Origin of the sequence: Brevibacillus brevis NBRC 100599 (assembly GCF_000010165.1) — a bacterium.
GTDB classification, from domain to species: Bacteria; Bacillota; Bacilli; order Brevibacillales; family Brevibacillaceae; genus Brevibacillus; species Brevibacillus brevis_D.
Map to the genome: position 1 here is coordinate 775,686 of NC_012491.1, position 99,315 is coordinate 875,000.

Annotated in this window: 90 protein-coding genes and 2 pseudogenes (2 of these 92 running past the window's edge); 60 read left to right on the forward strand and 32 right to left on the reverse strand. The window is 45.7% G+C overall.

Annotated features, from left to right (window positions below; translation table 11 throughout):
* From BBR47_RS04030 to BBR47_RS04035, 3 genes are all read right to left on the reverse strand, one after another.
* Positions 1 to 19, reverse strand: the 5' end (the start) of a protein-coding gene (locus BBR47_RS04030) for a thiol-activated cytolysin family protein (protein ID WP_012684470.1). Its footprint begins 1,517 nt before the window's first position; the window shows 19 of its 1,536 coding nt (coding positions 1-19); it begins with the start codon at positions 17 to 19; its stop codon lies off the left edge, out of view.
* Between the two features lie 652 nt (positions 20 to 671).
* Positions 672 to 974, reverse strand: a complete 303-nt coding sequence (locus BBR47_RS31875) for a hypothetical protein (protein WP_012684471.1) — start codon at positions 972 to 974, stop codon at positions 672 to 674.
* Between the two features lie 172 nt (positions 975 to 1,146).
* Positions 1,147 to 1,590, reverse strand: coding sequence for a cell wall hydrolase (locus BBR47_RS04035; RefSeq protein ID WP_012684472.1), 444 nt, complete (start codon positions 1,588 to 1,590; stop codon positions 1,147 to 1,149).
* A gap of 53 nt (positions 1,591 to 1,643) precedes the next feature.
* On the opposite strand from BBR47_RS04035, the gene BBR47_RS31930 reads away from it, so the two are divergent.
* The gene (locus BBR47_RS31930) at positions 1,644 to 1,835 is read left to right on the forward strand and encodes an Imm53 family immunity protein (RefSeq protein ID WP_081437217.1); all 192 of its coding nucleotides are present in this window, start codon (positions 1,644 to 1,646) and stop codon (positions 1,833 to 1,835) included.
* Positions 1,836 to 1,942: 107 nt separating this feature from the next.
* On the opposite strand, the gene BBR47_RS04040 is transcribed toward BBR47_RS31930, so the two are convergent.
* Positions 1,943 to 3,028 (reverse strand): hypothetical protein, encoded by a 1,086-nt coding sequence (locus tag BBR47_RS04040; RefSeq protein WP_012684473.1) that lies wholly within the window; start codon positions 3,026 to 3,028, stop codon positions 1,943 to 1,945.
* A gap of 326 nt (positions 3,029 to 3,354) precedes the next feature.
* Here BBR47_RS04040 and BBR47_RS04045 point away from each other — a divergent pair, with 326 nt between their 5' ends.
* From BBR47_RS04045 to BBR47_RS04060, 4 genes are all read left to right on the forward strand, one after another.
* On the forward strand, positions 3,355 to 4,149 hold the full coding sequence (locus BBR47_RS04045; RefSeq protein ID WP_012684474.1) for a glycosyltransferase family 8 protein: 795 nt from the start codon (positions 3,355 to 3,357) through the stop codon (positions 4,147 to 4,149).
* Between the two features lie 284 nt (positions 4,150 to 4,433).
* Positions 4,434 to 5,651 carry a macrolide family glycosyltransferase gene (locus BBR47_RS04050; protein WP_012684475.1) on the forward strand — a complete coding sequence of 406 codons (1,218 nt, stop codon included), beginning with the start codon at positions 4,434 to 4,436 and terminating at the stop codon, positions 5,649 to 5,651.
* A gap of 166 nt (positions 5,652 to 5,817) precedes the next feature.
* Complete coding sequence (locus BBR47_RS04055) at positions 5,818 to 6,252, forward strand: HEAT repeat domain-containing protein (protein WP_012684476.1); 435 nt, start codon at positions 5,818 to 5,820, stop codon at positions 6,250 to 6,252.
* Positions 6,253 to 6,381: 129 nt separating this feature from the next.
* Positions 6,382 to 6,882, forward strand: a complete 501-nt coding sequence (locus BBR47_RS04060; RefSeq protein WP_012684478.1) for an SMI1/KNR4 family protein — start codon at positions 6,382 to 6,384, stop codon at positions 6,880 to 6,882.
* A gap of 63 nt (positions 6,883 to 6,945) precedes the next feature.
* Here BBR47_RS04060 and BBR47_RS04065 read toward each other — a convergent pair whose 3' ends face one another.
* Complete coding sequence (locus BBR47_RS04065; protein WP_231850553.1) at positions 6,946 to 8,271, reverse strand: esterase-like activity of phytase family protein; 1,326 nt, start codon at positions 8,269 to 8,271, stop codon at positions 6,946 to 6,948.
* A 319-nt stretch (positions 8,272 to 8,590) separates the two neighbouring features.
* Between BBR47_RS04065 and BBR47_RS04075 the strand changes: the two are divergent.
* From BBR47_RS04075 to BBR47_RS04090, 4 genes and pseudogenes are all read left to right on the forward strand, one after another.
* Positions 8,591 to 8,902 (forward strand): annotated as a pseudogene (locus tag BBR47_RS04075) (nucleoside transporter C-terminal domain-containing protein); the annotation flags it as partial.
* Positions 8,903 to 9,046: 144 nt separating this feature from the next.
* Complete coding sequence (locus BBR47_RS04080; protein ID WP_012684482.1) at positions 9,047 to 9,709, forward strand: CPBP family intramembrane glutamic endopeptidase; 663 nt, start codon at positions 9,047 to 9,049, stop codon at positions 9,707 to 9,709.
* A gap of 119 nt (positions 9,710 to 9,828) precedes the next feature.
* Positions 9,829 to 10,404 carry a GNAT family N-acetyltransferase gene (locus BBR47_RS04085; protein ID WP_012684483.1) on the forward strand — a complete coding sequence of 192 codons (576 nt, stop codon included), beginning with the start codon at positions 9,829 to 9,831 and terminating at the stop codon, positions 10,402 to 10,404.
* A gap of 103 nt (positions 10,405 to 10,507) precedes the next feature.
* Positions 10,508 to 11,383 (forward strand): radical SAM/SPASM domain-containing protein, encoded by an 876-nt coding sequence (locus BBR47_RS04090; protein ID WP_012684484.1) that lies wholly within the window; start codon positions 10,508 to 10,510, stop codon positions 11,381 to 11,383.
* On the opposite strand, the gene BBR47_RS30775 is transcribed toward BBR47_RS04090, so the two are convergent.
* The 5 genes from BBR47_RS30775 to BBR47_RS04115 all read right to left on the reverse strand — a co-directional run bounded on the left by BBR47_RS30775 (position 11,342) and on the right by BBR47_RS04115 (position 15,747).
* Positions 11,342 to 11,581: a hypothetical protein gene (locus tag BBR47_RS30775; protein ID WP_155801070.1), complete on the reverse strand. Its 240-nt coding sequence runs from the start codon at positions 11,579 to 11,581 to the stop codon at positions 11,342 to 11,344. The genes BBR47_RS04090 and BBR47_RS30775 overlap by 42 nt on opposite strands.
* Before the next feature lie 339 nt (positions 11,582 to 11,920).
* A complete protein-coding gene (locus BBR47_RS04100; RefSeq protein WP_012684487.1) occupies positions 11,921 to 12,781 on the reverse strand; it encodes a copper amine oxidase N-terminal domain-containing protein in 861 nt (286 codons plus the stop codon).
* A 101-nt stretch (positions 12,782 to 12,882) separates the two neighbouring features.
* Positions 12,883 to 14,181 (reverse strand): MFS transporter, encoded by a 1,299-nt coding sequence (locus BBR47_RS04105; RefSeq protein WP_012684488.1) that lies wholly within the window; start codon positions 14,179 to 14,181, stop codon positions 12,883 to 12,885.
* 22 nt (positions 14,182 to 14,203) lie between these two features.
* Entirely contained in the window at positions 14,204 to 14,815 is a 612-nt protein-coding gene (locus BBR47_RS04110) for a TetR/AcrR family transcriptional regulator (RefSeq protein WP_012684489.1), read from the reverse strand.
* A gap of 146 nt (positions 14,816 to 14,961) precedes the next feature.
* The gene (locus BBR47_RS04115; protein ID WP_012684490.1) at positions 14,962 to 15,747 is read right to left on the reverse strand and encodes a class I SAM-dependent methyltransferase; all 786 of its coding nucleotides are present in this window, start codon (positions 15,745 to 15,747) and stop codon (positions 14,962 to 14,964) included.
* 264 nt (positions 15,748 to 16,011) lie between these two features.
* Between BBR47_RS04115 and BBR47_RS04120 the strand changes: the two genes are divergently transcribed.
* From BBR47_RS04120 to BBR47_RS04160, 9 genes are all read left to right on the forward strand, one after another.
* Positions 16,012 to 16,713: a response regulator transcription factor gene (locus tag BBR47_RS04120; RefSeq protein WP_012684491.1), complete on the forward strand. Its 702-nt coding sequence runs from the start codon at positions 16,012 to 16,014 to the stop codon at positions 16,711 to 16,713.
* A 16-nt stretch (positions 16,714 to 16,729) separates the two neighbouring features.
* On the forward strand, positions 16,730 to 17,845 hold the full coding sequence (locus tag BBR47_RS04125) for a sensor histidine kinase (protein WP_012684492.1): 1,116 nt from the start codon (positions 16,730 to 16,732) through the stop codon (positions 17,843 to 17,845).
* A gap of 117 nt (positions 17,846 to 17,962) precedes the next feature.
* Positions 17,963 to 18,901 (forward strand): ABC transporter ATP-binding protein, encoded by a 939-nt coding sequence (locus BBR47_RS04130; protein ID WP_012684493.1) that lies wholly within the window; start codon positions 17,963 to 17,965, stop codon positions 18,899 to 18,901.
* Positions 18,902 to 18,916: 15 nt separating this feature from the next.
* The gene (locus BBR47_RS04135; protein WP_012684494.1) at positions 18,917 to 20,047 is read left to right on the forward strand and encodes an ABC transporter permease; all 1,131 of its coding nucleotides are present in this window, start codon (positions 18,917 to 18,919) and stop codon (positions 20,045 to 20,047) included.
* Positions 20,044 to 21,192: an ABC transporter permease gene (locus BBR47_RS04140; protein WP_012684495.1), complete on the forward strand. Its 1,149-nt coding sequence runs from the start codon at positions 20,044 to 20,046 to the stop codon at positions 21,190 to 21,192. Before BBR47_RS04135 ends, BBR47_RS04140 begins: the two co-directional genes overlap by 4 nt.
* Before the next feature lie 48 nt (positions 21,193 to 21,240).
* Positions 21,241 to 24,444 carry a hybrid sensor histidine kinase/response regulator gene (locus BBR47_RS04145; RefSeq protein WP_012684496.1) on the forward strand — a complete coding sequence of 1,068 codons (3,204 nt, stop codon included), beginning with the start codon at positions 21,241 to 21,243 and terminating at the stop codon, positions 24,442 to 24,444.
* Complete coding sequence (locus BBR47_RS04150; RefSeq protein ID WP_050763816.1) at positions 24,441 to 24,965, forward strand: DUF6933 domain-containing protein; 525 nt, start codon at positions 24,441 to 24,443, stop codon at positions 24,963 to 24,965. Before BBR47_RS04145 ends, BBR47_RS04150 begins: the two co-directional genes overlap by 4 nt.
* Positions 24,966 to 25,122: 157 nt before the next feature.
* Complete coding sequence (locus tag BBR47_RS04155; RefSeq protein ID WP_012684497.1) at positions 25,123 to 25,740, forward strand: TetR/AcrR family transcriptional regulator; 618 nt, start codon at positions 25,123 to 25,125, stop codon at positions 25,738 to 25,740.
* A gap of 12 nt (positions 25,741 to 25,752) precedes the next feature.
* Positions 25,753 to 26,286 carry a GNAT family N-acetyltransferase gene (locus tag BBR47_RS04160; protein WP_012684498.1) on the forward strand — a complete coding sequence of 178 codons (534 nt, stop codon included), beginning with the start codon at positions 25,753 to 25,755 and terminating at the stop codon, positions 26,284 to 26,286.
* A gap of 56 nt (positions 26,287 to 26,342) precedes the next feature.
* On the opposite strand, the gene BBR47_RS04165 is transcribed toward BBR47_RS04160, so the two are convergent.
* The 3 genes from BBR47_RS04165 to BBR47_RS04175 all read right to left on the reverse strand — a co-directional run bounded on the left by BBR47_RS04165 (position 26,343) and on the right by BBR47_RS04175 (position 29,880).
* Positions 26,343 to 28,088, reverse strand: a complete 1,746-nt coding sequence (locus BBR47_RS04165; protein ID WP_012684499.1) for a DUF4179 domain-containing protein — start codon at positions 28,086 to 28,088, stop codon at positions 26,343 to 26,345.
* Complete coding sequence (locus BBR47_RS04170) at positions 28,085 to 28,642, reverse strand: RNA polymerase sigma factor (RefSeq protein ID WP_012684500.1); 558 nt, start codon at positions 28,640 to 28,642, stop codon at positions 28,085 to 28,087. Before BBR47_RS04170 ends, BBR47_RS04165 begins: the two co-directional genes overlap by 4 nt.
* 167 nt (positions 28,643 to 28,809) lie before the next feature.
* The gene (locus tag BBR47_RS04175) at positions 28,810 to 29,880 is read right to left on the reverse strand and encodes an SMI1/KNR4 family protein (protein ID WP_012684501.1); all 1,071 of its coding nucleotides are present in this window, start codon (positions 29,878 to 29,880) and stop codon (positions 28,810 to 28,812) included.
* Positions 29,881 to 29,911: 31 nt separating this feature from the next.
* Here BBR47_RS04175 and BBR47_RS04180 point away from each other — a divergent pair, with 31 nt between their 5' ends.
* The 3 genes from BBR47_RS04180 to BBR47_RS04190 are packed head-to-tail and all read left to right on the forward strand — an operon-like array spanning position 29,912 to position 31,614.
* Positions 29,912 to 30,667, forward strand: a complete 756-nt coding sequence (locus BBR47_RS04180) for a metallophosphoesterase family protein (protein WP_012684502.1) — start codon at positions 29,912 to 29,914, stop codon at positions 30,665 to 30,667.
* A gap of 1 nt (position 30,668) precedes the next feature.
* A complete protein-coding gene (locus BBR47_RS04185; protein ID WP_041749237.1) occupies positions 30,669 to 31,001 on the forward strand; it encodes a hypothetical protein in 333 nt (110 codons plus the stop codon).
* Positions 31,002 to 31,014: 13 nt separating this feature from the next.
* Positions 31,015 to 31,614 carry a pentapeptide repeat-containing protein gene (locus tag BBR47_RS04190; protein WP_012684503.1) on the forward strand — a complete coding sequence of 200 codons (600 nt, stop codon included), beginning with the start codon at positions 31,015 to 31,017 and terminating at the stop codon, positions 31,612 to 31,614.
* 38 nt (positions 31,615 to 31,652) lie between these two features.
* Here BBR47_RS04190 and BBR47_RS04195 read toward each other — a convergent pair whose 3' ends face one another.
* Together BBR47_RS04195 and BBR47_RS04200 are read right to left on the reverse strand one after the other, a co-directional pair.
* A complete protein-coding gene (locus tag BBR47_RS04195; RefSeq protein ID WP_012684504.1) occupies positions 31,653 to 33,269 on the reverse strand; it encodes a DHA2 family efflux MFS transporter permease subunit in 1,617 nt (538 codons plus the stop codon).
* The gene (locus BBR47_RS04200; protein WP_231850554.1) at positions 33,257 to 33,706 is read right to left on the reverse strand and encodes a MarR family winged helix-turn-helix transcriptional regulator; all 450 of its coding nucleotides are present in this window, start codon (positions 33,704 to 33,706) and stop codon (positions 33,257 to 33,259) included. Before BBR47_RS04200 ends, BBR47_RS04195 begins: the two co-directional genes overlap by 13 nt.
* 278 nt (positions 33,707 to 33,984) lie before the next feature.
* On the opposite strand from BBR47_RS04200, the gene BBR47_RS04205 reads away from it, so the two are divergent.
* The 7 genes from BBR47_RS04205 to BBR47_RS04235 all read left to right on the forward strand — a co-directional run bounded on the left by BBR47_RS04205 (position 33,985) and on the right by BBR47_RS04235 (position 41,951).
* The gene (locus BBR47_RS04205) at positions 33,985 to 35,352 is read left to right on the forward strand and encodes a helix-turn-helix domain-containing protein (protein ID WP_041749238.1); all 1,368 of its coding nucleotides are present in this window, start codon (positions 33,985 to 33,987) and stop codon (positions 35,350 to 35,352) included.
* Between the two features lie 720 nt (positions 35,353 to 36,072).
* Positions 36,073 to 37,335 (forward strand): group II intron reverse transcriptase/maturase, encoded by a 1,263-nt coding sequence (gene ltrA / locus BBR47_RS04210; RefSeq protein WP_012684507.1) that lies wholly within the window; start codon positions 36,073 to 36,075, stop codon positions 37,333 to 37,335.
* Positions 37,336 to 37,497: 162 nt separating this feature from the next.
* Complete coding sequence (locus BBR47_RS04215; RefSeq protein WP_012684508.1) at positions 37,498 to 37,809, forward strand: aspartyl-phosphate phosphatase Spo0E family protein; 312 nt, start codon at positions 37,498 to 37,500, stop codon at positions 37,807 to 37,809.
* Between the two features lie 128 nt (positions 37,810 to 37,937).
* Positions 37,938 to 38,345 (forward strand): hypothetical protein, encoded by a 408-nt coding sequence (locus BBR47_RS04220; RefSeq protein ID WP_012684509.1) that lies wholly within the window; start codon positions 37,938 to 37,940, stop codon positions 38,343 to 38,345.
* Positions 38,346 to 38,366: 21 nt separating this feature from the next.
* Positions 38,367 to 38,846 carry a hypothetical protein gene (locus BBR47_RS04225; RefSeq protein ID WP_012684510.1) on the forward strand — a complete coding sequence of 160 codons (480 nt, stop codon included), beginning with the start codon at positions 38,367 to 38,369 and terminating at the stop codon, positions 38,844 to 38,846.
* 642 nt (positions 38,847 to 39,488) lie between these two features.
* Entirely contained in the window at positions 39,489 to 41,216 is a 1,728-nt protein-coding gene (locus BBR47_RS04230) for an amidohydrolase (protein ID WP_012684512.1), read from the forward strand.
* A gap of 279 nt (positions 41,217 to 41,495) precedes the next feature.
* A complete protein-coding gene (locus BBR47_RS04235) occupies positions 41,496 to 41,951 on the forward strand; it encodes an SMI1/KNR4 family protein (protein WP_041749239.1) in 456 nt (151 codons plus the stop codon).
* Between the two features lie 412 nt (positions 41,952 to 42,363).
* Here BBR47_RS04235 and BBR47_RS04240 read toward each other — a convergent pair whose 3' ends face one another.
* Positions 42,364 to 42,672, reverse strand: coding sequence for a DUF3139 domain-containing protein (locus BBR47_RS04240; RefSeq protein WP_041749240.1), 309 nt, complete (start codon positions 42,670 to 42,672; stop codon positions 42,364 to 42,366).
* A 349-nt stretch (positions 42,673 to 43,021) separates the two neighbouring features.
* Between BBR47_RS04240 and BBR47_RS04245 the strand changes: the two genes are divergently transcribed.
* On the forward strand, positions 43,022 to 43,732 hold the full coding sequence (locus BBR47_RS04245; RefSeq protein WP_231850555.1) for an MBL fold metallo-hydrolase: 711 nt from the start codon (positions 43,022 to 43,024) through the stop codon (positions 43,730 to 43,732).
* Positions 43,713 to 44,189, forward strand: a complete 477-nt coding sequence (locus tag BBR47_RS04250) for a GNAT family N-acetyltransferase (RefSeq protein WP_012684516.1) — start codon at positions 43,713 to 43,715, stop codon at positions 44,187 to 44,189. Before BBR47_RS04245 ends, BBR47_RS04250 begins: the two co-directional genes overlap by 20 nt.
* Before the next feature lie 70 nt (positions 44,190 to 44,259).
* Here BBR47_RS04250 and BBR47_RS04255 read toward each other — a convergent pair whose 3' ends face one another.
* Both BBR47_RS04255 and BBR47_RS04260 read right to left on the reverse strand, forming a co-directional pair.
* Positions 44,260 to 44,967 (reverse strand): response regulator transcription factor, encoded by a 708-nt coding sequence (locus BBR47_RS04255; RefSeq protein ID WP_012684517.1) that lies wholly within the window; start codon positions 44,965 to 44,967, stop codon positions 44,260 to 44,262.
* A gap of 35 nt (positions 44,968 to 45,002) precedes the next feature.
* The gene (locus tag BBR47_RS04260) at positions 45,003 to 46,166 is read right to left on the reverse strand and encodes a sensor histidine kinase (RefSeq protein WP_012684518.1); all 1,164 of its coding nucleotides are present in this window, start codon (positions 46,164 to 46,166) and stop codon (positions 45,003 to 45,005) included.
* A 228-nt stretch (positions 46,167 to 46,394) separates the two neighbouring features.
* Here BBR47_RS04260 and BBR47_RS04265 point away from each other — a divergent pair, with 228 nt between their 5' ends.
* The 8 genes from BBR47_RS04265 to BBR47_RS04300 all read left to right on the forward strand — a co-directional run bounded on the left by BBR47_RS04265 (position 46,395) and on the right by BBR47_RS04300 (position 57,593).
* Entirely contained in the window at positions 46,395 to 46,778 is a 384-nt protein-coding gene (locus tag BBR47_RS04265; RefSeq protein WP_012684519.1) for a MarR family winged helix-turn-helix transcriptional regulator, read from the forward strand.
* Between the two features lie 38 nt (positions 46,779 to 46,816).
* Positions 46,817 to 49,948, forward strand: a complete 3,132-nt coding sequence (locus BBR47_RS04270) for an efflux RND transporter permease subunit (protein ID WP_012684520.1) — start codon at positions 46,817 to 46,819, stop codon at positions 49,946 to 49,948.
* A 20-nt stretch (positions 49,949 to 49,968) separates the two neighbouring features.
* Positions 49,969 to 51,198 (forward strand): efflux RND transporter periplasmic adaptor subunit, encoded by a 1,230-nt coding sequence (locus BBR47_RS04275; RefSeq protein ID WP_012684521.1) that lies wholly within the window; start codon positions 49,969 to 49,971, stop codon positions 51,196 to 51,198.
* 144 nt (positions 51,199 to 51,342) lie between these two features.
* Complete coding sequence (locus BBR47_RS04280) at positions 51,343 to 52,794, forward strand: polysaccharide deacetylase family protein (protein ID WP_012684522.1); 1,452 nt, start codon at positions 51,343 to 51,345, stop codon at positions 52,792 to 52,794.
* A gap of 159 nt (positions 52,795 to 52,953) precedes the next feature.
* Positions 52,954 to 53,961, forward strand: coding sequence for an ABC transporter substrate-binding protein (locus BBR47_RS04285; RefSeq protein WP_012684523.1), 1,008 nt, complete (start codon positions 52,954 to 52,956; stop codon positions 53,959 to 53,961).
* A 177-nt stretch (positions 53,962 to 54,138) separates the two neighbouring features.
* A complete protein-coding gene (locus BBR47_RS04290; protein WP_012684524.1) occupies positions 54,139 to 54,906 on the forward strand; it encodes an ABC transporter ATP-binding protein in 768 nt (255 codons plus the stop codon).
* A 13-nt stretch (positions 54,907 to 54,919) separates the two neighbouring features.
* Positions 54,920 to 56,797, forward strand: coding sequence for an FtsX-like permease family protein (locus tag BBR47_RS04295; protein WP_012684525.1), 1,878 nt, complete (start codon positions 54,920 to 54,922; stop codon positions 56,795 to 56,797).
* Positions 56,798 to 56,969: 172 nt separating this feature from the next.
* The gene (locus tag BBR47_RS04300; RefSeq protein ID WP_012684526.1) at positions 56,970 to 57,593 is read left to right on the forward strand and encodes a hypothetical protein; all 624 of its coding nucleotides are present in this window, start codon (positions 56,970 to 56,972) and stop codon (positions 57,591 to 57,593) included.
* Positions 57,594 to 57,735: 142 nt separating this feature from the next.
* On the opposite strand, the gene BBR47_RS04305 is transcribed toward BBR47_RS04300, so the two are convergent.
* Positions 57,736 to 58,551 carry a DUF4097 family beta strand repeat-containing protein gene (locus tag BBR47_RS04305; RefSeq protein WP_041749241.1) on the reverse strand — a complete coding sequence of 272 codons (816 nt, stop codon included), beginning with the start codon at positions 58,549 to 58,551 and terminating at the stop codon, positions 57,736 to 57,738.
* 386 nt (positions 58,552 to 58,937) lie between these two features.
* On the opposite strand from BBR47_RS04305, the gene BBR47_RS04310 reads away from it, so the two are divergent.
* From BBR47_RS04310 to BBR47_RS04355, 10 genes are all read left to right on the forward strand, one after another.
* Positions 58,938 to 59,957, forward strand: a complete 1,020-nt coding sequence (locus tag BBR47_RS04310) for an ABC transporter substrate-binding protein (RefSeq protein ID WP_012684528.1) — start codon at positions 58,938 to 58,940, stop codon at positions 59,955 to 59,957.
* A gap of 20 nt (positions 59,958 to 59,977) precedes the next feature.
* Complete coding sequence (gene fhuB, locus BBR47_RS04315) at positions 59,978 to 62,038, forward strand: Fe(3+)-hydroxamate ABC transporter permease FhuB (RefSeq protein WP_081437218.1); 2,061 nt, start codon at positions 59,978 to 59,980, stop codon at positions 62,036 to 62,038.
* A gap of 120 nt (positions 62,039 to 62,158) precedes the next feature.
* Positions 62,159 to 63,748 carry a helix-turn-helix domain-containing protein gene (locus tag BBR47_RS04320; RefSeq protein WP_231850556.1) on the forward strand — a complete coding sequence of 530 codons (1,590 nt, stop codon included), beginning with the start codon at positions 62,159 to 62,161 and terminating at the stop codon, positions 63,746 to 63,748.
* 117 nt (positions 63,749 to 63,865) lie between these two features.
* Entirely contained in the window at positions 63,866 to 64,891 is a 1,026-nt protein-coding gene (locus BBR47_RS04325; RefSeq protein WP_012684531.1) for an ABC transporter substrate-binding protein, read from the forward strand.
* 257 nt (positions 64,892 to 65,148) lie between these two features.
* On the forward strand, positions 65,149 to 66,207 hold the full coding sequence (locus BBR47_RS04330; protein ID WP_012684532.1) for a fatty acid desaturase: 1,059 nt from the start codon (positions 65,149 to 65,151) through the stop codon (positions 66,205 to 66,207).
* Between the two features lie 63 nt (positions 66,208 to 66,270).
* Positions 66,271 to 67,413: a sensor histidine kinase gene (locus tag BBR47_RS04335; RefSeq protein ID WP_041749242.1), complete on the forward strand. Its 1,143-nt coding sequence runs from the start codon at positions 66,271 to 66,273 to the stop codon at positions 67,411 to 67,413.
* Positions 67,410 to 68,009 carry a response regulator transcription factor gene (locus BBR47_RS04340; RefSeq protein ID WP_012684534.1) on the forward strand — a complete coding sequence of 200 codons (600 nt, stop codon included), beginning with the start codon at positions 67,410 to 67,412 and terminating at the stop codon, positions 68,007 to 68,009. Before BBR47_RS04335 ends, BBR47_RS04340 begins: the two co-directional genes overlap by 4 nt.
* Positions 68,010 to 68,094: 85 nt before the next feature.
* Positions 68,095 to 68,562, forward strand: coding sequence for a hypothetical protein (locus tag BBR47_RS04345; protein WP_041749243.1), 468 nt, complete (start codon positions 68,095 to 68,097; stop codon positions 68,560 to 68,562).
* Between the two features lie 206 nt (positions 68,563 to 68,768).
* Positions 68,769 to 69,338 (forward strand): helix-turn-helix domain-containing protein, encoded by a 570-nt coding sequence (locus tag BBR47_RS04350; RefSeq protein WP_012684536.1) that lies wholly within the window; start codon positions 68,769 to 68,771, stop codon positions 69,336 to 69,338.
* Positions 69,339 to 69,511: 173 nt separating this feature from the next.
* Positions 69,512 to 70,765, forward strand: a complete 1,254-nt coding sequence (locus BBR47_RS04355) for a CynX/NimT family MFS transporter (protein WP_012684537.1) — start codon at positions 69,512 to 69,514, stop codon at positions 70,763 to 70,765.
* A 149-nt stretch (positions 70,766 to 70,914) separates the two neighbouring features.
* Here BBR47_RS04355 and BBR47_RS04360 read toward each other — a convergent pair whose 3' ends face one another.
* The 7 genes from BBR47_RS04360 to BBR47_RS04390 form a co-directional block, all read right to left on the reverse strand.
* Positions 70,915 to 71,481, reverse strand: a complete 567-nt coding sequence (locus BBR47_RS04360) for a hypothetical protein (RefSeq protein ID WP_041749778.1) — start codon at positions 71,479 to 71,481, stop codon at positions 70,915 to 70,917.
* Positions 71,482 to 71,676: 195 nt separating this feature from the next.
* Positions 71,677 to 71,970 (reverse strand): spore coat protein, encoded by a 294-nt coding sequence (locus tag BBR47_RS04365; protein WP_012684539.1) that lies wholly within the window; start codon positions 71,968 to 71,970, stop codon positions 71,677 to 71,679.
* A 12-nt stretch (positions 71,971 to 71,982) separates the two neighbouring features.
* Positions 71,983 to 72,177 carry a hypothetical protein gene (locus BBR47_RS04370; RefSeq protein ID WP_012684540.1) on the reverse strand — a complete coding sequence of 65 codons (195 nt, stop codon included), beginning with the start codon at positions 72,175 to 72,177 and terminating at the stop codon, positions 71,983 to 71,985.
* A 30-nt stretch (positions 72,178 to 72,207) separates the two neighbouring features.
* A complete protein-coding gene (locus tag BBR47_RS04375) occupies positions 72,208 to 73,344 on the reverse strand; it encodes a zinc-dependent alcohol dehydrogenase (RefSeq protein WP_012684541.1) in 1,137 nt (378 codons plus the stop codon).
* A gap of 15 nt (positions 73,345 to 73,359) precedes the next feature.
* Positions 73,360 to 73,731: a spore coat protein gene (locus BBR47_RS04380; RefSeq protein ID WP_012684542.1), complete on the reverse strand. Its 372-nt coding sequence runs from the start codon at positions 73,729 to 73,731 to the stop codon at positions 73,360 to 73,362.
* A gap of 13 nt (positions 73,732 to 73,744) precedes the next feature.
* On the reverse strand, positions 73,745 to 73,990 hold the full coding sequence (locus BBR47_RS04385; protein WP_012684543.1) for a hypothetical protein: 246 nt from the start codon (positions 73,988 to 73,990) through the stop codon (positions 73,745 to 73,747).
* Positions 73,991 to 74,211: 221 nt separating this feature from the next.
* Positions 74,212 to 74,565, reverse strand: coding sequence for a DUF805 domain-containing protein (locus BBR47_RS04390; RefSeq protein WP_012684544.1), 354 nt, complete (start codon positions 74,563 to 74,565; stop codon positions 74,212 to 74,214).
* 205 nt (positions 74,566 to 74,770) lie between these two features.
* On the opposite strand from BBR47_RS04390, the gene speD reads away from it, so the two are divergent.
* Positions 74,771 to 75,580 (forward strand): adenosylmethionine decarboxylase, encoded by an 810-nt coding sequence (gene speD / locus BBR47_RS04395; protein WP_012684545.1) that lies wholly within the window; start codon positions 74,771 to 74,773, stop codon positions 75,578 to 75,580.
* Positions 75,581 to 76,066: 486 nt separating this feature from the next.
* Here the strand turns inward: speD and BBR47_RS04400 are convergent, their stop codons facing one another.
* The 5 genes from BBR47_RS04400 to BBR47_RS04420 all read right to left on the reverse strand — a co-directional run bounded on the left by BBR47_RS04400 (position 76,067) and on the right by BBR47_RS04420 (position 83,842).
* On the reverse strand, positions 76,067 to 77,785 hold the full coding sequence (locus BBR47_RS04400; RefSeq protein ID WP_012684546.1) for a hypothetical protein: 1,719 nt from the start codon (positions 77,783 to 77,785) through the stop codon (positions 76,067 to 76,069).
* A 355-nt stretch (positions 77,786 to 78,140) separates the two neighbouring features.
* Positions 78,141 to 79,610 carry an S-layer homology domain-containing protein gene (locus BBR47_RS04405; protein WP_012684548.1) on the reverse strand — a complete coding sequence of 490 codons (1,470 nt, stop codon included), beginning with the start codon at positions 79,608 to 79,610 and terminating at the stop codon, positions 78,141 to 78,143.
* Between the two features lie 596 nt (positions 79,611 to 80,206).
* Positions 80,207 to 81,466: a helix-turn-helix domain-containing protein gene (locus BBR47_RS04410; protein WP_012684549.1), complete on the reverse strand. Its 1,260-nt coding sequence runs from the start codon at positions 81,464 to 81,466 to the stop codon at positions 80,207 to 80,209.
* A gap of 201 nt (positions 81,467 to 81,667) precedes the next feature.
* Positions 81,668 to 82,363 (reverse strand): response regulator transcription factor, encoded by a 696-nt coding sequence (locus BBR47_RS04415; RefSeq protein WP_012684550.1) that lies wholly within the window; start codon positions 82,361 to 82,363, stop codon positions 81,668 to 81,670.
* A gap of 15 nt (positions 82,364 to 82,378) precedes the next feature.
* Positions 82,379 to 83,842, reverse strand: coding sequence for a sensor histidine kinase (locus BBR47_RS04420; protein WP_041749244.1), 1,464 nt, complete (start codon positions 83,840 to 83,842; stop codon positions 82,379 to 82,381).
* Between the two features lie 169 nt (positions 83,843 to 84,011).
* Between BBR47_RS04420 and BBR47_RS04425 the strand changes: the two genes are divergently transcribed.
* From BBR47_RS04425 to BBR47_RS04440, 4 genes are all read left to right on the forward strand, one after another.
* Positions 84,012 to 84,809, forward strand: coding sequence for a carbon-nitrogen hydrolase family protein (locus BBR47_RS04425; RefSeq protein ID WP_012684552.1), 798 nt, complete (start codon positions 84,012 to 84,014; stop codon positions 84,807 to 84,809).
* Between the two features lie 108 nt (positions 84,810 to 84,917).
* The gene (locus BBR47_RS04430) at positions 84,918 to 85,166 is read left to right on the forward strand and encodes a hypothetical protein (RefSeq protein ID WP_012684553.1); all 249 of its coding nucleotides are present in this window, start codon (positions 84,918 to 84,920) and stop codon (positions 85,164 to 85,166) included.
* A 597-nt stretch (positions 85,167 to 85,763) separates the two neighbouring features.
* Complete coding sequence (ltrA, locus tag BBR47_RS04435; RefSeq protein WP_012684507.1) at positions 85,764 to 87,026, forward strand: group II intron reverse transcriptase/maturase; 1,263 nt, start codon at positions 85,764 to 85,766, stop codon at positions 87,024 to 87,026.
* 730 nt (positions 87,027 to 87,756) lie between these two features.
* On the forward strand, positions 87,757 to 89,142 hold the full coding sequence (locus BBR47_RS04440) for an L-cystine transporter (protein ID WP_012684554.1): 1,386 nt from the start codon (positions 87,757 to 87,759) through the stop codon (positions 89,140 to 89,142).
* Positions 89,143 to 89,481: 339 nt separating this feature from the next.
* Here BBR47_RS04440 and BBR47_RS04445 read toward each other — a convergent pair whose 3' ends face one another.
* Entirely contained in the window at positions 89,482 to 91,113 is a 1,632-nt protein-coding gene (locus BBR47_RS04445) for a peptide ABC transporter substrate-binding protein (protein ID WP_012684556.1), read from the reverse strand.
* Positions 91,114 to 91,336: 223 nt separating this feature from the next.
* Between BBR47_RS04445 and BBR47_RS04450 the strand changes: the two genes are divergently transcribed.
* The 7 genes and pseudogenes from BBR47_RS04450 to BBR47_RS04480 all read left to right on the forward strand — a co-directional run.
* Positions 91,337 to 91,900 (forward strand): hypothetical protein, encoded by a 564-nt coding sequence (locus BBR47_RS04450; RefSeq protein WP_041749245.1) that lies wholly within the window; start codon positions 91,337 to 91,339, stop codon positions 91,898 to 91,900.
* 260 nt (positions 91,901 to 92,160) lie between these two features.
* Positions 92,161 to 93,269 (forward strand): annotated as a pseudogene (gene tnpB / locus BBR47_RS30780) (IS200/IS605 family element RNA-guided endonuclease TnpB).
* A gap of 177 nt (positions 93,270 to 93,446) precedes the next feature.
* The gene (locus tag BBR47_RS04460; RefSeq protein WP_012684562.1) at positions 93,447 to 94,262 is read left to right on the forward strand and encodes an SDR family oxidoreductase; all 816 of its coding nucleotides are present in this window, start codon (positions 93,447 to 93,449) and stop codon (positions 94,260 to 94,262) included.
* Between the two features lie 95 nt (positions 94,263 to 94,357).
* Positions 94,358 to 95,662, forward strand: a complete 1,305-nt coding sequence (locus tag BBR47_RS04465; protein WP_012684563.1) for a hypothetical protein — start codon at positions 94,358 to 94,360, stop codon at positions 95,660 to 95,662.
* A 756-nt stretch (positions 95,663 to 96,418) separates the two neighbouring features.
* Positions 96,419 to 97,678 (forward strand): amidohydrolase, encoded by a 1,260-nt coding sequence (locus BBR47_RS04470; RefSeq protein ID WP_012684564.1) that lies wholly within the window; start codon positions 96,419 to 96,421, stop codon positions 97,676 to 97,678.
* A 60-nt stretch (positions 97,679 to 97,738) separates the two neighbouring features.
* A complete protein-coding gene (locus tag BBR47_RS04475; protein WP_041749246.1) occupies positions 97,739 to 99,142 on the forward strand; it encodes a M20 family metallopeptidase in 1,404 nt (467 codons plus the stop codon).
* A 108-nt stretch (positions 99,143 to 99,250) separates the two neighbouring features.
* Positions 99,251 to 99,315: the beginning of a ferrochelatase gene (locus tag BBR47_RS04480; RefSeq protein WP_012684566.1), read on the forward strand. It continues 859 nt past the right edge of the window; the window shows 65 of its 924 coding nt (coding positions 1-65); its start codon is at positions 99,251 to 99,253; its stop codon lies beyond the right edge, outside the window.

Consider the following 99,315-nt stretch of genomic DNA (forward strand, 5'->3'; position numbering starts at 1 on the left):
TATGATTTCGAATCCTCATAATGTATCCTCCTTTAAGATGTAAGCATAACTTCAATTAGATATGCTCACAGTAAATATTTTCCGGAATACTAACTATATCGGTAGTTTCTGAAAAAACCATTAGATTTAACCAAAAAAAGTATATGGTGGGGCAAATCTTACAGCTTGTTCATACTGTAAAAATATCTCTACCAAAGTTGCTGACTCCAGCAATTTCAAGTAGCTCTATGTAACGAAAGACAGATTCGCTCATATACCTTTACCATCCCTACATCCCCAAATTATACCAAATGGAATTCGCGACTTCTTACGTTTTCTAATCCCGTTCAAGGAAGCAATTTAACAAATAGCGTACAAAAAAATACCGTTCGATTAGAACGGCAATATGGGTGAGTAGTTACGGTCATCTCTACATGTACGATTGGGAGCTTGATTTGAATTAGTTATGGAGATAAAGGGTTGATGAATCGTATGAAACGAGAGTGAAGGCCAGAGAGATTACAAAAGTTTCAATTATTGTACGCAGCATAAATAGGCTGCACATTAACGACAAAGATCGTGCAGCCCATGAAATCGCGCGCAGGCTGAATCTATTTGGGGCTTGTGCTCCTAAATTCAAAGGCTGCGTATCTTGTGCATCGAATCGGTGCAAAGGAGAAGAGAGTTGCGCCTTAGCATGTAAATGCAATAATTAACCGTAAATCAAATCCAGTTCGTCTCCAAGTCCTCCCCGTCCATCTAAAGCCTGCAATTGATCTAGAACCTACAAAAACGGGGAAAAACCAGAACTGCTCTCCATTTGCAAGCCAAAGATACGTAAAACGGAACAAACAACCTTCAATTGCCCCTGGATCAATTCTAAAGGGAGCGGGTTGTGGAGGGATGAACGACGGAGGAGGAGTTAGCGGCTGTGGTACTTGCTGTGTTCCTGGCGGCTGGCCCGGAGGTGGCCCTAGAGGCGGTCTAAATGCCATTAAAAATCACTCCTTTTACAATGAATTCTCAACATTGTATGTTCAACCGAAAAACAATGATTGGGCAGACCACATAGCCAATATTTATAATGGTCCGCACGAGCATATAAAAAAAACTGCCCCTTTCTTCGCATGGGGCAGTGTAATGTCTGGGCTATTTTCGTCCATAACACTAAAAAGTATTATATACATTTTGACATTCTTTCGCGGTCGGCTCATAAAAACAATGAAGCCTGTATCTTCCCACGTTCGGCTGATTATACCAGGTTGGCGGACAAGGCAGGGGATTTTGCGCTGTTCCCGGACGAAAATACCAGAGGGAGAATTTGCCAGGCCAATGGCGCTCCCCATTCACAGCCCGTCGCGCCAGACGGCGTTCTTTATCTCTAGACCTTTGGTAGAACATACCATGTTGCAGAGCTTCAAACGCATGCGGCTGGTTGATCATTTGAGGAATTGTCCGTAGTCCTTTAAAATCGGAGCAATTCGCTCTTATTCGATTGATTCCAACATTCCCCACAAGGAGCATACCCATTTCGCCTTCACCTACAGCTTCGGCTCGAAGCAACCTTGCCAACATGTCAATATCACTGCTCCTGGCTTTTACGACTGCCATCGGTTCACCTCTTTAGATTGTTCTAGGCACATCATATTGTAGATGAAGCGAATATGTTACGCTTCAAATCGGTCTATAGAGAAATACTAATCGGTGGACATATTTCCCGGTTATTTTATGTTGTAGAAAGAACCGAGAATGATTGGGTACATTGCAGATTGAAAGACGGATGTTTTGAGGCATTTGGTGGTCCGAAAAACCTGAATGAAATACTTTCGTTTTTTAAGCAATGGGCAGAGAGCTAGCGAATGAAGTGTACGTAAGTGATTACAGAATAACGCGCAAGTAAGAGGACTGTCTTAAGTAGAAATTGCTCTTCTACCTAAGACAGTCCTCCTTGTTTGCTTCAAAGTCATCTGCCCTTATGTCCAAAGGAGCTATACGGCGTCAAGCGCAGGAGGTCTTCCTGTCTTTTTGCCAATTTCGATAGCGGGATCCGGTATGCCATTTCGATAATTTTGCTTGCGACCTCAGCGCCGTTGGTAGGGATAAGGCTAAATCTTTTTTGAATGACCTCTTTATTTGCTAACACATACTCAATCTTTGGTACAATCTCTTCCGGTTCCTGGATCGATACCTTATCACTGTTGACTATTTCTCTTAGCATATCTATTTTTTGCTCGCGTTCTGCATCATCCGGCGGAAGGAAAAGCAATGGGGTTCCTGTAGAGATGCAATCTCCTAAAATGCCCATGCCCGGTTTGCTAATGACCAGACTGGCCGCCTGTACAAGATTTTTGCCATTCGGAATGAGCGGGGCTTTGATGATCCTTTCATCGAACTGGTAATCTTCATCTGCCAATTGCCCAGCGACAACAAATCGATAGCGGCCAGCAAGTGAGTTTATTTGATCATACCACTTCACGATCTGTTCATAACGGTTAGCGAGTCCGCCGCCCATGTGAACCAGAATAAACGGCTCGTTCTGCTGAAGGCCTAACATGCGTCGCACTTCTTGAGGGGATTGGCTGATTTCCCTGGTGATTAAAGGAATAGGGATATAAATGCAGTTCATTTGCGGATGGGTCTGCTTAGGCGGTATAAGGTTCATGTGCAAAAAGATATCGGATTGATTGGCGATTTCTACAATGCGATTTTTGTATTCCCGCATCGGAGCTGAATCATTAGTACCGATAATAAAGTCACTGTGGTAGAGGGTCACGAGCTTTGTGTTTCCACCGACTTTCCCCTCACTGCGAAATCGAGGCACATCGGAGCGCCAATCATTTATTAATAGTGTGGTTTGCTTACCATCCTCGAATTTTTTGGATTTAAAGGCTTTCAATTGGATGTCATTGTGCAGGTTTTTCGATAAATAGCCATGTGTTTCACGAAAAGCAAACACGTGAATAGGAAGATGGTGCTGCTGCAATTTTTCCGATATGCTAATGCATCTACCGAGATGGCCCATCCCTCTGCCAACCACAAAGGAGATCATATTTCATCACCCTTTTAAATAGGTACTTTCTTTGTGCCTAGTCTGAAGCTTGGACAAATTACCCTCATACCGCCACTTATGGGATAAGGTCATTGCCGAATTCGAGTCGCTCTTACAGCTTATATATTTTATGGGGATGGATGGAACATGCTCTAGTCGTATAACGGTTTTCTGATCGAACACAGAAAAAAGCGGCATCAGCGGAGGGGTGCAGCTGTGAATTGTGCTCCCATCTAGAAATAATTAGGTATTTTCATCACACAAACCAACGATGTCCATGAATAGTGTGTATATATAGCTCAATTAGGATATGGGGTGGGAGAATAGTGGGCACGATTCATATTGTAACAGCCGTTAATGATGGTTTTGCTATACATCTCGCAGTCATGTTATATTCCCTTTTTGAAAATAAGGTTTCGAAAAACCCAGTCATCGTTCACGTTATTGACAGTCAGGTCTCTGGGGAAAATAAATCCATCTTAACGAAAACTGTGAAACGATTCCATGCTCAAATTAAATATGTCACTATTGATCCGACCCTATATGATGGATTCCTCGTCCGTGATCATCTAACGCAGGAAACCTATCATCGAATTTCTATTCCAGACCTGCTGGACAAAGAAGTTGAAAAAGTGATTTATTTGGACAGTGATATCGTTATTAAAAAAGACATCACTCCATTATGGAACACAAAGGTTGATCAATATTACCTTGCAGCGGTGATGGATTCTTGGCAAGGATTAAACAAGCTGAGACATGCCGATCTGGCTATTCCGGATGACTGTGATTACTTTAATGCAGGAGTATTAGTCATGAATTTGAAAAAATGGAGAGAGCATAACATCACAAAAAAGATTATGGATTACATGAAAAAGAACCAAGGGATTATTCGTTATCCCAGTCAAGATCCGATGAATGCGATTCTTCATGATAATTGGCTTCAACTTGACACAAAGTGGAATTATCAGTCCAAGCATCTTTATAAAAGCAACCTGCGAATAGATCCGGCCATTATTCACTACACAGGGGAAGATAGCAAACCGTGGTTGAGTAAAAAGCACCCGCTTCGAGAGGAGTATTTTAAATATCTTAAAAAAGTAAAGAAGTTAAACTCCTTGTAGGACCGGGCTTTCGGGGCTTTGTTAATTAAATAATATGGATGGAAATCCCTTCACATGGAGAAATGATGGCTGGAGGGATTTTTGCGTTTAAAAAACTCTTGGGTGTACAAGCCGGTTCCTGAAATCATTTGGCATATAAGGGTTTATGTACAATACTAAACATCTTCATATAAAATATTGAACAAATTATGAAATATTTGGATTTTAACCATTTTTACCAACCATCTGACCTATAATAAAATGGAAACATTTACTAATTAGATATTCTTTTGGAGGTGGAGTGAGTGGCACGCGTATTGTATGTTACGATTCCAGCAGATGGTCACGTGAATCCTACATTGGGTTTAGTGAAGCAGCTAGTCGACAACGGAGAAGAAGTCGTCTATATGTGTTCAGAAGAATATCGGGATAGGCTTGCCCAGACTGGGGCGCAATTCCGCGCTTATCAAAAGGATGAACAAGTATCTCGTGATTTAGGTTTTAACCCAACAGAATTCAGACACCCTTTTCATTTCAACGATTTTATGCTGCGAGGTATTATTGAACCCCACATTCCCGAGATTCTCAGGCAGATCGAAAACGAATCATTTGATTACCTGATTTTTGACTCCTTGTTTGGGTGGGGAGGGGCGATTTTAGGGGAGAAGCTAGGAATCCCGACGATCTGCTCCGTGACCAATTTCGCCTTTGCTGAACCGCTCAGCCAAATTGTCGAAGTGCTTGAGGCAAGTGATGATGTCGATGTGGATGCACTTTATGAACGAGTGACGCAGACTGCACAGAGCATCGCCCGTGTATGCAACGTAGCCGTCCCTGCCATTGAGGATATTACCCGTCAGTATGGAGACATGAAGATTGTCTTTACCAGTCGTGAATTCCAGCCAGATGCTGACAAGCTGGACGATAGCTACATTTTTACAGGACCGTCGATTACTTCGCGGCCTGATTCTCCTCCGTTTCCGTTTGAAAAGCTACGTGCTTCATACGATAAGGTCGTGTACATTTCCATGGGCAGTATTTTGACCAAAGATGTGGAATTGTACAAACTGTGCTTTGCAGCCTTTCAAGATATTCCGGCTCAATTCGTACTATCTTGCGGAAGAGAAACGGAGCTGGAGTCTCTTGGAGAAAATATTCCACCCAACTTCATCATTGAGCCGTACGTTCCGCAACTGGAAGTGCTCCAGCAGGCCGATGCTTTTATTACACATGCTGGTATGAACAGTACGAGTGAGGCTCTCTATTTTTATGTGCCCCTCGTCATGATTCCATTAAGCTCCGATCAGCCGATTGTGGCAAAGCGGGTGGAGGAGCTGGGAGCGGGTATTATGTTAGATAGGGGAAAGCTCACACCGACAGCATTGAAGGATGCTTTGCTGCAAGTGTTGAACGAATCGACCTATAAACAGCACGCAATACAAGTAGGGGACTCTTTCCGTAACGCTGGCGGATACCAAGAAGCTGCAAGATGTATCATGTCTTTGTATTCCGTGCCGAATTAAAAATGAAAAGCTTCTTGCCTCATCATCATGAGCGGCAAGAAGCTTTTTTACTATAAATTTTTCGCTCTCCACACTTTTTCCGAGGAATTTATATGTGAGTAGGGGGTGTTATTCATATGATGTAGTGCCATAATAGAAGGATGATAGTCAGAAGGAGATAGATTTGATGAATAATATTGTAATCAAAAATGAGTTTCCTCCGAATTTTGAGGAATTAAAAAAAGCAGCCAATCGAACATCTAATTGGAGAGAGCGTTTAGAGGCTGTTGAAGAATTGGGTCAGTGGAAGCATGATGAAACAATGAGATTACTGACGAGAATCATGGAAAACGATACGGTATACAAAGTGCAAGAGGCTGCTTTTCAAAAACTGAAAGCATTTGGGGAAGGTGTTCGATTACCTGCTCAGAAAAAAGGTGACTTGATCAAAGGCGCAACGAAAGCCTTGGTAAGAATTAAAAAGAGCTTGCCAAAAGATCATACATTCGAAGAATTCAAAGAGAAACTGCAAAAAATGAGAAGCGATATCTATGATACGTACGAGGGAGAAAAAGGTGCTGATTTTGATCAGTGGCTGGAAAACACCTGGGCGTCGTTATAGAAAGAGCAGTAGAGATGGAATGAGTGGAGAAGGGAGGGGGATCAAGCCCCTTCCTTTTTTATCTCAACAAAATGTAAAAATTACCGATATTAGTAAAAAAGAGCGAAATTATTAACAGGGAGCAATGACATGACAATTCCAAAGCATGTAACATTTGAAAGCTGCACAGAGAAAATAGACATCAGAGATATCGAAGAAGTAGAAGCTGCCTTAGGCGTACGATTTCCCAAAGATTTTGTAGAGTGCATGCTTGAAAATCATGAGGGATGTCCGGTTCCATGTGGTTTTGATTATGGAGATGTAGAAGGTAAAGTATTTAATACATTCTATAGCCTTAGCAGTAAGGTTGGTAGTTACTATATTTTAACAGCATTCGAGGATGTTAAGGATTATGTACCTGATGGATTGATTCCTATTGGATACGATGCTGGTGGTGGTAACATTTGCTTTGATTATAGTAAAGGAAAACATGCTGAACCAATCATTGTTTTCGTAGACCACGAATTCATGTTTACAGAGAAAGACCTGACTAAAGAGCAACTAGAAGAAAAATCACTAGAAGAATGGCAACGAGAGGGAATTACTCCAATGGCCTCTACATTTACTGAATTTTTATCAAAGCTGTATTAATGAGAATACGAAAGACAATGAAAAGCCTCGTGGATACGAATCCATCCACGAGGCTTTTCCTTCTTATTTCAAATCCTTACCCACTTTAATCACATACATCTGCGTTGGATTGCTGTTGATTTTAATCTTGCCCTTCTCATCATAGCCTTCAACGCCGAAATCGTTGTCATTCACAATGGCAATCGTATTTTTATCCACAATCGCTAGTCCTTCCAGCTTTTCATGCGGATAATTCAGCTTGGTTACATCCACCAGCAATTCCTTGGAAACAGGCACAATTCCTTTTTCTTTCACTTGGGCGACGGTGAGTTTTTCGAAGTCATGCTCACTTGTTGGTGTACCGAGTAAATTGGTTGCTTTCGAAAAATCTGCTTTGTAAATTCGCTTAATTTGTGCGTTTGTACCGGCATTTTTGTCTCGCTCGTCAATCAGTAAAACATCCTGACTGAGTGCTGCCAAGTCGCTGATGACGACGTCTTTCTGTTTCACTTTTACGAAGTCTTTCGCGTTCTCTGCGATGTACATGTACTCGCCTACGATTTTTTTGGTAGCGAGATCCATCTTTAAAATACGCAGATTACGGGATGCTTCGCCTGTCTTTTTATCAGGGAGTGCCATCGGGCTTTGGATGGAAGTATACAAGAACTTGCCGTCTGGCGAGATGGTGACACCTTCGAAGCCACGGTTTGCAATGCGTTTGGAATAGACGGCTGGCAAAGTATCAAAAATCTCCATCTTTGCACCTGCGGCAACCAAGGCTTCTTTGGAGCCTTTTGGTACATAGCGGCCCAGGATCGTGCCGTCACGCTTTACTTGAATGATGGATGGGCGGTATTCGTCGGATAACCAAAACGTATCGTCCACCGGGTTGTAAGCGATGCCTTCCAAATCCAAACCGTCTGGATCGTAACTAATCTTTTTTGTTCCTGTCGCATCGTAGGGAACTTCATCAGGGCCAGCGAGGTTCGGCAATCCACTGATATAGGCAGTCTTCGTAAAAACATCGATTTTGCCCTGTGGCAAATGCAGCTTGATGGTTTCCAAAACATGAATGTTTCCGTTCTCTACTTTGATTTTGTACAAGCGTGGTGTGTAGTTTTGGTCAGGGAACGTACGCAGCTCGTCCTTGCCGTATTGCCCATTTGGTCCACGGTCAGCCAATGTATAAAAGATAGAAGGAGGATCATTAGGGAGATGCACGAGACCGGAGAAACCGCCTTCTTTAATACCTTCAGCGAGAACAGGAGGATTCTTCCACTCATGAATTTCGGCTACAACGGGTGCTTCCGTTACATTTTGAGTTGCACCTGCCCCTTGTGTTCCGATTAAGGATAGAGCCGTGATTGTTGCGATCAGCAAGCTTTTCTTTTGAAAATGAATCTTCATCATATCCCTCCGAATGAAAAAACGACGTAGTAAACCGCTTTTGTTAGACTACCCGAACTATATTGGGAAAATATGAAGATAAAATATTTGTTTTGTAAAAAGTACCAATATAAGATGCTGCTATCAGGTTCGGAATAGTCGAAAATATGGAGTTTCCACCGACAGTTTCCACGATGTTTGGCATGGAATGCGTGATCTATATTTGCGCGGAGGATAGGAAAAGACAGGCCCTGAATGTATTTCGGATGGAGCTTCAGGCACCTACCTTGACCAAAGGGGTTTCAGCCGTCATACATGGAGGCCGTCCGGAAGGGATAGCCCCATGATCGGGGTTCCATGGGAGGAAGGGCTAAAGGCTGGTTCTTTCATCGGGCCAAAGATTGTCCTCAACGAATTTGTCGCGTACACGGCTTTTGCACCTGAGATTGCGAATTTGTCGCAAAAAAGTGTGGTGATCATAAGCTTCGCCCTTTGCGGCTTTGCCAATCTGGCTGCGCTGGCTATGGTCATTGGCGGCTTGGGTGGATTTGCTCCGTCAAGAAGATCAAACCTTGCGAAGATGGGCTTGCGTGCTGTAGTTGCAGCAACCTTGGCGAATCTGTTGAGCGCGGCGATTGCAGGGATGCTCATTTAGGTGAGTGGGTAAAAATAAGGACGAGGGCTGGAGTGATCCATGCCCTCGTTTTTTGGGTACTACGCGAAGTTGGTACTACTCGCTTTTAGTCTTCCTCGCTACAATCTTGATAGTTAAAACAAGCCATGATTTGGTGGGGATACGATGAAGCATTTTCTGTTATTTCTAGGGCCAACGATCATGATCTTTTTGGGATTACAAGTCATGAGTAGCGTCCCAGTCACGTTTTTGCTGTTTTACGGGTGGCTGTTTGCGGTTCCGTTTGTAGACATGATCATTTTGAAAGGAAACACATGGCGGGACACATTCAGGCAAATGGGATTGGGAATCAACCGCCTCAATATGTATCACGGCATTTGGACTGGACTTCTTTTCTTTTTCACCATGATTGTTGCAGGATATTTCTTTCACAGCTTTTTGTTTGATAAGGATGATCTGCAAAATTTATTGGTACAATGGGATTTCTCAGGCAATCTTGTCGTTTGGCTCATCCTTGTTTTGCTCGTGATCAATCCGTTTCTTGAGGAAATCTACTGGAGAGGATATTTATTCAAAAAGCTGGAAGGAAGACGAACAAAGCGAACCATGATTTTGCTGACGTCATTGTTTTACAGCCTGTATCATTTCCTCTCCATCATTCCTTTGTTTAGCTGGCCGTATAATATCGCGATGATTTTGCCAGTCTTTTTGGCGGGAATGATTTGGGGATATATGCGAGACAAGAGCAACTCACTGATGGGTTCAATCGTCAGTCATGTCCTTGCAGATTCAGGGATTATGGCTGTTTATCTACTATTCTTGAAATGAATGACGCGGGTATGGAGGCGAGCTTCCATACCTTTTTTCTATTAGGTGGATAAGAAGGAAAAAGAGCCCTGTTGGAAAAATTAAGAAGGTAGAGAATATCAAAAGATGGAGCTGAAATCATGAACGTTGACGTACTGTTTAACCAGTTTCCCATTCTAGAATCAGATCGGTTCACCTTGAAGAAAATCGAAGAGCAGCATTTGGACGAAGTATTTGAAATCTACAGCAATGACCATGTATTTACATACTGCGGGATTATCCCCAAGCATAATAAAGCGACAGTGAAAAGCATGATCGGGCATTTTGAGAGAGACTATTTGAAAAAATCCAAGATCAAATGGGGGATATTCGCCAATGATAACCCCGATCACTTGCTTGGTATTATGGAAGCTTTCGACTTTCATCAAAAGGTAAACATGGTGACGATCGGCTACTTCTTGTCCGAAGCACATTGGGGAAAAGGGGTTGCGACAGAAGCAGTAAGCCTATTGCTCCACTTTTTGTTCATGGATGTCAACGTCAACAGAATACAGGCGGAAGTAATGCCTCAGAATGAGACCTCTAAAAAAGTATTGTTGAAGAATGGCTTCATGAAGGAAGGAACGCTTAGACAAGCAACGCTGTGGTCGGGCAAAGGGATTGTGGATCTGGAGATTTACGGAATGCTGAAAGAGGACTATGAAAAAGGAACGTGAGATTTCGTCCAAACCACCAGAATACACCGTTACCTGTAAAAGCCCTCCTATGTTACTATGATGGGTATGATCAATCATAGGCATCTGGAATGGGGAAAACATCTTGAAAAACTTTAAAAAAGTCTATATAGAAATCACCAGCGTTTGCAATCTCGCCTGTACCTTTTGTCCGCCAACGGAACGCGGTAAAAGTTTTATTAAAGTAGAAGACTTTGCGAAAAGGCTGGATGAGATCAAACCGCATACTGATTACATTTACCTGCACGTCAAAGGGGAACCGCTTCTGCATCCCAAAATTGATGAGCTGCTCGATATCAGTCATGAGAAAGGCTTCAAGGTCAATATCACCACGAATGGTACGCTCATTGCGAAAAATCGGCATAAATTGCTGGGCAAGCCTGCGCTTCGACAAATGAACTTCTCACTTCACAGCTTTGACGGACATATCGGCTCAACCGACCGTGAAGGTTATTTGCGCGAAATTCTTTCATTTGTTCGGGAAGCGCAGGAGCATCAGGTGATTTTTTCTTTCCGTCTGTGGAATTTGACACAGGATAACGCTACGAACATTCAAAAGAGTAGAAACCGCCAGACGCTCGAAGTAATTGAGAAAGAGTTTGGGCTGGACTTTCGAATTGAAGAGAAAGTAGTGGCAGGCAGTGGGGTAAAAATCGATGACCGCGTTTATTTGAACCAAGATTACGAATTCCAGTGGCCGAGTCTAACAGCGCCTGAAGATGACGGAAAAGGCTTTTGCCATGGACTGCGCACACAAGCGGCGATTCTCGAAAATGGAACCGTTGTGCCGTGTTGTCTCGATGGGGAAGGGGTTATTAATCTAGGGAACATCAATCAGACCTCGTTTACTGACATTGTGGATGGCGAGCGGGCCAATAATCTGATTGAGGGATTCTCTCGCAGGGAAGCTGTCGAGGAATTATGTAGAAGATGCGGGTACCGCCAGAGGTTTGGAGCGTAGAAAAAGCAAAACGTCCGGGTCAAATGATTCGGACGTTTCGTTCATCTTTAAAACTTCACTACTAACAACGGCGGCGACGCCTGCGACGGAAGAAGAAACAAAAACGACAGCGGCGACGCCTGCGACGGAAGAAGGAACAAAACCGGCAGCGACGACGACGGCGGCGGCGACAACCACAACGATCATGGTCGCGTTCAAAATCTTCGTCCACGTCTCTATCGAAATCCCTGTCTAAGTCTGTATCACAATCGCTTTCAATCCCGTGTTTTTTTTCTCGATCCTTACAACCACAAGACATACATCCACCTCCTTCGTGTTCATACCATATTTTATGAATGCCGCTTGGACATGACTGGACGAACTATAGGGGAAAAATGCTTGTTTTCAGGCGTTGAAAAATGACGAATGCCGCTATCCCCCACAAACTGATGGGCAAAAGTAAAGGTAAACATAAAAAAGATAGCGGATCTCATAGCCAAGAGGAGCTAATGAGAACCACTATCTTTTTTCTATGCCAAATGAAGACTTCTTGTTGGATTACTTTGTAGATGTATCGTTGGCGTCTGTATCCTGCTCGGATTCTTTAGGGGCTTGAAGGTCGTCAATGATGACGATTTTGCCTTCTTCTTGCCATTTTACTTCCGCGTTCAGCTGTTCACTGATGAAGCGCAGAGGCAGGAAGACACGTCCATTTTTCAGGACAGGTGCAGTGTCCAGAGAGATGGTTTTCCCGTCTACAGTTGCTTCTTTTTTATCGAGGTACAGCGTGATAGATTTTTCGCCACGCGTAATTTCTACGCTACGAGTCTCTGGCTTCCAGTTCACTTCCGCTTTCAATGCGGAGCTGATCGCACGCACAGGCACCAAAGCTCTTCCACCCTTTACAAACGGTGCTACATCCGCTTTTACCTGTTTTCCATCTACGAATGCTTTCACTTCTGTCGAGCCTGTATCCTCAAGGAGTTCTCCAAGCTTTTGGAAGGGTGTGTGGTCTCCTTTTTGGTACGTGCGCTGAAGAAGCTCAAGCTGTACGTCCAAAGCTCCATGCTTGTCAGTGGTTTTTTCCAGATCAGCTACCAGGTGCTCGTATTTCGCTTTTTGATCTTCCGTGATTTCAGCCGTATGCTTGAGCTCTTGGCGAAGCTCGATTAGCTGTTTTTTCAACTTTACGTCTTTGATGTTGGTTTCTGTGCTAGCTTCGGTTGAGTTCTCATCGTCGCTATCTGTATCGGTATCAGATTCTTTGACAGAAGTTTCTTTCGATTTATCTTTTGCTTCTGCCTTTACTTCGGGCTTGCCTTTCCCATTTCCTTTGCTCTCCAGGTTAGCCGCCAGAGCAGCAGGTACACTGGTTGCGAGCAGAATAGCAACCAACGAAGTAGATATTGCTTTTTTCATTTGAATCTTCCTCCTTCTAGGTGTAAGTCTCATGAACTCGACATTCAAGACGGAGGAAAATATGAATAGGTTGCATAGTTTTTGAGGAAATATTTTTATTTTTACAAATGTTTACCTTTCAGTGTTATTCCTTCCAAATTCCGTATTTTCCTCACACGCCCGATTACGATTCCCAGTAGCGCCACAAGTACGCCAGAGAGGACAAACAGAAAGCCAATTCCTCGGCCCGCCCCCGTTCCGATGACCTGACCGACCGTTTGACCCAGCAATCGATCTGGATCAAATAACGGATTGAATACATGGTCCGCCAAAAATCCTGCCAACCCAAATGCCAGCACGAACCCGATTTGTGAAATAGCCGTGATCATCGACCACACTCTGCCTTGTCGTTCATTTTCTACATTCGTTCGGATGAGAACCTCGAGGCTGGTGTTCACAAAGGGAAGCGTGATGAAAAAGAGGAAGCCAAAAACCATAATTATCCAAACGGAAGTAAACACACCCATCAAGGCGTAAAACAAGCCAGCAAGTACGAGAGAGAAGGACAGCATGAATACCTTTCTCTTTCCCATACCGAAGAGTCCGATCAACAGGCTGCTGACGAGCATACCCGATGCAGATACAGAGAGGGCGATACCGAGCGTCTTGGAATCGGTTAATGTCAGCATCATAGGCCCAAAAAGCGATTGCAGCAGCCCGATGTAAAAGCACACGACAGACATTAACAGAACGAACAAGAAAACGCCTTTCTTTGAAAGGAGATAGCGGAAGGCTTCAGACATTTCGCGAAAAAAGCTTTGTCTTTCATGTTTCTGGGGAGTGGTATCGTGTTTCATAATCATCAGCACGGCGCCGACAGCTAAAAGGAAGGTCATCATATCGATAAGTAAGACGAGCTGGATATCAAAAGTACTGAGAAGAAGCCCTGCAATCAGTGGAGAAATAAGATATTGAGCGGAGCTTGCCAGTTGGATGAGCCCGCTTGCCTGTGAGTACATCTCTTCCGAAACCAGATCGGAGACGGCTGCTTTATAGGCTGGGTTTAGGATAGCGGCAGAGATCGAGCTGATGCCGACCCCCAAATAGATGTGCCATAATTCCATACGCCCGGAGAGCATGACAAGAAAGATGAACAAGATACCAGCTATGGAGCCAATATCGCCAATGATCATCATTTTCTTGCGGTCAAATCTGTCTGCCAGCACCCCGCTAAAGGGGAGTAAAAGGAAGGAGGGAAGAAAAGAGAAGAGAATGATGAATGAATAGCTCATGGTAGATTGGGTCTGCTGAAAAACAAAGACACCCAAGGCAAAAGCGGTAAGTCCACTACCGATAGCAGAAAGCAACTGCCCTGACCAAATGATCAGAAATCTGCGAAAGGCTTTATCATGAGCGTTCAATGTCTTTCCTCCTTTTCATCCATTATAGAAACGAGAAGGACCCCGGGGCAGCTCCTAGTGAACGTTCAATAATCATCTGCATGGCCTGTAGACGTTTTGTCTGCTCCTCTTTCTCCCAATGAAAAATGCCTGATTCCAACAAAAATTGCGAGCCAGCGAGGAGAAACTGAACGGTCTCCAAAGTATTCTCGACATGAAAGACAGCTTCTTTATTTCCTTGTTCAATGACTTGCGCAAGAACAGGAGCAATTTTTAAGATAATGGCGATGTTCAGGCGCTCGTGAAGCTCTCTGTTTTCAGGGCGATGCAAGCTTTCCATCCATTCGGCTTGCTTATCGAGGTGGTAGCTTTGGCTGCGCAGCATCTGGCGCACCTTTTCCATGACGGGTAAGGTAGAGTCAGCTGCGATTTTTTTATATTCTTCGCAAAGCGTATCGACCATGGAGTGGACAAATGCTTCAAGGATTTCTTCCTTCGATTTGAAGTAGTAATAAAAGGTTCCTTTCGCTACGCCAACCTTTTGAATGATCGCATCCACGGTTGTATGGACATAACCCTGATTTCGAAATAGCTCTCCGGCGGCTTCCAATATTTCTGCTCGCCGTGTTGTGGGGTCTTTCACGATTCTTTTCATCGGCGCCTCCTTCGGTTGTCAGTAAGTGGTTGGATAAAGATTACCATATGACTGACCGTCAGTCTATAAGTGTACAAAAGAAAAAGAGAAGGGAAAGCCTCCTCTGTTCGGTAGTAGGAATGTAATAAGATGATGGCAAATGTTCGTTATAATTTCTCGGCGATAATCGTAAAGGTTTTCGGGATTCCCTTATCAAAAACCTCCGAGGAGAGATTCGGTAGCTCTTCCAGCATTTTTAGGCACAGCCCTTTGCTCGCAATGGCCGTAACAATTTCTCCTAATGTCCAATTGCGCAACAATACTTTGGATTCAGCGACATTTGTGCCGTTCGAGAGGAATTTGGAGAAAGCAATGTCCTTTTCCTCAAGCGAGGTATCGAAATAATCGCCTGTTACTTTATGTTTGCGGATATTCGCAGTCGTTCCGCGTGAGGAGATGAGTTTTGTAGATACCGGATGGAAATCTTGGAGGACGAGCACGCCGCCTTTTCGCAGGAGCGAGTTGACCACCTGGAATAATTCGGTTAAGTCCAAAAAGTAATGAAGAATACCGAATTCCATAAAAACGAGATCATACTCACCAGACAATACATCTGGGGGGAGCTGCAATACATCCGAAACGATGTAAGTCAGGTCAACATCGGCGGATGCAGCCAGTTCTTTGGCGTACTGCTCATTCTCAGAAGAAAAATCGGCGATAGTCACGTCGGCACCTAGCAAGGCGAGCGCAACGGCTTTGTTTCCATTTGAACCAAGTAAATTAATAATCTTTTTGCCGCGAATGTCGCCCATGTGCTCATATACTTTGCCGATTCGCTTTTGGGGGTCTTCTTGAATTTTGACCGCTGCCTCAGCAGGGGTTCCAAAGCGTTTCAGCCACGCTTGGTAAGCCCCAGTGTTCCAAGCCGTTTTATTTAGTTGTGCTGTTTCCACAAATTCCCCTCCATAGAGTATTCCATTCAAAAAATTAGCCCGATAGGTTGGTAAGAGGGCTTAGGTAATATATCATACTGACACATATGATTGGTGTCTATATATTTTCGGAGTGTTAATTTTTCCATGTGTGACCGGAAAGTAAGAACCATTGGGGCGAGATTCTACAATTGTGGAGCAAAGCAGGACAGTGGTAATATTGGGAAAAAATATACGTCCGCTCTTTATGCGGTCGAGGGTCTGTTCGACGGGAGGCAAGCTGCTTTGAAAATCAAAGTGTTGATCGCAGACGACAATTCGTTTATACGGGAAGGCATGAAAATCATCCTGACGAGCTTTGCGGAGTTTGAAGTAGTCGGGAGTGTGGAGGATGGGGTCGAGGCGGTGACGTTTTGCAAACAGAACGAGGTAGACGTCGCGCTTTTGGACGTTCGGATGCCGAACATGAATGGAGTGGAAGCGACTCGTGTGCTGACTACGGAAACTACAGTCAAACCACTCATTTTGACCACGTTTGACGATGACGAATTTGTCCTCGAAGCCATTCAAGCGGGGGCACGCGGTTATTTATTGAAAAACAATGATCCCAACCGCATCCGAGATGCCATCAAGAGTGTCTATAACAACCATCATGTGCTGCAGGATGTCGTTCTGGATAAGATCAAAATGAACCTGAATACAGGGAGGAACGCGGCGGATACCGTGTCCACTTCCCCATCTCCCAAAGCGACAGCAGGCATCCCTACCGAAAGCAAAATCGACAAAAGCTTATTTACGGAACGGGAGCTCGACGTCATGAAGCAGATCGCCAAAGGGCTATCGAACAAAGAAATCGCCAAGAAGCTGTTTATTTCCGAGGGAACCGTTGCGAATTACATTACTTCCATCTTGAATAAAACGGCGCTTGAACACCGTACGCAGATCGCCATCTATTATTTGACGGGCGAAACGAACATGTCTGACTGAAAGGAGGTTACTACCGATGGAGTTATGGACAATGGCGAATAAGGCAGCGGTGCTCGGGTTTATCATCGTGACTTCTTTTCTGGTTCACCCCACTTCTGAAATGGACCCGTGGCAAATTCTTGTGTACCTGTTGTATTTGGCTGGTAATCTCACTATTCTCATTGTGAAAAAGAGGAATCATAAGCAATTATTTATGGGACTATCCATCGTGTTCGTGGTAGCAAGTACACTTGTGTTGGACCCGTTATTTGTGTTGCTCTTGCCCGTCCACATTTTGGAGATCGTATTCTTGGTGAGTAAGCAGAGGGTGGTCGTTTTTGGAGGTATGCTGTTGCCTTTGTTCATCGTTTTGCCTGAATGGATGCCCTTGTATTTACTAATGGCCTTTCTTAGCTTTTTGCTGTATAGGTGTGGCAGCATGCTAACTGATAAGCTTCGTAGATTGGAGGCAGAACGGGAGAAGCTGAGGGAGGATTTACAAAGCTTGACCCGCTCCTTGAACGAGAGCAGCGAATACTTCCGCCAGTCAACCTATACGATTCAATTGGAGGAGCGCAATCGCCTTTCTCAACAAATTCACGATGATGTGGGGCATGCAGTGGCAGGTGCGCTCATTCAGATGGAAGCGTCACGACTGCTGATGGCGACTGATCAGGACAAGGCATCCGAGTTACTTCGCAATGCGATCGCAATATCGAAGGAAGGGCTGGAGCGAATCAGAGTGACACTCAAGGATGTGAAGCCACGGCCGGAGGAGCTGGGAATCAATCGACTCCGGTTGTTTGTCGATGAGTTGTCTGCCAGAGAGACAGTGACAGCCACGCTTACTTTTAACGGGGACATCGATGTCATTACACCGATTCAGTGGAAAATCATCCAGCAAAATGCGACGGAAGCGGTCACGAATGCACTCAAATATGCGAAGGCGACAGTGATTTCCCTAGAGGTACGGGTGCTGAATACATTCATTAAAGCAGTGGTTACAGACAATGGGACCGGCGCAGAAAAGGTTGTAAAAGGGCTTGGCATTCTCGGGATGGAGGAGAGAGCCGCTTCCGCTGGTGGAACAGTGATTGTAGACGGTACGCGAGGCTTTAGCGTTACCACTCTGCTACCTTATCGCAACGAATGAAAAAATCATGGGAAACAACATGAGAAATCTCATATGCCGAGGGATGAACTTATGCACTGACATAGGGGCATCCTTTTTTATTACAATGCAGATATAGCCACGAAGGGAGTGAGTTACGTGAGTCATGTATTGGAAATTCGTCAGTTAACGAAAAAATTCGGTGATTTCGTCGCCGTCGACAATATGTCTCTGAATGTGCGTGAAGGAGAAATCTTTGGTTTTTTGGGGGCCAACGGAGCGGGAAAGAGCACGACTATCAATATGATCGCCTCCCTGTTGCGCGTAACAAAGGGCGAGATTACCCTGCTGGGGAAAAATATTGATAAGCACAGCAAATTCGCCAAAATGAACATCGGCATCGTGCCACAAGATATCGCCATCTACGAGGATATGACTGCTTATGAAAATGTGAGGTTTTTTGCTGGTTTGTATGGACTGCGTGGATCACTGCTTCGCGAACGGACGGAAGAGGCGCTTGAATTCGTAGGCCTCGGTGACAAAGCTACTAGCTTTCCCAAAAATTTTTCTGGCGGGATGAAGCGTCGGTTAAACATCGCTTGTGCCATTGCCCATCGGCCGAAGCTGATCATCATGGACGAACCTACTGTCGGGATTGACCCTCATTCGCGCAATTATATCTTGAATTCGGTACGCAAGCTAAACGACATGGGCTGCACGATCATTTATACGAGCCATTACATGGAGGAAGTCGAAGAAATCTGCACGCGCATTGCCATTGTCGATCATGGAAAAGTCATCGCAGAAGGATCGAAAGAGGAGCTAAAAGCGATTATTACTGACGCAAAGGAAATTTGGATTGGGGTCAGAGCAGATGAACCATTAAACCTCGAAGGCATTAAGGCGATTCCTGGTGTGAATGCGGTGCTTCAAGAAGAGAATACGATCAAAATCGTATCGAAAACGGAGATCAACAACCTGAACCGGATCATTCAACAATTCATCAAGGATCAGGTAGAAATCCGCTCCGTTGAAGAGCAAGCGCCGAATCTGGAGACTGTGTTCTTGACCTTAACCGGTCGAAACTTGCGAGACTAGAGGAGGGGCTTTGCCATGAACATATGGAATATCGCTGTAAAAGAAATCAAGTCCAGCCTTCGCGAAAAAAGAACGTTTATGTTTATGCTAGCGCTTCCCGTCATCCTGATGCTGATATTAGGCTCCGCCCTTTCCAATGCATTCGACGATACGAGGACTGTAGGAGACATGCGCTTGCTGTATAAAAGCAACGGGACGAATGCGCAAATGTCTACGGCGTGGAACTCGTTTATCAAAGCATTGGATGATAAAGGAGTGAAGGTCGCGCAAGCAAGTTCAGGCATGGATGGGCAGGAGGAAGTTCGCGCGGATCGCTATACGGGGTACGCAGTCGTCAGCGATGCGGGGATTGAGTTTTATGGAAGCAGCAAGAATGCGATAGGAAGCAATATCCTCGCGGGGATGCTAACCGTTTTTGCAGATCGGTACTCGCTCGCATCTGCAGCTTATCAGGTAGATCCCGAATCTGGTTCGGCAATAGTCAAGGGTATCGAACACCGTGATGATTTTATTCATGAAACGGCCTTGAATCCGAATAAAAAACCGGGGGCAATCGACTATTACGCGATTGCGATGACGACCATGGTTGCGCTCTACTCGATGTTCTCTGCGAGTTATTTGTTCACCGGAGAGCGAACGAACAAAACATCCACACGATTAATGGCAGCACCTGTCAGCAAAGGTGTCATTTTTACTGGCAAAATTATCGGCAGTACGTTCGTTAATCTGTTCTTCGTGCTTGTCGTGTTCGTAGTCAGCAAGTTCGTGTTCCAAGCAGATTGGGGCAACCACTACGGAATGGTGATCCTCGTGCTTTTGACAGAGGTGCTGCTTGCGGTCAGCCTGGGTCTGGGGATCAGCTTTCTTTTCAAAGGCGAAGGGGTAAGGTCAATCAACAATATTTTTACGCAGGTCGCTTCCTTTGTAGGCGGTGCCTATTTTCCCGTCGATCAATCAACTGGTTTCTTCGGCCTCCTGTCCAAATTCTCTCCCCTTCACTGGGCGAATACAGGTCTGATGCAAATCATATACACAGACAATACGAGAGGCGCATGGTTTGCGATTGCGATGAATGTGAGCATCGCTACGGCGTTCATCATCGTTTCTGTTATCACGATGCGCAGACGGGAGGGTGCTTTCGTATGAATGAAATGCTATGGCTAATTCGGAAAACGCTGATGGAGACGTTTCGGAGTAAAAAAAGCTGGTTCACTTACTTGGGTTTGCCGATCGCTGGGGTTCTACTGTCTCTTACCCTGTACAGCAATGCAGGTAGCGGCACGATCCATGTAGGAATAATCAATCATGACGGGGACCAGGTGATCACGCAGGACACGATCCGGTTTATCGAGAGATTGGAATCTATCAAAGTCACAGTCATCGACGAACAAACGATGCGTGAACAAATCGTTTCTGGTGAGCTGGATAGCGGAATTGTTTTCGAGTCAGGTTATGCTGCTAGTGTTCGAAAAGGAGCGCCGGCACACTTGAATATGGTATCCGTAAAGGGTGAACAGGTAACTGCCTACGTGAAGGCCATGCTGCATAGTTATATCGGCAATCTTGCCGCGATTGGAAAAGCAGCGCAGGCGGATGAGGCAAAGTTCACGAAGCTGTATACGGCCTACCACGAGCAAAGCTACAAGCTCCATACGGTAACGCTTCAAGACACATCAAATGTGACGCGCATGACGAATCAATCGATTGGATTCCTCATTATGTTCATGATGTTTTCTGCGGTGAACATGTCAGAGATCATTTTAAAAGAAAAAGAGAATCGCACCTTTTTGCGCCTCCTTTCTTCGCCGATGTCGGCCAGATCCTATGTATTCTCGAATATTATCGTCAACCTGTTTATTTTACTGCTGCAAATCATCGTGACCTTGCTCGTCATGAAAAACGTCTTCGGCATAGATGCAGGCGTCTCGTATGGTCAAATGATTCTGCCGTTGTTCGTGTTTGCGCTGGGCGCTATCGCCCTTTCTCTGATGACCGTTGCCTTTGCGAAGAGTAGAGCAGGTGCTGGAGCGATTTCCAACCTGATCATTGTACCGTCATGCCTCCTGGCCGGCTGTTTCTTTCCAATGGAAATCATGCCAGACACCGTGCGCAAAATTTCAACATTCTTGCCTCAGCATTGGTTGCTCGATGCGGTGAATAAGCTTCAACAAGGGTATAGCCTGGGGAGCTTGTATTTGAACATCGCTATTTTGCTCGCATTCGCTACGGTTTTTGCCTTGATCGCCATCTATCGGTTTGGGCGGAATAACGATAGTAGGCAGTTTGTGTGAGAAAAATAGGACTGTGGAACTGCAATTTGACAAGGGATAATTTGAATCATGTCGAAAGATGATCTTACTATGATAAAGCAAAGCAACTATAATCGGAGTCATTTAAAAGCACTCATAAGTAAGCATCTTGTGATTCTTCTCTTGTTTTTAGCATTTCTCCTAGGTCTTCGAACGTTTTGGTTTTCGTTTCATGCATCACCAGATCATCCGCAAGCGATTCAAGGGGTTCTTGATATGCGCGGGTGGGACTTTGAAAATTCCCCGTCCATTTCACTGGATGGGGAATGGGAGTTTTACCCTGATTCTTTCATCACGCATGAAGATTTCAAGCAATCATCGAATGACGAACGACAGTACCTTCAAGTACCTGGCAATTGGAGCAGCGCTTTTTCCAGGGCCTCTCCTTCACCGTATGGCTATGGTACATACCGTTTGCGGATTTTGGTCGATCAACCACTAAATCAGCCATACACCTTATGGGTTCCGCAAGTGGAAGCATCTTCTACCGTAGAGGTTAACGGAGAGATAGTAGCCAGAGTCGGAGTGCCTGCGACAACAGCGGAGGAGTACACGCCGCAGAAGGCATCCTTCACGGCTACGTACATTGCGGGTGATGCAAAGGTCATTGAAGTGCTTGTCCGAACGGCCAACTTTCATAATCAAATCGAAGGAGGCATCGTCAGATCGATTTACTTCGGGTCGCAGGCCGCTATTGACACCGAACGTTGGTATTCTATCGGCTTCCAGATGACAACCTTCCTCATCTTGTTGCTTCATGGCTTGTATGCCGGCATCCTGTACGTATTGAATGCCCGCCACAAAGAGTTTCTGGTGTTTTTTCTGTTACTTTCCTGCGTAGGGATAAAGACTGTTTCTGATTATGACAATCTGCTGTTACTTTGGCTCCCGATCGATTATACATGGTCGATCAAGGTAGAAGTGCTCGCTTACATATGGCAGCCTTTGCTGATGATATTATTGGTCAGGAGTCTATCTGATCAGGAAGAGAAAGAATACTCCAAGCCGTTTCGGGCATATCTTTCCGTGCTCAGTCTTTATTCAGCAGTCATCATACTGGGAACAGCACAATGGGTGTATATATTAGCTGGAACGCCATTTTTAGTCATTATTTATTTTGGTCCGTTATTCTTGTTTATTTTCAAAATCAGCCGCATGCTTATGTATGACAAGAATGACGCTGTGTTTTTGCTCATTGCTGCAACGAGTATTTTGTCCAATGTCATATGGTCCGCCATTATCGAATATAAAATGATCGATATCAAGTACGTGTATTATCCGCTCGACCTGATTGCTGCACTTGTCAGTTTTTCTGCTTACTGGTTCAAGCGATTCTTTCGCAATTCAGAGGAAAAAGCAAAGCTAACGGAGCAATTGAAAGAAGCTGACAAGCTCAAGGACCAGTTTCTCGCCCATACCTCGCACGAACTGAGGACGCCGTTGCATGGCATCTTGAATATCGCGCAAACTGTCGTCAACAATGAAAAGCATGTCATGGGTGACCGGAGCACGCAGGATATGGAGCTCTTAATCACGATCAGCCGCAGAATGTCGCATTTACTGGATGATTTGCTAGATGTCGTACGATTGCAGGACAAGCATATCGTGTTGCAGAAGAAGCCGTTGCATATTCAATCGGTTGTTTCCGGCATCATCAGCATGCTCACTTACATGGTAGAAGGCAAGTCTGTTCAACTGAAAATGGACATACCAGAGTCCATCCCGCCAATCTTGGCAGATGAGAAGCGGCTAGTCCAGATTCTGTTCAATCTTGTTCACAATGCACTGAAATTCACGGAAGAAGGAGCTGTCGTCGTTTCGGCTAAGAGCATGGACGGACAGGTGGCGATCTATGTATCCGATACAGGAATCGGGATGGATGAGCATACCAAGGCACGTATATTTTTGCCGTATGAGCAGGGAGCTCAAGCAACGAACGACGGCGGAGGAATTGGCCTCGGTCTTGCTATTTGTGCCCAGCTGGTAGAGCTGCATGATAGTGAGCTGAGAGTCGACTCTGAACCGGGCAAAGGTTCGGTATTTCGCTTCGAGCTGCCCGCGGTTAGTACAGATGAGATGAAAGCAGCAGAGAGCCAATATGTGGAGCAGATAGATAAGAGCAATCAAGTGACGGCTATCAATCAGATGGGGCAGAGTGAAGCTCCAGATATCTTGGCTGTTCAGCAAACGGCTGCGCATGCGTTTGTAGAAAGAAAGGCGAACATATTGGCGATCGATGACGACCCGGTTAACTTAAGGGTGCTGGACCGAATGCTCTCCTCCTCGCATTATCAAATCACTACGTGCGCATCGCCAAGAGACGCGCTCGATCTGCTTTTTACAGAGCAGTGGGATTTGCTTATTATCGATGTCATGATGCCCCATATGTCGGGCTATGAGCTGACGCAAAGGGTTAGGGAGCATTTCTCTGTTTCAGAGCTTCCGATCTTGCTCTTAACGGCGCGCAGCCAGTCTGAGGATGTATACACCGGGTATTTGTCTGGTGCGAATGACTATGTTTGCAAACCAGTCGATGGCATGGAGCTGAAATACCGCGTCTGGTCGTTGACGACACTCAAGCAAACCGTCGATGAACGACTGCGTATGGAGGCTGCCTACTTGCAGGCGCAGATTCACCCGCACTTCTTGTTCAACACACTTAGCTCGATTATGGCGTTGAGTGACATTGATACGGAGAAGATGCGTAAACTCGGGGATGCATTTACCGCCTTCTTGCATATCAGCTTTGACTTTTTGAATACAGGAAAACAAGTAGCACTCTCCCATGAGCTGGAGCTCGTCCAAGCGTATCTTTACATTGAAAAGGAACGATTTGGCGGGCGGTTACAGATCGTGTGGGAGGTTGAGCCTGGTATCGATCTTCTCATCCCGCCACTGACCATTCAGCCGTTAGTGGAGAATGCAATCAACCATGGTCTTCTTACCCAAATAGAGGGGGGAACTCTCCATATCCGCATCGTCCGGCAAAAGAACGCCACGCTTTTTGAGGTGAAGGATGACGGTATCGGGATGGAGGAAGCGACTGTGCGGCAAATTCTTGACCTGTCGAAGAAGGAAAGAGGCGGAATTGGCGTGTCCAACACGAATCGGAGACTGACGCAAATGTATGGGAAGGGCTTGGCCATCACGAGTAAGCCGGGGGAGGGAACGACGGTGTCGTTTGTGATACCGGATCAGGCGTTAACTGAAAAACATCGAGGTGAACAGGCATGATTGCCATCCAATGCACCAAAAAGCTTGCAGAGGAACTACCTGTAACATTATCCGATAAAGAGAAAATGGTTTCAGAGCCATTATACAGGTGGCATGCTCACATTATTTTACTGAATCGCAGGAAATGTGTAGCGGTGATGAATAATGTGACCAGGTACAATTTTATCATCTATGGGTTAAAGAAAGCGGACTTTATAAGATTCGATCAAATCTTTTTGGAAAAAATCGCTGAGAATCTAATTGCGGATGGCATAGAGCAATCGTTAATTCAGAAGTATTTGCACCATGCTAGTGAGGCTACTTTCACACAGACAAGTGACAGAAGCATTATTAGTCAACTAAACGACATGATTTTGCTGGCAAGATACGATATGGATAATAACATAAGGCAAATCGGTGAAGAGGAATTGAATCAAATCAATCGACTGTCGAATCAATATCCCATGTCTAAATTACCGCAAATATTTCCACGCGATGCGATGCAACACGCGTTAGAAAATTTATCGATGGTTAACACATAACGGAAGAACGGCGAGCATCCACATACTCTCATGAGTAGATAGGGTGCTTTTTCTTTTTTATTTATTGAAAAACGACAACGATGTCGTTTATAATTTTGTTACGAATAAAAACGACACTCATGTATATTTTGCTCAAAGGAGGCAGACCCAAAATCCCATGGCCCCAAAAGTAAGCGACGAATACAAAAACAAAAAGAAAATCGAACTGCTACAAGCGGCAAAACGTGTGTTTATCACAAAAGGCTATACACGGGCCACCATGCAAGACGTCATGGACGAGGCAGGCGTATCACGAGGAGCCTTGTATGCCTACTTTGATAATCTGGAGCACTTATATTTAGAGCTGCTGCAATTCAAGGATCAACAGGATACACAATTTTTCGCGCCTGTTGCTGGCGAAAAGTCTTGGCAGCAAATCATCAAATGGGTGAACAAGCAACAGGGCGAGATCGAGAAAATCGATCAAACACTGTCCAAAGCCAACTCAGAGTTTTTCCTGTCACTGAAGGATCAGCAAAAGCAACAGAGCTATCCATACATCACGACTCGCTATGAAAAATTGGTCGACGTGTTGACAGCTTTCTTCGCGCATGGGACAGAGACAGGTGAGTTCAAGCCACAGCTACCACCTGAGGTGATCGCTCGCTATCTCATCTCGGTTATCGATGGACTGATGCTGGATACCGCGCATTTGGGCCCAGAGAAAACGAAGGTGTCTGTGCAGATGGAAGCACTGTTGTTTTCTTTGAGAGCGATGCTGGGACCGACTCAATAAGGAGGGGTACGAATGTTATTTCAAACAGAGAGAATTTATTTGAGAAAAATGACGGGGGAGGACGTGGACGTCTACCACAGGTGGAGAAATGACGAAGAAATCATGCGGACAACGAATCCGTCCATGGACGTCTATACGTGGGAAGATACGAACGGGTTTGTGAATCAGGTCATTCTGCATGCGAGCGCCTCGAAGAGCTACATGATCGTAGACAGCCAAACCAATCGACCGATCGGGATTACCTCTCTCATCCAAATCGACCTGAAAAACCGCAATGCGGAGTGCATCATCGATATTGGGGAGAAGGAGTATTGGGGAAAGGGGTATGGACGAGAAGCGCTGAAGCTGCTGCTGGATTATGCATTCTTGGAAATGAATCTGCATCGGGTATCGTTGCGTGTCTTTTCCTTTAACGAAAAAGCCATAAAGCTGTATGATAGGCTCGGATTCAAGCAAGAGGGGATTTCGCGGCAGTTTTTGTTTCGAGAAGGAAAATGGCATGATCTCGTGCACATGGGGATTTTGCAGGAGGAATATATCTCGTGAAAAAAAGAGGCTGGCGATACGAAGGGTACCACCAGCCTTTTGCGTATGAAGAGCTCTTATTTTCCGGCGTAAATCGGTACTTCCCACTCTACATTTTTGTGTTCAACCATTCGTTTCTCGGTAGTAATGATCAATTGCTTTGGAAGGGTTGTGAGGTTTTTTAAGAAGATCGTTCCTTCAAAAATCGCCCGATCATTTTTATACTCAGTCTTATTGATTAAGTAGTCGATGTCTTCGTACTTTTTCCCTGTCTCGTCTGTAATGGTCCAGTATTGGTAGGGACCCATAGCGGCAGTATCTGGAGAGAGAGTTGCCTCGAATGCCAGATCGTAGCCTTCCAATTTTGTGGTAGTCCCATCGTCGTTCACGCGGTGATGGCCGTCATAGCCTTCAAAATCAACGACTGCGTTTGGATCCTTTTGATATTTTTTGAAAGTAAACTGATCTCCCTGGTCTTTCGCTGTAATGACTTCTTTCTTTTCGAGGCGATTGGTGTCCAATTTCGCGGTTAAAGCAGCCGCTTCCTCTGTATAAACAGATCCGAGCTTGAAGGTGAGATTTTGGCTTTCGTCAATGGGATAGAAGTAATGGAAGTCTCTTGCTCCACTTTCGGTGGAGTGGGTATGCTCCCATTTCACATCCCTGATCACATTACTTCTTTTGTTGGCTTCATAAATAACCGCAGTCGAATCCCAAGCAGCGACCGCTGTGCCCTTGTCGTTCACCAGCTCATAGCTGTATGCGTTATTCTCGTTAGCAGCAAGGGCTCGATCAATGACCATCTCCACTCCGCTTGGCGCAAACGTAATTTGTTTGACGTTCAGCTTGAGTCCTTGTGGGGTCGTGTAGGCTTTGTTAATTTCATGTGTCTTCATTGCTGCTTTGGCTTTTTTCATATCGACAGGTACGGACAGCTTCCAGTTCCCCTTGATGTCATCTAGTTGCTTAATGTTAAACTCTACGATCAGCTCGTCTGGCACCTTGTTTACATCATCAAAATAGCTTCGCAGCTCGCGATCCAAGATCATAACACCATTATCGACAAACATGGAATGATCCCATTGTTTATTGGGGTATTGAGCATTTTTTTCCTTAGAGGGTATAAGGATGTTTCCTTGTTTGTCTTTGATGATGATAAGTGGCTCTTTGTTAGATCTACTCACCATTTCCGACATAAAGCTGTCTAATGCCTTGCCGTTCTTGTCTTTTAAAGAAGCTGCTATGCTAATACGCAGCGGGTCAGCCACCACTTCATGCACGGTAAAAGTGAGGCCTTGATCGGTCGCACTTACATCAACGGACTGCGCGAATCCATTCTTGGCTGCTTGAGCAATTCCTTTGTCCGCTAATTTTTGCAGGAAGCTATTGCTCACAGGTGCTACAGGATCAGCCTTGCCAATCGGGCTGTTCGTAAAAGCAGCATGGACATAACTGGAAAAGGTCGGGGAGACGAGCATTCCTCCCGAGACGACGATGGTTAATGCAGCGGCGGCAAGCGTCATTCTTTTCATGATCGTGATACTCCTTTGTTTCCACGCGGGTGGTTGATGTGAAGGGGTTGCAGGGTTCAATACTCTCACGGGATGAGGGGAGAGCATCTGAATAATCTTTTGATCCATATTTGGTGAGAGGGAGTTTTTCCACATCGTTTCTTCTGTTTGGTGCAGCTCATCGATCCATTGCTCCAGCTGGTGCTGGCAGTGTGTGCAATGATCGAGATGACTTTCGACATTTCGTTTGTTCACTGGCGTTAAACGATCTTCCATGTAGGCGATCAGCTGTCTTTGCGTAAGGCAATTCAAAGCGAGGTGCCCCCTTTTTTCTCCGGCTTGCTTAGCTGGTCTCGCAGCTTTTTCCTGGCATAGGAAAGGCGCATTCTCACGGTATCTACGGACAAAGATAGTTTGTTCCCGATCTCTCGGTAGCTTAAATGCTGAAGATAATGCAAATCGAGAATCGCCCTATGGTTCTTGTCCAGTGTCATCATCTGCTGTCGCAAAGCATGACGCTGTTCTTTTTCCAGATAATCTTCCTCTGGGATCGGACATTCGTCTTTGACCTCGACATCCATCTCCGTTACGGAAGGCATCCGCTTTCTTTTTCGCAGCTCGTCAATCCCGCGATTGATCGCGATTCGATACAGCCAGGCAGAAAAGGAGCAATTGGGTTTATAATCTGGCAGACTGTAGTACGCCTTGATAAAAACCTCCTGCACCATGTCTTCGGCATCATGAGAATGATGGAGCGTGCGCTGGAGAATCGAAGCGATTTTTCCCTTGTATTTATTGACGATCAGAGCATAAGCCTCTTTATTTCCTTGAAGAACCTCCGCAATGACCTCTCGATCGTCCTGCATGTTTGTTACCTCCTTGCAAAAAGGTGCTGCGCAGCTTTCCGTTTTGCTGTTCACTACTATAGACGACAAGAAGGGAAAACCCCTCTCAAACTTTTTTATAAAAAAAGAAAATGGCATAGGAAGAGGATGCCGTTCTTCACTCGCTAGAAGGGCATCCTCTTTCCATTTTACCGTGTAATCCGATAAACCTCGCCACTCAACCGTCCTCGAATTTTATAAACATCGCCGACGGAAACAGCTATATCCTTTGCACCTTTAATCAAAATCTCTTGCTCCAATCCTTCTACATACAGTGGGAAGTGATTTCCGCCAATATCGTGCGTAAATAATCTGTTTACACGCCCGATGACCTCGTGCAAGGAGCGATCTCCAATATGGCTAAGGGATGGTTCCATACTATTATCCAGTTGGGTCAGCTCTAAAGCACTAAATGATACATGTTCCATGTAGAGGGAGACAACAAGGTGATCGTTGACCTTGGTATACTCTGAATATCCCCCCTCAAGCATGAAATCACCCGGGCAAAAATATTCAAACTGAAACAAAAAGTCATTATTTAGCTTGCGTACGTGCAAATCCCTAACATTTCCGCCAAGCTTCACATCGGTAATGACGCATTCAAACTTGTCGTTTTGTTCCAAGTAGGCCAATCTACGGGTCATCTGCTGATTGAGCCATTTGAGATAATACGCTGCAAATGAATCACTGACGAAACGTGTCCCCTGTCCATTACAGGTATCGATGTAGTACAGCTTTCCGGCAAGCTCACCTGATACAATCATGACAATAAAATACCCGCAACCATCGTTATGTAAGGTGATGGTACCGTGAAGTGCCTCCGTAATCATCTGATCATATTCATCGTCCGTAATCGTATCGTCTTCTGTTTCGTCTAAATCATCGTCAAAGCAACGGTTGCATTTATCCAAGGAAAAGGGGAGACTCATATATTCTAAGCCAACAGTTTTTTGTAAGCTTTCTTCCAAACACCCCATTGCATGTGACAAGGACAAGGGGAACTGTTTGGCATGTTTCCCGCCATTTCCGATGTAGAGCAGGAAATCTTTGTAGTCTTGCGGTAATACTATGTGAGCCGAGGATTCGAACTGTTCGATTTGCTCTAATGTCAATCGTTCATTCAAAACATACGGACAATTTCCGTCATAGAGGCTGTGGTATTGATCCAGCATTTCTTCAACCTTTGTAATAAACGCGCTTTTGGGGGCGGTATCTTTCATCCTGTCTAGCACCTCAATCGTAAAGGAGTATATGACCTTGAGCCAAAACAACCATTCCATCGCGGTGATCTCTGACGTACATAGCAACGCCTATGCATTAGAAGCTGTTCTGCACGACATAGATTCCCGCGGAATTGAAACCATTGTGAATTTGGGCGATACCTTATTCGGGCCGCTTGATCCGATCAAAACAGCAGAGCTCTTGATGGAGCGAGCTGAAATCATCCACATCATGGGTAATTGTGACAGATATTTACTGGGAGAGCAAATGGAGTCAATTACCTTCCAATACGTGAAACCACTGCTGACACAAGAAATGCTCAGCTGGATCGGGTCATTCCAAAAACAATGGACACAGGATGATCTGTTATTTTGCCACGGAACACCTTTTGCCGATGATGTCTATTTATTGGAGAACGTCGCTCCCTACGGAATAGAAGACAAAAGTGCGAATGCGCTAATGATTGAGCTGACAGGTATCCAACAAAAAGTCATTTTTTGCGGACACTCTCATGTGCCGAAATCCGTGTGGCTCCCAGATGGGAAGCTCGTAGTAAATCCGGGGAGTGTCGGATTGCCAGCGTATTTTGAAGAGACGCCGTACCCGCATTCGATGGAATCGAAAACCCCGCATGCCAAGTACGTCACGGTAAAAAAGCAGGGCGGCTCGTGGTTAGTTGAGCACGTATTAGTTCCGTATGATTTCGAGCAGGCAGCCAGAAAAGCAGAGGAAAACGGGCGCAGAGATTATGCCTATGCAATCCGAACGGGAAGAGCAGAGCTGTAGCATGTCGATCTGTGCATTCATACTCGAAGCACAAAATGAATGGGAGAGCAGCTTTTTCGTGCCGATTGCAACAGAGTCATTTTTCAAACGCTGTTGGCTGCCAGCGATTGAAGCATTACGTTTACGCTGGACAGCTATTTTTCCAACAGGTATCGATGTGGAGGAGCAGGATTTGCCAGCGGTCATGGAAGAATTGAACCTGATAAAAGCCTGGGCAGCTCATCATTTGGCTGATGAAGAGGATAGGATGAGGCTAGTAGAACGAATAGATTGGATTTGTGAAAAATTGCCGCAAGCTTTCCAACGAAAAGAAGCCATTTTGTTTATCGGATAAGGCAGGGGTTTTCATGAAGGACGATATCATCAAGAAATTAGCTTTGCACAAGCAATGGATTGATTCGATTGGGAAAACGGGTGAGAGATTAGTCGTCGATGAGGTAGATTTTCGCTCCATAGACGTAGCAGAGTACCCTTTGGACCAATCTCGTTTGATCGCCAGTAGTTTTGACGGGATGAATCTAAAGGATAAAGATCTTTATGCAGCGCATCTATACTCCTCTACGTTTCGATCAGCGAATTTAGAAAACGCTATCTTCATCAAAAGCGAAGCGTCTTATGCAGACTTTTCAAATGCTAATTTACAAAAGACAAACTTTGTTAAAAGCTCTTGCTTCGAAACGGTGTTTGTGCGAGTCGATTTGCGGAAGGCAAAATTAGTAAATGCTCTCTTTTATCAGGCAGATTTTAGAGATGCCGATTTACAGGATGCAGATATCCGTGATTCTTCATTTGAAGAAGTGTTATTTAGAGGAGCGCAATTAAAAGGAGTAACCGGTTTAGAAGAAGCTACTATTAGAAGTATTAATATCGGTACCGTCGAGCAGCCAGAAATTCTTGCAGGAAAAGAAGCGAGAAATTGGCTCATACAGCAAATCCATACCCCATGAAAAAAGGAAGAGGACAAGCGCCCTCTTCCTTTTCCCTATTAAGCCTTTCCTGCTTCGCCCTCAGGCTTCTGTCCCATCTTCCCACTACGCAGTGGAATTTCCTTCAGGAACAGCGCGATGATGACAGCCATACCTGCTACAATCGCCCCAGTCAAAAACGTAGTCGTAATTCCATAGCTCATCGCTTCCCGGATCATATCCAGCATGTGAGTAAACAGCGGCTGTAAATCCGGTGGCAAACTAGCCAGCGCGGCTTCAATTTTCGGCTGATCCAACAAATTTTGCGGATTCGTGAAGAGCGACAGCTTCTCTGCCAGAGCAGGGTCGGCTGCTGCGGGATTGTTCACCTGACCCATGGCTCCCGACAGTTGCGTCATTTTCGCAGTCATGCTGGCACTCATGACGGTTCCCATGACAGCAATTCCAATGGTCCCACCGAGGTTGCGGAAAAGCTGCGACGTTGCTGTAGCGACACCCAATTGCTGCGGTGCGACTGCATTTTGCACCGTCAAAGAGAAGACTGGCATCGCAATCCCGATCCCCAAACCGAGAATAATCATGTAGATCACGAGCAAGTAAATCGGTGTGGTTGGCGACATGAAATACATCAACACCATGCCAAAGGTCATGACGAGAAGTCCACCCAGCGCCATCTTTTTATATTTTCCCGTCTTGGTCATTATTTGTCCGGCGATTGCAGAGGTTCCGAGCATGGCAATCGACATCGGCATCGCCACATAACCAGCCATCGTCGGAGAGATGCCTTTGACCCCTTGGACAAAGAATGGCACATAAATGATAGCGCCCATCATCCCCGCGTTGAGGAAGAATCCGACCAGATTAGAGACAGTAAAAATACTGTTTTTGAACAAGCCCAGCGGAAGCACGGGAGTCTTTACTTTCCTCTCAATCATAATAAACACGATCAACGCAATGATTGTGGAGGCAAACAAACCAATAATTTGCCACGAGCCCCAAGCGTGTTTGCCTGGGCCATTACCTGCCCATGAGAAGGCGAGTAGCATCGGTACGATGGTGAGTGTCAGGAACAGCGAGCCGAAGTAGTCGACAGACTCTCCTTCTTGCTTTGGTACTTTTGGGAAATGAATCATGATCAACAGAAAGGCAATCACGCCAATCGGCAAGAAGATCCAGAACACCCAATGCCAGTCGAGATGGTCGACGATATAGCCGCCCATCAGAGGACCAAGCACACTGGATACACCAAAGACGGCACTCATGATTCCGCCCCATTTGGCGCGCTCGCGAGGCTCGTACAGATCACCCATGGCGGTAAAAGCAGTGGACATGATGATCCCGGCACCCGCCCCTTGAATGCCACGATACGTAATCAGTTGAAAAATATCGGTAGAAAACCCAGACAACAAAGCTCCGATACTAAACAACGCGATACCCGTCAAAATAAACGGTTTTCTTCCATATATATCGGAGAGCTTTCCAACCAGTACAGAAGCGACGGTTGAGGTCAGCAAATAAATCGTAATCGCCCACGAATAGTAATCCATGCCACCCAGCTTCGAAATAATACGCGGCATGGCAACCCCGATAATGGTCTGGTTGATCGCGGCGAAAAACATGGCCGTAATAATCGCGATCATAATCGTCACTTTCTTTTTCTCTGTCAGCTGTTGCAATTTTGATGCTCCTCTCTTTGTTGATCTATATTCTTCAGAACCTGGTGATAGATGCGGACTAAGTGTTGTTTGTCTTCATCAGATACACCTGCGAAAAACTGTTCAATCGTGCTCCTCACCACGGCTTTGTATTGCCGCAGGATATCTTTTCCTTGATCGGTTATGTCCAGTTGCACGACGCGGCGGTCTGTACTGTCACGATTTCTCGTGGCATAGCCGCAAGCAATCAATTTATCAGCGAGACTCGTAACGGCTCCGGGGGTAATGTTCATACGTAATGCAATAGAAGATGCTTTCTGTGGACCGCTCATATCTAGGATTCGCAAAAGCATCGCTTGTGATCCTGATACGAGTGGATCCAAACGCTTGTGTGACTCAGCCGAAACCTTCCGTTGGAGTTGTATATAAAGTTCTTCAAAATTGTTTTGGCTTTGCATCGTACCCTCTCCTGTTTTCATTGCTTAATTGTATATGGCGTTAAATGTTTACCCCCTAAAACATTTATGAGTATACATCGATTCATGAAGGAGAGTCAAATTAACCTTTTACCAATTTGACCAATTCAGGTGGCATTGCTGATACAGGGTGTACTCTAAATGAACAAATCATACAGGAAGAAAGTTCCGACTTCCATTTATTTACATTTAGACGCTCTTTTTGTAAAATATAGGGAGTTTGATGTTTCTTTTTTTTGCTAAGGAGGAGTAGGTTTAATATGGGGCAAGGCAAGACAGTTCACCGATCGTTACGTTCAGAAGTTGAGCATCACCTAAAAGAGCGTGGTTACACACTGACTAAACTTGGCGAGATAACAGGTATTAATCAGGGAGTACTGAGCGATATTTTTAATCGAACTCCTTCTCGGGCTATGACGATTGGTCATCTGGATGCACTTGCTATAGCTTTTAATCAAGCCCCTGGATGGCTGTATGAGCTGTATGTAACGGAATGTATCGTCGAGGGAAGAGTGTCTCGTTCACGAGTTGTTCCCTATCTGATTCGATGTGCAGAAATAGGCAGGCAGGATTGTATCGAGTTAATTGTCCCTATACTTTTGGATAATCAGAAAAACCTGTCCATTCTGTTTTCCGTGGCTGAGAAGCTTTTTACAAATGGGAAGCGACAGGAGTCAATCCCGTTTTATCAACTTGTTATTGAATCGGAAAAAGACAGCCATGGTGATCGTTTTGTAATGTCTCAGTATAGGCTTTTCCGTGCAGTGCAAGGGGGAGCAGATTCAGAGAAAAAGTGGAAGGCTGTCGTCCGTTTTCACCCTTATCGAAACAGGTTGCCTGAAAATTATCAATTAGATGCGTTACTACAATTAGCAAATGTGTGCTTTACGCTCCATAACTGGAAGGAGGTAGAGCGATATGCAGATGAACTTAGAGAGTTAGCAACCGTGATCTATAATGAAGAAGTACAAAGATGGGAAATTGATGGAGTGAGGGGAATACTTGAAACAGAGCGCCATCTTGTCGTGTATTATGGACAGGGCTTCTTACTAAAGGGACTCGCATTACAATTACAAGAGCGGTATGAAGAAGCCATTTCTTATGTACAAGCGTATGCTGAGCTGGGCTGGTTTGAATTCCGTGATGATCTGGCTGAAATGGAAATTGAAAAGTTCCGTGGATGGGCGAAAGCGAATAATTACACGCTGAATTTATTAATGGGGCGTACAGAGTTACTTTCTGAGTATGTTAATCATCTTGCTAATAACCCACCTGAAATTTTAGCGGGTATGTTTACCATTATGGAGACAGCCAATCGATTCGGACTATCTGTAGATGACATTGTGGAGCGTTTTTCTAAGGAAATTGCTTGCTTTCAAGATTATAAAGACCCTTTTAGTCTTACCCGCCATCTTCATTTTCGGTATCATTTGGCGATATATCAGCTCGATAAGGGGCGAGTTGCAGAAGGTATTACAGAAACCCTACGCTGCCTTGCGTTAGCGAGTAAGATGATGGAGCAAGAAAAGTTCCAAAGCTGTGTCGCTATGTTCTGGAAATATAGACATAGTGCTTCTGACCAGCAGATAGATGAATTCCAAAACATTTTGGAAGGGAGAAATAAATAATGCGGAGTATGATACTTCTACTTACTGTTTTGTTCGGACTTTCTCACGGAATCGTTGTACCAGAACATCAGGAGGTGCTTAGGAGTCATCACATTGTAACTACATATACCCACGGTGCAGGAGGTTAAGTAGTAGTAAAACACCCTTTCGGGTGTTTTTTTTATCAGTGCGCCCAGCATGGGCGATAACTCTAGGGTGTAAGTCCCGAACGGGGGTTGGCTGTACCAACCGTTAGCTCAAGGCAAGGGTGTCTACCGTGAGGTGGAATCTGGAGGAAGCCGGCGGCAAAGTCCCGACCTGAGGTACACGAATCCAATTTGAGGCTGTTGTATTCGGGCGAGTCTGCTGAACAAGACGAAGCCCTATACAGCCAAGGAATACAGCAGTAAACTTGGGCAGGTACATGGGATGAAAGTTATCGCTCTTACCTGGGGAGGTCTGCATGAAGTGCCTTCAAATGTTGGTAACCGTCTCCGTAAGGAGTCGCTGAACATGCAGAAGTCAGCAGAAGCCATAGTACCCAAATAAAGGACGCTTGAACGGGGAAGGGCTGAACATTAAGTCAACACATCCGCTAATCACTTTCGTGATCATACTGTGAAGCAGAATTCCGTAAGGAACTACTCTTGGAGAATAAGGGTGAAGCCCTGAGGGTACAAGAGAGGGCTGAGTATTGACCGACAAGACTAGAAGGATGCGTGCGAAGGAAAGGGTATCGTCATGGAGTTGTTGGAGAAAGTCCTATCACGGGAAAATCTATTAGTGGCGCTCGAAAGAGTGGAGAGAAACAAAGGATCGGCGGGAATCGACAGTGTTTCAACCGAACAACTGCGCGATTATATCCGTGAACACTGGTTAACCATTAAAGAACAGATTATGAAAGGAACCTATAAACCTTCCCCTGTCCGCAGAGTCGAAATCCCGAAAACTGACGGAGGGGTAAGGTTATTAGGTATTCCTACCGTGATAGATCGCTTAATCCAACAAGCCATTCTCCAAGTTCTTACTCCCATATTCGATCCCCACTTTTCAGAATCGAGTTTCGGATTCCGACCGAATCGCAGTGCGCATGACGCTATGAGACAGGCACAATCTTATATTTCCGAAGGATATCGCTTTGTCGTAGATATGGACTTAGAGAAATTCTTCGACCGGGTAAATCACGATATTTTAATGAGTCGGGTTGCCCGAAAAGTAAAAGACAAAGCTTTGTTGAAACTTATTCGCGCATACTTACAAGCAGGCATCATGATCAATGGAGTCTGCCTCTCGGCAGTAGAAGGCACACCACAAGGTGGCCCGCTTAGTCCGTTATTGGCGAACATCCTGCTTGACGACTTGGATAAAGAGCTGGAAAAGAGAGGACATCGCTTTTGTAGATATGCAGACGATAGCAACATCTACGTGAAAACAAAGCGGGCGGGAGAACGGGTAAAAGAGAGTATCCAAAACTACTTGGAGAAGGTACTTAAGCTAAAAGTAAATGAGCAGAAAAGTGCAGTGGATCGACCTTGGAAACGTAAGTTCCTCGGTTTCAGTTTCACTAACGCAAAGCAAGCAAGGATTCGGCTTCATCCAAAATCACTTCTGAAGTTGAAAGAGAAAATCCGCTTCATCACAAATCCGGTATGGAGCATCTCTATGGATGAAAGGATTGGGAAGCTAAACCAGTATCTCATGGGATGGGTTGGATATTTCGCCCTTGCAGATGCAAAGAAAATTCTACAATCCATCGAAGAATGGATACGGCGCAGACTCCGACTTTGCTTGTGGTCTCAGTGGAAGCGAATAAAAACCCGATATCGAGAACTTCGTTCTCTGGGTTTATCACACGTCCAAGCAATAGAAATTGCAAACACCCGAAAGGGTGCGTGGCGTTCCACAAAGACTCCTCAAATACACAAAGCCCTCGGAGTTGCATACTGGCAACAACAAGGGCTGAAAAGTTTAGTACAACGATATTCTGTTCTTCGTCAAGCTTGATGAACCGCCGTATACCGGACGGTACGTACGGTGGTGTGAGAGGACGGGAGTTAGTCACTCCCTCCTACTCGATTTCAAAATTTTTCAGAGGCCGTTTTGCTGAATGTTAGTTTATAGTAATAAATGTACATAAATTAATGTGCAAAAATGTAAAAAAAGGAGGTGAATACCATAGGAGCTATTGCACACGAAAAGGGCGTTCCATCCCATTGCCAGGTAAACGGAACGCCCACAGGAGGAGCAGCTAAAGCTCCTATAAATAAATGTATCACGCAATCCTTAGATCGGGAAGGAGGAACTTATCACGATATAGAGCATTTGAAAAACATTGTGGAACAATTGCGAGAACAACTGGTGCAATTGTTTTTAGAAAAGAATGATTTGTTGCATGATGACGTCGTGGAATTAAGCCAGAAATTAGATCAGTACATTCTGTTAATTCAATCAAAAATGATGCTAAAAAATAGAAACTAAGGTGTTACAGAAGAAACTAGAAATCTATCTACGATCAACATATAAAAATAGGTATATTTTACCTATTTTGCATTTTTACTTATTTTGGTAAAATCACAATAATCTAGACATATAATCTGGAGGTTAGTATGAACAAACGAATTGCTACTCTTTCGACTGTATTAGGTGTCCTCGCTTTGTCTACGTCATTAGCAATAGCTGCGGAGAGCAATGTCGCTCCGTTAGGCACTGGTGATGACTTCGAAATATCCACGTATGCATCCAATATTCACGATGTAACCTCAAAGTCTGCTTATTTATGGTCTTATACTCAAGGCGAAGGAAAAGACCTAGAAAAAGTACGCGTCTACTCATATTTCTACGTGAACGGAAAACTCAAGCATGAAGCTGGCGATAATGATGCAGAGTATGCGTCAGTAGATTACGAAGCTAATGTAGCAGCATTACACAAAGCCCGAATCACATCGTCCCATTATGCCTACAACCGAGTAGGCGAAAAGGTGACAGAAACGACTGAGAAAGTATGGCCTGAATAAAAACACGTAGGAGGTAGTAGTATGAAAAAACGAAATGTAATTCTATCTGGTCTTGCATTAGCTGGCGCTATTTTCGCAGGTAGCTTCGCAGGTAGTAATCTATACGCAAGTGAAGATGTAGAGCAGTTCGAACAAGGAAATCAAATGAGAACACTTAGCTCATTGGGAATCGAAGCAAAGTCCAATGATTTGGAACCTATGAAAACTTTGACTGATGAAAATGGAAAAAAATGGATTTATACCGACTTCACCAAAAGAACACCGCTAATGGATAAAATAGAAAATGAGCGTTCTGTAGGCGCGAAGTCTGCATTCATTGAAGTACAGGACGCGATCATGCAGAAGTACGCAGAAATAGGGGATTCCATTCCGGTAATTCTTCTGGATGAAGAGTTAAAAGAAGGTTCCTTCTCGTTTAACCGGGAAGACGGCGAGGCGCTGATCTTCAAACTCAAATATAATGAAAAGAAGGCAGCATGGGATTACGAGCAGGAAAAATAAATATCGTTGATTTACACAGGGGAATAGCAAATGCTATCCCCTATTTTATTGGACTCTATAGACAATAGCTACTAATAAAAAAACTGTCTCCTCAATGATGTGCACCCCTTAGAATAGACATTGGATTAAGCCCCTAGTTTATCCGATGAAATCTAAGGGGTGCATTTTTTATGGTGAAAAAGTTAGAAATTATCCGTACGAATTAAAAATAGAAGCCATACGACTACATATTGAGGAAGGTTGGACATACCGCCGAATCATGGAACATCTGGGGATTCCAGATCGACACAGGCTTAAAATATGGATGAAAAAATACAAGCAAACCGCAAGTATCGAAGCCATTCTGTTTCATCCACAGGGGGACGAGTTGCCGAGAATGTCCTTCAACGCGAATTTCATGCAGAGCACCTAATAAGAAATGGGTAACTGATGTCACACAGTATCGTGTTGTGGATACTTGGCACTACCTTTCTGCCATTAAGGATTTGTTTAATAATGAAATTGTGGCCTATCACATAGGAGCTCGCGATGGGGAAAAATACTATTTTTCGACCGGACTTCATGGAATTTTCAGAGTTGCGATGCTACAATCAGTTTTGGCATTCTTTTCATCTTAGATAAATAGATAGGTGGGATTTTAACGTGTTTGGGAAAAAATTAACCAGCGCATTGCTCGCTACAGCGCTGATGTGCCCGATGTCGGCTTTTGCCGCCCAAGGGACAAAACAGCCAGCAGATGTCGTATTAACGAACGGTGCGGTCTACACAGTGGACAATAAGGACAGCTGGGCAGAGGCAGTGGCCATTCGCGGTGATGAAATCGTTTTTGTCGGTGCAGATGAATATGCGAAAGCACACATAGGCAAGAATACGAAAGTAATCGATCTGAAAGGCCAAATGGTATTGCCGGGCTTTATTGACAGTCATACGCATGCAAGCAAAACGACGGGACTCATTTACTCCATTGATTTGTTTGACGGAGGCTCTGTCGAGGAATACGTTGCGACCATCGGGAAATTCGTAAAAGACCATCCAAACGAACCAGCATTGCAAGGACGCGGCTGGAGCAATCCGGTAGTGCCTGGTATTGGTCCGCGCAAGGAAGTATTGGATACAATCGTGCCAACGACTCCAATTGCGCTGACCTCCGATGATGGACATTCTTTGTGGGTGAACTCGGCAGCATTGAAGCTGGCTGGAATCACGAAGGGCACGACAAACCCTGAGGGCGGCATTATCGAGCGTGATCCGAAAACAGGAGAACCATCTGGAACGTTGCGGGAAAGCGCAATGAATCTGGTGCTTTCAAAAATCGGGGGATACACCGTCCAGCAATACAAGTCTGGAATTGAAGCCTACCAGGAAAAAGCCGTTGAACGCGGTGTAACGACAGTGCGCGACCCGGATATGCTGCGCTATCCAAACGTATTGGAAGCGTACGAGGAGCTCGCGAAAGAGGACAAGCTGACCATCCGCTTCCGTAATGCGTTGACAGCGAATCCAGAAAAAGGACCTGAGCAGATCGCAGAATTTGTAAAAATCCGTGAGCGTAATCAAAATCAAAATCCGCTATTCCAGGTGAACGCTGTCAAAATCTTTTTGGATGGAGTAGTAGAAGGCGCCACAGCTTACTTGGAAAAGCCGTATGTCCATAAGGAAACAAACGGAGAATTAATCTGGAAGCCAGAGGTTTACAATCAAACAGCTGCCGCAGTAGACAAGGCAGGCTTCCAATTGCACGTCCATTCCATCGGGGATGCTTCTACCCGCATTGCACTAGACGGTATGGAGCTCGCTGAGAAACAAAATGGCAAGCATGATGCTCGCCACTCGCTCGTTCACTTGCAACTGGTCAATGAAACAGACATCGAGCGCTTCAAAAAGCTGGGTGCAGTCGGAATCGTGCAGCCATTCTGGTTTATGCAGGAAGAGGGGTACTACGATGAGATCGAAGTGCCGTACTTGGGCCACGAACGCGCAGAAAAAGAATACCCGATGAAGAGCTTCTTGAAAAAAGGGGTCCATGTAGCTTCTTCGTCTGACTACATCGTAACGCCGGAATTCAATCCACTGCACGGCATTCAACAAGGTATTACCCGGATCGAGGAGGGTGTAACCGATCCGAGAAAAATTGCCAACCCAGACGAGCGTGCAACGCTTGCAGAAATGATCGCCAGCTTTACGATTGATGGTGCTTACGCCAACCACGTGGATGACATCACAGGCTCGATCGAAGTCGGCAAGAAGGCAGATCTCATCGTGCTCGATAAAAACTTGTTTAAAATTCCAGCCACTCAAATTAAGGATGCGAAAGTCGTGCTGACCTTGGTTGAAGGGAAGGAAGTCTATCGTCAGAAGGAAGCAAAGTAAGAGGGGAAAAATGGCTGTCCTTGTTTAGGCTGCTGTAAAAGTGGTGTTTTTTAAAACAGTAAAACATTTAGGAGATACGAGTATATCTCTTTAAACGCGAAGCGAGCCTTAGAAGCGATTCTAGTGGCTCGTTTTTCTTACAACTTGATACCCCCACCAATAGATTTTCATCGAAAAACGGTGTCACCATAGTTTATGGGATATTGTGCAGGAGACAATCCGTGTACTGATGAAATCATTGATTAATTTAAGTGTAGTCAAGGAGGAGGGACATTTCAGATGTTGAAGGAGCTCATGACAACAATTAGCCATATAACAGGTGTGGAGTTTGTACAAGCCTCAAAAGAAGAGATTGCAAAATTAGAGTCACTCAATTTGCCTGAAGATTTCACGAACTATTTTTCTCAATATAATGCAACCAGAGTATTCGACTTAGGGGATTTAAGGATATGGTCAATTGCCGACGTACTGATAGAAAATTATGAATTGGTTCCTGGAAGAGATGTATCCAAACACAAGTATATTGTTTTTGCTTCTAACTCATTGGGAGATGCCTACTGCTTTGACCTAAGCAAAGAAGGGATAGATTACACGTTAGATAACACCCCCATTGTCAAGTTAGATCATGAAGAAGACTATGAAATAATGAATAAACAACAAGTCAGTGAGTACGCTGAAAAGATTGCTGATAACTTGGTGATGTTCTTACAGAATGAGTTGAAGGAGAGCGATTAGGGATTACGAACTTCTCTCCCTGAACGGAAACGAGCCTTTGGAGCAATTCAACAGGCTCGTTTTTCTTACAACTTGATCCTTTCATCGAAAAACGGTGTCACCATGGTTTACGGGATACGGTGCAGGAGACAATCCGTGTACTGATGAAATAATTAATTAATTAATTTAAGTGTAGTCAAAGAGCGCATCCAAAATGCTCCCCCTTGAACGACCGCTTTTCGCTAAATGAGCAGTACGATATCAATGACCGTTTGTATGTCGAAAACAAGAGCAATCGGAAAAGGGATAATCCCTGAAAACAGCCAAAAACGCCCGAAATTGAGGATTCAGACGTATGCTTTCATAATGCCTATTATCGGGACCCAATAAAGCTGAGGTAACAGGGGATGGGGTAGTACCAGCGTCCGGGGACTCAATTATGTTTGTATTCGTATCCTTTGGGTTTAAGCGTTGAATGTAAAGTTATTATTTTTCCGTTTTTTTCAGTATAAAAGTATTTTACATCGGGTTCATCAGCAAAAATAACTTCTACACTATAGAGCGGAAGCTTCCCAACAACGCCATCTACACTAACTATTGTTTTCTCATCAATATTTTTCTCGGTAATGAGATGTTGGCGTACCTGATTCTCTAAGCTTAACAGGGTTCCTTGAACATATATAACTGGAACAGAGATAAGGATTAAGCCTAGGAAAACTATAATCATTATTTTTTTGTTCATTTTGGTTATCCCCCAAAAGTGATTGTATATGGCCTTTGATAAACCACAATGTAGGACCGGACTACGATATAATTCACGTTCATCCAAAAGGACCCGGGATCGTTCCAAGTGGGGGTTCAGCTGAGATATACACGTCGTATCTCGATTATACCCCAAATAAAGGGAAAATTATAAAGAAGAAGCCTTCTTCCCATATGTCTTCCGCAAATTTTAAATGGCATGTAGAAGAGATGTTAGACGCCCTTCCATCTAAAAGGCCATTTTTTATGGATCAACAAACAGGAAGGAGAGGATTATCCCCTGCTTTTAGGGAATCATTCATACCATTCAGATTCAAGCAAATGTGGAGGTGTCCGATTTGACTCAAACAGAAGGAATCAAAACGATCAAACTGGAGATGGACGCGGGAGGCAATCCATTCGTCGTCCACACCGCAGTGCTATGGGATGAGAATGAAGCCATTCTTGTGGATACAGGCATCCCCGGACAATTGGAGCTGATTCAGAACGTACTGGCGAAAGAAGCGATTCCTTTTGAAAAATTGACGAAAATCATCATTACCCATCAAGACCGGGATCATATCGGCAGCTTGCCTGAAATAGTAGCAGCAAAGGAAGGAAGCGTACAGGTGGTTGCTCACGAGGTAGCGATTCCGTATCTGGCAGGAGAAACACCCTTGATCAAAAGTGGGGTACTGGCCCCTCCGGTAAAAGTGGATCATGCCGTACAGGATGGCGATGTTCTCCCTTACTGTGGAGGTATCCAGGTGATTTATACGCCCGGTCATTCCCCCGATCACATCTCTTTGTATCATATTCCGAGCAAGACGTTGATTTCAGGAGACGCCCTCACAGCACAAGATGGTGTACTGATGCCCTTCAATCCCGAATTCACGCCTGATCAACCGACGGCACTGCAATCGATCCGCAAACTGCTCGAGTTCGATATAGAGACAGTGATTGCCTATCACGGCGGCGTTTGTACAGGGGGTATCAAACAACGGCTAGCGGAAATCGTAGCAAAGGAGGGCATGGATTCAGATGAACATCCGCAGAGGTAAAGAACAAGAAGCAAGCGAACTGAGTGAGCTTGCCTATCGCTCCAAAGCTTATTGGGGATACAGTGATGAATTCATGGAGGCTTGTCGCGATGACCTGACGCTATCATCTGCCTATATCGAGACGCAGGAAGTATATGTGTTAGAGGACGAGGGTAGCATCAAAGGCTTCATGAGTTTGGAAAAGGATGCAGAGCAAGAGCAGTGGCTATTAGGCTATTTGTTCATGGAACCGGAGGCGGTTGGAAAAGGTTACGGAAAGGCTCTGTGGCAGCATATGGTGGAGGTGGCACAAAAGCTGGATATCCCAGTCATCACCATCCACAGCGACCCGTACGCAGAACCGTTTTACTTGTCGAGAGGGGCAAAGCGCGTAGGAGAAATCGCATCTACCGTTTTCCCGGGCAGAATATTGCCGTTGTTGGAAGTAGAAATCGAAAAGGAACGGAGTGTGGAATAGCTGCAGTCTATTCCAAGCAGCTTCAACGCTCAAGCATGTTAAATGCTTGGGCTTTTTACGCTTCTCTTCCTTATTTTACGATTTTATACCGGATCGCCTTGGCAACTGCCTGTGTACGATCCTCCACGCCCATTTTCTGCAAAATCCGATGGATATGTGTCTTGACGGTTCCCCCTGAGATAAGCAGGTGCTGCGCAATTTGATCATTCCGTTTACCGTAGGATAGCTGCTCAAGTACGTCCCGCTCTCGATCAGTCAACTGATCAAACATGACAAGGGGTGGAAGCGTAGAGTCACAGTCAGCATCAGAATCAGGCTCGTAATTCTTTTGTTGAAACTGTAGAACCTCCGCGAGAGCCTTTGCAGCTGTAGCCGTGTAGAACAGTGCCTCGCCCTGATGGGCCCTGCGAATGAGGTCTAACATATCCTGTGAATCGGAATCCTTTAGCATATAGCCGACAGCACCAGCGCGAATACCGTCTACGATGTAATCGTACGTGTCAAAAGTAGTGAGGATTAATACTTTTACCGAAGGATGGAGTCGAGTGATTTCGCGTGTTGCATCGATTCCTGACATATTCGGCATTTGTACATCCATTAAGACTACATCAGGAATGATTTCCCCTACAATCTTCACGGCTTCTTCTCCATTAGAAGCCTCCCCGCTTACCTCCATATCCTTCTGCATTTTGATGACATATCCCAATCCTTGGCGGATCATCGTTTGGTCATCGACCAGGACCACACGAATGGTCTCTTTTTTGTTTTGATTTTCCATGCTGGCATTCCTCCGTATTTATCGCTATTTGTTTATCAAAGCGGAAAGCTGATGTCAATTTGAAAGCCGTGGGGCTCTCGAATGGAATAGGAAAGGTCTCCGTTTAATTCCTTGGTTTGTTCTACGATACCTGTTAAACCAGAGCCGAGCTTGATTTGATGATGATTCGTAATATTCCCATTGTCCCAAATGGCCAAGAATAGGTAGTTTTGCTTTTTTTCAATCGTGATGAAAATTTCTGTTGCATCAGAATGTCGTATGGAATTGGTAATCGCTTCTTGGAGAATCCGGTAAAGCGTAATAGTCATGTGCTGAGAAAGAGGAATGTCTGGATTGGGACTGATCAGCTGCATTTTGATGTCGGTATGCTGTTGGGCTCGTGATAAGAGTATACGTAGCGGTGTGATTCCCAGAGAGGATTTGTCTGCAGCCAATGTATGGACAGACGAGCGTATATCATCGAGGCTTTGCTTGGATACCGTAAGCATGTCTCGGACAGCCTCCTGTGCGTCACTCGGTCCCCCTTGCAGCATGTATTTCAAAGCATTCAATTGAACGATTAACGATGTGAGACTGTGTCCCAAGGCGTCGTGAACATCGCGGGCGATTCGGGTCCTCTCCTCAAGTACAGCGGCACGAAGTGTATTCACAGAGGCCTCTTGAAGTTCAGAATGAGCTTCCTGGAGTCCAACATGCGCCTCTTGCAATTGTTTCAGATGCTGCTGACTCGATTCCTTTGCTTGATTTTGAACAGATAGTCCTCGTGCCCCGAGATACCATCCCATATAGGTCACGACATAGCCGACAACCTCCTCAAACATATAGTCTTTATGAAAAAACATGTAAGAAAAGGAGCATGCACCAAAAAAAATCGCATAGTACAATGCTCGGCGTTCAAGGATATGGAATCCAATAAATGCCACCAGTGGCAAGGATAGACCGACTTCTTGCCCTACATAGAGAACCTTTATAAATGACACGGTACCAATAACGATAATGGCGATGTCTTTTTGAAACGGTTTCCAATTCTTTTTGGGTCTGAGAAACATCAGCAGGAAGCAGAAGATGATGATCAGCGAGATGATAAATGGAATGGTGGGTTCATGAATGTAAGCACTTGGAATGAGAAAAAATGAGATCAATACAAAAAAACAAATGAGCAGGAAACGGGAACGGAAAGATGCAGCTGAAGCGTTCAAGAAGACAACCTCCTTTCTTGGTATACGTACCCATTATATTTTCATTTTAGCATGCGCTGTCGTCTATCTCCGGGTGTACGGTCTTCTATCTCTGGATAGATAAAATCAAATTCCACAATTTGACTACCCGATAGACTTCGGGGACGAATCGTATAAGTACAATTTGATCTATGGAGGGGAACACCCCAAACGATAGTCCGAAAAATAGAGAATGGGTAGGAGGCTTTTATGAACGAACTGTTTCAGGTAGCGAAGATTCTAAGAGATACGAGCACCGTATTTTCCACACTTTCCATGCAAGCATTGGATTCAAGTGATATCACCTGGCAACAGGTTCTCATTCTGGAGCAAATTGCGATCAGCCCGAAAACAATGGGAGAAATCAGCAAGGCGATTGATCTTTCCTATAGTACGACCTCAGGTTTAATCAGTCGGCTGGAACAGATGAACTTGGTGCGCAGATTTCGTGATAAATCGGATCGGAGAATTGTGTGGGCAGCATTGACGGAGCGTGTACCAGCGAATTGGACGGAACAAGAAGGAAATGCTTGTACACCTACATCGCTTCATTCCTTGCGCGCGCTTATTTTGGAGAAAGAAATACTGAGCTGATACGCTGAGCTCCCTACAAACGAAGAGGTGAGAAAATTTTGAATATATCAGAGCTATCCATTAAACGTCCGGTCACGATGATTATGATATCCATAGCCATCTTCATTTTTGGTTTGGTTACCTTTCCTCGCTTGGCTATTGAATTGATGCCATCGCTGAATGCTCCTGTCGCCGTAGTTGTTACCTCTGTGGAGGGGGCGGCTCCAGCCGAGGTAGAAAAGCTGGTTACCAAGCCGATCGAAAATGCACTAGGCACGGTTCCGAATTTAGACAAGGTCACATCAACCTCTGTTAATGGCTCCTCCTCGGTCATCCTCCATTTCAAGTGGGGAACAGACATGGATCAAGCGACGTTGAATATGCGAGATAAAGTAGATTTGGTCCGAGGGAGCTTGCCTGAGTCAGCTGGTTCACCAAGGGTGTTGAAATTTGATCCGACAAGTCAGCCGATACTTGATCTGGCTGTAACTGGCGATCAAGATGTCAACAAACTGAAAAAAATCGCCGACGATGTAATCAAGGCCCGTTTGGAACGAATTAACGGTGTTGCTTCTGTCACGGTCACTGGTGGGCAAGAGCGAATTGTCGATATCATCGTAGACCCAGCCAAACTAGCCGCCTATGGATTGACATTGGATCAAATAAAGGCAGCACTAGAAAACAGCAATATATCAGGATCAGCGGGTGCGATACGGGAAGGTGACGCAAAGACCAGTATTCGCGTGCAAGGAGAATTCACCAATGTGGACACCATTGCACTCACGCCGATCTCTGTTGGTGGGAGCTTCATCCGATTGAGTGATATTGCCAACGTAACAGACACCATCAAAGAAGTGACCAATCTGAGCTACATTGATGGAAAGCCAAGCCTGGGAATTTCCGTGATGAAAGGCACAGGCGGCAATACGATCAAAATCGCAAAAGACGTAAAGGCTGAGCTGGAGAAGATTAATAGCACGCTTCCAGCAAATGTAGAAACAAGTATCGTTCTCGATACCTCTACCTATATCCAGAGCTCCGTTGACAACACGGTAGTACATGCTCTTGCAGGTGGTGCCATTGGCGTACTCATGCTGTTCTTCTTCTTGGGCAGTCTGTCGTCTATGCTTATTGCGGTCATTGTCCTGCCTGTATCGATCATATCAACCTTCCTCTTGATGTATATGACAGGTCAAACAATCAACCTGATTTCCCTGGCAGGTCTCACGCTCGGATTGGGATCATTAGTGGACTTCGCGGTTGTTATGCTGGAAAACATTTTCCGTCAGCGGGAACAAGGCAAAGGCATGATGGAAGCGGCATTGGTTGGTTCCAAAGAGGTAGGAACCGCGGTGATGGCATCCGCATTGGCACAAATTTGCGTATTCTTACCGATTGCACTGACAGAGGGGATTGTTGCTGAGCTTTTCGCACCGTTAGCGTTGACGGTCGTTTTCTCACACATCGCTGCACTCGTTTTCACCTTCTTGCTGGTGCCAATGATGAGTGCTCGCCTGTTAAAAACTGTCCCGGAGCATACAAAACATGAAAACTATCGAGGCTTCAATCCACTAACCTGGTTTAACATTGGATTCCATAAGGTAGAAAAGGGCTATCAAAGGGTACTCAAATGGGCATTGGGTCATCGAAAAACCGTGATTGGATCTGCTTTTGCCATGTTGATTGGCTCATTGATGCTAGTTCCCACTCTCGGAGCAGGGTTTTTCCCGGATATGGACCAAGGAGTAATCCAAGTAGAGATCAAGCTGCCGAAGGGTACTGTCTTGACGGAAACAGAAAAAGTAATGAAGCAAGTAGAAGAAGTGGTCAATCAAGTGCCAGAAAAGAAATTGGTCAAGTCCTCGGTCGGGGGTGGCGACGGTATTTCAGAGAGCGGTGCATCTACTTCTCATAACGCAACGATCGAACTGCACGTAGGAGAGATTACTACGAGACAGCGATCGACAGAGGCAATTGCTGTGGGCCTGCAAGAGCAAGTCAAGCATATTGCAGGAGCAGATATCAAGGTGAAATCCCTTTCCGGTGGTATGGGGGGCGGAGCAGCCATCTCGATTGAAATTCGCGGAGATGATCTGGACGTCTTAACGGAACTGAGCGAGATTGTAAAAGGGGAAATAGCCAAGGTACCGGGAACGATGAACGTATCTACCAGTGTTAAGGAAATGAGTCAGGAGTTCGATGTGAAGGTCGATACAGAGAAGACGAGCTTGTACGGGTTGACAACAAATGAAATCCTTTCTGCTGTGCGAACTTCTTTCCAAGGTCAAACGGTTACCCAGTATCGTACGGGCGAAGATGAAATTGATATCAATCTCAAGCTGCCAGAAGACTATAAGGAAGATATCAACTACTTGAAGAACCTGCGTATTTCCACGCCTACGGGCGCTCAAATCAGTCTCACTTCCGTAGCGACCATTAGCAAAGTCGAAGTACCACCATCGATTGAGCGCAAAAACATGACGCGTGAAGTGACGGTCACAAGCGATTTGATCGGGGATAACCTGCAAGCGGCCGCGACGGAGGTTACGAATATCATCAATAAGCTGAATGTTCCGGATGGCTACACCATCGAAATGGGCGGACAGAGCGAGGATATGGGAAATTCTTTTGTGAATCTGGGTCTCGCGATCATCTTGTCCGTCGTGCTGGTGTACATGGTCATGGCTGCTCAGTTTGAATCACTTTTCAGTCCATTTATCATCATGTTCTCGGTTCCTCCGAGCCTTACTGGGGTCATATTGGGGCTTCTGTTTACAGGAACACCTATTACTGTATCTGTTTTGATCGGGTACATTTTGCTGATCGGTCTGGTCGTGAACAATGCGATTGTGTTAATCGATTTGATCAATCAGTTGCGTGCAAAAGGTTGGGAGCTACATGAAGCGATTTTACATGCAGGACCTGCTCGTCTGCGTCCGATTTTGATGACAACCCTCACGACGATTATGGCCATTGCTCCGCTCTCCGTTGCTGCTGGGTCTGGTTTAGAACTGCAAGCGCCCATGGCTACTACCGTCATGTATGGCTTGATTTTCTCCACCATGATCACACTCATACTCGTACCTGTGGTTACCGTGTGGTTTGATGAGATGGGACAAAAGAGACGCAACAAACGAAAGCAAAAGCAGGAAAAGAAAATCCGTACCACGTTAGAATCGACAAATGCATGAGAAAAGAGGAGGAACCATTCATGATCATAAATAAAAGAATCGCGATTGTGGCGCTACTTTCCCTTACCTTGATCACAGGCTGCGCAAGCCAGGAGGATGCAGCGACGACTGCTGCCCCTCCAGCAGAAACGGTTACCCCTGTACAGGTTGCAACGGTGGCACACGGCGTGGTCACATCGGAGGCTGGACTGACTGCAAAATTGGCACCAAGTGAGGAAGTCCAAATGTCACCAAAAACTAGCGGGAAAATTGCATCTCTCCCAGTAAAGCTGGGTCAGGCCGTAACAAAAGGACAATTATTGTTTACACTCGATACGAATGAGTTGTCTAACAGTGTAAGAGAGCAAGAAGCAGCTCTCCGTGTGGCAAAAGCGAACTTAACCCAAGCAGGCAGTACCTCTAACCAAAGCTTGGTGGAAGCACAAAATGATTTGACGGAAGCAGAACGAGCGCTTGCTGACGCCAAACTGAATCAACAACGTAATCAGACGCTGCTCGCAGAGGGAGCGATTGCTACTGAGAAAATGGAAGAGGTAAATACAACGCTCACAAAAGCCCAGATTTCCTATGACAATGCAAAGCAGAAGCTGCAAGGCGCGAAACAAAAAACGGGTGTGCAAGTATCGGCAGCGAGTGTCACTGAGTCCGAGGTCAGACTGCAAAATGCTCGTGAGCAATTGGCAAATGCAAAGGTTGTCTCCCCCATCGACGGATTTGTCGCAAGCGTGAACGGAGCAGTAGGGCAGATGGCAGGCCAGCAACCTATTGTGACCGTCGTCAAAACGAATCCACTTGTGGTCAAAGCGAATTTGTCTGAAGCAGATGTGACGAAAGTAAAAGTAGGAACAGTCGTCAAAGTAAACGTGCAGTCTACAGGCAAAACGATTGATGCAAATGTAACGGCGATTAGTCCGGTCATGGATTCGCAGCTCAAAGCCTATCCAGTAGAAATCACGATTCCAAATGCTTCTCATGAATTGAAGTCCGATATGGTCGTAAATGTTACCTTCCCGCAAGGTTCAGATGGAGCGAAGTCACTCGTTATTCCTCGCAAGGCCGTATTTGAACGTGAAGGCAGACAATACGTGTTCAAGCTGGAAGGGGAAACAGCCAAGCAAGTGGAAGTGTCAACGGGCAACTCGACAAGCGAGTTGATTGAAGTAGTATCCGGCCTAGCGAATGGAGATAAAGTCGTGGTAAAAGGACAGACGCTGCTTGCAGATGGCGGCAAGGTGAGTATTCAGGAGTAAGTAGATAGGGAAGAAAAAGAGGCGGAGCAGATCCGTCTCTTTTTGTTATGAAATGGTAAAAACATTTACTCTACCAAATATGCCAAACAGAGTATAATTTTAGCTAAGATCAATTGGGAGCAATGAGGGGATAAGGAGTCATACATGATTATATCTGCAAAACTGTACAAAGGAATTGCACTGCTCATGACAGTCGTGCTCGTCTCTGGATGCTCGATGTTTGCGAGCAAAGATGAATCCACTGAGCGCCAGAAGACAGAGAAGAAACAGACTATCACTCGTTACACAGGTGAAAAAAGCAAGGTGCTGCCTTATGTATACACGGGGCGCAAGGAACTGGCTCTGACGTTTAACGGCATGGGCGACGATAAGATGATGAAAAGTCTTTTGGAGCAGCTAGATGCCCATAAGATCAAAGCCACTTTTTTTCTGCCGGGTATGCGTGTCGCCGAGGAGCCAAGCATCGCCAAGGACATTTTGGCCCGCGGTCATGAAATCCAGAACAACACATTGAATCAACTGGATATGAGCAAGCTCAGCTACGAGCAAATTTATCGGGAGATTCAGTTGAGTAATGAAGTCATCAAACGCGAGACGGGTATTTCCCCTCGCTATGTGAGAACCAAATCTGGCGATGTCACGGATGACGTCCGTTTGGCAGCCGCCCATCTCGGGATGGAAGCGGTCATCAGCTACAATATCAACCCAAAGGACCGTGATTTGCAAAAAGACGCCAAAACCATTGGAGATTACATAACTCGCTACATGTCCAGAGGCAGCATTATCTCACTCAATACAGACATCAATCCTGAGGTGATTCCGTCCATTCCGTTGATCGCCAAGGCAGCAGCGGATATCGGCTACCAGTTTGTCCCGCTCAGTGAGATGGTGAAAAACGGCAGTGAACGCAAGCCGCTGGAACAAATACCAGGCTTTGACGCAGTAAAACTGAATCCGCAATTCGAAAATGCCGAGTACGAAATCATCTCTCAGGTCGACACAAATAAAAAACAGATCGCGCTAACCTTTGACGACTGGGGAAGCGACAAAACCGTAACGAAACTATTAGACATTTTGGCGCAGCATGATGTGAAAGCGACGTTCTTCTTGCGGGCAAAAGGGGTGGAGAACAATCCAAATTTGGCGAGAGCGATGGTGGAGAGTGGTCATGATGTGGCCAACCATTCGTATAGCCATCCGGTCATAACGACGCTGACAGCGGAAGAATTGCAGAAGGACGTGGTCAAAGCACACCAGGTCATTACCGAAGCGATCCAACAGCAGCCTGTCATGCTGTTCCGTCCGCCGACTGGCGTAGTAGACGATCACACAGCTAAAGTGATTGCAGCTACGGGATACAAGGTCATTGCGTTGTATGATGTCACCACGTTGGATTGGGACAATAAAAACAGCGCCCAAGATATCGTAAATGGCGTCATGAGCAAGACGAAAAATGGCAGTGTCATTTTGCTGCATATGCTCGATGACATCCACACGATTGAAGCACTCCCAATTGTACTGGAAAGCCTGAAAAGCAAAGGCTACACCTTTGTAAAGATGGACGACATGATCAAACAAAGACGCTCCGGCAACTAATCCCTTTCTCAGAAAGGGATTTTTTTTGCTTTTTTTCGCAAAGCTCGGGCGATTGACAGTAAAAATACTGTTTGTTATAGTTTTGTCGATAATGATAATCAATATCGTCCATGACATTACTTACATCTATCTTACAAACGTACATAAGGGAGGCTCATCATGCTTACGAACCAAACAGTAAAGGCTGTCCTTGCTGTCATTTTGGTGTTCTCGCTTTTTTTGACGGCATGCGGTGGAGCAAATACGGCAACACAAGCACCCGCAACGGATTCTGCTTCCAAGCCAGCTGACAAGTCAACAGCAGCCCCTACTGAGAACAAAATGCGCAGCATCGAAACACCCAAAGGGACCATTCAAATTCCTGACAAGCCACAACGTATTGTGACGGATTACTACGCAGGCGAGTTGATTGCAGTAGGCGGAAATGTAATCGGCGCAGAGACGGAAGCTTTCAAAAGCCCGTTTACCGTTGAACCATTAAAAAATGCGGAGGACGTGGGTAGCCCGCGGATCAATGTGGAGAAAACGTTAGAGCTGGCTCCTGACCTCATCGTCGTCATGTATGATGACAATTATGAAGCCTTGTCCAAAATCGCTCCAACCGTTTATCTCCCGTACGGTACGGCGACCAACATTTACGATACGGTCAAATTGTTCGGAGAAGTGGTTGGCGACAAAGAAAAGGCAGACAAGTTCATTGCGGAGTTTGACAAAAAGGCTGCCGAGGGGCGCGAAAAGATAAAAGGCATCGTGGATGAGAATGCAACGGTTGGTCTCTACGAGCTGACGAACAAAGGAGATTTGTGGATCTTCGGCGATCACGCAGGGCGCGGTGGTCAAACCGTGTACAATGCATTGAAGCTGAAAATGCCGCACGCAGACAAATCCAAAGAGCAAACCTTACAGCTGTCCATGGAAACCTTGCCAGAATACGCTGCGGATTACATGTTCGTGACTTTCTACAATCCGGAAAAAAATAGCGAAGCCTTGAAAACCTTACAGGAGTCCGCTGTATGGAATGCTACCCCTGCCGCGAAAAACAATCAGATTTTCTACAACGACTACGATACATTCTATCGCTATGATCCAATCGCGATCACAGCACAGATTGATATGTTCGTAGATATGCTGATCAAAAGACACGAAGAGAACAAGAGCAAAAAATAGATCACAAGAAAAGTCATCCCTCGACGGATGACTTTTTTTCGTCTCACGTAATAAACCTTACAAAATGTAAAGAAAACTGTAAGGAACATCAATAGCTCCTATTCTGGAATTTGGTTACAGTTAATAGCGACCGAAACAACGAGCGCTAGCCAATAGATAGAATGGAGGAACGTAAGAATGAGTACTGCTGTACTAGAAGTGAAAGACGTTCAAAAAATATATGGGACAAAAGGTGAAAGCCAGTCGCATGCCTTAAAGGGCGTATCGATGACCATAGACAAAGGTGAGTTCGTGGGAATCATGGGGCCATCCGGTTCGGGTAAGACGACTTTGCTCAACGTGATTTCCACACTGGATCGTCCAACAGAAGGCTTTATTGAGATTGCGGGAACGAACATTACACAGATGAAGCGTAATCAGCTCGCAGATTTTCGTTCGCAAAAGCTAGGCTTCATTTTTCAAGATTTCAACCTGCTAGAGAATTTGTCCGTGTATGAAAACATTGCATTGCCGCTGTCTCTGCAAGGTGTCCCTTCCAAAGAGATCAACACCAAAGTAAGTAAAGTAGCACAAACACTCGGGATCGAAGAGATTTTGCAAAAATATCCGGTTCAAATTTCCGGGGGACAAAAACAACGCGCCGCGGCAGCACGCGCACTTGTGCATGATCCTGCGATTTTGCTGGCGGACGAACCGACGGGCGCCCTCGACTCGAAGAATGCGAAAAGCTTGCTGGAAACGATGACGGATTTGAACGAGAACCACCAAGTATCAATCATGATGGTTACGCATGACGCCTTTTCTGCGAGTTATTGCAAACGGATCTTGTTCATTCAGGACGGCAAGCTGTACACCGAGATTCAACGTACGGGAGATCGTCAGCAATTTTTCAAACAAATTCTGGATGTACTTGCCGAGCTAGGTGCATCACATGATGTACGCTAGGAGGTAACGTTTCATGCTTTTCAAGCTATCCTTGTCCAGTATGCGGAAGATGATGAAGGACTATCTGGTTCTGCTCGTGGGTCTGGTCATCTCCATTTCGATTTTTTACATGTTCCAGACGCTTGCCCTCAATTCTGATTACACGAAAAACAACGCGATGATTTCTTCGATTCAGATCGTTTTCAATGTAGGGGCATTCCTGCTGGCGTTTATCACGATTTTCTATATTTTCTATGCCAACTCATTCCTACTCTCGCTGCGGCGCAAAGAGCTTGGAATGTACATGGTCTTAGGGGCGAAGAAGGGGAAAATCAGCCAAATTTTGTTCCTGGAAACATTGACGATGGGGATCATTTCCTTGGTGATCGGTAGTCTGGTTGGTATTGCACTTGCAAGCGGCATCGGCGTCCTGCTCATGAATCTGCTGGAGATTTCGACAGATGGGTACTATCCTTTTTATCTGCCAGCGGTTTGGGTGACATGGGGATTCTTCCTCATTCTGTTTATCATCACATCTACGATCAATGCTGCTCGTTTGGCTCGTGCATCTGAGCTCACACTCATCCGTGCCGAGCAACAAAATGACCAAATCAAGTCAAAAGGAATCGGAGCCATTTTGGTCGCTATCCTTGGCGTGATCCTGTTGGCTCTGGGCTATACATGCTTGCACTTGCTTATGTACCTGCAAGCACTCGGCTTTATTGTAGGGGCGATTTCATGCACCATCGGGACGTATTTGATTTTCATCTCGCTGTTGCCAGTTCTTGTACAGGCTTTGAAGAAAAATAAAAAGCTGAATGACAGCAAGTTGAACGCATTCACCTTTGCTCAGCTGCGTTTTCGGGTAAACAACCTGACCAAAATCCTCGGTACAGTAGCCATGCTGATCGGGCTTGGTGTCGGGGCGATGGCAGGGGGCTTGGCCTTCCAGCAAAACGTCAATTTGTTTACCACGGTGTTCCATGTGTATGACGTGAATCTGCATGATCCGGTTGAAGCGGATTATCAGGCACTGAAAAAAATGAACGTCCTGGAGCAACATACGTATCGATACAAAGTCGACGACAAGGCGTATTACTACTTGAAGGAAGACTTGCTGGCAAATCCGTTGCTGCTTTCCACGAACAGCATTCAAAATTACTCTGCTGACAACAAGCCAAAACTTGTGACTGATCCGCTTCCGAAAGAGACGTATATCGTTAGTTCGTCAAAAGATGACAAAGGTAAATACGATGCTATTCCTGAGGATTGGGACAAAGCGATATTCACCAACTTTATCAACTACCAGATGATTCAGGGTAAATCTGTTCTGGTTGTGGATCAGACGAAATATGAGCAAACTGCTGGAAGTGAACACAAGGTTCTCCTTGCCCAGGTTGACGACTATTTGAAATACACACAGGAATTAAAAGCCATGGATGAACGTCAAAAGCAACTGATTGGGTCTATCACAAATGTGGAAGCGAAAGACGTATACACTTCTTCCAAATACAGCACGTATGCGGGGATGTATATTTTCACAAGCGGAACGATGTTCATGGGCTTCTTCCTCGGAATTGCTTTCCTGGCGATGATGGCGAGCTGCCTGATGTTCAAAATCTTGTCCGGTGCTTCCCGTGACAAAGATCGTTACAGCATGCTGAGAAAAATCGGCGTACGTCAATCGTTGCTCGTAGGTTCGATCTATAAAGAGCTGTTCATGGTATTCATTTTCCCGGCGATCATCGGTCTGATGCACGTATTGATCGGTATGGAGATGTTCTCGTTCATCCTTTTGGATCCGTACCTGAACATCTGGATTCCAACGCTGATTTTCGTTGTGATCTATGCGATTTACTATTACATTACAGTTCAGCTTTATCGTGGAATTGTGTTGCCAAAAGAAGCGTAATTTTAAGAGAATCAATCCTCCTCATTAGAGGGGGATTTTTTCTTTTTTATGGAGCGCTTCTTCTGTTATAAAGAACTTTAATAAAAATTTTAAGTTTATCCCACTATATATTTTAGAAGTTTTTTCTAACTTATACCTAGGAAAGAAATCATAAACGCGAAGGAGAATTGGTATGAAAATAAACCTTAAAAAAACATCCGTACGTTTGGCAGCTTTAGGATTGGCTACTGCGATTTCCCTATCTGGAGCTTTAGTAGTAAGTGCAAATGAAAACCCAACTCAAAAGACTGTAGCTCAAAATCAAGAATTGTATGCAGGAACTTACAAAAAGCTCTCAGCTTCCGAAGCTCTTGCCGACAAGGCTGTGAAAGCAGCAATCGATAACGTCTATGCACAGTTTTCAGAAACGAAATCTTATGAGATCAGTGCTTATCAAGATGTGGTTTCAAAAGGTGAGTATGATAAGTATGTTATTAGACTTGAAAAAGATTCAAAAAACTTTTTTCACTTTGCAATAGATTCGAAAACGGGGAACCTCAGCTATACCATACAATCATTGGATGCTGCTACAGTTCTATCATACCCAAATGTAAAACCCGGGGTAGATAAATTCTATGCCTCACATCCAGAAGCAAAATCCTATGTGATTTCAAGTGCCAATATTGTAGACAACTTTGTAGGCAAATTTAGCAGATATAACCTTACGTTTACTGGAAAAGATCCCAAACAATCTATCACGATTGGAATAGATGCGAAAACGGGAGAGATTATTCCTACGAAGAAGCAAGAGAATTAAGAATAGTGTTGTAGACTGAACCTGTTGAGGCTATCTAGAAAGTCGGCGTAGACTGACTTTCTAGATAGCCCCTTTACGTTTTATCACGACCATAAGGCCAGGCCTGATCATGATTATGGCAAGCCTGGTACGATGATGACACTTATTTTTTGAATAGAATTTCGCCCACTTGTGTGGAAATGTTGAGCGTTGCATTCTCGGATTGAGCCTCACCCACATATCCATGGAGTTCTTTGGAAACAACCGATGTGGTATTTGTTGCTTTTTCAAGATTAACCTGATTATCAATATTACCCATTTCAGTTGATAAACTTACATATAGAGGCGCTAATTGATCCGGTAGAGCGAATTCGACGTTTCCAAGGTTAGTAGATATGTTACTGCTTTCCTTGCCAATGACATCCGTTACGGTGATGTTGCCAGCATTGCTGCTCACTTTTAAATGTTGGACCGACAATTCTGACTCAATGAATATGTTGCCAACTTCATTATCTATCTCAAGGGATTTGAAGTCTTTATAAGGAAGATGGATCGTTAAGGATGGCAATGGATCCGTATTTATCAACTTCTTTTGTTCCTGTTTAAGCATAATCTGTAATGTTCCATCTTGGATCGATGTAGTCACGTTGGTATCTATTCCTTTTGAACTGCCCTTGGATAATTCCCATTCAGCATGATTGATTTGTTTGTCTCCTATGACTTTAACTATAGCAGCGTTACTTTGAATTTTTAGGGAATGAATGTTAGTTACATCTATTTGAGAAATATCCCCATTTACTGCATTCGAGACATTCTTAATGTCCGATGTTTCTGAATTTACAATTGCGTTCGTCGGTATAGAAGCGTTTTGCTGGGACGAACTTTGTGTACTAGTGACGGAGGATTCCTTCGTACATCCAGCGATTCCGATACTGGCAGCGGCCAGGAGAATCATTGCTAACTTTATGTTGTTGTTCAAACGTTTATCTTCCTTTCTTCTGCATGCTAAACAGATCATCATTTTAAATTATGTGACCGTTTGTACATTAATCGTACAGTGGTTAGAAAGATTTGGTAACGGACTTTGGCTTGAATAAGAACTGGACTTAAGTCTAGAAAGAGCCTCCGCCTTTAAACCTAGAGGCACCGTTCAACTAACGGGATCGATAGCGTAATAAAACAGCGGCGAGTCTAAGACTTTTTTTCAGGTCTTAGGTCGCTGCTGTTTTATTAAGATTTTCAACACATCCCACTGTTGACAAAGATAATGATAATCATTATCATAATCTATGGTTGATTGGAAATTATGTCCATCATCCTTTCTCATTCGATGTAACACCTAGAAAAGTAAGGGGGAATTTTTTCATGCGTCTTATAAAACTACCAGTGATGCTTGTATTTATGTCTGCGATGCTGTTACTCGCTGCTTGCGGCAATGCGGGGTCAACTGCACAATCTGGTTCCAACCAAGCTGCTACAGCTCAGCCTGACGCAGCGAAACCGGCAGAAGAGCAAGTGCGCACAGTGAAGCACATGATGGGAGAGTCGACTATCAAAGGTACTCCTAAGCGTATCGTTGCATTGGAATGGAGCTCAGCAGAGCATTTGTTGGCTCTTGGTATTCAGCCTTTAGGGATTGCAGATATTCCAAATATGAAAAAATGGGTCAAACTCCCGGTGGAGATTGCCCCGGAAGTAGTGGATGTAGGAAGTCGTACTTCCCCGAACCTGGAATCGATCATGATGTTGAAGCCAGATTTGATTATCGGCATTAAACGAAATGTAGAAGCCAATTACGACGAAATGAGCAAAATTGCTCCAACGATTGCTTTTGATACGAATCCTACTGAAGGTCAAGGATCACAGTATGATCGAATGATCGAGATTTTCAAGCAAATTGCGGATATTACGGGTAAAAATGCAGAAGCCGAAGCTGCTTTGAAAGACCTCGACAAGACTTATGCGGAAGCAAAAGAAAAGCTAACCAAAGCTGGTGCAGATAAAGTTCCATTTGTCCTCGCGATGGGCTACAGCAGCCAAAATGCAGTAGAATTCCGTTTGTCTACGGATAACTCTACAGCAGCAAGCATCTTGATAAATATTGGTCTGACAAATAAGTATAAGCCTAAGAAATTTGAGCAAACAGGAATGACACTGGCAGATGTAGAGGCACTTCCAGCGTTGCAGGATGCGAATTTCCTCCATATCATTCAAAATGATGACAACGTGATTGAGAATCAATTGAAAAACAACCCAGTTTGGAACGGCCTTACTTTTGTGAAAGAAAATCGCGTCTATGCGCTGGGCGGAGATTTGTGGCCGTATGGTGGTACCATGTCTGCAAAGATTCTTGCGAATAAAGCTGTTGATCTGTTGGCAAAATAATGAGTTTAGCCCAAAATAAAATGTTCACACGAACTGACATCACTCCAGCCACTTCCTCACAAAGAGGGGGCTGGAGATTGTTCTTGATGTTAGGGAGTGGACTTGTCGCTCTGTTAGTGCTTACATTTGTCAGTTTGACACAGGGGATGGCAGACATTTCTCTGCGTTCTGTTATACAGGCCATTATTGCTCCGCAGGACATTTCCGATCACCATATGATACAAGGTGTCAGGCTTCCGAGAACGGTCATGGGGCTTTTGTCTGGTGCAGCATTGGCGATTGCCGGAGCTTTGATGCAGACAGTGACACGAAACCCGCTCGCTTCGGAAACGACATTGGGAGTAAATGCGGGTGCCTATTTCTTCGTGGTGTTCGGGATGGTTTTTTGGCCATCATTCTTGCATGACCACCCGCTTCCATTTGCGATGGCGGGCGGAATACTCGCAGCCGTTACCGTATACTTCATGTCTGGCGGGCGAAAAGGCACGCCTGTGCGTGTGGCATTATCCGGGATGATCGTCACCTTGGTGTACTCCTCCTTGACGAGTGCCATCATCTTGTTTAACGAAGAAACGACAAATGGCATTTTCCTCTGGGGCTCGGGCTCCCTGAAGCAAAATGACTGGTCGGGTGTAGAATTCAGTTGGCCTTGGATTGTAGCTGGGATTTTAATCAGCTTTTTTATGGCCAGGCAGCTTGATGTACTTAGCCTTAATGAAGAAACGGCGAAGTCATTGGGGCAAAAGGTGGCAAAAACACGGCTTTTCACCATGTTTATTGCGATTTTGGTTACGTGCGTTAGTGTCAGTGTGGTAGGTCCAATCGGTTTCATCGGACTCGTGGCTCCGCATCTGGTGCGATTGTCAGGCATCACCCAGCATAGATGGCTGCTGCCGTTATGTGCCATCTGGGGGGCAGCGCTGCTTGTGGCTTCTGATACGATTGCACGTATGTTCATCAATCATTATGGTGAACTTCCGGCAGGAGCCATCACGGCTGCTATTGGTGGCCCATGGTTGATTTGGCTGGCTTTGCGTGTCTCGCGCAGTATGACTGCTGGGACTGGAGGCTCGATGAGTGTCGGTGGAGCACAACGCAAAGTTTCGTATCCATTGATTGTGTCTATGCTTACGGTGCTGCTCGTGGTTGTTTGGATGCTCAGCTTGTCTAGCGGAAACTTGTACCTGCCCTGGACGGAGATCATCGCCATTTTCATGGGACAAGGAAACGAGATGTACAGTCAATTGGTGTTGGAGCTTCGGATGCCGCGACTGTTGACAGCGATGTTGGCAGGTGTAGCACTCGCGATCAGCGGAAGTCTCATGCAGAGTGCAGTACGTAATCCACTGGCTGATCCGCAGATTGTCGGTGTCACGAGTGGTGCGGGTGTAGGGGCGATTATCGTGCTCCTCGTGCTTCCTCAATTCTCGGCTTGGATGCCCCTTGGGGCTGTTGCAGGGGGAATCATCTCTGCTGCGATTGTGTATGCAGTCTCTTGGAGAAGGGGACTCAATCCAATCATCTTGACGCTAGTAGGAATTGCGGTTTCTGCCGCAGGTGCCGCTCTTATTAATATTTTAATCGTACATTCGATGATCTTGGCAGCGCCTGCACTCACTTGGCTGGCAGGAAGTACATACGGGCGGGGATGGATGGAAGTAGGCCGCCTGTTGCCAACGATCCTCGTTTTAGCACCGATCGCGTGGTGGTTAGGACGTCGGGTGGACCTCTTGTCATTTAACGACGAGAGCTCGACTGGATTAGGGTTAAAGGTGCGGGTGACGAGGTTGTCTGTGGCAGTCATTGCCGTGCTGCTCGCTTCAGCGGCAGTTGCCAGTGTCGGAGCCGTAGGATTTATCGGTCTTCTCGCTCCACATGCAGCACGTATGCTGGTTGGCCCCCATCATCGCCGTGCAGTTGTCGTCTCAGCCATGTTTGGAGCTGTATTGTTGGCTGCTTCTGATTTGCTAGGAAGGATCGTCATGATTCCGAAAGATATTCCGGCGGGGGTCGTGGTGGCATTGCTAGGCGCGCCCTATCTGTTTTTGCTGATGTTCCGTTCGAATCGTCCCTCACAATAGACGTAGGCAAGCACAAGCACTTGCCAAATACAAAGATCTCCAACATGATGAAAGTAGAACAGGCTGATTCCGGCAATCAGCTTGTCTACTTTTTCTTGCTATTTCCGGTGATAGAAGGATGTGAATCCGTTGACGATTAATCAAGATTATCCTGGCTTTTTGATGACCGCCTTTCGCAAACAGCGATTGAAAAATTTTCACCTGCGTCAGGTGGAGATAAACACCCATGTCCTTTGCTATGTGGCAGAAGGAAGAGCAGAGATGACGGTTGATGGTCAAAAGCAGGTGCTCGACGCCGGAAAGCTCTTGTTGTTGCACCCGACGACGAAGATAGAAGAATTGCGGTGCCAATCAGGACCGTTGCACATATACAGACTGCATTACGCAGAAGCGAGACGCGATCAGCACGAGAGCGCTCCCGAGAGGAAAGAAGTCGAGGCTTTGGCTGTCTCTACACCCGCCTCATTTCTGACGGTATTGGAAGAGCTCTCGCAATTAACACGAAAACGGGATTACTCTTCTTTTTTGCGGAGCCAAGCGTTGCTCTACGAGCTGCTTGGTGTTGTTTATGATGAACAGAAAAAGAAAGAGGAAAAGGGCATTGGAACGATTGAGGAGACCATTGCCTACATGCAAAAACACTACCGAGAGTCACTGGAATTGGGAAGCTTGCCGAGTCTGGCGGGGTTGACCCCCAGCTCTTATTGCCGTGCTTTCAAACGTGTGACGGGAATGACACCCGGGGAGTATTTGACTGGGCTGCGGATGGAGCATGCCAAGGAGCTGCTTGCCCATTCTGGAGGAAGCGTGAAGGATGTAGCTCGTAACGTAGGTTATACCGATGAGCTGTATTTTAGTAGACTCTTCAAAAAACGCGAAGGATTGTCGCCGCAAATTTATATGAAGCAAAGTGACCAGCGGGTAGTCGTGGTCAGCAAGCTGTTTTTGCAGGATCATTTTCTTGCGATGGGAATTCAGCCGATTGCTGCCCCCTCCTTCCCGAGCTACTTTGAAACGAGGACGGGCTTTCCTTCTTATTTACAGCAAAAGCTGCGCGGGACAAAAGCATTGAATGCAGAGCAGCTGATCGATCCGAAAGAAATTTTAACGTTATCGCCTGATGTGATTGTCAGGATGAACTTTTTCCACAATCGGGAGGCAGGAGACTGGGAGAAAATAAGAGGAACGGTCTTTTTTGACGGTTATCCGAATTGGATTGACTACCAGACCAGATTGGCGACGCTCTTCAAGAAAGAGAGTCAGGCAGAGAAAATCATCAAGCACATCGATAACGTGGAAAAACAAGCAAGAGATGCACTGTTGCCGGTTACACGCACGGGTGAATGGACGATGATTCGCGTCCTTGCGGATGAGGTGCGCCTATATGGTGTAGAGGGGCACGCCCTCGCTGATTTGTTTTATCACAAGCTTGGATTTGCGCCTGATCCGAATGTGACCCACGCGGCCTATATACCAAATGCGCTCAACGATCTGATCGAATTAAACCCGGAGCGAATCATCGTGTTCTGGAGTGAACGGGAGCATGTGGCAGCACTGTGGAACAACCCGTTGTGGAGAGACATGCGTGCGGTGAGGGAAAACAAAGTGTACCATCCCGCCAATCACGAATGGGACCCATGGGGACCGTTTGGCAGAGAGCATACGATTCAAAGGAGCAAAGCGTATTTTCTCCAGGTTGCACAGGGGTAATCTGGTCCATGGGAATTAGACAATCACGTCCATAGAAAAGTAAGAGGAGTCTCTATATACTATCAATTGATAATTATTATCACTAAGTTGATAAGTAGAAGTGGGGGCTCTCTCGATATGAAAAGTAAGACCAGTTTACGTACCATGCGCCACATCATGACCAGCTTCTTCGCGCTGTGCTTGCTGGTTGTCCTTGCCGGTTGTGGAGGCAATGCCAATCAAGCTCAACAAGCGCCAGCTGCATCAGGAACGACGACTGAGGCTACTCCAACATCAGCACCAGCCGATTCCAATGAAGTACGTGAAGTGAAACACGCAATGGGTACCACTCCGATCAAGGGAACACCAGAACGCGTGGTAATTTTAACAAATGAAGGTACCGAAGCCTTGCTTGCACTTGGCGTTAAGCCAATCGCTGCTGTACAGTCATGGGATGAAGATCCTTGGTATCCTCACATCAAGGATGAGATGACAGGTGTAGAAGTGTTGGGCTTCGAAGACCAGCCGAATCTCGAAGCGATTGTAAGCCTGAGCCCTGATTTGATCATCGGGAACAAAGTACGTCATGAAAAGATTTACGATCAACTGTCCAAAATCGCTCCAACCGTATTCTCAGAAGAGCTGTCCGGCAGATGGAAAAGCAACTTCATGCTTTATGCAGAAGCACTAAACAAGAAGTCGGAAGGCGAACAAGTCCTGAAAGAATTCGATGATCGTGTAGCTGCTGCGAAAGCAAAGCTGGGTCCGAAAGCTTCTACCAAAGTATCCGTAGCAAAATTCTCCAAAAAAGGTGTACAAATCTATCAAAAAGATACCTTTAGCGGTGTGTTGCTCGATCAACTGGGACTCGCACGTCCAGCTTCCCAGGACGTAAACAACTTTGCAGAAATGATTAGTGAAGAAGGTATGTCCGCTATGGATGGGGACATCCTGTTCTACTGGGTAACGGAGCCAACGAAAGAATCTAAAGATGTTTCGAACAACGCGAAAAAATGGATGGAAAGCCCGGTTTTCAAATCTCTGAATGTGGCGAAGACCAATCAAGTTTACCAAGTAGACGAAACGGTTTGGAACAAAGCAGGCGGCATCAAGGCAGCGAATTTGCTGCTCGAAGATATCGTGAAGCGCCTCGATGTGAAGTAAGAACAATACGGCGTCAAAGCGAGAGACCTCATCCGAAGTATGGATGGGGTCTTTTCTTGGCATAATATGGTATGGGATGGTTGCTTAGTTTATGTACCTTAAATTTTCAAGTCGCTTGTTCAACCATGACATTTGTCATGTCTCCGACTTGACGTTTATGACTACAGCGGCCAGACGCTATTTTCTACAATATAGATAGAATATAGTGTCCGGCGCACTCCACGTCTCATGCGCTTCGGTCGAGGAGGAAACGATTGATGCATCAAGCCAACATTGCCGAGTTGAAAAAGAATGTTGCCCCCTTTGAAAAATCAGACATGAAAAAGAGTATCCGACAGCTAATCAATACGTTAGTTCCGCTGATTCTGCTTTGGTACGGAGCTTATCTCAGTCTATCTGTGTCCTATTGGCTGACGCTGCCTATCGTCATTGTTGCAGCTGGCTTCGTCATCCGTACCTTCATCATTTGCCACGATTGCTGCCACCAATCCTTTTTCAAAAATCGTCGGGCGAATGACATTGTGGGGACGATTACTGGTGTGATTACCCTCGTTCCGTATGAACAGTGGAAAAATAGTCACAATATTCACCATGCAACGAGCAGCAACCTCGACAAACGAGGCGTAGGCGATCTGTGGATGTTGACTGTTAATGAATATCTCGAATCTCCTATCTGGCGTAAAATTGCTTATCGGCTGTATCGTAATCCGATTGTTATGTTTGGCTTGGGACCTATTTTTGTCTTTTTGCTCCAATATCGTTTTAATGTAAAACGTGCTCGCCGCAAAGAGCGGTTGAATACGTATCTGACGAATTTGCTGCTGGTCGGTCTTTATGCGGTCTTAATCTGGGCGGTTGGCTGGCAAGCATTTCTGTTGATTCAAGGTCCGATCTTTTTTGTCTCAGGATTGTTTGGGATTTGGCTGTTTTATGTACAGCATACGTATGAGGATTCGTATTTTGAGAACGAAGAAGAGTGGAGCTATGTGAAAGCAGCAGTAGAAGGAAGCTCCTACTACAAGCTGCCAAAGGTTTTGCAATGGCTCACAGGCAATATTGGCTTTCACCACGTCCATCATTTAAGCCCACGGGTACCGAATTACAACCTGGAAAAAGCACATAACGAGACACCACCGCTTCAGAAGGCGACAACGATTACACTGGCGGCCAGCGTGCAGTGCCTGCGTTTTCATTTATGGGATGAGAGCAACAAGCGCTTTGTGAGCTTTAAAGGCATCAAGCGATTGACTGCTGCTCGATCAGAAGCGATCATGGATGCACTTCAAGGCTCCAAACCGAGTTTGGAAGGAAAATAAGCCTGCCATAAACCTTTGAATTCCGATACACTTGAGAGAGTGGCGAAGAAAAGGTGGGCAATCATGCAGAAGCAGAAGTGGTATCACATTCTTCAAAAAAATACGGGCTTGAGCCCTTATGTGTGGGTTGTTTTCTACATCCTGCCATTCTATTTCATCTTCCGATCATCCTCGACGTACGAAGCGGTGATCGGAATCATCATGATCATTCTGTTTTTCATTTGCTATGTTTTCTCCTTTCTGTCAAAGGGCTGGCTGATTTACTTTTGGACGGGTGTGCAGATCATCATATCCATCGCCATGACCTTGATGTTCGGCTATGTGTATTTCTCGCTCTTCTTGGCGTTTTTTATCGGGAATATCGAGAACAAGATCGGCTTTGTTACGCTGTACACGGTTCATTTGATTAGTACCGCCATATCGGTCAACATCGGTTTTTTCACCAAAAACGCGCAATTGATTGGCCAGCTTCCGTTTGTTTTGGTTAGCATGGTTGCTGTCATTCTCTTGCCCGTGACCACGTACAACTGGAATAAGCGCGAGAAGCTCCAGGGAGAGCTGGAGCATGCGAACAAGCGGATTTCAGAGCTGGTCAAGCTAGAGGAACGCCAACGCATTGCCCGTGACTTGCACGATACGTTGGGGCAGAAGCTCTCCCTGATTGGGTTGAAAAGTGATTTGGCGAACAAGCTGATCAACAAAAATCCTGCTCTTGCGAGAACGGAGCTGGAGGAAATCAGGCAAACGGCGCGAATCGCTTTGAAAGAAGTACGGGAAATGGTCACACAAATGCGTGGGACGCGGCTTGAGGATGAGATGTTTCGGATCAAACAAATTTTCAAGGCAGCGGATATTGAGTTCGTGCTGGAAGGCGACACGAATCTGACCAATACTTCGCTGATGACAGAAAACGTGCTTTGCATGTGCCTGAAAGAAGCGGTCAACAATATTGTGAAGCATAGCAATGCCACTGCCTCCTCCATTGTCATCGAACCCACTCGTACCGATCTCGTTGTAAGCGTAACGGATAATGGCATTGGAATGGCGGAGGAATTGGTTTACCGGGGCAACGGTTTGCGTGGGATGAAGGAACGGCTGGAATTTGTCAACGGAAGCATGGAAATCCAGTCCTCAGTCTCTGGAACACAGCTAGTGATCCGGGTACCCAACATCTTCAAACAACCGGAACAGGAGGCGGGAAGATGATTCGCATTGTCATTGCAGAGGATCAGAGAATGCTCTTGGGAGCCCTTGCTTCCCTGCTCGATTTGGAAGAGGATATGAAGGTCGTCGGAAAAGCAAGTAATGGTGAGGATGCGGTCAAGCTCGTGCATCAGCATCAGCCCGACATTTGCATTATGGATATCGAAATGCCAGTCAAAAGTGGATTAGACGCTGCCGAGGAATTGAAAGGCAGCGGGTGCAAGGTGATGATTCTTACAACCTTTGCTCGCCCCGGTTACTTCGAACGAGCTCTGAAGGCAGGAGCAAACGGCTACTTGCTCAAGGACAGCCCGAGCGAAGAGCTGGCTAGCTCGATTCGCAGCATTATGGCTGGGCGGCGGATCTATGCGCCTGAGCTGGTCGATGAGGCATACGGGCAGGAGAATCCGCTGACGGAGCGGGAAAAGGAAGTCCTGCTTTTGGTCGCTGACGGGAAGAACACCAAGGAGATTGCCAGTCAGCTGTACATTACGACAGGGACTGTGCGGAATTACATCTCCGTCATTCTCGACAAGCTCGGTGTGAGCAATCGGATCGAGGCGATTATGCATTCAAAGGAAAAAGGCTGGTTTAAGTAGCAGACCAACTGGAGAAGGCCCTTTCTGTTTTGACAGGAAGGGTTTTATTATATTTCGGCGGAGCCGTGGATGGAGGGTTACTCGGTTGGCACTGAATAAAATAGAAGTGAAGAAGATGACAAGTAAATACTGCGATAATGAACACGAGCGTGTCTTGATTGATGAGGTCCCACTTGATGTTATTGTTCATTCTTTTTACCCAGATCATCATTTGGACGGATTGATTCCGACTATTCTAGACTGGATAGATGAACCAAGAGAGAAGGCTTTTGTACGAAGCCGATATCTTTCGTTCAAGCAGAGAGAAATGCTTCCCATATTGATGTGTCCCGACGATTGTGACTTGTGGTGCACATTAATTATCGCTGAAGTTGTAAGGTTTGAGGGCACTATCAAGTGGGAGCGAATGGGTATCGACCAATGCACGAGGGAAGACTTGATTAAAAGTTTTGAAAATATAGGGACAAAAGTGGAGTGGCTTGAAAAAGTACCAAGTATGACGTTTCAACCAGAGGAGTATGACTCTCAAATTAGCAAGTTGATAAGGGAATAGGGCACTTGTTGGATGTAAGCCTAGTAACAGAGGAATGCGAGCAGAAGATAAGAGAAAACAGACCTGATCAAAGTATAATATAATACGCATAATGAATGTTATGATTGATGATCTGGTATATTTAGTATGATTTCATCACTATCGTATAGGAATGCTACTAGCCTATTTTTTATAGTTTTCATTGTTATGGTAAAGGGAGGCTTAACGTGAATCCAGAAACCGATGATCCTAAACAAGTTGTTTTACAGGTTGGAGGGGTATTAAAAAAAATTCGTAAAGAGAAGCATTTGAGCCTGGAAGATTTATCAGAATTATCCGGTGTGAGCAAGCTGACACTTGGAAATATTGAGCGTGGAGAAACCAACCCAACAATCGGGGTGCTATGGAAAATTTCGAAATGCTTATCTATCCCACTCTTGGCGTTATTCTCAACCGAGAACAGTGTAAATCTGTCCAGAGCTGGGAAGGGACTCAGAATTGCTGGGGATAATAAAGATTGGGTCATTGAGCCAATCTTTCAAAACGTAAGTAATGAAATTGAAACGTGTAGAGCTTATTTACAGCCGAATAGCTCATACTATCCAGAGAAGCATCACCACAATACAACGGAAATTGCGACGGTCATGTCAGGAACCCTTTCCATCCATGTAAATAATGAGTCATACGTCTTGAATCAGTATGATTCGATTAGTTTTTGTGCAGATGGCACGCATTCCTATATAAATCAGTCCGACGAGCTTGTTGTGCTCCATATTATATTGAAATACGGGGTTTAATATCGATCCCTTGTATGTTCATAGACTACCACGACTATGACCCTTTATCGACCGAATGGTTGCTAGAGGGTCTTTTTTATATTATAGTATACGTAATTTGTTAAAAAGTATATTATAATATACTTTTGCTAATGAACTCCTGTATCCAATCTAATAGACAAAGAGGGAAAATGATGAGCACGCAAGAGATGAAATCAAAACCAAATGTTGCCAGATCAGCAGTTTGGGTGGTTATTGTAGGAATCATATTTATTGCAGCCAATTTACGGGCTCCTTTAACCTCAGTGGGGCCTCTAGTTGGTCTTATTAGGGACGATGTTCATATTTCGAATACGCTGGCAGGTATGATTACCACGTTGCCCCTATTAGCTTTTGCACTTTTTTCTCCTATTGTTCCTAAATTAGGACGAAGGTTTGGAGTAGAAGGAATCATTCTAATTTCCATCATCCTTCTTACTTTTGGGGTTATTTTGCGTTCTTTCTCAGGAATCGGTACTTTATATATCGGTACCGCTGTTCTTGGATTGGCAATTTCCGTTTCTAATGTATTGTTGCCAAGTCTTATAAAGCGGGAGTTTCCTAGACAAATTGGTTTAATGACTGGTGTATATTCCATTTCTATGAATTTATTAGGGGCAATTGCATCTGGTATTAGTGTTCCCATTGCAGTTGGATTAGGAGTTGGATGGCGAGGGGCGTTGGGAATATGGGCCATTCTTAGTTTGGTATCTGTATTATTTTGGTTACCTCAAATGAAACGCCGCAATAGGGAAACAGCCACGATTCAAAATCAATCGGCGGATAGCAGTGTGAATATATGGCGTTCCGCACTAGCGTGGCAAGTAACCTTGTTTATGGGACTCCAATCTACGTTTTTCTATGTACTAATTACATGGCTACCTGAAATCTTAAAACAGCAAGGAATAAGTTCAGATCAAGCTGGTTGGTTCCTATCCGTTATGCAGTTAGCCGTGCTTCCCTTTACTTTTATCGTTCCGATTATCGCTGGGCGTATGTCCAGCCAACGTTTATTAGTTACGATTACGGCCATTTTGCTTTTAATGGGAACGCTTGGATTACTTTACGGTAGCGCGAATTTCATTGTTTGGTGGATCATCATGCTCGGAATTGGTGGAGGTTTTGCATTTAGTTTATCGATGATGTTTTTTGGTTTACGTACAGAGAATGCTCAACAGGCTGCAGAGCTGTCCGGTATGGCTCAATCAGTTGGATACCTGCTTGCCGCAATAGGCCCGACCCTTTTCGGATATCTGCATGATGCAACGGATAGCTGGACGGTTCCCCTTCTACTTTTGGTTTGTGCGTCAATCTTGCTCTTTGTATTTGGTCTAGGTGCAGCTAGAAATCGTTCTATTGGTTCAAAAGCAACGATTCCACCGAGTAACACTCCGCCAAATGCGAAGTAAGCAAACCAGGCGTGCACTTTTAGCTTTCCCAGCCTATGGCCAAAAAGAAAAGGAAACAAGCTGATGTCGATGGAGTTTCGACGTCAGCTTGTAGATGAGAGGATGCTATGTTTTTATCTATTATGGATACAGTTATCCAATTGGTCTGATTAGCCTAAACGTTTGATCAGGTTCATATTTCCAGAACTTCTGATCACAATCCATCCGTCAGGAATAGGCGAGCCTAGCATCACCCATACCTCCTGATTAGAGGGAGCGTTGTTCAGATTTTTAAGCAGGTTCATGGTTCCGGTACTTCTGATCACAACCCATCCAGGTGGCATTGGGGAACCGAGCATGACCCAAACCTCCTCATTAGAAGAGGCGCTGTTCAGATTTTTAAGCAGGTTCATGGTTCCGGTACTTCTGATGACGACCCATCCAGGTGGCATTGGGGAACCAAGCATGACCCAAACTTCGTAACCAGCCGGAGCATTGTTCATATCCTTAATCAGGTTCATGGTTCCGGTACTTCTGATCACGACCCATCCGCTTGGAATAGGGGAGCCGAGCATGACCCAGACTTCCTGACCAAATGCGGCATTTTTGATTATTGTTTTTGCGGAGGCTGGCGCCTTCTTCTGTAAAGGTAGAGCGGCCCCATGGGCTTCTGCGGCTAAACATGGTACAGCGACAACTGAGCTTAATGTCAGGATGATCAAGGCTTTCTTAAACATGAACATCAACCTTTCTTGACAATAGTAATGTAGCTCTGAAACGCTCATCGAGTGGATGCTATGAGATAGATATTATCGCTCCTCCCTAAAAATGCCTATATATACCATTTTATAGGATGACCATCCCTTTTACTTTAGGAGATATTGTCGAATAGTAGACAAAATATAAAAAGCACCCAAAAAGGGTGCTTCACTTCACGGAAGATGTAACGCGGTCTGGATATTTTGCTGATCCAATTCAATCTGCTCGGCAATATTCCATGGATGGTACCAGCCTCGCTCAATCATGTATAGGCTGATCTTTTCGTGCAAATCGATTGCTTCTTCCAATTGCTTGGTTAGTGTTGCCTTAATTTCTGGGGTGCCTGTTTCTGTCAGTGCCATCGCATAATTCCGTACACCGCTCTTTGCGGAGATGAGAAGGTCCATGGCGATTACTTGATCCGTCAGGCCACCCATACCAGCTAAGCTTTGAAGAATGCCAGTCATGCGTTTGTCCCCCTATGAATTTGCTTTTGTCAGTAGAGAGCTCAGCTCCTGAAGCTGTCTGGTGGATACGAGAACATCGTCAGCCAAAAGCTGTCTCAACGTCTCATCGGAAACGAGGCCTTGCATTGTCTTGGACTTGGTCATGCAAATGGTTTTAAAAGTAGCAATTTCATGCAGTTCAAGCTGTTCGTGCAATCCGTAACTCATCGCAGAGGTCCCCTCCTTCCCATCATTTGATCAAGGCTTTAGAACGACTTTGATGCAATTGTCCGTTTTCGTATCAAACACTTCGTATCCACGCTTTGCTTCACCCAAGGGAATGACGTGCGTGATGATGTCGCCTGGATCGACTTTTCCGGTGGTAATGAGCTCATACATATAGGGCATGTAGTGGATCACAGGAGCTTGTCCGGAACGTATGTTGACATTGCGCTGCATGATGTCTCCGAGAGGGAAGGCATTATAGCGCCCGCCATAAACACCGGTAATTTGGATCGTACCGCCTTTGCGGACTGCTTGGGAAGCGATGACGATTGCCCCCATAGCGCCTCCTTGCAGCTTCAAGCCACTCGCTAGAAACTCCAGGTCGGACATTTTTCCATCCATACCAACAGCATCGATGACAACATCAGCGCCACCCTTCGTGATTTCTTTCAGGTAGTTACCGATATTTTCCTTTTGCTCAAAGTTAACGATTTCTACGTTGTTCGTACGTTTTGCATGTTGCAGGCGGTACTCGATATAATCAACCGCGATCACACGTTTTGCACCTTTCAGCCAGCAAAACTTTTGGACAAGAAGACCTACGGGTCCGCAGCCCAGAACGATCACGGTATCCCCGTCTTTGACACCTGCGTTATCTACGCTCCAATAGGCAGTTGGCATGGCATCGGCAATCAAGCACAGCTTTTCATCCTCTACTTCGCAGTTTTCAGGTAGCTTGAAATGGGTAAAGTTCGCAAACGGCACCCGCAAATACTCTGCCTGTCCCCCAGGATAACCGCCAGTTGTACCGGAATATCCGAAAAAACCACCCATATCGCCATTCTCGTTTGAATTGTCACATTGGCTTTCTAAATGGTTTTTGCAATAAAAGCATTCGCCGCAAGCGATCGTAAATGGAATAATGACGCGATCGCCCTTTTTCAGCTTGGTTACACCAGGGCCAACCTCTTCGACAATACCCATTGGTTCGTGACCGATAATATAATCCTCTTGCAAATTGGGGATCATGCCATGAACTAAATGGAGATCGGATCCGCATATGGCGGTGCTTGTCAATTTCACGATCATATCATCGGGTTTTTCAAGCTTCGGATCGGGCACCTCTTTTACTACTACGTTTTTAATGCCTTGGTATGTAACAGCTTTCATCGATAAGTTCCTCCATCAGTGGTGTTCATCTGGTGTCCGATCGAACATGCTTTTTCGCGAAGTATCTTCAGGGAAAAGGTTCATTTGCCCGATTTGGATCGTTTCCAAGGCTGAGAGGTGGTCTAGTTGATACTGTTCATGAAGCTCGTAGGGATGGAACCATTTTTTACTGAGCATCAGCTCGGCGATTTCTTGATGGAGAGCAATTCCTTGGTGGAGTTGTTTCCGCAATACGGCTCTTGCTTCCGGAGTAATGGTTTCAGTCAGAGCGATTGCTGTGTTTCGGACGCCTTCCTTGGCACGAATGAGGAAGTCCATAGCAAAAGTCATATCTGCTTTCTCCGGCATGTTTAACGCATTTATGGGATCTTGATAATCGTTGTTCATCGGATTTTCACCTTCAGTTTATGATGGGGGTCGGGCGAGTTTGCGGGATCGGTGCCTGGAAGGGTGCGTTCTTGTAAATAGCCTGAAGCTCCTCGATTGCTTGCAAGGATTGTTCTACGTCTTTTTGCATCAGCGCTCGTAAATCCTGATCGAATACGATGCCTTGCATCAGCTTGGATTTGGCGAGACAGAGTGTTTTGAAGTTGAGTACTTCATGAATATCCAGTGATTCATGGGCAGCCAGCGTCTGTTTATTCATCGTACAATCCTCCTTTTGGGCGTTTTTACAGTTCTATTCTGTCCTAAGCACATCTTGGTATTCCAAAGAAGTCTTCCGACGGGGTTTTTGTTTTCTGAATAGTCAGTACAAAAAGGGGGTGGGTGTGTCACAAGTAAACAAAGGAGGGACGAGCATGGCAAAAGAGTTCTTTGAGCTAAAAATAAAAAACCTCTCCCTTATGAGGAGAGGCGATAGAGACATTAGAATGATTGCGAAGCTTTAGGATTCGCACCGTATTGGTTGTCTCCCTGGCTGTCTTGACACATGAAAACGATCAAGATAATTGCACCGATAAAAGGAATTAACCCAAGAAGCATCCACCAACCACTTCTTCCTGTATCGTGCAATCGGCGAGCAGTTACGCTCAAACTAGGCAGTAATACTGCTAGTGAATAGATATAGCCCAAAACAGATGCAGTACCAATTAATGAGTCTACGAGAGCAATTACCAGAGATACGATGATGTTGAACAAAGTGAACATCCAATATTCTTGACGTCTAGCTCTTCCTGCAAAAGCGACGTATTGTTTCAATACGCTTGTATACCAATGCATGATAATTTCCCCCTTTCTTCTAAATTTTGACACACTTCGATATTTTATCACTAAACCCAAGGGATTAGAACCATATTCTGCTAAGTTTCCCTGATGCTATTGAATCAATTTTTAATAGGACAAAAGTAATGGGTATTTATGAACGAGATAGAGGAAAAAGTAAGACAAACCGAGTTTTGGATGCTACTACAGGGGGAAATGACGCTTGGAACAAAAAACAGAACATAACGTTACGCTGCATGGCTTCAATAATTTGACCAAGTCACTCAGCTTCAATATGTACGACATCTGCTACACGAAAACAAAAGAGGAACGGGAAGCGTATATCGAATACATAGATGAACAATACAATGCAGAGAGATTGACGAGTATCCTGAAAAACGTGTCGGATATTATCGGCGCACATGTACTGAATGTGGCCAAGCAAGATTATGTACCTCAAGGCGCGAGCGTCACTTTTCTTGTATCCGAGGGGCCTGTTGTAGAAGTCCCTACTGAATCTTATGAGGAATCCCCCGGACCTTTGCCTGAAAATGTGGTGCTGCAATTGGACAAGAGCCATATTACGGTGCATACGTATCCAGAGTACCATCCAACAGAGGGCATCAGTACATTCCGGGCCGATATCGACGTGTCGACTTGTGGCGAAATTTCCCCGCTCAAAGCGCTCAATTATTTAATTCGTTCGTTTGATACAGACCTGATGACAATTGATTACAAGGTGCGCGGTTTTACCCGGGATATCCATGGATATAAGCTGTTTATCGATCACGACATCAGTTCTATCCAAAATTATATTCCCGAGGAAATTAAGGAATTGTTCCACATGATTGATGTGAATGTGTACCAAGATAATATTTTCCACACGAAATGCAAACGCAGGGAATTTGATCTGAACAATTATTTGTTTGGATACACGAAGGATAGGCTGACACCAGAGGAGCAGGAGGATATTACGAAGCAATTGCAGATAGAGATGGACGAGATTTACTATGGGAAAAATTTTGTGAATTAAAGAGGAAGCTTTTTTCGTAGCTGTAGTGGGGGAAAGAAGCGCATTTCCAGTCTACGCTTCGGCCTCCGCCCCGCAAGGGGGATTGACTGTCCGCTCCAAAATGAATGGCGGGAGCGCTTCAAACGTAGACAGTTTCGAGGAAGTATCTCATAAGTGAAGCTGAAATTCCCCGCCATTCATTCCTACGCTGAGTTGGGCTCCAGAGGCGCTTGGACTGGAAATGCACTTCTTTCCACGCAGCTTTGTGTGTTTCCCTGAACATTAATTCAAAGATCGAAAATCGAAGTACTTTCTACAGGTTACACAATACGATGAAACAAAAGATCATCTCTCTCAAAAGACTTCTAGACATCACTAACAAAATGATCTAACCCCCGAAATAATCCTCTGCTGTTCGAAAGTCATGGCACATGTTTGGAAGGAGACCGCCCGAACGAAGAGAGGATATAGGCGACTGGAAAACATGTGCCATGGCTTCCCCCGACCTCAACAGTTGGAAGACATCGTTCTTTTATCTTCTCGAAGAGTTGGGTTAAGGTAGAATGCCCGAATCTCCTCCAGCGTTTTTCTAGCAGGCTGCACGAATTCGCGGTCCCAATCTTCCGGAGGGGAATCCAGTGATATGCCTTTTTCCTGCAAGGTTCGAAACAGCTCCTTATCCGCTTGCGTAGGTATCCACCACGTGTAGACGGGATTCGTTTTGCCATTGAGCAACGATTCGAACATAAATTTCACATAGGTAGCTGTAGAGAGTTCGCCGTAATTGACGTCGAATTCAGGCCCGGGAGCCGGATAGTCCTCTGGATAGCGGAACGGGCCAAAGTGAATGGAAATACCCAAAAAGCCGACAGGTGGAATGTTGTTTCCATACCCCGGAAGGGAGAACGGCAGATCGGCTGCGAAGTGCAGGCGAATCATGACAGAGTTGATGAATTGTCGTTCGAAGAAACTTTCTTTTTGCCAAATGCCAAGTTCTCGTGAAAGAGTATCCCAGTGAATAATGGACGTATTGTGCGCGAGCCAGAAGGCGGACGACATCTGTTCAAACGTTTTGTAAAATTCCTCGTCGTGATCGTGGAACGGATCGAGCATGTCGAACAGGCTGAAGCATCCGTGTTTTCTCCTCCATTTTTGCGCGATGATCAGAAAATCAATCAATCGTTGAATTCGTAGCTCCGGGCTACTCTCATTATTGGCAAACAGAAACGTTGCTTCTATTAAATCGGCAGTGAAGTTGCCGTTAACAAAATCCCAGTAATTGATTTCACCAGCTTCTACTCGTTCTTCGTTAATCCGCTTCGTATCCGTTTCCCATCGAGCAAAAGTGGTGACATCCATGCCGAAATAAAGCTCAGGCAAGAGATCGCCAAAAATATGAAAGCGATAAGGGCTGGACTGCTGGAACCAAGTTTTGATGAAGTCCAGGCGAGAAGAGGGAGACACGACTGCGGCCCGCTCCACATAGTCCGCTTTGGCAACCATTGACTCGAATTCTTCAACGGATGAGGCGATCGCAACGAAAGGGGCTGCAGAGGTCAAAAAGTCCGCGCCGTCTTCATCGTTGTCGTATTGCACAATGATGTGCTGGAAGGTTGCCTCAGCCGAGTGAGATAACACAAGCTGATTCCAACGGTGTGCGGTTGTATCGTCAATGGCGCCGATGACGACGACAGGTTTGTCTGGTTCTCCGCGAAAAGAAACAGAAGCACCGTTTTGGACGACGATCTTGTTTTGACACCGTACATTGATGGATGTCCCTGCTTCAAAGCTGATAGATGTCCCAGCAGCTATGATGACATCCTCTGGTCCGATCATGTACGGGCCATTTTCTGCGGTAAATTCCTCCGATTGATTCATGATCCCCGATAGGCGTTTGTACTTATCCACGTGCAATTGATAGGTGTGCTGCGGGTCTGGATCAGGCCCAATCGTCAGCTGTACATAGTAAAGACCATCTTCCTTTGGAAAAAACGGAAGGATGATGGGGGCGTTCGGACTATATTCAGCTTCTGCAAGTTTTGTTCGATGGATGTCATAGATTCTAATGGTAGTTAATGGATGCGTCAGGTTATTGATGTGGATTTCAATAGCGTCTGTAGAAGCGAGAAAGAGCTTGTACATCTCCACCTTAGCTTCAAGGTTAGGAGAAGCTTTTCGGATTCGTTTATCCGTTTCCAGAATCGATGTATACGAGCTGACGGTCATGTAAAACAGGCTCCTGTCAAAATGGTATAGGCATAATGGAATGATTTACTAGTAGTAGACGCCTAAATATAGGAAAAGTTTTGATTTTTGCAGGGGCTTTTGGGCTAGAAAATAAGAAAAAGGATAGGGGTCAGATGAGTTCTGACGATCCTATCCTTGGTTTCTTCCATAAGGTAGTTCAAAAAATCGACTTTTGATCACGAAGTAGTTTTGAGAGCAAACTCGGCATCGAAAGTAACGTTCACCTTCGAAGTCGTGTGCTCATGTAGGTTTCCTACACTCCGCTCCTCCTTCTTCAGGTTCACGTTACTTTCTCGGTGCTGAAAAGCCGACTTTTTGAACTCTCATAAAAAGACTACTCGACAGTCAGCTCGGCAGAAGATTTGCCAGCCCAATCGCCGACAGGTGTTACTGTGTATGTGTTACCTGCTTTCAGTTTACCATCTTGCTGGATGTCAAACACGCCTGTGGTACCTTTGCGGCTGGAATATTTGTACGTCGCCAGCAGTTTTTCTCCATCTGCACTAGTGAGTTCTACGCTACGTCCGGAGAACAGCTCGTCTCCCGGGTCCTCTGTCAGGGAAACGGTGATAGAAGTTTCACTAACTGCTTTGACTTCGCTGATTTCGAGCGGAGCGATTTCTTTTGCGACGAAGGTTGGATTCGCGATATTCGCCCAGTCGGAGGTAATGGTGAACGTAACGCCCGGAGTCAGGACTTGGCCTTCTGGGAGACGGAATTTAATTTCTTGCTTGCCGTCTGTTGATTGTGTGAAAGGCACGTATTTCGCTACGATTGGTTGTCCGCCTTCTGGTGTAATGGTCACTTGTCTTGCTTGCATGGAAGAAATGATTTGATACGTTTTGCCGTTTGCACCGTTGTTTTGATCCAGCACCAAAGCATTTGCACCGCGCCCTCCGCTGTAGGCGGAGATGACATATCCATAATCGATGACACCATTTGCTTGCAGGGACTCGACTTCAAACGTATCGTTTGTCACTTGGCGCACTTCTGTCATGTTGATCTTGGTTGCGTTGCCCGCGAATGTGCCCGCCTTTTTCCCTTTGTATGTCAGGCTGTAGGTGATTCCTGGCTTTTGAACAGAGGTTGGCACGACGTAGGTATTGGTAGAACCTGTTTTCAGACGTGGCATATTGGTCAGTGTCAGTCCATCGCTAAAGACAAAGTCTTCTTTTGCTTTGGCAAATGCTTCGTTTTCTGCGGTCAACGGAGCATCGAACGTCACAATCAATGTAATTTCGTTCAAGGCGTGTACGCTCGTGATGGTCGCTTTATCAGAAGGGATTGCCTGGCGAGCCACATTCAACAGATAAGCGGCTTCACCGCGAGTAACGTTGCTGTCTGCGGAGAAGAAGCGTTCCGCCCAGTAGTTAACCGACTTCACATCACGCTTGAGCGCTTTTGCGACGATTTGCACGAATTCAGCATCTATCACGGTTCCACGTGGATCAAAATGGCCATCTTTTGCTTGCATGATATCGAGGGATACCAGATCTACCGCGTATTTATAGAACCAGTCATTTGCTTTCACATCCGTAAACGTTACGGATTTATCTGTTTTGCCGCCTTGCAAGCCAAAGGTGTGTGCGACCATTTTTGCCAGCTCGGCACGCGTAACTTGATTATGAATGTTACTGCCTTGCATGACTTTCAGCTTGGAGAGTTCAGTAACGGCTTGCTGAATTTCTTGAGCATTCAGGGGAGTGGAAGCTGCTTGCACATTCAGTGCAGCGTAAGGAAGGGATGCTGTGCCCATAACAGTTGCGAGCATCATGATCGCGATTTTATTGGAAAACTTTTTCATCAGTTGGTCCTCCTCTAGATCAGTTGAGTGGGTGTTGCTTGATTACTTGTAGGATAGTCGAGAGACCTAAACTGCCAAGAAACAAGAGATTAATAGAATCTAAAAAAGTTCTTAAAAAAAGATAAATTGGCCACTTTCTTACTGACTATACGGCGTCAAGCCCATAAAAAAGAGACAGCTTTCGCTGCCTCTCCTGAATAAATTAACGGTATTTATTTTTCCTTTTCGTAATCCCATGTTCGAATTTGAAAACCAGAACTTCCGCATCTTCACTGTTAAACGAGAAGGAGCCTTCTTCAACTCTTCATCAAGAGAATAACCGGAATGGTATCCCTTCTTTTTCGTGCTTTTGCATGAAAGGGCGGCAATTCTAGCAAATCATTTGTTTGTACTAATCCCCAAATATGTAATTCTTCCGCAACAAGAGTGATTTCATTGCAGGGACAGACGACTACTAGAAGCGCTCTACCAATCAGGTTCTGCACCGTTAAGTATTACTTTGTTTTCACTAAGATTCGGTGTTAACAGTGGCGTTACGGTGAAAAGGAAAGCAAACGTGAGTACAAGTAGTTTCTTTTTCACAGGCTATCCCTCCCTTATTTATAGATACCCTCATTATGGCAGAATTTCTCAATAATTTCCATGTCTTCAAACGAAAAAACCTTTTGTTGTAGCCGATGATGTTTTAGGAAGAGTCCCACACCCTCTATAACTTTGTCGGACGCACCTAGCTGTCGATAGTAGCTGATACTTTGCAGCAGGCTATCGAATCCTTCTTCAATGTGTCCAATCGCGAGCTGACTCACGCCTTTTCGCTTGTAGTATCGCGCAGCCTGTTTAATCCGGTACGGATGGGCGAGAACGTCTGAAGGTAAAAATTGATCCTCGGAGTCGATTAGCTTTTTTATAAGAGCATCATTGCCACTTTCCAGATAGACCTCTAAAAGATCGCTGACAATGGTCACGCGGCTATCCTTCCCTGCGTCTGCGAGGCACAGCTCGTACAATCTCATTGCATCCTCGTGCTTTCCCTGTTTCGCGTGTAGAAGCGCTCGCAGATGAATCTTTCGATAGTCTGCGTATTCACTATCTTCATACTCTTTTAGATACAGTTCAGCTAGGATCAGATCGCCCAGACTCAAGTATGAATTGACAATTGAAATGAGGGCCGAGGCTTTGGGCTTATTGTCCGTACCGTCTTCGCGAATCCCTTTCCCGCAAAATTCGATACTCTCCCCGTAGTAGCCTAAGATATACGCGTGCGTTCCCATTCGATAGTAAAAGGTAATGCGTTCAATCGGCGATAGCAGATCAATGTAGTGCAGCAATTCCTTTCCTCGGCGGTAGGTTTCTTCAAATCGCGAGAAATCGTCCCTTTCAAGCATATATCGCTCGTAGAGTCCCTTTCCTAGATAGAACGGAACGCCGTGTTTCCTCGCATAATCAATCATCACATTATATAGGGTCAGCGTGACGCCTTGATCCTTCGCGTCATTAGTCGCCTGTAGAAGATGATCGAGCGCTAGAAAAGTGTCCATTTTTGGCGTTTCCAGTAGCTTCAGAGCTACCAGCTGCACCACTGGCGGGTAATTAAGTTCAAGCGCCTCTTTCAGCAGTAATTGAAGTGTCACAGGTCTTTCCGTGGTGTCCAGATATGCGGTGATTACGTCGACATGCGGAATATTGAGAGCACTTGCGATCTTTTTCCATTGGGAAAACCCTGGTCGCTTTGTTTCCCCTGATTCAATTTTGGAAAGTGCTGCCTTACTAATGTCTATACGCTCTGCAAGCTCACTCAACGATATATTTCTCCGTTGTCGGTAGGCATGGAGTAAATCTCCGACTTCCATAAGCATTGGATGCCCCCTAAAAAAATTTATCGTTTTTTATTTTTTTAATGATATCACACACAATTGATTGGCAATAGTTTACTATGTAAAAAATGTAAAAACATACAATTGTGCATAACAAGTGAAAAAACCTCCAGCTTTGACGTAGAGCGGAAAATCCGTCTTCGTTTTCGCTGAAGGTTTTTGTGATGATCATGGTATTCACCTTTAGACAGTAAATCGGTAACCGGCACCCCAGACCGTCTCGATGTACTGCGGATTGGATGGATCGACTTCGATCTTTTCCCGCAGCTTGCGAATGTGCACCGTAACGGTGGCGATATCTCCGCTGGAATCCATACCCCAGATTCGTTCGAACAGCTCGTTTTTGTTAAAAACCCGATTCGGGTGAGTCGCTAGAAATTCAAGCAGATTGAATTCTCTTGTCGTGAAAATAACTTCCTGATTGCGTACGTAGACTCTTCGGGAGACTTTGTCGATGACGAGGCCGCGAATGTGAATCTCTGCGTTCGATGGCTCAGCTTGTCGGGCTGTCAAACGCTCATATCTTGTCAGATGGGCTTTGGCTCTGGCAACCAATTCGCTGGGGCTAAACGGCTTTGTAATATAGTCATCCGCACCGAGATTAAAGGCGCGGATTTTATCGATCTCTTCTTTTTTGGCGGAGACGATCAGAATCGGCACTTCCTTGACTTGTCTGATCTGGCTGCACAATTCGAAGCCGTCCATACCCGGAAGCTGCAAATCAACGATGATCAAACTGTAGTCGCCATTGATGGCAAGGGGCAAGCCTTCGCTGCCAGAGTGGCATAAATCGACCTGAAAGCCATTCAGTTCAAAATAATCCCGCTCCAGTTGAGCGATAGTCGTCTCATCTTCAATGATGAGGATACGTGAAGACATGGGAATGTGCACCTCCTATTGTTTGTGGGTACGTTTTAGCGTAAAGAACACGCTGGTACCTACACCTTGCTTGCTCTCTACCCAAATTTTTCCGCCGTGACCCTCGACGATCTGGCGCGCGATGGAGAGTCCGAGACCGCTACCGCCTGTAGAAGAATTACGGGATTGCTCCACCCGATAAAAGCGTTCGAACAGGTGAGGAATGGCTTCTTGCGGAATTCCGATGCCGTTGTCTTTTATTTCAATGGTAGCCCAATGAGCGTCCGCTTGAACCGAGACACAGATGACTTTTTCAGGTTTATCCATGTATTTTTGCGAGTTGCCAATGATGTTTAAGACGGTGCGCTTGATTTTTTCCAGATCGGCGATGACCAGGGTGCCTTCTGCTGTGCGTTGATTCCACTGAATCGTAATGCCCTTCTTTTCCAGATCGTAGTGCAGCTCGTCGATGCAGTCATCCAAAAACTGGACGATATCTACATGTTCAAATGTAAAGGGCACTTGCTTCAGATCGAGCTTGGAGTAGAGAAACAGCTCATCAACGAGCAAGTCGAGGTCTACTGCCTTGGAGTAAATGATGTTGACGTACTTGTCCATTTTCTCCGGGGTATCAGCTACGCCATCGCGGATCCCCTCGATGTAGCCCTTGATATTGGTAATCGGTGTACGTAAATCATGCGAGATGTTGGAGATCAACTCTTTGCGACTTTCTTCGTCCGCAAGGCGCAGTCCCACTGATTCCTGCAATCGTTTGCGCATGTTTTCGAACGCTTCGTTCAGTTGTCCAATCTCGTCCTTCGTGTACAGATGGAGCTCAAAGTCCAGATTGCCTTCCTTGATGTTCTCAGCTGAATGGCGCAGTAAATCGAGCGGCTTGACGACGCTGCGAGTAATCCAGCGGTACAGCAAGACGTTTGCGATGACAAGGACGCCGAGGAGGAGGAACACGAGCATCGGCAGCAGTTTGCGGATCACCTCACCAAATGGACTGCGTTCGCGGATTACAAAAACACTGCCTTTTGCGCCATCCGAAAACTTGAAGTCAAACTTGGCATACGCATAAAATCTTTCGCCGATGTTGAACGTGTTACGAATCTGGTTGTTGTTCAAGTCATAGGGCGGCAAGCTGTTTTCCAGCTCGGGCTGATTGATGGTTGGGGAGGTAAAGACTTGATTGCTCTCTCTGCGGACATATAGGCCGGCTCGTACCGTTTTGAGCTTAAAATCATAATCGGCAAGCAGCTCCTGGTTTTGCAGTTGATCCGGCTCATTCTTGGCGAGATATTTCAATTCAAGGAAAATGTTCTCTTCTTGTTCTGTTAGCGGATTGAGCTGATAATGCACTTTATAAAAATCGCGAAAGCTGTTGAAATCACCTGTCGCCGCAATCGTAAATAGGCTGGCGGCTACAAAAAACGTCAGCAAGCTGATGACTAGCATCCCTGTGTAAGAGAGCAGCAGCTTGATACGGATGGACATGGACTCACCTACTTTCAATCGGGTGAAAATTTGTACGCAAGATGACAAGTCCATTATATACAAGACGTCCAGCTGGTAAAGCATATTTACTTGGAACTCGGTCAAAATCAGTTATACTAGCAAGTAAGAAAACGAGAGCTTTGTATGAATAGGAAGGACGGGGATATTCATGAAAGTAGCCATTGCACAACTGACAGCGACGATGGATAAGACGCAAAATTTGCAAAAAGCAGCCGATTACATTGCAAAAGCAAAAGCAGCAGGGGCTGATTTTGTAATCTTGCCTGAAATGTACAGCGCACCTGCCACGCCAAAGTCGGGAGTAACCCCAGCAGAGGTAGCGGAAAAGCTGGATGGTCCATTCGTTTCCGGCTTGGCAGAGCTCGCTTCGGAGCACGGAGTTTATGTGGTTTGTGGTGTGTTCGAATCCATCGAGGGTGATGAGAATCGTGCCTACAATACGACCGTTTTTCTAGGGCGTGAAGGTCAGCTGCTACATGCGTATCGCAAGACACATTTGTACGATGCCTTTTCCTACACAGAATCGGACTTCATCGCGCCTGGGGATAATCCGTATCAAGTGGTGGAAACGGAATTTGGCAAAATCGGGCTGATGGTATGCTACGAGGTGCGCTTCCCGGAAATCGCGAGACAGTTTGCGTTACAGGGTGCCGATATTTTGTTTGTGCCAGCAGGCTGGGTAGCGGGAGCGATGAAAGAGGATCACTGGGAGACGCTAGTTCGTGCGCGTGCTATTGAAAACACAATGTTCGTATGTGCGGCTGATCAGGTCGGAAATATTTTTGCCGGACGCAGCATGTTCGTCGATCCGATGGGTGTCGTGATAGCAAGTGCAGGGGAAGAAGAAACGTTATTGGTCACAGAACTGGATGTAAGTCGGATTGAACGAGTACGGGGCAAATTGCCAAGTGTAGCTAACCGCCGCGCGGAACTGTATACCAATTAAATGCCTATGCACACTTTCTCTTTTGTTCAATATGATGGTAACAGATAACTAGTCATTATTTTGGCCCTAATGTAAGCGTCACCATCATGAGAGAGGGAGTGTGTACGAATGTTCTGGTTCGTATGGGCTGTCGTCGGTGTGGTCGTTTGGTGGGCAATGAGCTTGATCTGTAAAGGAAAAGCGACAGGATCAGGCTGGTGGGCTTCGCTCATTGCTGCTCTTTTGGGTAGCTGGCTGGGCGATTTGGTACTGGGTGATTGGCTGTGGATGTGGGCAGGCTTCAACGTCATTGCCGGAGCCATTGGTGCGGTCGTCATCACTTGGTTGTGGTGTTTGGTGGTGAAGCAATTAAAATAAGCGAAATGATTTCGTATTATAACGAACCAGGGATCGCCCAAATGGGCGGTTCCTGGTTTTTTCAGTGCGCCCAGCATGGGCGATAACTCTAGGGTGTAAGTCCCGAACGGGGGTTGGCTGTACCAACCGTTAGCTCAAGGCAAGGGTGTCTACCGTGAGGTGGAATCTGGAGGAAGCCGGCGGCAAAGTCCCGACCTGAGGTACACGAATCCAATTTGAGGCTGTTGTATTCGGGCGAGTCTGCTGAACAAGACGAAGCCCTATACAGCCAAGGAATACAGCAGTAAACTTGGGCAGGTACATGGGATGAAAGTTATCGCTCTTACCTGGGGAGGTCTGCATGAAGTGCCTTCAAATGTTGGTAACCGTCTCCGTAAGGAGTCGCTGAACATGCAGAAGTCAGCAGAAGCCATAGTACCCAAATAAAGGACGCTTGAACGGGGAAGGGCTGAACATTAAGTTCGTGATCATACTGTGAAGCAGAATTCCGTAAGGAACTACTCTTGGAGAATAAGGGTGAAGCCCTGAGGGTACAAGAGAGGGCTGAGTATTGACCGACAAGACTAGAAGGATGCGTGCGAAGGAAAGGGTATCGTCATGGAGTTGTTGGAGAAAGTCCTATCACGGGAAAATCTATTAGTGGCGCTCGAAAGAGTGGAGAGAAACAAAGGATCGGCGGGAATCGACAGTGTTTCAACCGAACAACTGCGCGATTATATCCGTGAACACTGGTTAACCATTAAAGAACAGATTATGAAAGGAACCTATAAACCTTCCCCTGTCCGCAGAGTCGAAATCCCGAAAACTGACGGAGGGGTAAGGTTATTAGGTATTCCTACCGTGATAGATCGCTTAATCCAACAAGCCATTCTCCAAGTTCTTACTCCCATATTCGATCCCCACTTTTCAGAATCGAGTTTCGGATTCCGACCGAATCGCAGTGCGCATGACGCTATGAGACAGGCACAATCTTATATTTCCGAAGGATATCGCTTTGTCGTAGATATGGACTTAGAGAAATTCTTCGACCGGGTAAATCACGATATTTTAATGAGTCGGGTTGCCCGAAAAGTAAAAGACAAAGCTTTGTTGAAACTTATTCGCGCATACTTACAAGCAGGCATCATGATCAATGGAGTCTGCCTCTCGGCAGTAGAAGGCACACCACAAGGTGGCCCGCTTAGTCCGTTATTGGCGAACATCCTGCTTGACGACTTGGATAAAGAGCTGGAAAAGAGAGGACATCGCTTTTGTAGATATGCAGACGATAGCAACATCTACGTGAAAACAAAGCGGGCGGGAGAACGGGTAAAAGAGAGTATCCAAAACTACTTGGAGAAGGTACTTAAGCTAAAAGTAAATGAGCAGAAAAGTGCAGTGGATCGACCTTGGAAACGTAAGTTCCTCGGTTTCAGTTTCACTAACGCAAAGCAAGCAAGGATTCGGCTTCATCCAAAATCACTTCTGAAGTTGAAAGAGAAAATCCGCTTCATCACAAATCCGGTATGGAGCATCTCTATGGATGAAAGGATTGGGAAGCTAAACCAGTATCTCATGGGATGGGTTGGATATTTCGCCCTTGCAGATGCAAAGAAAATTCTACAATCCATCGAAGAATGGATACGGCGCAGACTCCGACTTTGCTTGTGGTCTCAGTGGAAGCGAATAAAAACCCGATATCGAGAACTTCGTTCTCTGGGTTTATCACACGTCCAAGCAATAGAAATTGCAAACACCCGAAAGGGTGCGTGGCGTTCCACAAAGACTCCTCAAATACACAAAGCCCTCGGAGTTGCATACTGGCAACAACAAGGGCTGAAAAGTTTAGTACAACGATATTCTGTTCTTCGTCAAGCTTGATGAACCGCCGTATACCGGACGGTACGTACGGTGGTGTGAGAGGACGGGAGTTAGTCACTCCCTCCTACTCGATTTGGTTACTTTATATGTGGCTGCGGTGGGGAGAAGAATATTTCCAGTCTAGGCTTCAGTGCTCCGTCCCGCTGGGGGTCAAGACTGCCCGCTCCGAAGGGATTCGCGGGGAAACGCAAAAGTGGTAGCCGCTACGTCGTATGGGCACGGTTGCGTTTCTATTTCCCGCGAATCCCTTCTCCGCTCGGTAGGACTTCACAATTCGCTACGTCTGGAAATATTCTTCTCTAGCGTAACGAGAGTGCATTCTTCAATCTTTTAAGGCATTAAAAACTCGTTTAGAACAGATAGCTCGCAGAGGAAACAGGAGAAATAAGCGAAGATCTTAGGGACACCGACTGAGACGCAATGCAAAAAGCGAAACACGCTCTTAAGCGTCCACCTCTGAAATAACTTCGAGGAAGAGACCACTTTGGACGCGGTTTCGCTTTTTGCATGGAGTCGGGCAGTCAATCCCCCAGGGGGTGGCCCTAGAAGCTGAGCGTTTTCTCCTGTTTCCTCCCCACCACTACAGCTGGACATTTATGTACCTCTATAAGACAGTTTGGAATAATACAAATACAATTCATACTTGACCAGTAGGGATTGTTGGTAATATAACTATATCTATACCGAATACAATAATGAGAGGTACATAGAACGAAAGGGAGGGGAATATATGTCAACGTTATTGATCATCGTAAACATTGTTTTGTTGCTCTTATTCATTACTGGATTGTACGCCATGCAAAAGAAGCATATTTCTTTTTCCAAGCGGGTATTTGTCGGCCTCGGACTCGGGATTTTATTTGGACTCATTTTGCAATACATATACGGAGCCAAATCGGACGTACTCAAATCCACCATCGAATGGTACAACATTGTAGGGAAAGGCTATGTGAAGCTGCTTCAAATGATCGTAATGCCACTGGTATTCATATCTATTTTATCGGCTTTCACCAAAATGAAACTAACCAATAACATTGGAAAAATCAGTACACTGATTATCGGACTTTTGGTAGCGACGACTGCTGTCGCGGCAGCAATCGGGATTTCGACTACCTTGGCATTTAATCTCGATGGCGCACAATTCCAGCAGGGGGATGCGGAATCCGCTCGGATCGAACAGGTAGAGCAGCGCTTGGGTGATATCCAGAATTTGAGCATGCCAGCGAAAATCCTGGAGCTGCTTCCTGCGAATCCGTTCCTCGATCTAACTGGAGATCGGGCGACTTCCACGATTGCCGTCGTGATTTTCTCTGCGATTATCGGTGTTGCGTATTTAGGGGTAAAACGCAAAAATCCGGAGCAAGCTGAATTGTTTGCGAAAATCGTGGACGCATTCCATGCCATCACTATGCGTATCGTGACATTGATCTTGCGCCTGACGCCATATGGTGTACTGGCAATCATGATCAGAGTCGCAGCTACCAGCGATTACAATGCCATCTGGCAGCTGGGCAAGTTCGTTGTCGCATCGTATGTGGCGCTGATCATCATGTTTATCATTCATTTGTTGCTGTTGACGTTTGCAGGATTGAATCCAATCACCTATGTGAAAAAAGCATTCCCTGTCCTGACATTCGCCTTCACTTCACGTACGAGCGCGGGTGCGCTGCCGCTGAATGTAAAAACGCAGCAAAGCATGGGAGTTCCTGAAGGAATTGCCAACTTCGCAGGCTCCTTTGGACTCTCCATCGGACAAAACGGTTGCGCAGGTACGTATCCAGCCATGCTGGCTGTCATGGTAGCACCTATCGCAGGAATTGATCCGCTGACACCATCTTTCATCCTGACACTGATCGCAGTTGTGGCACTCAGCTCCTTCGGGGTTGCAGGCGTAGGGGGCGGGGCGACCTTTGCAGCACTGCTCGTCTTGTCCACGATGAATTTGCCAATTGCCATTGTCGGTCTGCTCATCTCCGTTGAGCCACTAATTGACATGGGCCGCACAGCGCTAAACGTAAGCGGAAGCATGACCTCCGGACTTTTGACGAGCAGAGTGACGAAAGAACTGGATACCAATGCTTACCACGGAAACGACCAAAAAACGCTGACTGTGTAAATGTAATAAAACAGGCTGTACCGTCTATCCAGACAGGTACAGCCTGTTTTATTTGTGTTATGTGTTTTCAAGAAACTCGTGAATACAAAGGTTTCGGAGAGGAAGAGAAAAACGGAGCGACCGGAGGCCTTGGCACGCCTACCTAGTCGAAACGGAAAAAAGCGGTACACGCTTGTCGACCAACCTCTTCCCTGAGAAGCTTCCGCCCATCGGGTGGCTTTTGGTCGACGTACCGCTTTTTGGAGTGGAGACGGATATCTCCGCTTCCTCGTTGGCGTGCCACGAACGGAGGAAGCCCGTTTTTCTCTTCCCCACCACTATGTTCGCACAAAACCTGCCCTATTGAGTAATTGAGGTGTACTTGAAGTAAGCACCACCAAGCGGGAAGATGATGAAATCCTTCACCTTATCGTTTTTCACATAAGGGCTTCCACGGAAGTTGATTGGAGCCAACGGCATTTCCTCCATAAGAATCGTTTCCGCTTCTAACAGGATTTTTTTCCGCGCATCCAGATCAGGCTCGTTGTAGCTCTTGTCGATCAGCTCTTTAAACTTGGCATTTTCCCAATCCGGGTGGTTGTTTCCGCCCGTTTTATCGCGGAACATCTCCAGGAAGTTGATCGGGTCGTTGAAGTCTGCGCCCCATTGGAAACGGATCATGTCAAAGTTCGCTTGCGATCTCATGTCGCGGTACACCTTCAGCTCCGCTGTGTACAGCTTGACGTCAACACCGAGTGCTTTTTTCCACTGATCTTGCAGGGCTTCTGCCAGTTTTTTATTGGTATCATTCGTGTCAAACGTGTAGGTAACGGTCGGGAAGGTCGAGAGTCCGAGCTCCTTCATACCTTCATCCAGTAATGCTTTGGCTTTCGCCTGGTCTTCTTTAAAGTAGCCGTCTGGTTTTAATCCCATGGAAGTCGGTACCCAACCATAAGCGGCTGGAACACCCGTCTGCAAAATATTGTCGATGATTTCCTGACGGTTGATGGCATAAGCGAACGCTTGGCGAATTTTTTTGTTGTTGAACGGTGGTTTGTTTGTATTAAAAACAACGGATTGCGTGCCGGGATTATCCGCGACCATCAGCTTGCCTGCATCTTTGAGTGTAGGGATTGCGTCGGTCGGAAGTGTTGAGGCAGGATAGCCGCCCCAGTCGATGTCGCCATTTTCAAACATGGAGAACGCTGTATTGTTGTCCTCGATCATAGCAATTTCGATTCGGTCGAGCTTGACGTTGTCTTTGTCCCAGTAGTTCGGGTTTTTCGTAAAGACGATTCTGCTTTTATGCTCCCACTTGTCCATGATGAATGGACCATTTCCCACGATGGTTTTCGCTTCATTCGCCCATTTCGGGTTTCCTTCCAGCGTTTTTTGATGCAACGGGAAGAGGGTCGGGAAGAAGGTTAGCTCACGGAAAAACGGAGTGGGTGACTTCAAGTTGAATTCGACGGTGTAGTCGTCTACAGCCTTGACGCCTACATCCTCTGCTTTGCCTTTTCCCGTATTGTACTCCTCTCCTCCTTTAATGTAATAAAGCTGATAGGCATACTCAGACGCTGTTTTCGGATCGAGGTTGCGTTTGATCGCATAGACGAAGTCATGGGCGGTGACGGCGTCTCCGTTGCTCCATTTGGCGTCCTTGCGAATTTTGAAGGTGTAGTTCATGTAATCCGGCGAGTTGGTAAAGCTCTCAGCCGTTGCATTGACGAGTTGCCCATTCAGATCATAGCTGGTCAAGCCCTCAAAGGCAGCATAAATCATGTCAAACGAATCCGCGTCGACGGCGATCCCAGGGTCCATCGAAGGAGGCTCGCTGTTAATACTCCATTTTAACACCATCGGCTCTGCTTTTGTCGCTTCTGCAGGTGTAGTGGAGCCAGTGGGTTCAGCAGGTGCGGAAGAGTTCGAGCACCCCGCTAGTACCCCGAAAAGCAAGGTAAGACAGGTTGCAATTGCCAGTCCCTTTTTCATAAATACCCCCCTAAAAATGATAGAAAACGTATATTCAGAATATTTGCTAGTGTTTTCAATAGCAAAGGAATTTTTTTAGTTTCTCGATAAAAAATATTTATTTATGTCGTTGATAGAATAGGAATAACAAGAGGAATTGATAGATTTTTCTTAAAAATTTACTCGTTTTTAAAATTATGGTATATTCTGGTAGATTTTAATGACAGGAGAGGTGGGAATCACTTTGTTCAAGAAAATGGTTTTTTCAGCATTGAGTGTAGCCGTATTTTCCGCAGTGCTAACGTCTCCGATTCAAGCCGCAAACACATCATCTAGTGTTGATGCGCAGAGAGAACATTCATCCGTTTCTGCTAGATGGAGCTCACAGGAGGAATGGATTCGAAAATCTGCTGCTGTCCCGGCAGGTTGGGTGGTCATTCGTGAAGATCTCGGTTCCAAGCTCATTAAAAATACAGCAGGTGCTCCCTATGGTGCGGAATTACGAGTTAGCAAATATTCTCCCGTTCCAGCGGGATGGGTAGTTTTAAGAGATGAAGTAGATGGTCGAGTGATCAAATATGTAATAGGAGCATCTTATCGTACGGAGTTCAATGTGACCAAGTTCTCCCCCATTCCAACTGGATGGGTTGTATCGCGAGAAAATTATGATAGCAAGACGATCATGAATGTCGTTGGAGCTCCTTATGGCACCGTATTATTAGTAAGCAAATATTCACCTGTTCCGCCAGGATGGGTTTACGAGCGAGAAGTGGCTGCTGGCATGTACATTAAAAACTTGAATCGCTAGAAGTCGTATAAAACATGAGAGAAAGAACTGATGGATAAGGTGTATATAACCATCAGTTCTTTTTAATTTTATCATAATAAGTCGAGAAGACTCCCACTTCTACGTCTTGCATCGCTTGGCGAAAGTGGGAGATGAATCGGCAATGCAAAGAAAGAACGACTGCTTTCTCAGTCGCCTTTGTACTATTGGAAAAATCATGCAATAGATATAGAACGTACGTTCTTGATGTGGTAAACTCCTCCTAGGAGGAGGTGAATATTGTGCTATGTAAAGAAGCGTTCCGGTTTCGCATTTTTACCACGCATGAACAAGCTGTACTCATCTCGAAAACATTGGGTTGCAGCCGCTTTGTGTTCAATCGATTTCTTGCTCGGTGGAACGAAACCTACAAACAAACGGGCAAGGGGTTAACCTACCACTCATGTTCGGCTCAACTACCACCGTTAAAAAAGGAATTTCCCTAGCTCCAAGAAGTGGATAGCACCGCTATTCAATCCTCCCTTCAAAACCTCGCAGATGGATTCATACGATTTCTCAAGAAACAAAATGAAGCGCCGCGTTTCAAAAGCAAAAAGAATCAAGTCCATTCGTATACGACGATACATACGAATGGAAACATCCGGATCAACAGGAACCAAATCAGACTGCCGAAGCTTGGCTGGGTGAAATTTGCCAAATCCAGAGAAGTAGAAGGGCGGATTCTAAACGTCACGGTGCGAAGAATCCAACTGGGAAATATTTTGTTTCGGTGCTTTGTGAAGTCCCTTACTCTTCGTATGTTCAAGTGGATAAAAAGAAAAGCATTGGCATCGACCTCGGTCTCAAAGATTTTGCTACATTTTCCACGGGGGAAAAGATCCGCAATCCTAAGTACCTTCGCTTGTATGAAAAGAAACTGATTCAATGGCAAAAGAAACTGTCCCGCAGGCAGAGAGGCGGGAACAATCATGAAAAAGCGAGAAGAAAAGTAGCCATCTGGCATGAAAAAGTAGCCAACACCCGAAAAGACTTCTTACAGAAACTGTCCACCAGACTGATTCGCGAAAACCAAGTAATCTGTTTGGAGGATTTGCAAGTGAGTAACCTGATCAAGAATCACAAGCTGGCCAAAAGTATGGCGGATGCGTCATGGTCCACCTTTCGTGACATGCTTGTCTACAAAGCTGAATGGTATGGACGAACGATCTCTTTTGTAGGGAAACAATTTCCTTCCAGCCAACTCTGCTCCACTCCCAACTGCGGGAATCGTAACACAGACGTTAAGAACCTGAACTTACGTGCATGGACATGTTCCCACTGTGGGACACTGCATGACCGTGACGAGAATGCCGCCATCAATATCGAGTGTGAAGGACTTCGCTTGTTGTGAGAAACAACTTAACTGTCGGGACGACAGGGATAGCTTGGCTGACTTCACTTCAGTAGAAGTGACTACCCAAGAATCCCCCACCTCTAAGCGGTAGCGTAGGTGGAGGGAGTGTTCAATAGAGAAAATAAGGCAATGTGTGAAATGAACTTTGGGCCGCAGGGAAAAGGGGGCAAAAGCATGTCAATCCTCATCACAGGAGCAACGGGCAAACTAGGGAGCTTGATTATCGAGCAGCTTTTAAAAAGGGTGGAAAGAGAACGCCTCATTGCCTGTGTGCACAGACTGGACAAAGCGATACAGTTAAGAGAATTGGGAATCGAGGTAAGACAGGCGGATTATGATGACCCTCTGTCTCTGGAACGCTCTTTTGCGGGCGGCTCGAAGCTTTTGTTTATTTCTAGCCCGCACACGGATGATACCGTTCGTGTACGACAGCATAGTCATGTCATAGAAGCGGCGAAAAAAGCAAATATCACTCACCTGGTGTATACCAGCTTTGCCTTTTTGGAAAAGGCAAATATCTCGCTCACGCATCTTCATTTAGCTACGGAACACGCCATTCGCACGACAGGGATACCGTATACGTTTCTGCGGAATGGACTTTACAGTGATGTGATTGCGGCATTTGGTATTCAGCAGGCAATCGAAACAGGAGAGCTCATTACATACCCTGGCAAGTGGAGCTTTCACACAGTGACACGCGAGGATCTTTCATTGGCTGCTGCCACTGTCATCAGCACAGAGGGGCACGAAAATCAGACTTACGAGCTTACGGCTTCCCGAGCTTGGAATTTCGTAGAGCTGGCTGAGGTGTTGGCGGCACGGACAGGGAAATCCATCAGGCATCGGGAGGACCCTGTTGCAGAAAGTTGGCTGTATCACTTCTTGATGCAAATTGATGCGAGTAGCACGACGACGGATTTGGAGAGAATCATCGGCAAGCCTACTGCTTCACTCGAGCAAATGGTTAGGCAAATCATGGAGCAAGCGTAGTGCAGCGTGCTTGGCATCCAGTAGACAAAGAAAACGGCACATGATATGAATGAGGAAAAGGTGTCGATCATGACGAGGTAGGAGATAACGCCCTTATGTATAGAATCGGTGTTGTAGGACCATTTCCTTCGGTGGAGCGGATACTGGCGGTCGCCAATGAATTTGAGCATGAAATCGAATTTGTCCCCTTTCGTTATGAAGACGTACGTGAAGTGAGCAATATCGTCCAGGAACATCATCCAGAGTTAAACGGATGGTTTTTCTCAGGGCCGGTTCCGTTTACCATCGCAAAAAAGGTGCTAACCCCAGATGCCAATATCGTGTATTGCCCGCCGAACGGTTCGAATTTGTATCGTTGCTTCATTCAGATGTCGATTGATCAAAACACAGCCGTGAACCGTGTCTCCATCGACATGATCGAGTCGGAAGGGACGCATTTGCGAGAGTCGATGTCGGAGCTGGACATACCCGACGAGGAGATTTACGTTACTACGTACGACGAGCATTTTGACCTCGATGCGATCACGCAGTTTCATGTATCGCTGTGGCGTGAAGGCAAGACACAAGGAGCGTTCACCACGTTTTCTGTAGTTGAACATGCGCTGCGTGAGGAAGGCATTCCTGTCTATCGTGTTCTCATGACGAAAATGGAGATTCGTCAGGCGATGAAAATCGTCATCGAAAAGGTGAAAAGCTCCTATTTTAAGGACACACAAATTGGGGTAGAGATCATTGAGCTGGAGCAGTTTGACAAGATTCCCGAGCGGACCAGCACGCGCTTTTACTTGCAGCATCTGGAGCTGAAGATCAGACAAATTCTGCTTGCGCTCTGCGATCGGCTGGACGGCTCTCTGCTGGCAAATGGCAACGGACGATACCAGATTTTCAGTTCGCGTGGTGCGATTCAACGAGAGATTGAAATGCTGCGACATACGGTGGAACAGCTCTCTTTGGAGGCAGAGGTTCCGGTTGCAGTAGGGGTAGGCTTTGGGGACACTGCTTTTTCAGCGGAAAACAATGCGCGAAAAGCAATCCAGCACGCAAAAGAACGACCGGGGGCGGGCATTGTCGTCGTGCAGGATAAGGGCGTCATGATGGAATCGGTGGGAGAAACAGAAGAGCTCGCCTATTCGTTCCGCTCCAGTGATCGCGAGCTGTTGGAAAAGCTGAACCGGGCCAATGTTAGTGTCAAATCGTATCACAAGCTGCGTGCGTTGGTTCAACGTATGGGCTGGAAGTTGTTTTCAACGACGGATATCGCTTCGCATTTGTCAATGACGGTACGAAATGCCCAGCGCATCATGGGCAGCTTGTGCGAGGTGGATTTGGCCGAGTTCAGCGGGGAAGAGCAGCAGGCTGTGCGTGGACGACCGAAGAAGCTTTATCAGTTAAAGAAATGAGGGCACCCGACGAGAGGTTTCGGGTGTTTTTTCATTTTATGTGGCTACGTGGCTACGGTGGGGAGAAGAATATTTCCAGACTAGGCTCAGTGCTCCGTCCCGCTGAGGGTTGGGACTGTCCGCTCCGAAGGGATTCGCGGGGAAACGCAAAAGTGGTAGCCGGGTACGTAGCGCGAGCACGGTTGCGTTTCTTTTGCCCGCGAATCCCTTCTCCGCTCGGTTGGACTCCACAAGTCGCTACGTCTGGAAATATTCTTCTCTATCGTAACTGACTACATTCTTCATTCTTTTAAGGCTTTAAAAACCCGTTCAACAGGAAAAGCTCGTAGAGGAAACAGGAGAAAAAAGCGAAGATCTTAGGGACACCGACCGAGACGCAATGCAAAAAGCGAAACACGCTCTTAGCGTCCACCTCTGAGACACACCCTGAATGGACTACTTTGGACGCGGTTTCGCTTTTTGCATGGAGTCGTGCAGTCAATCCCGCAGGGGGTGGCCCTAGAATCTGAGCGTTTTCTCCTGTTTCCTCCCCACCACACCAGCGAGTTAGAAGGTTCGTTATTTTTCAATAACTCAAACAACTCCTATTGAAAAAACAGCGACCCAACAATATAATTCAACTAAGCGAAAATGTCTTTTAATATTCGTATATTGTAAGGATTATCATTTCCCAGTCTTCTCATATTTCTACAGCTTGCCTATCGCACCTGGGCATGGAAAAACACATGCTCCAGAGTTAACAGGAGGAATTGAACGATGTTGGATCTGGTTTCGTTGCGAAGAGATTTTCATAGACATCCAGAGGTGGGTTTTACGGAGTTCCGTACCGCTTCCAAGGTAGTAGAGATTTTGACGTCCCTCGGCTATGAGGTCATATACGGACAAGAAGCAATCGATGGAGATTCCCGGCGGGGCTTGCCTTCCGAGGCAATTCTCGAGGCAGCGTATGAAAGAGCTTTGCGTGACGGTGCAAACCCGGCAATCGTTGGAAAAATGCGCGGTGGCTATACCGCAGTGATTGGTGTGAAGAAAGGGAAGGCACCTGGACCAACGGTTGCTTTTCGTTTTGACATGGACGCACTGCCTGTTTTAGAAAGTACGGAGCAAGACCATTTTCCACAAGCGAATGGCTTCCGTTCCCTTTATGAAGGCAACATGCATGCCTGCGCTCACGACGGTCATACCACGATTGGCTTGGGATTGGCAGAAGCGCTTGCAGCAGGAGATTTTTCCGGTACGCTCAAACTGATCTTCCAACCAGCCGAAGAAGGTGTCCGCGGTGCATACGCGATCGTGGAAAAAGGCCATTTGGATGATGTTGACTATATTTTCTGTAACCATTTGGGTGTCAATGTGCCGCTAGGTGAGGTGCACGGCGGTTCCTATGGATTTTTGGCTACCACGAAAATGATGGCGCATTTCTACGGTGTTTCTTCTCATGCTGGTGCGTGGCCAGAGCAAGGGAAAAATGCATTGCTCGGAGCGGCTACCGCCCTGTTGAACATTCATGCGATTCCGCGCTTTAGCACTGGTGATACAAGAATCAATGTGGGTGTGCTAGAAGGCGGAACAGCAGCGAACATCATTCCGGCCTATGCCAAGATGGTTGTGGAGACTCGCTCCATTACCGAAGAAGTAAATGAAGAAGTAGAAAACCGTGTACGCAACATCATTGCACACAGTGCTGCTATGCATGAGCTCGACTACAAGATCGAGGTCGTCGGAGGAGCAATCCCGATCAACTACGATGTGGAGGTGGCAGAGCTGGCGCTGGAAGAAGCCAAACAAGTAGAAGGCTTCCATTCCTTTAAGCATGGCGAGTACAACTCGATGGGCAGTGAAGATGCCAGCTTTATGATTAAACGCGTTCAGGATCGTGGCGGAAAAGGAACGTACATGGCAATTGGTACGGATATCCCGGCGCCTCACCACCATCCGAAGTTCGATATACAAGAAGAGATTTTGCCACGCAGCGTAGCGCTTTTGAACCGAATTGCCAGACGATTGCTGACGTAAAACCGTTCCTACCTGAGCGAAAGACCACGTGGATAACGAGGGCAGAGAGGATGTTTGCGAATGCATACCAAGCGAATTGCAGAAATGATTGAGAAAAAACGAGATGCCTTCATCAAGGTGAGCGACCAGATTTGGGCTTTCGCGGAGACGCGTTTTGAAGAGTATCAATCTGCTGAATTGCTAGCTCAAACACTCGAGGGAGAGGGCTTCAAGGTTGAGTTCGGTGTAGGTGGGATCAAAACGGCTTTCATCGGAAGCTTTGGCAGTGGCAATCCTGTCGTGGCGATTTTGGGAGAATTCGATGCTTTGTCGGGCATGAGTCAGAAAAAAGGTCAGACTAAAGAAGAGCCTCTCGTAGCAGGTGCAAACGGCCATGGCTGCGGTCATAACTTGCTCGGTACTGCTTCTCTTGCGGCAGCCATTGCCGTGAAAGAGTATATGGAAGAGAACAACATGAAGGGGACTGTTCGTTACTACGGCTGCCCAGGGGAAGAAGGCGGCTCCGGGAAAGCGTTTATGGCGCGAGCAGGATTGTTTGACGATGTGGACTTTGCACTTTGCTGGCACCCAATGGGCTATAACAGCATCATGTCCACTGATTCACTCGCGAACTATCAAATCTACTTCAAGTTTAAAGGAAAGAGCGCCCATGCGGCAGCAAGTCCACATCTCGGTCGAAGCGCACTGGATGCGGTCGAATTGATGAACGTCGGTGTGAACTACTTGCGTGAGCACATTATCCCGGAGGCACGTGTTCACTATGCCATCACGAACTCCGGCGGCTTGTCGCCAAATGTGGTTCAACCAAAAGCAGAGGTGCTGTACCTCATACGTGCGCCAAAGGTTGATCAAGTACAGGAGATTTACGAGCGCGTATGCAAAATTGCGCAAGGCGCTGCGCTCATGACCGAAACAGAGGTAGAGATCGTATTCGACAAAGCGTGCTCGAACCTCGTGCAAAACAAACTGCTCGAAGAGGTCATGTACAAAAACTTCCAGGAGCTGGGCGTCCCTATGCATGATGAAGCGGAACTGCAATTGGCAAAAGAAATACGTGCGACACTGTCCAAGCAGGAACTAGCCACTTCGGAAAAACAGTCATCAGACATGCCAGCTCCAGACATGGTGACATGGCTCAATCCATACGACGGATCAAAAATCCCGTTGAACGGCTCCACGGATGTAGGGGATGTGAGCTGGATTACGCCAACAGCACAATGCACAACTGCGTGCTATGTGAATGGCTCCACGCTGCATTCCTGGCAATGGGTGTCCCTCGGGGCGACATCCATGGCACATAAAGGGATGCTGCATGCGGGGAAAGTCATGGCTTCTACAGCGATTGACATGCTGAAAAATCCAAAGCTGATCGAACAGGCAAAAGCCGAGCTGAAACAGCGTCTGGGCGGTCAAACATATGTGTGCCCGATCCCAGAAGGTGTCATGCCTTCTGCGAAAAAATAAGCGACATACGGAAATAACAAGCGGACGACTTCTGAACGATCAGGGTCGTCTTTTTTGTTCAAGAGCAAGGTCCTCGTGTAGAATAGCCAAAAGGAGTTGCGAAAACAGATGAAAGCCCTGCTCATGTTGTCTTACGCCTCATTGCAATCAATCGATGATATACTGCCCTTTTA

Bases quoted from the DNA above. Each gene is read 5' to 3' on its own strand.
- BBR47_RS04060 (WP_012684478.1), top strand. From the start codon at position 6,382: ATGACAATTCCAAAGCATGTAACATTTGAAAGCTGCACAGAGAAAATA.
- BBR47_RS04085 (WP_012684483.1), top strand. From the start codon at position 9,829: ATGAACGTTGACGTACTGTTTAACCAGTTTCCCATTCTAGAATCAGAT.
- BBR47_RS04445 (WP_012684556.1), bottom strand. From the start codon at position 91,113: ATGAAAAAGGGACTGGCAATTGCAACCTGTCTTACCTTGCTTTTCGGG.
- BBR47_RS04380 (WP_012684542.1), bottom strand. From the start codon at position 73,731: ATGAACAACGATTATCAAGATCCCATAAATGCGTTAAACATGCCGGAG.
- BBR47_RS04150 (WP_050763816.1), top strand. From the start codon at position 24,441: ATGATTGCCATCCAATGCACCAAAAAGCTTGCAGAGGAACTACCTGTA.
- BBR47_RS04235 (WP_041749239.1), top strand. From the start codon at position 41,496: ATGTTGAAGGAGCTCATGACAACAATTAGCCATATAACAGGTGTGGAG.
- BBR47_RS04330 (WP_012684532.1), top strand. From the start codon at position 65,149: ATGCATCAAGCCAACATTGCCGAGTTGAAAAAGAATGTTGCCCCCTTT.
- BBR47_RS04295 (WP_012684525.1), top strand. From the start codon at position 54,920: ATGCTTTTCAAGCTATCCTTGTCCAGTATGCGGAAGATGATGAAGGAC.
- BBR47_RS04285 (WP_012684523.1), top strand. From the start codon at position 52,954: ATGCTTACGAACCAAACAGTAAAGGCTGTCCTTGCTGTCATTTTGGTG.
- BBR47_RS04125 (WP_012684492.1), top strand. From the start codon at position 16,730: ATGGAGTTATGGACAATGGCGAATAAGGCAGCGGTGCTCGGGTTTATC.
- BBR47_RS04175 (WP_012684501.1), bottom strand. From the start codon at position 29,880: ATGAAAGATACCGCCCCCAAAAGCGCGTTTATTACAAAGGTTGAAGAA.
- BBR47_RS04200 (WP_231850554.1), bottom strand. From the start codon at position 33,706: ATGCAAAGCCAAAACAATTTTGAAGAACTTTATATACAACTCCAACGG.
- BBR47_RS04055 (WP_012684476.1), top strand. From the start codon at position 5,818: ATGAATAATATTGTAATCAAAAATGAGTTTCCTCCGAATTTTGAGGAA.
- BBR47_RS04275 (WP_012684521.1), top strand. From the start codon at position 49,969: ATGATCATAAATAAAAGAATCGCGATTGTGGCGCTACTTTCCCTTACC.
- BBR47_RS04400 (WP_012684546.1), bottom strand. From the start codon at position 77,785: ATGACCGTCAGCTCGTATACATCGATTCTGGAAACGGATAAACGAATC.
- ltrA (WP_012684507.1), top strand. From the start codon at position 36,073: ATGGAGTTGTTGGAGAAAGTCCTATCACGGGAAAATCTATTAGTGGCG.
- BBR47_RS04425 (WP_012684552.1), top strand. From the start codon at position 84,012: ATGAAAGTAGCCATTGCACAACTGACAGCGACGATGGATAAGACGCAA.
- BBR47_RS04250 (WP_012684516.1), top strand. From the start codon at position 43,713: ATGAACATCCGCAGAGGTAAAGAACAAGAAGCAAGCGAACTGAGTGAG.
- BBR47_RS04375 (WP_012684541.1), bottom strand. From the start codon at position 73,344: ATGAAAGCTGTTACATACCAAGGCATTAAAAACGTAGTAGTAAAAGAG.
- BBR47_RS04390 (WP_012684544.1), bottom strand. From the start codon at position 74,565: ATGCATTGGTATACAAGCGTATTGAAACAATACGTCGCTTTTGCAGGA.
- BBR47_RS04140 (WP_012684495.1), top strand. From the start codon at position 20,044: ATGAATGAAATGCTATGGCTAATTCGGAAAACGCTGATGGAGACGTTT.
- BBR47_RS31930 (WP_081437217.1), top strand. From the start codon at position 1,644: ATGTTACGCTTCAAATCGGTCTATAGAGAAATACTAATCGGTGGACAT.
- BBR47_RS04040 (WP_012684473.1), bottom strand. From the start codon at position 3,028: ATGATCTCCTTTGTGGTTGGCAGAGGGATGGGCCATCTCGGTAGATGC.
- BBR47_RS04420 (WP_041749244.1), bottom strand. From the start codon at position 83,842: ATGTCCATCCGTATCAAGCTGCTGCTCTCTTACACAGGGATGCTAGTC.
- BBR47_RS04360 (WP_041749778.1), bottom strand. From the start codon at position 71,481: ATGTTTAAGAAAGCCTTGATCATCCTGACATTAAGCTCAGTTGTCGCT.
- BBR47_RS04100 (WP_012684487.1), bottom strand. From the start codon at position 12,781: ATGAAAAAAGCAATATCTACTTCGTTGGTTGCTATTCTGCTCGCAACC.
- BBR47_RS04405 (WP_012684548.1), bottom strand. From the start codon at position 79,610: ATGAAAAAGTTTTCCAATAAAATCGCGATCATGATGCTCGCAACTGTT.
- BBR47_RS04365 (WP_012684539.1), bottom strand. From the start codon at position 71,970: ATGACTGGCATTCTTCAAAGCTTAGCTGGTATGGGTGGCCTGACGGAT.
- BBR47_RS04240 (WP_041749240.1), bottom strand. From the start codon at position 42,672: ATGAACAAAAAAATAATGATTATAGTTTTCCTAGGCTTAATCCTTATC.
- BBR47_RS04220 (WP_012684509.1), top strand. From the start codon at position 37,938: ATGAACAAACGAATTGCTACTCTTTCGACTGTATTAGGTGTCCTCGCT.
- fhuB (WP_081437218.1), top strand. From the start codon at position 59,978: ATGTTCACACGAACTGACATCACTCCAGCCACTTCCTCACAAAGAGGG.
- BBR47_RS04430 (WP_012684553.1), top strand. From the start codon at position 84,918: ATGTTCTGGTTCGTATGGGCTGTCGTCGGTGTGGTCGTTTGGTGGGCA.
- BBR47_RS04300 (WP_012684526.1), top strand. From the start codon at position 56,970: ATGAAAATAAACCTTAAAAAAACATCCGTACGTTTGGCAGCTTTAGGA.
- BBR47_RS04415 (WP_012684550.1), bottom strand. From the start codon at position 82,363: ATGTCTTCACGTATCCTCATCATTGAAGATGAGACGACTATCGCTCAA.
- BBR47_RS04185 (WP_041749237.1), top strand. From the start codon at position 30,669: ATGTCGATCTGTGCATTCATACTCGAAGCACAAAATGAATGGGAGAGC.
- BBR47_RS04460 (WP_012684562.1), top strand. From the start codon at position 93,447: ATGTCAATCCTCATCACAGGAGCAACGGGCAAACTAGGGAGCTTGATT.
- BBR47_RS04170 (WP_012684500.1), bottom strand. From the start codon at position 28,642: ATGCAGGACGATCGAGAGGTCATTGCGGAGGTTCTTCAAGGAAATAAA.
- BBR47_RS04385 (WP_012684543.1), bottom strand. From the start codon at position 73,990: ATGAATAAACAGACGCTGGCTGCCCATGAATCACTGGATATTCATGAA.
- BBR47_RS04190 (WP_012684503.1), top strand. From the start codon at position 31,015: ATGAAGGACGATATCATCAAGAAATTAGCTTTGCACAAGCAATGGATT.
- BBR47_RS04325 (WP_012684531.1), top strand. From the start codon at position 63,866: ATGAAAAGTAAGACCAGTTTACGTACCATGCGCCACATCATGACCAGC.
- BBR47_RS04280 (WP_012684522.1), top strand. From the start codon at position 51,343: ATGATTATATCTGCAAAACTGTACAAAGGAATTGCACTGCTCATGACA.
- ltrA (WP_012684507.1), top strand. From the start codon at position 85,764: ATGGAGTTGTTGGAGAAAGTCCTATCACGGGAAAATCTATTAGTGGCG.
- BBR47_RS04255 (WP_012684517.1), bottom strand. From the start codon at position 44,967: ATGGAAAATCAAAACAAAAAAGAGACCATTCGTGTGGTCCTGGTCGAT.
- BBR47_RS04160 (WP_012684498.1), top strand. From the start codon at position 25,753: ATGTTATTTCAAACAGAGAGAATTTATTTGAGAAAAATGACGGGGGAG.
- BBR47_RS31875 (WP_012684471.1), bottom strand. From the start codon at position 974: ATGGCATTTAGACCGCCTCTAGGGCCACCTCCGGGCCAGCCGCCAGGA.
- BBR47_RS04465 (WP_012684563.1), top strand. From the start codon at position 94,358: ATGTATAGAATCGGTGTTGTAGGACCATTTCCTTCGGTGGAGCGGATA.
- BBR47_RS04080 (WP_012684482.1), top strand. From the start codon at position 9,047: ATGAAGCATTTTCTGTTATTTCTAGGGCCAACGATCATGATCTTTTTG.
- BBR47_RS04310 (WP_012684528.1), top strand. From the start codon at position 58,938: ATGCGTCTTATAAAACTACCAGTGATGCTTGTATTTATGTCTGCGATG.
- BBR47_RS04355 (WP_012684537.1), top strand. From the start codon at position 69,512: ATGAGCACGCAAGAGATGAAATCAAAACCAAATGTTGCCAGATCAGCA.
- BBR47_RS04475 (WP_041749246.1), top strand. From the start codon at position 97,739: ATGCATACCAAGCGAATTGCAGAAATGATTGAGAAAAAACGAGATGCC.
- BBR47_RS04135 (WP_012684494.1), top strand. From the start codon at position 18,917: ATGAACATATGGAATATCGCTGTAAAAGAAATCAAGTCCAGCCTTCGC.
- BBR47_RS04035 (WP_012684472.1), bottom strand. From the start codon at position 1,590: ATGGCAGTCGTAAAAGCCAGGAGCAGTGATATTGACATGTTGGCAAGG.
- BBR47_RS04155 (WP_012684497.1), top strand. From the start codon at position 25,123: ATGGCCCCAAAAGTAAGCGACGAATACAAAAACAAAAAGAAAATCGAA.
- BBR47_RS04225 (WP_012684510.1), top strand. From the start codon at position 38,367: ATGAAAAAACGAAATGTAATTCTATCTGGTCTTGCATTAGCTGGCGCT.
- BBR47_RS04335 (WP_041749242.1), top strand. From the start codon at position 66,271: ATGCAGAAGCAGAAGTGGTATCACATTCTTCAAAAAAATACGGGCTTG.
- BBR47_RS04370 (WP_012684540.1), bottom strand. From the start codon at position 72,177: ATGAGTTACGGATTGCACGAACAGCTTGAACTGCATGAAATTGCTACT.
- BBR47_RS04205 (WP_041749238.1), top strand. From the start codon at position 33,985: ATGGGGCAAGGCAAGACAGTTCACCGATCGTTACGTTCAGAAGTTGAG.
- BBR47_RS04145 (WP_012684496.1), top strand. From the start codon at position 21,241: ATGTCGAAAGATGATCTTACTATGATAAAGCAAAGCAACTATAATCGG.
- BBR47_RS04180 (WP_012684502.1), top strand. From the start codon at position 29,912: ATGACCTTGAGCCAAAACAACCATTCCATCGCGGTGATCTCTGACGTA.
- BBR47_RS04265 (WP_012684519.1), top strand. From the start codon at position 46,395: ATGAACGAACTGTTTCAGGTAGCGAAGATTCTAAGAGATACGAGCACC.
- BBR47_RS04340 (WP_012684534.1), top strand. From the start codon at position 67,410: ATGATTCGCATTGTCATTGCAGAGGATCAGAGAATGCTCTTGGGAGCC.
- BBR47_RS04110 (WP_012684489.1), bottom strand. From the start codon at position 14,815: ATGAAAAGAATCGTGAAAGACCCCACAACACGGCGAGCAGAAATATTG.
- BBR47_RS04290 (WP_012684524.1), top strand. From the start codon at position 54,139: ATGAGTACTGCTGTACTAGAAGTGAAAGACGTTCAAAAAATATATGGG.
- BBR47_RS04470 (WP_012684564.1), top strand. From the start codon at position 96,419: ATGTTGGATCTGGTTTCGTTGCGAAGAGATTTTCATAGACATCCAGAG.
- BBR47_RS04440 (WP_012684554.1), top strand. From the start codon at position 87,757: ATGTCAACGTTATTGATCATCGTAAACATTGTTTTGTTGCTCTTATTC.
- BBR47_RS04410 (WP_012684549.1), bottom strand. From the start codon at position 81,466: ATGCTTATGGAAGTCGGAGATTTACTCCATGCCTACCGACAACGGAGA.
- BBR47_RS04065 (WP_231850553.1), bottom strand. From the start codon at position 8,271: ATGATGAAGATTCATTTTCAAAAGAAAAGCTTGCTGATCGCAACAATC.